The sequence below is a fragment of the Pseudomonas sp. SF2 genome, assembly GCF_036858055.1.
Classification (GTDB): domain Bacteria; phylum Pseudomonadota; class Gammaproteobacteria; order Pseudomonadales; family Pseudomonadaceae; genus Aquipseudomonas.
In genome coordinates, this window is record NZ_JAMBDI010000029.1 from 1 (window position 1) to 115,343 (window position 115,343).

100 protein-coding genes, 1 tRNA gene and 7 pseudogenes (1 of these 108 running past the window's edge) are annotated in these 115,343 nt (G+C 60.3%); 47 read left to right on the forward strand and 61 right to left on the reverse strand.

Translation table 11 applies throughout. The features are described 5' to 3' along the window. Positions 1-396 precede the first annotated feature (396 nt). Entirely contained in the window at positions 397-1,164 is a 768-nt protein-coding gene (locus tag M2S36_RS17245) for a hypothetical protein (RefSeq protein ID WP_207832254.1), read from the forward strand. A 127-nt stretch (positions 1,165-1,291) separates the two neighbouring features. Here M2S36_RS17245 and M2S36_RS17250 read toward each other — a convergent pair whose 3' ends face one another. Together M2S36_RS17250 and M2S36_RS17255 are read right to left on the reverse strand one after the other, a co-directional pair. Further along, a complete protein-coding gene (locus tag M2S36_RS17250; protein WP_333957501.1) occupies positions 1,292-1,774 on the reverse strand; it encodes a GAF domain-containing protein in 483 nt (160 codons plus the stop codon). Continuing rightward, positions 1,771-2,661, reverse strand: a complete 891-nt coding sequence (locus tag M2S36_RS17255) for an ATP-binding protein (RefSeq protein ID WP_207832258.1) — start codon at positions 2,659-2,661, stop codon at positions 1,771-1,773. The genes M2S36_RS17250 and M2S36_RS17255 overlap by 4 nt, the downstream gene beginning before the upstream one ends. A gap of 198 nt (positions 2,662-2,859) precedes the next feature. Here M2S36_RS17255 and M2S36_RS17260 point away from each other — a divergent pair, with 198 nt between their 5' ends. Beyond that, positions 2,860-5,217, forward strand: a complete 2,358-nt coding sequence (locus tag M2S36_RS17260; protein WP_207832260.1) for a hybrid sensor histidine kinase/response regulator — start codon at positions 2,860-2,862, stop codon at positions 5,215-5,217. Here M2S36_RS17260 and M2S36_RS17265 read toward each other — a convergent pair. Both M2S36_RS17265 and msrB read right to left on the reverse strand, forming a co-directional pair. Next, positions 5,207-5,695, reverse strand: coding sequence for a glutathione peroxidase (locus M2S36_RS17265; protein ID WP_207832262.1), 489 nt, complete (start codon positions 5,693-5,695; stop codon positions 5,207-5,209). The two genes, M2S36_RS17260 and M2S36_RS17265, sit on opposite strands and share 11 nt — an antisense overlap. Before the next feature lie 13 nt (positions 5,696-5,708). Then, positions 5,709-6,104, reverse strand: a complete 396-nt coding sequence (msrB, locus tag M2S36_RS17270) for a peptide-methionine (R)-S-oxide reductase MsrB (RefSeq protein ID WP_015269381.1) — start codon at positions 6,102-6,104, stop codon at positions 5,709-5,711. Between the two features lie 167 nt (positions 6,105-6,271). Between msrB and M2S36_RS17275 the strand changes: the two genes are divergently transcribed. Both M2S36_RS17275 and htpX read left to right on the forward strand, forming a co-directional pair. Next, positions 6,272-7,483 (forward strand): pyridoxal phosphate-dependent aminotransferase, encoded by a 1,212-nt coding sequence (locus M2S36_RS17275; protein ID WP_023661072.1) that lies wholly within the window; start codon positions 6,272-6,274, stop codon positions 7,481-7,483. A gap of 291 nt (positions 7,484-7,774) precedes the next feature. Beyond that, positions 7,775-8,662 (forward strand): protease HtpX, encoded by an 888-nt coding sequence (gene htpX / locus M2S36_RS17280; RefSeq protein WP_003259721.1) that lies wholly within the window; start codon positions 7,775-7,777, stop codon positions 8,660-8,662. Positions 8,663-8,830: 168 nt separating this feature from the next. Here the strand turns inward: htpX and M2S36_RS17285 are convergent, their stop codons facing one another. Beyond that, positions 8,831-9,481 carry a thiopurine S-methyltransferase gene (locus M2S36_RS17285; protein WP_207832266.1) on the reverse strand — a complete coding sequence of 217 codons (651 nt, stop codon included), beginning with the start codon at positions 9,479-9,481 and terminating at the stop codon, positions 8,831-8,833. Positions 9,482-9,582: 101 nt separating this feature from the next. On the opposite strand from M2S36_RS17285, the gene M2S36_RS17290 reads away from it, so the two are divergent. Beyond that, positions 9,583-10,350 carry a DODA-type extradiol aromatic ring-opening family dioxygenase gene (locus M2S36_RS17290; RefSeq protein WP_233687167.1) on the forward strand — a complete coding sequence of 256 codons (768 nt, stop codon included), beginning with the start codon at positions 9,583-9,585 and terminating at the stop codon, positions 10,348-10,350. Between the two features lie 152 nt (positions 10,351-10,502). Here the strand turns inward: M2S36_RS17290 and M2S36_RS17295 are convergent. After that, positions 10,503-12,216, reverse strand: a pseudogene (locus M2S36_RS17295) (DEAD/DEAH box helicase). 389 nt (positions 12,217-12,605) lie between these two features. Then, on the reverse strand, positions 12,606-13,361 hold the full coding sequence (locus tag M2S36_RS17300; protein ID WP_333957502.1) for a spermidine synthase: 756 nt from the start codon (positions 13,359-13,361) through the stop codon (positions 12,606-12,608). A gap of 116 nt (positions 13,362-13,477) precedes the next feature. Here M2S36_RS17300 and M2S36_RS17305 point away from each other — a divergent pair, with 116 nt between their 5' ends. Beyond that, on the forward strand, positions 13,478-14,824 hold the full coding sequence (locus M2S36_RS17305) for a class II 3-deoxy-7-phosphoheptulonate synthase (RefSeq protein ID WP_207832273.1): 1,347 nt from the start codon (positions 13,478-13,480) through the stop codon (positions 14,822-14,824). Here the strand turns inward: M2S36_RS17305 and M2S36_RS17310 are convergent. Then, positions 14,805-16,025 carry a winged helix-turn-helix domain-containing protein gene (locus M2S36_RS17310; protein WP_333957503.1) on the reverse strand — a complete coding sequence of 407 codons (1,221 nt, stop codon included), beginning with the start codon at positions 16,023-16,025 and terminating at the stop codon, positions 14,805-14,807. The genes M2S36_RS17305 and M2S36_RS17310 overlap by 20 nt on opposite strands. A 145-nt stretch (positions 16,026-16,170) precedes the next feature. Next, positions 16,171-16,389 (reverse strand): DUF1127 domain-containing protein, encoded by a 219-nt coding sequence (locus M2S36_RS17315; protein WP_063911691.1) that lies wholly within the window; start codon positions 16,387-16,389, stop codon positions 16,171-16,173. Positions 16,390-16,485: 96 nt separating this feature from the next. Here M2S36_RS17315 and M2S36_RS17320 point away from each other — a divergent pair, with 96 nt between their 5' ends. Continuing rightward, positions 16,486-17,337, forward strand: a complete 852-nt coding sequence (locus M2S36_RS17320) for a LysR substrate-binding domain-containing protein (RefSeq protein WP_233687170.1) — start codon at positions 16,486-16,488, stop codon at positions 17,335-17,337. Positions 17,338-17,380: 43 nt separating this feature from the next. On the opposite strand, the gene M2S36_RS17325 is transcribed toward M2S36_RS17320, so the two are convergent. Beyond that, the gene (locus M2S36_RS17325; protein ID WP_015269373.1) at positions 17,381-18,130 is read right to left on the reverse strand and encodes a sulfite exporter TauE/SafE family protein; all 750 of its coding nucleotides are present in this window, start codon (positions 18,128-18,130) and stop codon (positions 17,381-17,383) included. A 113-nt stretch (positions 18,131-18,243) separates the two neighbouring features. On the opposite strand from M2S36_RS17325, the gene M2S36_RS17330 reads away from it, so the two are divergent. From M2S36_RS17330 to M2S36_RS17340, 3 genes are all read left to right on the forward strand, one after another. Next, the gene (locus tag M2S36_RS17330) at positions 18,244-19,197 is read left to right on the forward strand and encodes a LysR family transcriptional regulator (RefSeq protein ID WP_207832277.1); all 954 of its coding nucleotides are present in this window, start codon (positions 18,244-18,246) and stop codon (positions 19,195-19,197) included. Between the two features lie 58 nt (positions 19,198-19,255). Then, positions 19,256-19,714, forward strand: coding sequence for a MarR family winged helix-turn-helix transcriptional regulator (locus M2S36_RS17335; protein ID WP_063911689.1), 459 nt, complete (start codon positions 19,256-19,258; stop codon positions 19,712-19,714). Between the two features lie 141 nt (positions 19,715-19,855). Then, the gene (locus tag M2S36_RS17340; protein ID WP_063911688.1) at positions 19,856-20,284 is read left to right on the forward strand and encodes an organic hydroperoxide resistance protein; all 429 of its coding nucleotides are present in this window, start codon (positions 19,856-19,858) and stop codon (positions 20,282-20,284) included. Positions 20,285-20,505: 221 nt separating this feature from the next. Here M2S36_RS17340 and efp read toward each other — a convergent pair whose 3' ends face one another. Continuing rightward, entirely contained in the window at positions 20,506-21,075 is a 570-nt protein-coding gene (efp, locus tag M2S36_RS17345; protein WP_013971530.1) for an elongation factor P, read from the reverse strand. 48 nt (positions 21,076-21,123) lie between these two features. Then, positions 21,124-22,251 carry an elongation factor P maturation arginine rhamnosyltransferase EarP gene (gene earP / locus M2S36_RS17350; protein ID WP_333957504.1) on the reverse strand — a complete coding sequence of 376 codons (1,128 nt, stop codon included), beginning with the start codon at positions 22,249-22,251 and terminating at the stop codon, positions 21,124-21,126. 130 nt (positions 22,252-22,381) lie between these two features. Here earP and M2S36_RS17355 point away from each other — a divergent pair, with 130 nt between their 5' ends. Continuing rightward, positions 22,382-22,780: a hypothetical protein gene (locus tag M2S36_RS17355; protein ID WP_233687172.1), complete on the forward strand. Its 399-nt coding sequence runs from the start codon at positions 22,382-22,384 to the stop codon at positions 22,778-22,780. A 2-nt stretch (positions 22,781-22,782) separates the two neighbouring features. Next, a complete protein-coding gene (locus M2S36_RS17360; protein WP_207832284.1) occupies positions 22,783-23,253 on the forward strand; it encodes a GreA/GreB family elongation factor in 471 nt (156 codons plus the stop codon). A 27-nt stretch (positions 23,254-23,280) separates the two neighbouring features. Here M2S36_RS17360 and M2S36_RS17365 read toward each other — a convergent pair whose 3' ends face one another. Further along, complete coding sequence (locus M2S36_RS17365; protein ID WP_333957505.1) at positions 23,281-24,219, reverse strand: LysR family transcriptional regulator; 939 nt, start codon at positions 24,217-24,219, stop codon at positions 23,281-23,283. A 118-nt stretch (positions 24,220-24,337) separates the two neighbouring features. Between M2S36_RS17365 and M2S36_RS17370 the strand changes: the two genes are divergently transcribed. The 4 genes from M2S36_RS17370 to M2S36_RS17385 all read left to right on the forward strand — a co-directional run bounded on the left by M2S36_RS17370 (position 24,338) and on the right by M2S36_RS17385 (position 29,327). Further along, entirely contained in the window at positions 24,338-25,087 is a 750-nt protein-coding gene (locus M2S36_RS17370) for a 3-oxoacyl-ACP reductase family protein (RefSeq protein ID WP_063911683.1), read from the forward strand. Positions 25,088-25,270: 183 nt separating this feature from the next. Beyond that, the gene (locus M2S36_RS17375) at positions 25,271-26,458 is read left to right on the forward strand and encodes an MFS transporter (RefSeq protein ID WP_333957506.1); all 1,188 of its coding nucleotides are present in this window, start codon (positions 25,271-25,273) and stop codon (positions 26,456-26,458) included. Positions 26,459-26,616: 158 nt separating this feature from the next. Further along, a complete protein-coding gene (locus M2S36_RS17380; protein WP_207832289.1) occupies positions 26,617-26,997 on the forward strand; it encodes a hypothetical protein in 381 nt (126 codons plus the stop codon). A gap of 197 nt (positions 26,998-27,194) precedes the next feature. After that, positions 27,195-29,327 (forward strand): TonB-dependent siderophore receptor, encoded by a 2,133-nt coding sequence (locus M2S36_RS17385; RefSeq protein ID WP_333957507.1) that lies wholly within the window; start codon positions 27,195-27,197, stop codon positions 29,325-29,327. A gap of 204 nt (positions 29,328-29,531) precedes the next feature. Here the strand turns inward: M2S36_RS17385 and M2S36_RS17390 are convergent. Beyond that, positions 29,532-29,621, reverse strand: a tRNA-Ser gene (locus M2S36_RS17390). Between the two features lie 198 nt (positions 29,622-29,819). Here M2S36_RS17390 and M2S36_RS17395 point away from each other — a divergent pair. From M2S36_RS17395 to M2S36_RS17405, 3 genes are all read left to right on the forward strand, one after another. Then, positions 29,820-30,509, forward strand: coding sequence for a crotonase/enoyl-CoA hydratase family protein (locus tag M2S36_RS17395; protein WP_015269365.1), 690 nt, complete (start codon positions 29,820-29,822; stop codon positions 30,507-30,509). 163 nt (positions 30,510-30,672) lie between these two features. Then, positions 30,673-31,392: a lysophospholipid acyltransferase family protein gene (locus M2S36_RS17400; protein ID WP_241106390.1), complete on the forward strand. Its 720-nt coding sequence runs from the start codon at positions 30,673-30,675 to the stop codon at positions 31,390-31,392. A 64-nt stretch (positions 31,393-31,456) separates the two neighbouring features. Then, on the forward strand, positions 31,457-32,428 hold the full coding sequence (locus tag M2S36_RS17405; protein WP_207832295.1) for a magnesium and cobalt transport protein CorA: 972 nt from the start codon (positions 31,457-31,459) through the stop codon (positions 32,426-32,428). A 32-nt stretch (positions 32,429-32,460) separates the two neighbouring features. Here M2S36_RS17405 and M2S36_RS17410 read toward each other — a convergent pair whose 3' ends face one another. Further along, a complete protein-coding gene (locus M2S36_RS17410) occupies positions 32,461-33,192 on the reverse strand; it encodes an amidotransferase (RefSeq protein ID WP_063911677.1) in 732 nt (243 codons plus the stop codon). 219 nt (positions 33,193-33,411) lie between these two features. Here M2S36_RS17410 and M2S36_RS17415 point away from each other — a divergent pair, with 219 nt between their 5' ends. Next, the gene (locus M2S36_RS17415) at positions 33,412-33,654 is read left to right on the forward strand and encodes a hypothetical protein (RefSeq protein ID WP_128637193.1); all 243 of its coding nucleotides are present in this window, start codon (positions 33,412-33,414) and stop codon (positions 33,652-33,654) included. 66 nt (positions 33,655-33,720) lie between these two features. Further along, positions 33,721-34,521 carry a c-type cytochrome gene (locus tag M2S36_RS17420; RefSeq protein WP_333957508.1) on the forward strand — a complete coding sequence of 267 codons (801 nt, stop codon included), beginning with the start codon at positions 33,721-33,723 and terminating at the stop codon, positions 34,519-34,521. A 54-nt stretch (positions 34,522-34,575) separates the two neighbouring features. Here the strand turns inward: M2S36_RS17420 and M2S36_RS17425 are convergent, their stop codons facing one another. From M2S36_RS17425 to M2S36_RS17440, 4 genes are all read right to left on the reverse strand, one after another. After that, a complete protein-coding gene (locus M2S36_RS17425; protein ID WP_063911675.1) occupies positions 34,576-34,908 on the reverse strand; it encodes a ribonuclease E inhibitor RraB in 333 nt (110 codons plus the stop codon). 176 nt (positions 34,909-35,084) lie between these two features. Then, the gene (locus M2S36_RS17430; protein WP_207832299.1) at positions 35,085-35,321 is read right to left on the reverse strand and encodes a hypothetical protein; all 237 of its coding nucleotides are present in this window, start codon (positions 35,319-35,321) and stop codon (positions 35,085-35,087) included. 206 nt (positions 35,322-35,527) lie between these two features. After that, on the reverse strand, positions 35,528-37,603 hold the full coding sequence (locus tag M2S36_RS17435) for an LTA synthase family protein (protein ID WP_207832301.1): 2,076 nt from the start codon (positions 37,601-37,603) through the stop codon (positions 35,528-35,530). 179 nt (positions 37,604-37,782) lie between these two features. Then, positions 37,783-37,974: a PLDc N-terminal domain-containing protein gene (locus M2S36_RS17440; protein ID WP_012271091.1), complete on the reverse strand. Its 192-nt coding sequence runs from the start codon at positions 37,972-37,974 to the stop codon at positions 37,783-37,785. A gap of 124 nt (positions 37,975-38,098) precedes the next feature. On the opposite strand from M2S36_RS17440, the gene M2S36_RS17445 reads away from it, so the two are divergent. Next, entirely contained in the window at positions 38,099-39,037 is a 939-nt protein-coding gene (locus M2S36_RS17445; protein WP_063911672.1) for a ZIP family metal transporter, read from the forward strand. Between the two features lie 124 nt (positions 39,038-39,161). Here M2S36_RS17445 and M2S36_RS17450 read toward each other — a convergent pair whose 3' ends face one another. Next, entirely contained in the window at positions 39,162-39,692 is a 531-nt protein-coding gene (locus M2S36_RS17450) for a hypothetical protein (protein ID WP_207832303.1), read from the reverse strand. A 60-nt stretch (positions 39,693-39,752) separates the two neighbouring features. Then, entirely contained in the window at positions 39,753-40,277 is a 525-nt protein-coding gene (locus M2S36_RS17455; RefSeq protein ID WP_333957509.1) for an ankyrin repeat domain-containing protein, read from the reverse strand. Positions 40,278-40,542: 265 nt separating this feature from the next. On the opposite strand from M2S36_RS17455, the gene M2S36_RS17460 reads away from it, so the two are divergent. Then, complete coding sequence (locus tag M2S36_RS17460) at positions 40,543-40,815, forward strand: DUF3509 domain-containing protein (protein WP_013971511.1); 273 nt, start codon at positions 40,543-40,545, stop codon at positions 40,813-40,815. Positions 40,816-40,876: 61 nt separating this feature from the next. Here M2S36_RS17460 and M2S36_RS17465 read toward each other — a convergent pair whose 3' ends face one another. The 3 genes from M2S36_RS17465 to aroC form a co-directional block, all read right to left on the reverse strand. Then, entirely contained in the window at positions 40,877-41,413 is a 537-nt protein-coding gene (locus M2S36_RS17465; protein WP_233687181.1) for an oxidase, read from the reverse strand. Next, entirely contained in the window at positions 41,413-42,567 is a 1,155-nt protein-coding gene (locus M2S36_RS17470; protein WP_063911668.1) for an MFS transporter, read from the reverse strand. The genes M2S36_RS17465 and M2S36_RS17470 overlap by 1 nt, the downstream gene beginning before the upstream one ends. Before the next feature lie 132 nt (positions 42,568-42,699). After that, the gene (gene aroC, locus M2S36_RS17475) at positions 42,700-43,791 is read right to left on the reverse strand and encodes a chorismate synthase (RefSeq protein ID WP_063911667.1); all 1,092 of its coding nucleotides are present in this window, start codon (positions 43,789-43,791) and stop codon (positions 42,700-42,702) included. A 130-nt stretch (positions 43,792-43,921) separates the two neighbouring features. On the opposite strand from aroC, the gene M2S36_RS17480 reads away from it, so the two are divergent. Both M2S36_RS17480 and M2S36_RS17485 read left to right on the forward strand, forming a co-directional pair. Beyond that, on the forward strand, positions 43,922-44,884 hold the full coding sequence (locus M2S36_RS17480) for an alpha/beta hydrolase (protein WP_207832311.1): 963 nt from the start codon (positions 43,922-43,924) through the stop codon (positions 44,882-44,884). 65 nt (positions 44,885-44,949) lie between these two features. Beyond that, a complete protein-coding gene (locus M2S36_RS17485) occupies positions 44,950-45,732 on the forward strand; it encodes a hypothetical protein (RefSeq protein ID WP_207832313.1) in 783 nt (260 codons plus the stop codon). A 104-nt stretch (positions 45,733-45,836) separates the two neighbouring features. Here the strand turns inward: M2S36_RS17485 and prmB are convergent, their stop codons facing one another. Then, entirely contained in the window at positions 45,837-46,745 is a 909-nt protein-coding gene (gene prmB, locus M2S36_RS17490) for a 50S ribosomal protein L3 N(5)-glutamine methyltransferase (RefSeq protein ID WP_015269350.1), read from the reverse strand. A 180-nt stretch (positions 46,746-46,925) separates the two neighbouring features. Here prmB and M2S36_RS17495 point away from each other — a divergent pair, with 180 nt between their 5' ends. From M2S36_RS17495 to M2S36_RS17515, 5 genes are all read left to right on the forward strand, one after another. Then, complete coding sequence (locus M2S36_RS17495) at positions 46,926-47,516, forward strand: cysteine hydrolase family protein (protein WP_063911663.1); 591 nt, start codon at positions 46,926-46,928, stop codon at positions 47,514-47,516. A gap of 86 nt (positions 47,517-47,602) precedes the next feature. Next, positions 47,603-47,923, forward strand: a complete 321-nt coding sequence (locus M2S36_RS17500) for a hypothetical protein (protein WP_207832317.1) — start codon at positions 47,603-47,605, stop codon at positions 47,921-47,923. Between the two features lie 109 nt (positions 47,924-48,032). Next, positions 48,033-48,593: a Smr/MutS family protein gene (locus tag M2S36_RS17505; protein ID WP_063911661.1), complete on the forward strand. Its 561-nt coding sequence runs from the start codon at positions 48,033-48,035 to the stop codon at positions 48,591-48,593. A 70-nt stretch (positions 48,594-48,663) separates the two neighbouring features. Continuing rightward, positions 48,664-49,209: a GTP cyclohydrolase I FolE gene (gene folE, locus M2S36_RS17510; protein WP_013971502.1), complete on the forward strand. Its 546-nt coding sequence runs from the start codon at positions 48,664-48,666 to the stop codon at positions 49,207-49,209. 59 nt (positions 49,210-49,268) lie between these two features. Then, on the forward strand, positions 49,269-49,640 hold the full coding sequence (locus M2S36_RS17515; protein WP_019473979.1) for a glutaredoxin family protein: 372 nt from the start codon (positions 49,269-49,271) through the stop codon (positions 49,638-49,640). Positions 49,641-49,770: 130 nt separating this feature from the next. On the opposite strand, the gene M2S36_RS17520 is transcribed toward M2S36_RS17515, so the two are convergent. After that, complete coding sequence (locus tag M2S36_RS17520; RefSeq protein ID WP_233687183.1) at positions 49,771-50,373, reverse strand: glutathione S-transferase family protein; 603 nt, start codon at positions 50,371-50,373, stop codon at positions 49,771-49,773. Between the two features lie 145 nt (positions 50,374-50,518). Between M2S36_RS17520 and M2S36_RS17525 the strand changes: the two genes are divergently transcribed. Then, positions 50,519-51,709, forward strand: a complete 1,191-nt coding sequence (locus M2S36_RS17525; protein WP_207832321.1) for a benzoate/H(+) symporter BenE family transporter — start codon at positions 50,519-50,521, stop codon at positions 51,707-51,709. A 143-nt stretch (positions 51,710-51,852) separates the two neighbouring features. Here M2S36_RS17525 and M2S36_RS25145 read toward each other — a convergent pair whose 3' ends face one another. From M2S36_RS25145 to M2S36_RS17535, 3 genes and pseudogenes are all read right to left on the reverse strand, one after another. Then, on the reverse strand, positions 51,853-52,734 hold the full coding sequence (locus M2S36_RS25145; RefSeq protein WP_442794078.1) for a methyl-accepting chemotaxis protein: 882 nt from the start codon (positions 52,732-52,734) through the stop codon (positions 51,853-51,855). Further along, positions 52,714-53,793, reverse strand: a pseudogene (locus tag M2S36_RS25150) (HAMP domain-containing protein); the annotation flags it as partial. The pseudogene M2S36_RS25150 and the gene M2S36_RS25145, both read right to left, overlap by 21 nt. 116 nt (positions 53,794-53,909) lie before the next feature. Then, the gene (locus M2S36_RS17535) at positions 53,910-55,307 is read right to left on the reverse strand and encodes an aminotransferase-like domain-containing protein (protein ID WP_333957510.1); all 1,398 of its coding nucleotides are present in this window, start codon (positions 55,305-55,307) and stop codon (positions 53,910-53,912) included. A 208-nt stretch (positions 55,308-55,515) separates the two neighbouring features. Here M2S36_RS17535 and M2S36_RS17540 point away from each other — a divergent pair, with 208 nt between their 5' ends. Continuing rightward, a complete protein-coding gene (locus M2S36_RS17540) occupies positions 55,516-56,691 on the forward strand; it encodes an MFS transporter (RefSeq protein ID WP_333957511.1) in 1,176 nt (391 codons plus the stop codon). Between the two features lie 60 nt (positions 56,692-56,751). On the opposite strand, the gene M2S36_RS17545 is transcribed toward M2S36_RS17540, so the two are convergent. After that, entirely contained in the window at positions 56,752-57,513 is a 762-nt protein-coding gene (locus tag M2S36_RS17545; protein WP_207832329.1) for an SDR family oxidoreductase, read from the reverse strand. A gap of 174 nt (positions 57,514-57,687) precedes the next feature. Between M2S36_RS17545 and M2S36_RS17550 the strand changes: the two genes are divergently transcribed. Both M2S36_RS17550 and M2S36_RS17555 read left to right on the forward strand, forming a co-directional pair. Beyond that, the gene (locus tag M2S36_RS17550) at positions 57,688-58,689 is read left to right on the forward strand and encodes an NADP-dependent oxidoreductase (RefSeq protein ID WP_333957512.1); all 1,002 of its coding nucleotides are present in this window, start codon (positions 57,688-57,690) and stop codon (positions 58,687-58,689) included. Between the two features lie 139 nt (positions 58,690-58,828). Further along, positions 58,829-59,104, forward strand: a pseudogene (locus M2S36_RS17555) (DUF3077 domain-containing protein). A gap of 196 nt (positions 59,105-59,300) precedes the next feature. On the opposite strand, the gene pyrF reads toward M2S36_RS17555, so the two are convergent. Then, a complete protein-coding gene (gene pyrF / locus M2S36_RS17560; protein WP_333957513.1) occupies positions 59,301-60,002 on the reverse strand; it encodes an orotidine-5'-phosphate decarboxylase in 702 nt (233 codons plus the stop codon). A 181-nt stretch (positions 60,003-60,183) separates the two neighbouring features. Between pyrF and M2S36_RS17565 the strand changes: the two genes are divergently transcribed. Beyond that, positions 60,184-60,351 (forward strand): DUF2897 family protein, encoded by a 168-nt coding sequence (locus M2S36_RS17565; RefSeq protein WP_010952850.1) that lies wholly within the window; start codon positions 60,184-60,186, stop codon positions 60,349-60,351. 188 nt (positions 60,352-60,539) lie between these two features. Here the strand turns inward: M2S36_RS17565 and M2S36_RS17570 are convergent, their stop codons facing one another. Then, a complete protein-coding gene (locus M2S36_RS17570; protein ID WP_085590160.1) occupies positions 60,540-60,875 on the reverse strand; it encodes a ComEA family DNA-binding protein in 336 nt (111 codons plus the stop codon). A gap of 691 nt (positions 60,876-61,566) precedes the next feature. Here M2S36_RS17570 and wecB point away from each other — a divergent pair. The 7 genes from wecB (at position 61,567) to M2S36_RS17605 (ending at position 75,099) form a co-directional block, all read left to right on the forward strand. Next, positions 61,567-62,709 (forward strand): non-hydrolyzing UDP-N-acetylglucosamine 2-epimerase, encoded by a 1,143-nt coding sequence (gene wecB, locus M2S36_RS17575; protein WP_333957514.1) that lies wholly within the window; start codon positions 61,567-61,569, stop codon positions 62,707-62,709. Beyond that, a complete protein-coding gene (wecC, locus tag M2S36_RS17580; protein ID WP_333957515.1) occupies positions 62,706-63,968 on the forward strand; it encodes a UDP-N-acetyl-D-mannosamine dehydrogenase in 1,263 nt (420 codons plus the stop codon). Before wecB ends, wecC begins: the two co-directional genes overlap by 4 nt. 13 nt (positions 63,969-63,981) lie before the next feature. Beyond that, a complete protein-coding gene (locus M2S36_RS17585) occupies positions 63,982-70,281 on the forward strand; it encodes a glycosyltransferase family protein (protein WP_333957516.1) in 6,300 nt (2,099 codons plus the stop codon). 39 nt (positions 70,282-70,320) lie between these two features. Then, positions 70,321-70,755, forward strand: coding sequence for a hypothetical protein (locus M2S36_RS17590; RefSeq protein ID WP_063911647.1), 435 nt, complete (start codon positions 70,321-70,323; stop codon positions 70,753-70,755). A gap of 60 nt (positions 70,756-70,815) precedes the next feature. After that, positions 70,816-72,048, forward strand: a complete 1,233-nt coding sequence (locus M2S36_RS17595; RefSeq protein ID WP_333957517.1) for a glycosyltransferase — start codon at positions 70,816-70,818, stop codon at positions 72,046-72,048. Positions 72,049-72,050: 2 nt separating this feature from the next. Beyond that, complete coding sequence (locus M2S36_RS17600; protein WP_333957518.1) at positions 72,051-73,226, forward strand: glycosyltransferase family 4 protein; 1,176 nt, start codon at positions 72,051-72,053, stop codon at positions 73,224-73,226. 226 nt (positions 73,227-73,452) lie between these two features. Then, positions 73,453-75,099 (forward strand): hypothetical protein, encoded by a 1,647-nt coding sequence (locus M2S36_RS17605; protein ID WP_333957519.1) that lies wholly within the window; start codon positions 73,453-73,455, stop codon positions 75,097-75,099. Positions 75,100-75,390: 291 nt separating this feature from the next. On the opposite strand, the gene M2S36_RS17610 is transcribed toward M2S36_RS17605, so the two are convergent. Then, positions 75,391-76,473, reverse strand: coding sequence for a DUF6270 domain-containing protein (locus M2S36_RS17610; protein WP_333957520.1), 1,083 nt, complete (start codon positions 76,471-76,473; stop codon positions 75,391-75,393). A 527-nt stretch (positions 76,474-77,000) separates the two neighbouring features. Here M2S36_RS17610 and M2S36_RS17615 point away from each other — a divergent pair. Further along, on the forward strand, positions 77,001-78,971 hold the full coding sequence (locus M2S36_RS17615) for an acyltransferase family protein (RefSeq protein ID WP_333957521.1): 1,971 nt from the start codon (positions 77,001-77,003) through the stop codon (positions 78,969-78,971). Between the two features lie 141 nt (positions 78,972-79,112). Continuing rightward, a complete protein-coding gene (locus M2S36_RS17620; RefSeq protein WP_333957522.1) occupies positions 79,113-81,083 on the forward strand; it encodes an acyltransferase family protein in 1,971 nt (656 codons plus the stop codon). A gap of 199 nt (positions 81,084-81,282) precedes the next feature. Here the strand turns inward: M2S36_RS17620 and M2S36_RS17625 are convergent. Continuing rightward, positions 81,283-81,402: pseudogene (locus tag M2S36_RS17625) on the reverse strand (transposase domain-containing protein); the annotation flags it as partial. Positions 81,403-81,925: 523 nt separating this feature from the next. Between M2S36_RS17625 and M2S36_RS17630 the strand changes: the two are divergent. After that, a complete protein-coding gene (locus M2S36_RS17630; protein ID WP_333957523.1) occupies positions 81,926-83,002 on the forward strand; it encodes a DUF6270 domain-containing protein in 1,077 nt (358 codons plus the stop codon). A 50-nt stretch (positions 83,003-83,052) separates the two neighbouring features. Here M2S36_RS17630 and M2S36_RS17635 read toward each other — a convergent pair. Further along, positions 83,053-84,009: pseudogene (locus M2S36_RS17635) on the reverse strand (IS481 family transposase). A gap of 224 nt (positions 84,010-84,233) precedes the next feature. Between M2S36_RS17635 and M2S36_RS17640 the strand changes: the two are divergent. Continuing rightward, a complete protein-coding gene (locus M2S36_RS17640) occupies positions 84,234-86,225 on the forward strand; it encodes a heparinase II/III domain-containing protein (RefSeq protein WP_333957524.1) in 1,992 nt (663 codons plus the stop codon). A 362-nt stretch (positions 86,226-86,587) separates the two neighbouring features. Here the strand turns inward: M2S36_RS17640 and M2S36_RS17645 are convergent, their stop codons facing one another. Beyond that, positions 86,588-88,468, reverse strand: a complete 1,881-nt coding sequence (locus tag M2S36_RS17645; protein ID WP_333957525.1) for an acyltransferase family protein — start codon at positions 88,466-88,468, stop codon at positions 86,588-86,590. 178 nt (positions 88,469-88,646) lie between these two features. On the opposite strand from M2S36_RS17645, the pseudogene M2S36_RS17650 reads away from it, so the two are divergent. Next, positions 88,647-88,804 (forward strand): annotated as a pseudogene (locus M2S36_RS17650) (IS5/IS1182 family transposase); the annotation flags it as partial. A 125-nt stretch (positions 88,805-88,929) separates the two neighbouring features. On the opposite strand, the gene rfbA reads toward M2S36_RS17650, so the two are convergent. The 25 genes and pseudogenes from rfbA to M2S36_RS17775 all read right to left on the reverse strand — a co-directional run. Next, positions 88,930-89,811, reverse strand: a complete 882-nt coding sequence (gene rfbA / locus M2S36_RS17655; RefSeq protein WP_333957533.1) for a glucose-1-phosphate thymidylyltransferase RfbA — start codon at positions 89,809-89,811, stop codon at positions 88,930-88,932. A gap of 5 nt (positions 89,812-89,816) precedes the next feature. Beyond that, positions 89,817-90,713 (reverse strand): dTDP-4-dehydrorhamnose reductase, encoded by an 897-nt coding sequence (gene rfbD, locus M2S36_RS17660; RefSeq protein ID WP_333957526.1) that lies wholly within the window; start codon positions 90,711-90,713, stop codon positions 89,817-89,819. Then, a complete protein-coding gene (gene rfbB / locus M2S36_RS17665) occupies positions 90,710-91,780 on the reverse strand; it encodes a dTDP-glucose 4,6-dehydratase (RefSeq protein WP_207829006.1) in 1,071 nt (356 codons plus the stop codon). Before rfbB ends, rfbD begins: the two co-directional genes overlap by 4 nt. A gap of 99 nt (positions 91,781-91,879) precedes the next feature. Beyond that, positions 91,880-93,877, reverse strand: coding sequence for a polysaccharide biosynthesis protein (locus M2S36_RS17670; protein WP_207829008.1), 1,998 nt, complete (start codon positions 93,875-93,877; stop codon positions 91,880-91,882). A gap of 58 nt (positions 93,878-93,935) precedes the next feature. Further along, positions 93,936-94,949, reverse strand: a complete 1,014-nt coding sequence (locus M2S36_RS17675) for an MraY family glycosyltransferase (RefSeq protein WP_207829011.1) — start codon at positions 94,947-94,949, stop codon at positions 93,936-93,938. Next, entirely contained in the window at positions 94,946-95,935 is a 990-nt protein-coding gene (locus M2S36_RS17680) for a UDP-glucose 4-epimerase family protein (RefSeq protein ID WP_333957527.1), read from the reverse strand. The genes M2S36_RS17675 and M2S36_RS17680 overlap by 4 nt, the downstream gene beginning before the upstream one ends. Next, a complete protein-coding gene (locus M2S36_RS17685; protein WP_233687205.1) occupies positions 95,935-97,044 on the reverse strand; it encodes a DUF1972 domain-containing protein in 1,110 nt (369 codons plus the stop codon). Before M2S36_RS17685 ends, M2S36_RS17680 begins: the two co-directional genes overlap by 1 nt. Next, positions 97,034-98,125 (reverse strand): glycosyltransferase family 4 protein, encoded by a 1,092-nt coding sequence (locus M2S36_RS17690; RefSeq protein WP_207829017.1) that lies wholly within the window; start codon positions 98,123-98,125, stop codon positions 97,034-97,036. Before M2S36_RS17690 ends, M2S36_RS17685 begins: the two co-directional genes overlap by 11 nt. Next, positions 98,122-98,829, reverse strand: coding sequence for an acyltransferase (locus M2S36_RS17695; RefSeq protein ID WP_063911631.1), 708 nt, complete (start codon positions 98,827-98,829; stop codon positions 98,122-98,124). The genes M2S36_RS17690 and M2S36_RS17695 overlap by 4 nt, the downstream gene beginning before the upstream one ends. Continuing rightward, positions 98,826-99,674 (reverse strand): hypothetical protein, encoded by an 849-nt coding sequence (locus M2S36_RS17700; protein ID WP_207829019.1) that lies wholly within the window; start codon positions 99,672-99,674, stop codon positions 98,826-98,828. Before M2S36_RS17700 ends, M2S36_RS17695 begins: the two co-directional genes overlap by 4 nt. Then, positions 99,634-100,899 carry a hypothetical protein gene (locus M2S36_RS17705; protein WP_207829022.1) on the reverse strand — a complete coding sequence of 422 codons (1,266 nt, stop codon included), beginning with the start codon at positions 100,897-100,899 and terminating at the stop codon, positions 99,634-99,636. Before M2S36_RS17705 ends, M2S36_RS17700 begins: the two co-directional genes overlap by 41 nt. Positions 100,900-100,901: 2 nt before the next feature. Beyond that, a complete protein-coding gene (locus M2S36_RS17710) occupies positions 100,902-102,335 on the reverse strand; it encodes a hypothetical protein (protein WP_207829030.1) in 1,434 nt (477 codons plus the stop codon). Between the two features lie 3 nt (positions 102,336-102,338). Further along, positions 102,339-103,610, reverse strand: coding sequence for an O-antigen translocase (locus M2S36_RS17715; RefSeq protein WP_333957528.1), 1,272 nt, complete (start codon positions 103,608-103,610; stop codon positions 102,339-102,341). Positions 103,611-103,619: 9 nt separating this feature from the next. Further along, a complete protein-coding gene (locus tag M2S36_RS17720) occupies positions 103,620-104,726 on the reverse strand; it encodes a DegT/DnrJ/EryC1/StrS family aminotransferase (protein WP_207829035.1) in 1,107 nt (368 codons plus the stop codon). Continuing rightward, positions 104,719-105,189: an acyltransferase gene (locus tag M2S36_RS17725; protein WP_333957529.1), complete on the reverse strand. Its 471-nt coding sequence runs from the start codon at positions 105,187-105,189 to the stop codon at positions 104,719-104,721. Before M2S36_RS17725 ends, M2S36_RS17720 begins: the two co-directional genes overlap by 8 nt. Further along, positions 105,182-105,580, reverse strand: coding sequence for a sugar 3,4-ketoisomerase (locus M2S36_RS17730; RefSeq protein ID WP_172827484.1), 399 nt, complete (start codon positions 105,578-105,580; stop codon positions 105,182-105,184). The genes M2S36_RS17725 and M2S36_RS17730 overlap by 8 nt, the downstream gene beginning before the upstream one ends. Before the next feature lie 33 nt (positions 105,581-105,613). Then, positions 105,614-106,153: pseudogene (gene rfbC, locus M2S36_RS17735) on the reverse strand (dTDP-4-dehydrorhamnose 3,5-epimerase); the annotation flags it as partial. A 130-nt stretch (positions 106,154-106,283) separates the two neighbouring features. Continuing rightward, the gene (locus M2S36_RS17740) at positions 106,284-107,330 is read right to left on the reverse strand and encodes an LPS O-antigen chain length determinant protein WzzB (protein ID WP_207829041.1); all 1,047 of its coding nucleotides are present in this window, start codon (positions 107,328-107,330) and stop codon (positions 106,284-106,286) included. 221 nt (positions 107,331-107,551) lie between these two features. Continuing rightward, complete coding sequence (locus tag M2S36_RS17745) at positions 107,552-108,964, reverse strand: MBL fold metallo-hydrolase (protein WP_333957530.1); 1,413 nt, start codon at positions 108,962-108,964, stop codon at positions 107,552-107,554. Between the two features lie 102 nt (positions 108,965-109,066). Then, positions 109,067-109,330 carry a lipopolysaccharide assembly protein LapA domain-containing protein gene (locus M2S36_RS17750; protein ID WP_207829056.1) on the reverse strand — a complete coding sequence of 88 codons (264 nt, stop codon included), beginning with the start codon at positions 109,328-109,330 and terminating at the stop codon, positions 109,067-109,069. A gap of 19 nt (positions 109,331-109,349) precedes the next feature. After that, complete coding sequence (gene ihfB, locus M2S36_RS17755) at positions 109,350-109,649, reverse strand: integration host factor subunit beta (protein ID WP_013971456.1); 300 nt, start codon at positions 109,647-109,649, stop codon at positions 109,350-109,352. 348 nt (positions 109,650-109,997) lie between these two features. Continuing rightward, complete coding sequence (locus M2S36_RS17760; protein ID WP_207829058.1) at positions 109,998-111,065, reverse strand: acyltransferase family protein; 1,068 nt, start codon at positions 111,063-111,065, stop codon at positions 109,998-110,000. Positions 111,066-111,146: 81 nt separating this feature from the next. Continuing rightward, a complete protein-coding gene (rpsA, locus tag M2S36_RS17765; protein WP_003252673.1) occupies positions 111,147-112,823 on the reverse strand; it encodes a 30S ribosomal protein S1 in 1,677 nt (558 codons plus the stop codon). A 124-nt stretch (positions 112,824-112,947) separates the two neighbouring features. After that, positions 112,948-113,634: a (d)CMP kinase gene (gene cmk, locus M2S36_RS17770; RefSeq protein ID WP_063911621.1), complete on the reverse strand. Its 687-nt coding sequence runs from the start codon at positions 113,632-113,634 to the stop codon at positions 112,948-112,950. Continuing rightward, a protein-coding gene (locus M2S36_RS17775) for a bifunctional prephenate dehydrogenase/3-phosphoshikimate 1-carboxyvinyltransferase (protein ID WP_233687214.1) crosses the window boundary here: on the reverse strand, positions 113,631-115,343 show its 3' portion. The gene runs 495 nt beyond the window's last position; the window shows 1,713 of its 2,208 coding nt (coding positions 496-2,208); its start codon lies beyond the right edge, outside the window — the gene reads right to left on this strand; it ends in the stop codon at positions 113,631-113,633. Before M2S36_RS17775 ends, cmk begins: the two co-directional genes overlap by 4 nt.

A 115,343-nucleotide genomic window follows, 5' to 3' on the forward strand; every position in this document is an offset into this window, starting at 1 on the left:
GCCACTAGACGAAGGGGACACGCTGCTGGCATTACTGCCTGCTTTCACTCCCTGCCGCGTTTCGCTGTGTGCTTTACGCTGCAAGTGGCGCGCATTCTATGGATGGTTCGTACAGGCGTCAACCCCTTTGTAGAAATTTATTTAAATCAATGACTTCCGGGTAGGTGGGGGTGCAGTTGCGGGCCGGGTTGTCGATATAGAGAGAGGGGTACCTGCACCGCCCTCTTCGCGGCTAAAGCCGCTCCCACAAGGACCGCACGAAGCCTGAGGGCGGTGCGATCCCTGTGGGAGCGGCTTTAGCCGCGAAGAGGCCAGTACAGGTATATAGCCGCTGTTCGTCCCCAGACGAACTCACTACACTCAAGGGTGTAATTCTTCTTCAATGAGGCATTAACGGTGACACCACTTCTGATCACCCTGCTCATCGTGGCGGGTATCGCGTTGCTGATCGTGATCGGCTACCTCAACAACGTGGTCGAGAACGGCAAGCTCGAGCGCGCCCGGATGAAGGTCGAACTGGCCGACCGCCTGCGCCGCTGTGGCGAAATCACCGAGACCTTCCCCGGCCAGTTCATGACCCCGGCGCTGAAGCTGCTGTTGACTCGCCTGGAGCTCAACCTCAACCAGCGCCAACTGGCAATGGACAAGCACAGCGCCGAACTCAAGGCGCGCATCGCCGAACTGGAACGGCTGATTGCCCTGGGCGGGCAGATCCCGGTAAACAACCCGCCCAATCCGATCCAGACCGAGATCAAAGCCAAGGATGTGCGCTTCCTGCTGGAGGCGCTGCACAACCAGGTGACTCGCGCCGCCCAGGAAGGCTTCCTGCCCACGCCCGAGGCCAAGCACTGGGTCAAGGAAATCCGCCATGTCCTGGTGTTGCTGCATATCGAGTTCTTCAACAACCTCGGCCAGCAGGCCCTGCAGAAGAACCAGCCGGGCCAGGCACGCCTGGCCTTCGAGCGCGGCGTGCAGTACCTGCGCAAACAGCCGGAGCCAAAGGTGTATGAAGAGCAGCTGACGTACCTGGAAAAACTGCTGGCCCGCGCCAACGCCCAGGTGCTGGACCGCATGGCTCCGGCAGAGGACGAGCAGAATGAACTGACCCAGGGGCTCAAGACCGATGAGGAAGAGACCTGGAAGAAGAAGGTGATGTACGACTGATGCTTTAACCTGTACCGGCCTCTTCGCGGCTAAAGCCGCTCCCACAGGGACCGCATCGCCTTCAGGCCTGGTGCAATCCTTGTGGGAGCGGCTTTAGCCGCGAAGAGGCCGGTACAGGCAACCAATATCAGCAGTCGGTCAGCGCCAGGAAAATCGCTGCCAACCGCTCCAGCCCCACCTGATCCGCCTCGCTGAAGCGCCCAGGCTTCGGGCTGTCCAGGTCCAGCACGCCAATCAGCCTGCCCTCCTTCACCAGCGGGATCACCAGCTCGCTGTTCGATGCACTGTCACAGGCAATATGCCCCGGAAACGCATGCACGTCCTCTACCCGCTGGGTCTGCCGGGTGGCCGCTGCCGCCCCGCACACGCCCTTTCTGAACGGGATGCGCACGCACGCCACCTGGCCCTGGAACGGGCCCAGCACCAGTTCTTCGTTGCGGTTGAGGTAGAACCCCGCCCAGTTCAGGTCGTCCACGTGGTTATAGAGGAATGCCGAAAACTGCGCGGCATTGGCGATGAAGTCACGCTCGTCGGCAAACAGCGCCTGCACTTGCGCCGCCAGCAGGTTGTAGCCGTCGAGGCCGGCGCCACTGGCATTGAGGTCGATCATTTATTTTGCTCCAGCAATTGCAGCCCGACCCAGTAGCGGGCGAACTGATAGGCACAACGGCCATTACGGTTACCGCGGCCGGTGGCCCAGCGCACGGCGAGGATGTCGAGTGCTTCACTGCGCTGCCAGGCCAACCCGGCAGATTGCGCAAGCTGGCCGATCCAGTGCTCGACCACATTCAGGAAGTGCTCCTGGGTAAAGGGGTAGAACGACAGCCACAGGCCAAAACGATCGGACAGGGCAATCTTGTCTTCCACCGCTTCGCTGGGGTGCAGTTCGCCGTCCACCCGCTTCCAGTTCTCGTTGTCGCTCTCCTTCTCCGGCACCAGGTGGCGGCGGTTGGAGGTGGCGTACAGCAGCACATTGTCCGGGGCCTGCTCCAGCGAGCCGTCGAGCACGCTCTTGAGCACCCGGTAGTCGCCCTCCCCGGCTTCGAACGACAGATCGTCGCAGAACAGGATGAAGCGCTGCGGCAGCTTCTGCAGCTGCTCGACTACACGTGGCAGGTCGGCCAGGTGGTCGCGTTCGATTTCGATCAGGCGCAGGCCGGCGCCCGCGTGCTCGGCCAACAGGGCACGTACCAGCGACGACTTGCCGGTACCGCGCGAGCCCCACAGCAGTGCATGGTTGGCCGGCATGCCGTTGATGAACTGGTGGGTGTTGCGGCCCAACTGGTCACGCTGCTGGTCGACGCCGATCAGGTCGCTGAGGCGGATGTCCAGGCTCACTTCCAGCGGCAGCAGGTAGCCGCTGCGGCCATCGCGCTGCCAGCGCGCGGCCAGGGTGGTGGCCCAGTCGATGTTCGGACGTGTTGCCGGCAACAGGGGTTCGAGGCGCGCCAGTACCGATTCGGCGCGGTCCAGGAAAGCAATCAAGCGAGCGTCCATCAGGGCTCCTGCAAATTCAGATTCGGGCTGCTGTGCCGGCCTCTTCGCGGCTAAAGCCGCTCCCACTGGTTTATCACCACCCTTGAGACCTCTGGTGTACCTGTGGGAGCGGCTTTAGCCGCGAAGAGGCCGGCACAGCCAATAGGCAATCAAGGCTGAATGTGTGACAGACCCACCAGCAGCCGGGGTTGATCGGCTATGCTTGCGCAGCGCAAGGAACGTGAAACCGGCTCGGGACTCATGGATATCAAGTTCACCAATCGCCTGTCATACAAGCAAGCCCGGTTGACAGTCCTGGTCGGCTTCATCCTGGGAACATTGCTCAGTCTCATCCAGATCGGCATCGATTATGCCAGCGAAGACGCATCCATCAACCGCGAAGTGCGCGCCTTGCTGCAAATCAGCCACAACCCGGCCTCGCGCATCGCCTACAACATCGACTCCGAGCTGGCCCTGGAGCTGACTCGCGGCCTGCTGGAGTCGCCAGCGGTCATCCGTGCGCGGCTGATCGACAACAACGAAACGGTATTGGCCGACGTCGAACGGCCGCGCCTGCAGGACCGCTACCGACCACTGAGCGACTTCCTGTTCGGCGAGCAGCGCCAGTTCAAGGAGCGCCTGTACCTCACCCACATGCCCGAAGAAGACCTCGGCACCCTGTACCTGGAGGTGGATACCTTCGCCTTCGGCAGCCGCTTCCTCGACCGCGCCGGCATCACCCTGCTCAACGGCTTCGCCCGTAGCCTGGTGCTGACCGGCATCCTCCTGGCGCTGTTCTACATGATGCTGACCAAGCCGCTGGTGACGGTGATCGGCGCGCTCAGCGGCAGCGACCCGCGCAAGCCCCGGCAAACCCGCCTGGCCTGCCCGCACGGCCACGAACACGACGAGATCGGCGTGCTGGTGAAGGTCGCCAACCAGCAGTTCGTCAGCATGGCCACCGAGATCGAGCAACGGCGCACCGCGGAAAACCGCCTGACCCAGTACCTCAACGAGCTGGAAGACATCGTCTCGGCGCGCACCAACGAGCTCAAGGCCAGCAACAGCAGCCTGAGCCTGTCCAACCAGGAGCTGGAAGAAGCCCGCCGCCGGGCGCTGGACATGGCCCAGGCGCGCGCCGCCTTCCTCGCCAACATGAGCCACGAAATCCGCACCCCGCTCAACGGCATGCTCGGCATGATCGCCCTTGCCCTGGACAGCCCGCTGCCCAGCGAGCAACGCCAGCAGCTGGCGATTGCCCACGACTCGGGCAAGGTGCTGGTGGAGTTGCTCAACGATATTCTCGACCTGTCCAAGTTCGATGCCGGCCAGCTGGAGCTGGAACGCATTCCGTTCGACATGGGCTCGATGGTCGAGGACACCGCCAACCTGCTGTCGCAAAACACCGCGCAAAGCGTGGAGCTGACCTGCCTGATCGCCCGCGACTTCCCCAGCAGCGTACTCGGCGACCCCACACGGGTGCGGCAGATCGTCAGCAACCTGCTGTCCAACGCCCTCAAGTTCACCCGTTTCGGCCGCGTGGATGTGCGCCTGACGACCATGGTCGGCGGTGTGCGCCTGGAGGTGCGCGATACCGGCATCGGCATCCCCGAAGAAGCCCAGGCACGGATCTTCCAGCCGTTCACTCAGGCCGGCGCCGGCATCACCCGCCAGTACGGCGGCACCGGCCTGGGCCTGGCGCTGACGCACAACCTGTGCAAAGCCATGCAGGGCCGCCTGCATATCAATTCCGAACCGGGCTTTGGCAGCCGCTTCAGCGCCGAGCTGCCACTGGCGGTGCACACCGAGGCGATCCCGCCGGCACCGTTGCACGGGCGCGTGGCTGCAGTGTGCGCAGCCGGCAGCGGGCTCGACGAACTGTTGCAGGACCAGCTGCCCGCCTGGGGCCTGACCTACCAGCAGCAAGACAGCAGCGCGGGGCTGGAAGCCGCTGCCATCGACCTGCTGATCACCGACCGCCTGGACCAGCTGTTCGAACTGCGCCCGGCACTGAAAACACCGATCCTGCTGGTGACCGCCTACGGCAACTTCCTGCCCAACGAGCAGTCACTGGCCCTGGCGCCGTTGCATCAGCTGGCCCGGCCACTGGCGCGTAACGCCCTGTACCAGACCCTTCGACGCACTTTGCAAGGCCATGAGCCCGAGCACCCGCTGGCCACCCCGGCCATTACCCTGGAGCAGGGCCGTGCGCGCATCCTGCTGGTGGAGGACAACCCGGTGAACCAACTGGTTGCCAAAGGCATGCTGGCCAAGCTCGGCTGCCAGGTGCAACTGGCCACCCAGGGCGCTGAAGCCCTGGAGCTACTGGAACAGGACGAATTCGACCTGGTGCTGATGGACTGCAACATGCCGGTGATGGACGGCTACGAGGCCAGCCGGCGCATCCGCCAGAGCGGCCGCTGGCCCGACCTGCCGATCGTCGCCCTCACCGCCAACGCCATGCCCGAGGAGCGCGAGCGCTGCCGGGCAGCGGGCATGAACGACTACCTGGCCAAGCCGTTCCGCCGCGAAGAGCTGCTGGCGCTGGTGGACCACTGGGTGCCCGTCAACGGCTGAGCAGGCGCTCGATGTCCGCCTCCAGGGCCTGCGGCTTGGTGGTGGGGGCGTAGCGCGTTACCTGGCCAGAGGCCGGGTCGACCAGGAACTTGGTGAAGTTCCACTTGATCTTCTGGCTGCCCAGAATGCCGGGGGCGCGCTGCTTGAGTTCGACGAACAGCGGGTGGCTGCCAGGGCCATTGACCTCGATCTTGCGGAACAGCGGGAAGCTCACGCCAAAATTGCGCTCGCAGAACTGGGCGATTTCCCGTGCATCGCCAGGCTCCTGCTTGCCGAACTGGTTGCAGGGGAAGCCCAGCACCACCAGGCCGCGCGCGCGGTAGGCCTGCCACAGTTGCTCCAGGCCCTTGTACTGCGGGGTAAAGCCGCACTGGCTGGCGGTATTGACCACCAGCAGCGCCTTGCCGGGGAAGTCGCCGAGCTTCTTGTGCTCGCCGCCCAGGGTCACGCAGGGGATGTCCAGTATCGATCCAGCCATGGTCGGGCTCCGGTCAGTCGCGCGGGCGCAGGTCGATGCACACCGAGTTGATGCAGTAGCGCAGGCCGGTCGGTGGCGGGCCGTCGGGGAACACGTGGCCCAGGTGCGCATCACAGCGGGCACAGGTGACTTCGGTGCGGATCATTCCGTGGGAGGTGTCGCGGATTTCGATCATCGCGCTTTCCTCGATGGGGGCGTAGAAGCTCGGCCAGCCACAGCCGGAGTCGAACTTGGTCTGCGCATCGAACAATGGCAGGCCGCAGCAGATGCAGTGGTAGATGCCGTCGCGGCGCTCGCTGTTGTACTTGCCGCTGAATGGCCGCTCGGTGCCCTTGAGGCGGCATACCTGGTACTGCTCGGGGTCGAGCATCGACCGCCATTGTTCCAGGGTTTTCTCGATCTTTTGCATGTAGGGACCTCGGCAGGCTGAATTTCACTGCGCACCGTCTTTTCCGGGGCGCGGGTGGCACGTATATTAGGTGGCTTCGTGTGCCAGGCGTTCAGTCTGGCACCCGCTTCCTGCCCTTTCAAACCTTTCGGCGTGGGTTGCGCGTTTTCTCATATCGGGATCCCATCATGCAGTTCAGCAAATCGAACAAGCTCGCCAATGTCTGCTACGACATTCGCGGCCCAGTGCTCAAGCACGCCAAACGCCTGGAAGAGGAAGGTCACCGTATCCTCAAGCTGAACATCGGCAACCCGGCGCCGTTTGGCTTCGAGGCGCCTGACGAAATCCTCCAGGATGTGATCCGCAACCTGCCCACCGCCCAGGGCTACAGCGACTCCAAGGGCCTGTTCAGCGCGCGCAAGGCGGTGATGCAGTACTGCCAGCAGAAGCAGATCGAAGGTGTCGGCATCGAGGACATCTACCTGGGTAACGGCGTGTCCGAGCTGATCGTCATGTCGATGCAGGCGCTGCTCAACAACGGCGACGAAGTGCTGATCCCGGCCCCCGACTACCCGCTGTGGACCGCCGCCGTGAGCCTGGCTGGCGGCAAGCCGGTGCATTACCTGTGCGACGAGCAGGCCGACTGGTTCCCCGACCTTGAGGACATCAAGGCCAAGATCACCCCGAACACCAAGGCACTGGTGATCATCAACCCGAACAACCCGACCGGCGCGGTGTACTCCAAAGAGCTGCTGCTGGGCATGCTGGAACTGGCCCGCCAGCACAACCTGGTGGTGTTCTCCGACGAGATCTACGACAAGATCCTGTACGACGAAGCCGTACACATCAGCACCGCCTCGCTGGCCCCCGACCTGCTGTGCCTGACCTTCAACGGCCTGTCCAAGTCGTACCGGGTGGCGGGCTTCCGTTCCGGCTGGCTGATCATCTCCGGGCCCAAGCACCACGCGCAAAGCTACATCGAAGGCATCGACATGCTGGCCAACATGCGCCTGTGCGCCAACGTGCCGGCCCAGCATGCCATCCAGACCGCGCTGGGCGGCTACCAGAGCATCAACGACCTGGTGCTGCCACCGGGCCGCCTGCTGGAGCAGCGCAACCGCACCTACGAGCTGCTGAACGACATCCCGGGCGTAAGCTGCGTGAAACCAATGGGTGCGCTGTATGCGTTCCCGAAGATCGACCCGAAGGTTTGCCCGATTCACAACGACGAGAAGTTCGTGCTCGACCTGCTGCTGTCGGAGAAGCTGCTGATCGTTCAGGGCACGGCGTTCAACTGGCCGTGGCCGGACCACTTCCGCGTGGTGACCTTGCCGCGGGTGGATGACCTGGAGGCGGCGATTGGCCGGATCGGCAATTTCCTGCGGACCTATTCGCAGTAAGTGATGGCCTCTTCGCGGCTAAAGCCGCTCCCACAGGTACAGCGCAGCCCTTGAGCTTTGCGCAAACCCTGTGGGAGCGGGTTTACCGCGAATGGGCTGCAAAGCAGCCCCCTGCAATCTCACAGGATGTTTCTTACATCCTGCAACGCTCTATCCCACAGCCCCCGCGCCATCCTCTGCCATACTCCGCCGTACACAGTTTGAAATAGTCGCCCGATTGAATCGGCACGGCCGGCCCCTTATATACCCCGCAGTAAGCGACAACTCATCCGTCAGGAGAACGTAACAACCATGATGCGCATTCTGTTGTTTGTAGCCACCAACCTCGCGGTGGTGCTGGTTGCAAGCATTACCCTGAGCCTGTTCGGTTTCAACGGGTTCATGGCCGCCAACGGGGTCGACCTGAACCTCAGCAGCCTGCTGGTGTTCTGCGCCGTGTTCGGCTTTGCCGGCTCCCTCGTCTCGCTGTTCATCTCCAAGTGGATGGCGAAGATGACCACCGGCACCCAGATCATCAGCCAGCCGCGCACCCGCCACGAGCAGTGGCTGTTGCAAACGGTCGAAGAACTGTCCCGTGAAGCGGGCATCAAGATGCCCGAGGTGGGTATCTTCCCGGCGTACGAGGCCAACGCCTTCGCCACCGGCTGGAACCGCAATGACGCGCTGGTGGCCGTTTCCCAGGGCCTGCTGGAGCGCTTCTCGCCCGATGAAGTGCGCGCAGTGCTGGCCCACGAGATCGGCCACGTAGCCAACGGCGACATGGTCACCCTGGCGCTGGTGCAGGGCGTGGTGAACACCTTCGTGATGTTCTTCGCGCGCATCATCGGCAACTTCGTCGACAAGGTGATCTTCAAGAACGAAGAAGGCCAGGGCATTGCCTACTACGTGGCGACCATCGTTGCCGAGTTGATCCTTGGCATTCTGGCCAGCATGATCGTGATGTGGTTCTCGCGCCGCCGCGAATACCGCGCCGACGAAGCCGGTGCACAGCTGGCCGGTACCGCAGCGATGATCGGCGCCCTGCAGCGCCTGCGCGTGGAGCAGGGCCTGCCGGTGCACATGCCCGACACCATGAAGGCATTCGGCATCAATGGCGGCCTGAAGCACGGCCTGGCCGGGCTGCTGATGAGCCACCCGCCGCTGGAAGACCGTATCGAGGCCCTGCGCCGTCGCGGTTGATCCGACCGGTAAAAACAAAGGGCGACTTCGGTCGCCCTTTTTTGTACACCTGTGCCGGCCTCTTCGCGGGTAAACCCGCTCCCACAGGTTCACCACACACCTTGAGGATTGTGCAGTACCTGTGGGAGCGGGTTCACCCGCGAAAGGGCCGGACAGGCTACACACCTGTCAGCGGCTGACCCGGTAAACCCGCTCCAACAAGCTCGATACTCCGGCCTGCGAAAACTTCGGGCTTTCCTCAATCACTTCCACAACCTCCAGCTCATCCACCTGCCACCCGGCAAACCCCTGCCGCAGCTCTTCATCCCCTACCGAAAACGGCGGCCCGCCCAGCAAAGCCTGGTCATAATCCAGGGTCACCACCAGCCCCTGGCAACCCGTCGGCAGCAAACCCGACAACAGCTGCATGTACGCCGCACGCATCTGCGTCGGCAAGGCAATCACCGCCGCCCGGTCATAAAGCCCCGCGCAGTCACCAATATCCCCTGCCTGCAACGCAAAGAAATCGCCACACCAAAGCTCCACGTCACCACTGCGCCAAACCTCGAAAGCCCCGCGCTGTTGCACTTCAGCTTCAAGCCCATGCTCGCGGAAGAAGTCCTCCACCGCCCGCCGCGACAGCTCTACACCCAATACGCGGTACCCCTGCCCAGCCAACCAGGCCAGGTCCAGGCTCTTGCCACACAGTGGCACCAGCACGCGGCTGCCCGGCGCCAGGCCAAGCGTTGGCCAATACTTCTGCAGATAGGGGTTCACCTGCGCCTGGTGAAAGCCGATCTGGTTGTCGGCCCACCGCTGCTGCCAGAACGCTGGCTCCATGATCACTCCCGATTTTTAGATGGTTTGTCGGTAAAAACTGGTTTGGATTTCGATCTGTAGTTGATCGAAGATGACTGCATCTTAACCGTCAGGACCCCGCCATGCTGCCCAGCCTGTTCATTTCCCATGGTTCTCCCATGCTTGCCCTGCAACCCGGCGCCAGCGGACCGGCGCTGGCCGGGCTGGCCAGCACCCTGCCCCGGCCAAAAGCGATCGTGGTGGTGTCGGCGCACTGGGAAAGCCGCGAGTTACTGGTCACCGGCAACGCCCAGCCAGAGACCTGGCATGACTTCCATGGCTTCCCTCCTGCTCTGTACGCGGTGCAGTACCCGGCGCCGGGCGAACCCGTCCTTGCCGGCCAGGTCAGTGAACTGTTGCAGGCAGCCGGGCTACCAGCCCGGCTGGACCCGCAGCGGCCGTTCGACCACGGCGCCTGGGTACCGCTGTCGCTGATGTACCCGGATGCGAGTATTCCGGTGGTGCAGGTTTCACTGCCCAGCCACATGGGGCCGGCGCTGCAGGTCAAGGTAGGCCAGGCGCTGGCGGGTTTGCGCGGTCAGGGCGTGCTGTTGATCGGCTCGGGCAGCATTACCCACAACCTGGGCGAACTGGACTGGCATGCCGGGCCGGATGTGATCGAGCCATGGGCACTGGCGTTCAGGGATTGGGTGGTGGAAAAGCTTCGGGCGGATGATCAGCAAGCGTTGCTGAATTATCGGCAGCAGGCGCCGTTTGCGGTGCGCAACCATCCCAGTGACGAGCATTTCCTGCCGCTGTTCTTTGCCCTGGGGGCTGGGGGCAAGTTCGGGGTGGTGCACCAAGGGTTTACCCTGGGGGCGTTGGGGATGGACATTTATCGGTTCGGCTGAAAGGCCTCTTCGCGGGTGAACCCGCTCCCACAGGGTCTCCACAGATTTCAAGGCTTGTGCTGTACCTGTGGGAGCGGGTTTACCCGCGAAAGGGCCGGCACAGGCAAAAAAAATCCCCAGCCGAGGCCGGGGATTTTTTCATTGCGCCAGGATCAATCCTCGCGGTAGCGACGCAGCTTCAGCTGCTTGCCAGCCACGCGGGTGTCCTTGAGCTTGGACAGCAGCTTCTCCAGGCCGTCTTCCGGCAACTCGACCAGGCTGAAGCTGTCGCGCACCTGGATGCGGCCGATGGCGTCACGGGCCAGGCCACCCTCGTTGAGGATCGCGCCCAGCAGGTTCTTGGCAGCGATGCCGTCACGGGCACCCAGGGCAGTACGGCAACGCACGCGGCCTTCGGCCAGCGGCAGCGGGGCACGACGCTCGCGGTCACCACGCTCTGGGCGCTCGCCACGCTCACCACGCTCGGTACGCTCGCCACGCGGGGCGAAGCTCGGCACCAGCGGCTGCTCACGCTCTACCGCGGCCAGGTCCAGCGCCTGGCCATTGGTGGCCTTGCGCAGCAGGGCGGCAGCCAGGGCACGCGCGCTGCAACCCAGGTCGTTGGTCAGGCGGTCGAACAGCTCGCCGTGGCTGGCTTCTGCTTCGGCGACCAGCGGTGCCAGGCTCGAGGTCAGCTTCTTGATGCGGGCATCCAGCACGGCCTGGGCATTCGGCAGACGGGCTTCGGCAACTTTTTGCCCGGTTACACGCTCGATCACCTGCAACATGCGGCGCTCACGCGGGGTGACCAGCAGCAGTGCACGGCCATCGCGACCGGCACGGCCGGTACGGCCGATACGGTGTACGTAGGACTCCGGGTCGTACGGCATGTCGACGTTGAACACGTGAGTGATGCGCGGTACGTCCAGGCCACGGGCAGCGACGTCGGTAGCGACAACGATGTCCAGGCGGCCATCCTTGAGCGAGTCGATCACGCGCTCACGCTGGTTCTGGGCGATGTCACCGTTCAGCGCGGCAGCCTTGTAGCCCTTGGCTTCCAGCGCGGCGGCCAGGTCCAGGGTAGCTTGCTTGGTACGCACGAAGGCGATCAGCGCGTCGAACTCTTCCACTTCCAGCAGACGCAGCACAGCCGGGATCTTCTGGTCGGCGTGGACCATCAGGTGGGCCTGCTCGATCGCAGTGACGGTCTGGGTCTTGCTCTGGATCTTGACGTGCTTGGGCTCGCGCAGGTGGCGTTCGGCGATCGAGCGGATCGACGACGGCAGGGTGGCGGAGAACAGCACGGTCTGGCGGCTGGCCGGGATTGCGTCGAAGATCACTTCGAGGTCGTCCATGAAGCCCAGCTTGAGCATCTCGTCGGCTTCGTCCAGGACCAGGTACTGCACGGTCGACAGGACTTTTTCGTCACGACGCAGGTGGTCGCACAGGCGGCCCGGGGTGGCCACGACGATTTGCGCGCCGTTGCGGATCGCACGCAACTGTGGGCCCATCGGGGCACCACCGTAGACGGCGACCACGTTCACGCCCGGCATCTGCTTGGCGTAGGTTTCGAAAGCGGTAGCAACTTGCAGCGCCAACTCACGGGTTGGCGCCAGGATCAGGGCTTGCGGTTCGCGCTTGCTCACATCGATCTTGTTGAGGATCGGCAGGGCGAAGGCAGCGGTCTTGCCGGTGCCAGTCTGCGCCTGGCCGATCATGTCGTGACCGGCGAGGATGATCGGGATCGATTGTTGCTGAATGGCGGACGGCTCTTCGTAGCCGGTCGCCAGAACGGCAGCAACAATGTTCGGATTGAGATCGAGAGCGGCGAAGCCGCCGGTTTCCTGGGTCATGGGTCTGCCTCTAGGTGCATCCGCAAAGACCCATGCTCCAAAGCTGCACAAGCCATGAAAGACCGACAGGTCACCCAGGCAGCTTTGGCGGCGGGGATTTGCGAAAACGATTGAAAAAGAAAACGTGGGAAGGTCCGCCTAGCGGACGTGCAGCCGAAGCTGGACTCGGAGGGTTTGCACCACCTGATTTTGCGGTCCGCTAAAAGACCGGCGCGTACTATACCCGAAATAGTGCGCAGACGTGAGGAATATTTTCAGGGTGCAGGGCCAGTATCGGGCCATCAGCCATGCGCAGCTGAAACGATTCCTGCCTGCGATACCGCGTCGCCTGTTTCGCGGGCATGCCCGCTCCAGCAGGATACTCACCGCCCTTGGGCACTGTGATATCCCTGTGGGAGCGGGCGTGCCCGCGAAGAAGCCAACTCAGGTAGCCGGCCGAATCTCACGGATCAGCCCCTCAAGGCTATACCCCAGGCGCGGTGCCAGCGCCTCGGCCCGGGCCCGCAACCCATCCAGGTCCAGCGTCTGCTCCAGGTCCGCTGGCACCAGCAGGATCACATTGCCCTCCTTCACCGGCAGCTCCCAGTAATGCCGGTGATACAACCCGCGCAACAACGCCGCGCCCAGGGGCTTGCCGTCGTCGGTGGCCCACTGGTTGATCACCAGCCAACCACCCGGGTTCAACTTCTGCTGGCAGTTCTCCAGGAAGTTCCAGGCCAGGTGGCCCACCCCCGGTCCATGGTCGGTGTACAGGTCGACGAACAGCAGGTCGGCCTTCTCCGCCGAGGGCAACATCTCCAGGGCGTCGCCGATGCGTACATACAGCCGCGGGTCGTCGTCCAGGCCCAGGTATTCCATGGCCAGGCGCGGTACCTCCGGGCGCAGCTCTATGGCCTCGATGTCGTCCAGCGGCAGGAACTTCATGCAGGCCTGGGTCAGTGTGCCGGCCCCCAGGCCGAGAAACAGCGCGCTCTCCGGCTGTTCGTGGCACAGCGCCCCCACCAGCATGGCGCGGGTATAGTCGTACTCCAGCCAGCTGGAGTCGGCCGTGAACACGCAGCTCTGCTCGATCGCATCGCCGAATTCCAGAAAGCGGTAGTCGTCGACTTCATACACGCTGATGACGCCAAAGGCATCTTCCACCCGTGCCAGTAGCCGCTCTTCCCGTTCCGCCGCCATGCTCACCACCCACCCGCGCAAAAACGCGCATTGTCCGTCAACACCCTCGATGCAACAAGCGCAGCGCCAACTGTTACCATGGCCCATAGCCTACAACCGACAAGACCGAGCCCGAGATGAACCAACCGTGGAGCCCCGACAGCTGGCGCGCCCTGCCGATCCAGCAGCAACCGACCTACCCCGATGCCGCGCACCTGCTGAAGGTCGAACAGACCCTGGCCAGCTACCCGCCACTGGTATTCGCGGGCGAGGCACGCGAGCTGCGCCGGCAGTTCGCCGAGGTTACCGAAGGCCGCGCCTTCCTGCTGCAGGGTGGCGACTGCGCCGAGAGCTTCGCCGAGTTCTCGGCGGCGAAAATCCGCGACACCTTCAAGGTGCTACTGCAGATGGCCATCGTCATGACCTTCGCCGCCGGCTGCCCGGTGGTCAAGGTCGGACGCATGGCCGGGCAGTTCGCCAAGCCGCGCTCATCGGGCGATGAAACCATCGGCGACATCACCCTGCCTGCCTACCGTGGCGACATCGTCAACGGTATCGGCTTCGACGCGAAAAGCCGCATCCCCGACCCGGAACGCCTGCTGCAGGCGTACCACCAGGCCACTGCCAGCCTCAACCTGCTGCGCGCCTTCGCCCAGGGCGGGTTTGCCGACCTGCACCAGGTACACAAGTGGAACCTGGACTTCATCGCCAACTCGGCGCTGGCCGACAAGTACCACCAGCTGGCCAACCGCATCGACGAAACCCTGGCATTCATGCGCGCCTGCGGCCTGGACAGCGCGCCGCAGCTGCGCGAAACCAGCTTCTTCACTGCCCACGAAGCGCTGCTGCTGAATTATGAAGAAGCCTTCGTGCGCCAGGACAGCCTGACCGGCGACTACTACGACTGCTCGGCGCACATGCTGTGGATCGGCGACCGCACCCGCCAGCTGGACGGTGCCCATGTGGAGTTCCTGCGCGGCGTGCACAACCCGATCGGGGTCAAGGTTGGCCCGAGCATGAACCCCGAGGAGCTGATCCGCCTGATCGACACGCTGAACCCGACCAACGACCCCGGGCGCCTGAACCTGATCGTGCGCATGGGCGCCGGCAAGGTCGGCGACCACCTGCCGGGGCTGATCCGCACTGTCGAGCGCGAAGGGCGCAAGGTGCTGTGGAGCTCCGACCCGATGCATGGCAACACCATCAAGGCCAGCAGCGGCTACAAGACCCGCGACTTTGCACAGATCCTGGATGAGGTGAAGCAGTTCTTCCAGGTGCACCAGGCCGAAGGCAGCCATGCCGGCGGCATCCACATCGAGATGACCGGACAGAACGTCACCGAATGCATCGGCGGCGCCCGGCCAATCACCGAGGATGCGCTGTCCGACCGCTATCACACCCACTGCGACCCGCGCATGAACGCCGACCAGTCGCTGGAGCTGGCGTTCCTGATTGCCGAAACCCTCAAGCAGGTGCGGCGCTGAGCAATGCCTGGCGCAACTGGCTGCCCTCCGGGCGCGGGCAGTTCAGTTGCACCTTCTCCAGGCCCAGCCAACTGGCCAGGCGCAGCAGGTTGCCGGCCAGGGCCTGGTAACCCTCCTCGTCCAGGCCTGCGGCCTCCACATGCACGGCATGTACTGCCAGTTGCCCCTGTGCGCGCTCGGCGCGCAGGTCCACCCGCGCGCCGATGCGTTCGCGGTACAGGAACGGCAGCACGTAGTAGCCGTACACCCGTTTGTGCGCCGGGGTGTAGATTTCCAGGCGGTAGCGGAAGTCGAACAAGCGCTCGGTACGGTTGCGTTCCCAGACCAGTGAATCGAACGGCGACAACAGCGCGCTGGCCTCGATGCGCCGAGGGATACGCGGTGCGCCGGCGCAGTAGGCGAGCTGCTTCCAGCCTTGCACCTCGACCGCTTGCAGGCGGCCATCAGCCACCAGTTTCGCCAGTGCCGACCTGCCCTGCCCCGGGTCCAGGCGGAAGTAGTCGCGCAGGTCGCGCTCGGTGGCTACGCCCAGGGCGGTGGCGGCGTGCAGCATCAAGCCCTGATGCGCCTCCGCCTCGCTGGGCAATGGCTGATCGAGGATGGTCCTCGGCAGGACCCTTTCCGGTACATCGTAGAGTCGCTCGAAGCCACGCCGGCCAGCGACCGTCACCTCACCTGCGGCAAACAGCCACTCCAGCGCGTGCTTTTCCTCGCTCCAGTCCCACCAGGGGCCGGCCCGTTCTTCACGAGTGGACAGGCTGCCCGCGCCAAGGGCGCCCTGTTCGCGGACGGCGGCCAGTACCCGGGCAATCACGTCCTGGCGTTCGCGGCCAAACTGCGCGAGCTGGCGATAGATGCCACGGCCATCGGCGGCATGGGCCATGCGCCAGCGCAGCAGTGGGTACAGGCTCAGCGGCAGCAACGAGGCTTCGTGGCCCCAGTATTCGAACATCAGGCGCTGGCGGCCACGCCCCCAGGCGAGCTGGTCGAGGGTGGCAGGCGAGTAGTTGCCCAGGCGGGAGAACAGCGGCAGGTAGTGGGAGCGGATCAGGGCGTTGACCGAATCGATCTGCAACACGCCCAGGCGTTGCAGCATGCGCTTGAGTGCTGGCAGGGTCGGGGCCATTTCCGGCTGCTTGCCGAAACCTTGGGCAGAAAGGGCCAGGCGGCGGGCCTGGTTGATGGATAGCTTGAGGGGCAAGCCTGAACTCCTTGTAGTGTCTGCACTGGCCCTTTCGCGGGTGAACCCGCTCCCACAGGGATACCACTGGTCTCGGGCAATGTGGCGTTCCTGTGGGAGCGGGTTCACCCGCGAAGAGGCCAGTGATTCCACCGACAAACTTAGCCTATTTGCGCAGCGGGTCATCCCAGAAATGCCGCTCGGCCTCTTGCTGGATATCCGCCCGGCTCAACCCCAGGTCGTGCAAGGTTGCGTCACTGAGGCTGGCCAGTTCCTGACGCTGGCGGTACAGCTGCAGCCAGCGAACAGGACGCTGCAGGACTGCATGCCACAGGTGGTTCAGGGAAAAGGCAGGTTGCTGGATGCTGCTGACATGACCTTTCATCGTGAAGCCCTCCGTGTTGATGGCTCCAGTCTCCTGCCAGGCATAAGATCAATCCAACGAATGTTTCTGATGCCATGCATCTCGGAGATTGATGCAATGTCCCAGTACCAGAGCCTCGACGCGGACGTGCTGCGCACCTTCGTTGCAATCGCCGAACAAGGCGGCTTCACCCGCGCCGGCGAGGTGGTCAACCGCACCCAGTCGGCGGTGAGCATGCAGATGAAACGCCTGGAAGAAGACATCCTGCAGCGCCAGCTGTTCGAGCGCGACGGCCGCCAGGTGCGGCTGACTGCCGAAGGCCAGGTGCTGCTGGGCTATGCCCGGCGCATCCTCAAGCTGCACGGGGAAGTGTTCAACACCCTGCGCATGCCGCACATGGTCGGCGTAGTACGCATCGGCACGCCGGACGACTACGCCATGCGCTTTCTGCCGAATATCCTGTCGAGCTTTGCCCAGGCTTACCCGCTGGTGCAGGTTGAGGTGCATTGCGACTCGTCCAAGCAACTGATGCTGCGCCAGGACCTGGACCTGACCATCGTCACCCGTGAGCCGGGCAACGAGATTGGCCAGCTACTGCGCCAGGAACGCCTGGTGTGGGCCGCCGCCGAAGGCTTCTGCCCGCAGGAACAGCGCCCCATGCCGGTGGCCCTGTTCAACACCGACTGCTTCTGCCGGGCCTGGACCTGCAATGCCCTGGAAGCCCAGGGCATCGACTACCGCATCGCCTATACCAGCCCGAGCCTGGCGGCGATCTTTGCCATTGTCACCGCAGGGTTGGCGGTGACTGCGCAGCTGCAGAGCCTGATTGGCGGGAATATCCGCATTCTGGGCGAGAGCGAAGGGTTGCCGCAGTTGCCGGTGGCCAATGTGATGCTGGTGCGCAGTACCCAGCCCCCTTCGCCAATTACCGATTGCATGGCCGACTACATTGTCGAAGGGTTCAAGTAACTTGGAGCTTGCCGGCGATGGGCCGCAAGGCGGCCCCAAAATCTCAAAGCTCAAACCCGAGCATCACCGCACACCCCACCAAAAACACACAGAACATCGCCCGCAACACCTTCTCCGGCAACGCATGGGCCAACTTCACCCCCCAGCTGATGCTGAGCAAGCCCCCCACCGCCAACGGAATTCCCACCCCCCAGTCAACACTGTGGTGCACCCCATAGGTCACCAGGGTCACCAAGGTACTCGGCGCCGCCAGCGCCAGCGACAGCCCCTGCGCCACCACCTGGGTGGTACCGAACACACTGGTCAGGATCGGTGTGGCCACCACAGCCCCACCCACCCCGAACAAGCCGCCCATGGTCCCGGCAAAGCTGCCCAGCACACCCAGCCACGGCCAGGCATAGCGCAACTCGGCGCTGGGCGGCGTCACCTTCATGAACATCCGCGCCACGTTCCACACCGCCAGGGCCACCAGGAAGCCGACAAAGCCCAGGCGCATGGAGTGCGCATCCAGCCCCACCGCCCAGATCGACCCCAGCCAGGCGAACACGAAGCTGCACAGCGACAGCGGCACGGCATGGCGCAGCTCGATGCGGTTACGCTGGTGATAACGCCACAGCGCCAGCAGCACATTGGGCACTACCATCACCAGCGCCGTGCCCTGCGCCAACTGCTGGTCCAGGCCAAACAGCACGCCCAACGCCGGGATGGCGATCAGCCCGCCGCCAATGCCGAACAAGCCGCCCATGGTCCCCAGGGCTGCGCCCAGCACGATATACAACAACCACTCGATCATCAGAGCCTCATCCGCCTGTACACATAATGCGAGCATGCTAACGATTGCGGGCTGGCGGGGAAACGCATAGCAGCGCACAATGGCTGTGCGTTTCTCGCAAAAGCAAGGCAGCCATGAGCCCCGATACCCTGACCGACCAGCTAAGCCTGTTCCTCGACGTGCTGGAAACCGGCAGCTTTTCTGCCGCCGCCCGCCGCCACCCGCTGACCCCGTCCGCCGTGGCCCGGCGCATCGACAACCTGGAAAACGCCGTGGGCAGCCGCCTGTTCACCCGCAGCACCCATGCCGTGCGCGCCACCCCCGCGGGCAATGCCTTTGCCGAACGGGCCAGGCGCATCATCGAGGAACTGCGCCTGGCCCGCGCCGAAGCGGTGTCGCTGAGCAATGCCCCAGAAGGCCTGATCCGCATCGACGCCCCTGCCGCATTCGGCCGCCGCCACCTGGCTCCGGCCATCGCCGATTTCCTGGTGGCCTACCCGGGCCTGGATGTGCAACTGCGCCTGATCGACAGCTTCGTCGACCTGCAGGGCAGCCACCTGGGCGAGGTCGACCTGGTGTTGCGCGCCGGCCCCCTGGCCGACACCCGGCTGGTCGCCACGCCACTGGCCTACATGGTGCGCATCGCCTGCGCCAGCCCGGCCTACCTGGCCAGCCGCGGCATACCCACCTGCCCCAGCGAACTGCCCGGGCACGATGGTCTGGACTGGGACGGCCTGGCGCCGCCATTCGCCTGGCGCTTCAACGTGGCCGGGCAAACCCGCCTGTACCGCCCCTCACGCATGCGCATGGCCGCCAACAACGCCGAAACCCTGCTGTTCGGCGCCCTCGCCGGCTTAGGCATCGCCCACCTGCCCACCTGGCTGATCAGCGAATACCTGCTGCGCGGCGAACTGATACCGTTGTTTTGCGACGGGGGCTTGCCCGAAGCGGAAACCAGCGGTATCTACGCGCTACGCCTGGAACATGAAACGAACTCTCGCAGCCGTTTGCTGCTCGAATTCCTCAAGAGCCGCTTCAGCCCGATTCCGCCCTGGGACCTGGCCTTGCGCAGTGAACTGCACGAGTAGTGCGCGCACTAATGATCAGCGCGCCAGACTTTTCCATTGATTACCTTCAAGGACCTGCATGAACGCCGACACCCAAGCCTCCTCCTGTGACGAGCTGCTGCTGGACAACCAGGTCTGTTTCGCCCTGCATTCCACCTCGTTGCTGATGACCAAGGTCTACAAACCGCTGCTGCAGGCCCTGGGCCTGACCTACCCGCAGTACCTGGCCATGCTCGTGCTGTGGGAGCGCGACGGCCTGACCGTAGGCGAGATCAGCCAACACCTGCTGACCGACCCCGGCTCGTTGACGCCGCTGCTCAAGCGCCTGGAAAGCGAGGGCCTGCTGCAGCGCAACCGCAGCCGCGAGGACGAACGGGTGGTGCTGGTGCAACTGACCGACAAGGGCCGCGCCCTTCAGCAGCAGGCCAGGGAAGTGCCACAGTGCATCCTCAAGGCCAGTGGACGCAGCCTTGAACAGCTGCAACAGCTGCAGGCCGACTTGCTGGCGCTGCGCGAGAACCTGCAGAAAAACCTCTGACAGCTATGCTGTGCGATGGCCGTTCGGATGAGCGGTGAAGATTTATCTTGCGCGCTAACTAATTGCGCGCTAATTTAAATCCCACACCAACCCGCGCCCTCCTCCAGACGGGGAGCGCACAGCACATTAGCGAGGCTCAAGATGCAAAAGGTCACTCCGCTGTACATCGCAGAAGCAACCTCCACCGGTGGGCGCGATGGCAAATCCCGCTCCAGTGACGGCAAACTGGTTGTCAACCTGAGCACCCCCAAGGAACTGGGCGGCGCAGGCGGTGACGGCACCAACCCCGAGCAGATGTTCGCCGCCGGTTACTCGGCATGCTTCATCGGCGCCTTGAAGTTCGTGGCCGGGCAAGAGAAAAAAGCCCTGCCAGCGGATGCCTCGATCACCGCGAAGGTGGGCATCGGCCAGATTCCGGGTGGTTTCGGCCTGGACATCGACCTGCACATCAACCTGCCGGGCCTGGCCCAGGCCGATGCCGAAGGGCTGGTGGAAAAGGCGCACAAGGTGTGCCCGTACTCCAACGCCACCCGCGGCAATGTGGATGTGCGCCTGCATGTAACTGTCTGACTAAGGTGAACACGACGCGGCCTCTGTGGGAGCGGGCGCGCCCGCGAAGAATTCAACACGGTGGCTGGCACCGGCTGCGNNGGCATGCCCGCTCCCACAGGGCCCCTGCTAATTCAGTGAGTTACGTGCAGCTCAATGAGAGCAGCCTTACCGCGGCTTGAAGATCTGCAGGCATTAAAAAACCCGGCCAAGGCCGGGTTTTTTGCGTTTCACAAGAAGTATTACTTCTTGGAACGGCCTTTGAAGCTGTTGTCGCGAGTGTCGATATCGATCCACTCGTCGATCTGGATGAAGTCGGCAACCGAGATCTCGGTACCGTTCTTCAGCTTGGCAGGCTTCATGACCTTGCCCGAGGTGTCGCCGCGTGCAGCGTTCTCGGTGTAGACAACCTGGCGGCTGATGGTGGTCGGCAGTTCAACCGAAACCAGGCGGCCTTCGAAGAACACGGCTTCGCAGACGTCTTCCATGCCTTCTTCGATGTACGGCAGAACGGCTTCGATGTCCTCGGCGTTCAGTTCGTACATGGTGTAGTCGGTGGTGTCCATGAAGGTGTATTCGTCACCGTTGATGAACGACAGGGTCGCTTCTTTGCGATCCAGGATCACGTCGTCCAGCTTGTCGTCCGCACCGTAGACGGTTTCGGTCTTGTAGCCGGTCAACAGGTTCTTCAGCTTGGTCTTCATGATCGCGCTGTTACGGCCCGACTTGGTGAACTCAGCTTTTTGAACCAGCCATGGGTCGTTGTCGATCCGCAGGACGGTACCGGGTTTCAGTTCTTTACCAGTTTTCATTACGAAGTATCCGAATCTGGATGGATTTATAAAAATCGAGGCCGCGTATCATAGCGAATTTCGGTAAAAGTGTACTAGCGCTGTGGCAAGGTCCGGCTGAGCGGCCTGTCGCGCCGCCCAACGCCGGGCATGCTGCCGCAGTTCTGGCCAGTGCTGGCGGGCCGCCTGCCAGGCCTGGCCCATGTCGCTGTCCATGTTCCAGGCACGCCACAGGCCAAGCAGGGCGGCATCGGCATCGCCTGACAACCCGTGTCGATAATGCGCGAGAAACGCTTCGAGCTTTTCCCAATGGGCATTCTCGTCCTGCACGTAGATGTGCCACAGCATCGGCTGCCCGGCCCACTGCGCGCGCACGAACGAGTCTTCGCCGCGCACGGCGTTGAAATCACAGCTCCACAGCAACCGGTCGTAGTCGTCCTGGCTGACGAAAGGTAATACCTGCACGGTCAGCGCCCCTCGCTTGCGCACGCTGCCCACTTGCAGCGGCGCCTCGCCAAGCCACTGGCTGAGCCCCGCGACAACGCGCCCTTGCGGCACCAGCAAGTGACAAGGTTGCTCACCTGAGGCCATGGCATCGAGCCAGTTGCCCAGTTGCGGGTTTTCGTAGGCGAACAGCGACATCAGCAACGCCCCCGCTTCAGGGTTTACGCCAAGCCCCTGCAAGAAGGCCTGCCGTGCGCCCTGCTGGAACGCATCACGCAGTGCCAGCAGCGAGCCCTCGCGCAGCAGGCCACCGGTTTTTTCGGTAAAGCCGGGAAAGAAAAACACCTTGCGCAAGCCATTGGGCTGCGGCGAAGGCAAGCCATGGCAACCCTCCACCCAGTCCTCGGCACTGAGGTACTCAAGGTTCAGCCACAGCGGCGGCGTGGCGCGAACACGCATTGCCTCTACATAAGGTGCTGGCAACTGGCAGGCGAAGGCACCAATTACCACATCAGCCGGCGCCACCGGCAACCAGGTCACCGGCCACTGGCGCACGTCCACACCGTGCTGCCACTGCTGCTGGGCGGTGGCGTCGGCCCCTGGGCACATGGGCGTGAACGCATTGAGGTCATCCACCCACAGGCGCACTGCCAGCCCGTGCTCGGCCACCAGCTGCCGGGCCAGGCGCCAGGTCACGCCTATATCGCCGTAGTTGTCGACGACGCTGCAGAAGATGTCCCAGGTGGCTTTCATGTGCCCTGCCCTCGCCCGGCGGAAAAACCGCGCATTTTGCGCATAAATTGTCGCTGACAAAAGCACCTGCGCGGAAAAATGCCCAGACGCATGCGACAATGCACCCCGATCCACCTGCCAGGAAGCTGCCATGCCGCGCCACCGTGAACTGAAGATCGCCCTCAAGCCGTTGCCGTTGATCCTGTGCGTTGCCTTTGGCCTGTGGCTGGGCGCCGTGGCCATCGCCGCCAGCCTGTGGCTGGCCCTGCAACTGTGGCCACAGCAGGTACAGCCACTGGCCCAGGCCGTGGCCCCCAGCGCGTACCGGCCTGCCACGCCGCCAGCGCCAGCCCCTGTGGCGGATGCCCAGGCGGAGATGTTCGAACGCTACAAGGACATCCTGCACAAGCAGGAACTGCAACAGGCCGCCGAGGCCGCCCAGGGCAACCCGCGCAACCTCAACAGCCCCAAGTGCCAGTTCTGGCTGCAGCAGAACCGCACTGCGCCTACCGACAAAAGCCAGGCCAACGTGCTGGAGTTCTGTTACTGACCATGAACAAGCCCCACCTGCTGGCGCAGATCGTCGCCACCCTCGAGCATGACCTGGATGTGCTGACCCGCGCGGCGCAAACCGCGTACGAAGCCGCCACTGCTGAAGAGAACATCGCCGAGAACAAGTATGACACCCTTGGCCTGGAAGCCTCGTACCTGGCCACCGGCCAGGCCCGCCGCAGCGCCGAGATTCGCATGGCACTGCAGACTTACCAGCAACTGCTGCTGCGCGATTATGACCCGGCGCGTGGGGTGCAGATCAGCAACCTGGTAACCCTGGAAGACGAGGATGGCAGCCAGCGCCGGTTGTTCCTTGGGCCTGAGGCGGCGGGGCTGAAGATTGGCGAGGGGGCCGGGCTGGTGACGGTGATTACCCCGCGCTCGCCGCTGGGGCAGCAGTTGCTCGGCAAGAAGGTTGATGATGAGGTGAGCCTGGGGGCACAGGCACTATTCATAGTCGATGTTGCCTGACCGGGCCCAATCGCCGGCAATACACATCTAAAGGGTTTGCAAGGCATCGAACCGCCGCGCCAACCCCTGCTCGGCAAACTGCTCCACCACAAAGTCGATAAACGTCCGGGTCTTGCCCGGCAGCAGCTTGTGCTCGGCGAAATACAGGCTGATATACCCATCGTCCACATACCAGTCCGGCAGCACCCGCCGCAGCCGCCCGCCCTCCAGGTACGGCACGGCAAACGGCAGGCTCACCAGGGCAATCCCCAAGCCCTGCTCGGCCACCGCGCAAGCCGCATCCGAATCGCTCATGGTCATCGCCTGGCGCAACTGCAAAGGCTGCTGCACCTGCCAGCGGCTGGTCAACGGCCATGAGCGCACCCGCCCGGTCTGCGGCGAGCGGATCAGGATACCGTCATGCCGTTGCAATACCTGCGGGTCGTCAATCGGCGCGTGTCGCCCCAGGTACGCCGGCGCCGCCACCAGCACCCGGTGCGCCGGGGTCAGCTTGCGCGCCACCACCCCTGGCGGCAGTTCGAAGCCACCGCCAATCGCCGCATCGAAGCCCTGGCCGATCAGGTCGACCTGACGGTTGTCGAAATGCCAGTCCGGGGTAATGGCCGGGTAGCGACGCAGGAACTCACCCAGCAAGGGCAAAACATACAAGCGCCCGAATACCGTGCCCATGCTCACCCGCAACAACCCGGCCGGCTGGCCTTCGCTGCTGGCCAGGTTAGCCACGGCGTACTGGATGGTGCGGAAGCTGTCACTGACCTCCCCCAGAAATCGCTGCCCCGCTTCGGTCAGGGTCAGCTTGCGGGTACTACGCTGGAACAACCGCACCCCCAGGCGTGCTTCCAGCTGGGCAACATGCTTGCCCACGGCAGCCGGGGTAATGCTGAGGCGCCTGGCGGCCTCGGCAAAACTGCCGACCTCGGCACTGCGGATGAAGCATTCCAACGCGTTGAACGATTCCGTGGCCATGATTAGCAACCAAAGGTTTACTCTGCTAATAGTGATTGCCATCTTATCAGCAGGTAATCAAGCGCCGATACTGCGCCCATCCAAGGCATTCCGGCCTGGCTTCCAGCAGGAGATCAGCATGTCCAAACAACACACCCTCGAAGGCAAAGTCGCCCTGGTACAGGGCGGTTCCCGCGGCATCGGTGCAGCCATCGTGCGACGCCTGGCCCGCGAAGGCGCACAGGTGGCCTTCACCTATGTCAGCTCCGCCGGCCCGGCGCAGGCGCTGGTTCAGGAAATTACCGACAACGGCGGCAAAGCCCTGGCCCTGCGGGCCGACAGTGCCGACGCGGCAGCCGTGCAACTGGCTGTGGATGACACCGTGAAGGCCTTCGGCCGACTGGATATCCTGGTCAACAACGCCGGTGTACTGGCGGTAGCGCCGGTGACCGAATTCGACCTGGCCGACTTCGACCACATGCTGGCGGTGAACGTGCGCAGCGTATTCGTCGCCAGCCAGGCCGCGGCCCGCTACATGGGCCAAGGCGGGCGCATCATCAACATTGGCAGCACCAACGCCGAGCGCATGCCGTTTGCCGGTGGCGCCCCCTATGCCATGAGCAAGTCGGCGCTGGTCGGCCTGACCCGCGGCATGGCCCGTGACCTGGGGCCGAAGGGCATTACCGTGAACAACGTTCAGCCAGGGCCGGTGGACACCGACATGAACCCGGCCAGCGGCGAGTTCGCTGACAGCCTGATCCCGCTGATGGCGATCGGGCGGTATGGCGAGGCGGATGAGATTGCCAGCTTCGTGGCTTACCTGGCGGGGCCTGAGGCGGGGTATGTCACTGGGGCCAGCCTGACGGTCGATGGCGGGTTTGCTGCCTGATTGAAGGGTTGCGTGTTCCGGCCTCTTCGCGGGCGCGCCCGCTCCCACAGGTACTGCGCGATCCCTGTGGGAGCGGGCATGCCCGCGAATAGGCCGGCACAGGCTCTGCCACACAATGCATTGATGTAGTGCCCGACACTTTCCGATAATCCCCCCTTTACTCCTGCCCGCCACGAGAACTGCATGAACACCCCCACGCTCAGCCGTGCCCTGATCCTGCTGATGGCCACCGCCACCGGCCTGGCCGTAGCCAGTAACTATTACGCGCAACCGCTGCTGCACAGCATTGCCCAGCAGTTCGGCCTGAGCACCGCCAGTGCCGGCAGCATCGTCATTGCCGCGCAGCTCAGCTATGGCGCCGGCCTGTTGCTGCTGGCGCCGCTGGGCGACCTGTTCGAGCAGCGCCGGCTGATCACCGTAATGACCGCCATTTCCACCCTGGGCCTGGTCATCAGTGCCTGCGCACCGAGCCTGCCCTGGCTGATCCTTGGCACGGCGCTGACCGGGCTGTTCTCGGTAGTGGCGCAAATCCTCGTGCCCATGGCCGCGAGCCTCAGCGAGCCACACCAGCGCGGGCGCGCGGTCGGCACGCTGATGAGCGGCCTGCTGCTGGGCATCCTGCTGGCGCGTACCGCCGCCGGCTTCATGGCCGAGCTCGGTGGCTGGCGCAGCATCTACGTGCTGGCCGCGGTGCTGATGGCCATCACCGCCGTGGCGCTGCACCGCAGCCTGCCGCAACACCACAGCCATGCCGGGCTGAAATACCCGGCGCTGATCGGCTCGGTGTTCCGCCTGTTCTTCGAAGAACCGGTGCTGCGCCTGCGCTCGCTACTCGGCCTGCTGGCGTTCAGCCTGTTCGCCCTGTTCTGGACGCCACTGGCGTTCCTGCTGGCGAAAGGCCCGTACCACTATTCGGACGCAGTGATAGGCCTGTTCGGCCTGGCCGGTGCAGCGGGTGCGCTGTCGGCCAACTGGGCCGGGCGCCTGGCCGACCGTGGCAAGGGCTCGCTGGGTACCACCGTGGGGCTGGTGGTGTTGCTGCTGTCATGGGTCCCGCTGGGCTATGCCGAGCAGTCCTTGCCGGCCTTGCTGCTGGGCGTGCTGATGCTCGACCTGGCGGTGCAGCTGGTGCACGTGAGCAACCAGAATGCAGTGATTGCCCTGCGGCCCGAGGCGCGCACGCGGCTGAATGCCGGGTATATCACCTGCTACTTCATTGGCGGGGCATTGGGGTCATTGCTGGGCACGCAGTTGTTCCAGCGCCAGGGCTGGATGGGGATTGTGGTGGCCGGGTTGGTGATTGGCGGGCTGGCGTTGCTGGCCTGGGGGTTGGCGGAGCATAAGCGCAAGAACGCTTTGCAAGCGGCCTGAAATTTTTTATTGGATTCTTCGCGGGCGTGCCCGCGAAGAGGCCCTTAGCCATGGCGACAATGCACCGCACGACCCTCCGTCGCATGGCCGTTGACTTGCCCGCCTGGGCAGCGCTCAGTAGGCGCTGGTCAATGCCCTTTCCCTGACAGGACGACGTTATGACAAGACTCACGGTGCAATCCGGCGATTTCTTGCAAGGTGAAGGCGAGTATCGCAACGGATCGCTCACACTCAAGACCCCGCGCAGCCCCTCCCCGGGCGAGCGGATTTCTCTGGCACGCATCAGCGACCTCCGGCTTGCCAGCCTGGAATCCAGCCGTAGCCTGGGCAGTGCCCTGGGCTGGGGCATGGCCGGGGCCCTGGTAGCCGGGCCGGTGGGGTTGCTGGCCGGGCTGTGGCTGGGTGGCAAGGAAGAACAAGCTACCTTCCTGGCTACCTTCAAGGATGGGCGCAAGCTCATGGCCATTACCGATGGCAAGACCTGGTCGAAGATCGATGACAACTGGCGGCAGCACAAGCGGCCGGCCAACCAAGACTGAATATCACCGGGCCTGGATCGTTTTATGTTGAAGGCGGCTGTAAGATGCCGCCTTTTTCATGGCCTGTGCCGGCCTCTTCGCGGGTAAACCCGCTCCCACAGGAAAATCACTATCCTCAGGTGCAGTGATATCCCTGTGGGAGCGGGTTTACCCGCGAAGAGACCGGCACAGGTGTGCGCATCCAGGAGCCCCACCGCATGCCCCCGCGTCACCCTCGCCTGCCCCTGAGCCTGCTCAGCCTGGGCCTGGCCCTGCATTGCCCTCATGTGCTTGCCGAAGACAGCGTGTTACTGGCCCCGCTGCAGGTGTCCGACACCTACGCCAACGACGGCTACCAGGCACGCCAGGCAGCAGTAGGTGGCTTCCAGCCCGCGCCCCTGCTCGACACCCCTGCTTCGGTCAGCGTGTTCAGCCAGCAACTGCTGGAAGACCGCCAGGTGCGCAAGCTCAGCGAAGTGCTGCAAAGCGACGCCTCGGTGGGCGAAAGCTACGCCCCCATCGGTTACTACGAAAACTTCAACGTGCGCGGCTTCGAGCTGAATGCCGCCAGCAGCTACCGCATCAATGGCCAGACCATCGCCGGCGAGCAGAACGTAGCACTGGAGAACAAGCAGCAGGTGGAGCTGCTCAAGGGCCTGTCCGGGCTGCAGAGCGGCGTGTCGGAGCCGGGCGGTTTGGTCAACTACGTGACCAAGCGCGCCGAAGACGTGCGCAGTATCACGGTTTCGACCAACGAACAGGGCGAACGCTACCTGGCCACCGACCTGGGCGGCTGGTTCGGCAGCGAGCGGCAGTTCGGCCTGCGCGCCAACCTGGCCCATGAAGACATCCGCTCCTATGTCGACCATGCCGATGGCAAGCGCGACTTCGCCTCGCTGGCCTTCGACTGGCAGATCAACCCGGATGCCACCCTGCAACTGGATGCCGAATACCAGCACCGCGAACAGCGCTCGGTACCCGGTTACCAGTTGCTCGGTGGCAGCGAAGTGCCCCACGGCATCGACCCGGACGACCGCCTGGCCTACCAGCACTGGGCCAAGCCGGTGCAGAACGATTCGCTGAACCTGGGCGGGCGCTTCGAGTACCGTTTCAACGAGGCCTGGACCGGGACCTTGAGTGCCTCGCGCAGCAAGGTGGTTATCGATGACTACAGCTCGTTTGCCTGGGGCTCGAGCGAAGGCGCGTTCTTCGGCAGCAATGGCGACTACGACATTTACGACTTCCGCAGCCCCGACGACACCCGCCGCACCGACGAGGCTCAGGCCATGCTCAATGGGCGTTTCGATGCGCTGGGGGTAGGGCATGAGCTGACCGTGGGCACCAGTGCACAGCGGCGCACGCTGGATCAGCGCCCCAGCTATATGGAATGGATAGGCACAGGCAACATCCACACCGGCGCGCCGGCCTTTGATCCATCCGACAACCCCATCAGGTCTAGCGAACGTCGCCTGGACAGCCGCCAGTACGGCCTGTTCGTCAGCGACCGTATCAGCTTCAACGAGCAATGGCAGACCTTACTGGGCGCTCGTGAAGTGCGCCTGGATGAAAGCACCTGGGACGAAAACGGGGTGGCCGGCCGCCATACCCGGCAGTACGAATTGCTGCCCAATGCCGCGCTCATCTACAAGCCGCAACCGGATACCACCTTGTACGCCAGCTACGCCAAAGGCCTTTCAGCCGGCGGCACGGCCCCCTGGTTTGCCAGCAACGCAGCCGAAATCCTCGCACCGACGACCTCGCACCAAGTGGAACTGGGCCTCAAGCACGACTGGCAAGGGCTGAGCTTCAGCGCCGCACTGTTCCAGATCCGCCAGGCATACCAGTACGCCCGCCCGGACGGCGCCGACAAATTCACCTACGTGCAGCAAGGCCAGCAGAAGAACACCGGCCTGGAGCTGGGCGCCAGCGGCTGGGTAACCTCGAACCTGCAGGTGCAAGCCAGCGCTGCGGCGATTCGGGCGCGGGTGCAGAACAGCGGTACCGATGCCTATGAAGGCCACCAGGCGATCAACGTGCCCAGGTTCCGGGCGGCGCTGCAGGCGGAATACACCCTGCCGGTGCCGGGGCTGGCACTGCTGGGCGGGGCGCGCTACAGCGCCAGCAAGTATGCGAACCAGGCGGGGGGCGTGGAGGTTGGCGGGTATACGGTGTTCGATGTGGGTAGCCGCTACCGCACGCGCATCGGGGGGTATGACACGGTGCTGCGGCTGACTGTGGATAACGTGTTCGACAAGCGTTACTGGCGCGATGTGGGGGATTACCTGGGGGATAACTACCTGTTCCAGGGAGCGCCGCGGACGGCTCGGCTGTCGGCTTCGGTCAGCTTCTAGATTTTTTGGGGCGCCTGTGGGAGCGGGCGCGTCGAGGCGTCGAACCGCCGCGAACACCGGCGCAGCCGGTGCCATAGATCGCGTCGCTTTCTTCGCGGGCGTGCCCGCTCCCACAGGGATCGCGCCAGCCCAGAAAAATGAGACCAAAAGGCCCTGAAAACAAAAAGCCCCCGGCTTTTCAGCTCGGGGGCTCTTCGTAGAATGTGGCGGTGAAGAAGGGATTTGAACCCTTGATACGATTTCTCGTATACACACTTTCCAGGCGTGCTCCTTCGACCACTCGGACACTTCACCGTTTCTCTTCAAGCCTTGCAGCCTGTCGAGGTGCGCTAATTTAGTGAAAGACATTCCCTTTGGCAAGCATTTTTTTCAATTTTTTCATGCATTTGCATTTGAGCCCCGGCGTACGCTGACCGACCGGTCAGCCTTACTGCTTTACCTCGCCCCCGGCGCTGGGTAACGTCGTCGCCACGCCAACAAAAGGACTCTGCCATGAGCGAGCTGATTACCTACCACGCCGAAGACGGCATCGTTACCCTGACCCTGAACAACGGCAAGGTCAACGCCATCTCGCCAGACGTCATCGCTGCCTTCAACGCCGCGCTCGACCGCGCCACCGAAGAGCGCGCAGTGGTGATCATCACCGGGCAGCCAGGCATCTTGTCAGGCGGCTACGACCTCAAGGTGATGACCAGCGGCCCCAAGGAGGCGATCAGCCTGGTCACCGCCGGCTCCACCCTCGCCCGCCGCCTGCTGTCGCACCCGTTCCCGGTGGTGGTCGCCTGCCCGGGCAACGCCGTGGCCAAGGGTGCCTTCCTGCTGCTGTCTGGCGACTACCGCATTGGCGTCGAAGGGCCATACAAGGTGTGCCTGAACGAAGTGCAGATCGGCATGACCATGCACCATGCCGGCATCGAGCTGGCCCGCGACCGCCTGCGCCGCTCGGCCTTCCACCGCTCGGTGATCAATGCCGAGGTGTTTGACCCGCAGGGTGCGGTGGATGCCGGCTTCCTCGACAAGGTGGTGCCGGCCGAGCAGTTGCAGGATGCGGCACTGGCGGCGGCGCGAGAGCTGAAGAAGCTGAACATGCTGGCGCACAAGAACACCAAGCTGAAGGTGCGCAAAGGGTTGCTGGAAGCGCTGGACAAGGCGATCGAGCTGGACCAGCAGCATATGGGCTAGCCGGACCGGCCTCTTCGCGGGTAAACCCGCTCCCTCAGAAGTCTCGCTTCACCTGTGGGAGCGGGTTTACCCGCGAAGAGGCCGGAACAGGCTTACACCAGGGTTTGCCCCGACCAGTGCACATCCGTACACTGCCCGGCGACTGTCTGGTGTGAGTCGTACCATGCTTTATTCACTGCGCATGTTCCTGCTGGCGCTGCATTTCCTTGTGGTTGGTGCCCTGGGCCTGGTCATTGGCCTGTGCCGCCCCTTCAACCCCGACAACAGCCGCGTGTTCGCCCGCCTCTACAGCTTGCCGGCCACCTGGCTGATGCGAATCAGGGTCAAGGCCGAAGTCGGCCCGCTGTGGGACCAGCCGCCCGGCTGCGTGATCGTCGCCAACCACCAGTCCAACTTCGACCTGTTCGTGCTGGGCCAGGTGGTACCGCAACGCACCGTGGCCATCGGCAAGAAGAGCCTGGGCTGGATCCCGCTGTTCGGCCAGTTGTTCTGGCTGGGCGGCAATGTACTGGTCGACCGCAAGAACGCCTACCAGGCACGCAAGGCCATGCAGAAGACCACCCGGGTACTGCAGGACGACACCTCGATCTGGATTTTCCCCGAAGGCACACGCAATGCCGGCGAGCATCTGATGGCATTCAAGAAAGGCGCCTTTCACATGGCCATCGAGGCTGGCGTGCCAATCGTGCCGGTGTGCGTCAGCCGCTATGCAGGGCGCCTGAGCCTGAACAGCTGGCGCCAGCGCACGGTAATCGTGCGCTCGCTGCCACCGATCGCAACGGCGGGCATGACCCTGCAGGACCTGCCGGCGCTGATCGAACAGTGCCGGGGGCAGATGCAGCAATGCATCGACCGCATGGAAGGGGAACTGGCCAAGCACTAGGTTGCTCTTGAGCCCACTACGGCCCAAGCTGTAACCCGTGTCCAACCGGAATAAGCGAACAACCATGGGTCGAGTCGTGGCATCGGCGGTTTACAGCGCCGGCAGAAAGGTCACCAACATCAGCATCGATGAAGGCAGCGAATGGGCGCGCAAGCCGGGGCACTTCGTGTGGATCGGCCTGGAAGAGCCCAACGCCGAGGAACTGGCCAACCTGCAGTGCCAGTTCAACCTGCACGAACTGGCCATCGAAGATGCCCTGGAGAAGCACAGCCGGCCCAAGCTGGAAACCTTCGGCGACGCCCTGTTCATCGTCACCTACTCGCCGGTGCGCCACGAAGGCAAGCTGGAGTTCATCGAAACCCACATCTTCGCCGGCAACGGCTACATCATCACCTGCCGCAACGGCCACTCCAAGTCCTACGCCCTGGTGCGCCAGCGCTGCGAGGCGCGGCCGTTGCTGCTGGAGCACGGCGAAGACTTCGTGTTGTACGCCCTGCTCGACTTTGTCACCGAGAACTACCAGCCGGTCAGCGAGGCCATTCATGGCGAGATCGAAGAGCTGGAGCAAAGCGTGCTTGGCGGCTCGCTGCAGGAAGACGATATCCGCCGCCTGCACAGCTTGCGCCGCGACATCCTGCGCCTGCGGCGCTACGTGGCGCCGATGGTCGAGGTGAGCGAGGAACTGCAGCGCCTGAGCTTCCCGTTCATCGACAAGAACATGCGCCCGTACTTCCGTGATGTGCAGATCCACGTGACGCGGCAGATGGAAGACCTGGCCGGCATCCGTGACATCGCCAGCCAGACCATCGAGATCGGCATGCTGCTGGAGTCGTCACGGCAGAGCATCGTGCAGCGCAAGTTCGCGGCCTGGGCAGCGATCCTGGCGTTCCCCACGGCAATTGCCGGGATTTACGGGATGAACTTCCAGAACATGCCGGAGCTGGGGTGGCACTATGGGTATTTCGGGGTGCTGGGGTTGATTGCGATGGGGTGTTCGGGGTTGTATGCCAGCTTCAAGAAGTCTGGCTGGCTTTGAGATTGCCGGGGCCGCTCTGCGGCCCCGCGCTCTCACGCCGCGTCGTGCTTGCTCACCGGCTGCTGGATAAACCGCAACATCCACTCCCCCACCAGGTCGCCCTGGTGCTCGGTGGCCAGGCTGGCCACGGCCTTGTGGTACACCTCATCACCCAGATGCTCCTGGCGCGCATCGAGCAACGCGCGGGAGTAGTCATGCACGAACTCCGGGTGCCCCTGGAAGCACAGCACCTGGTCACGAATGTGGTACGCCGCGTTCGGGCAGAAATCGCTGGAGGCAATCACCGTGGCGCCTTCCGGCAGCTCGGTCACCTGGTCCTGGTGACTGATCAGCAAGGTCAGCTCCGAAACCTCCGGGTCCATCCACGGCGCATGGGCCGCCAGCGAATAGCGGTGGATACCCACGCCCCAACCCTGCTCGGCACGTTCGGCCTTGCCACCCAGGGTCAACGCCAGCAACTGATGACCGAAACATACCCCCAGCAGCTTCTCGCCACGCTCGTATAGCTTCAGCAGATAGGCCTTGAGGGTCTGGATCCATGGGTCGGTACCGAACGAATCGGCCTTGCTGCCCGTCACCAGGTAGGCATCGAACACTTCGTCGTCGGCGGGGTAATCGCCGTTCATCACGTTGTACACACGAAATTCGGCGGCGATCGGCTGACGCGAGAAGAGCTGCTCGAACATCCTGCCGTAGCCCTGGTACTGCGCCGTCAACTCCGGTCGCAGGACATCGGTTTCAAGGATGCAGATGCGTAACGACATAGGGATAGTCCTGAACGACATGGGTGGGAATCTGCTGTAGAGACTGACGCGAAAGGCACGTACAAGCAAGTAGGCCGCACTGACGAACGGTCACATTTCGTCGGTGCCCTGCTGGCACTTGCGCCACCGTCTAGCGAGAGCATGCCAGCCAGCTGGCACTTGGCCTCATAGCCAAACGAAATCAACGGACCACAGCATTAGAAGAAAGGGTTCTCAAACATGGATGACGCACACCCTACTGTTGGTTGTATATCCACTTTCAAGAGGCAAGCAGTTCAGGCGTCACGCAACGCCACTGCGATCGACCCGAAGCGCGACAGGGAAGCCAACGGGTATTCAGGAATAACAACAAGAAGGCGGTCCGCCATGTTCAGACAATCGAAAATTCGCCAAGCTGGGCTCATTCTCTTCGCCACGACTTTGCTGCTGATCCTGCCGAACCTGACACGTTTGTTCGGCTGACTGCCGCTGTGGCGCCAACAGGCAACGCACAGGTAACCTGCTGGCCTTGATGGTCGGAGATTACCCATGCGCCACTGCCTTGCACTGTTAGTGTTGCTCCTGAGCCTGCCGCTGTCGGCGGCGCAACTGCACCTTGAACTGGGCGCCACGACGCGCCAGTGGAGCAGTGCCGAACTGCTCGACCACCCGCAGGCCCGGGACATCAGCATCGACCAGGACGTTTCCTACAAGCGGCCCATGCACTATCGGGCGGTGCCGTTGGCCGTGCTGCTGGAAGGCGTGAGCGCCAGCGACCACCTGCAGGCGGTGGCGCTGGACGGTTTTGCCGCCGAAATGCCCGCCGCGCCACTGTTGCAGCACGGGCCGGCACAGGCCTGGCTGGCGGTGGAGGACCCGGGCAGACCATGGCCGGCACTGGGCCAGGGCAAACCGAGTGCAGGGCCGTTCTACCTGGTGTGGACTGCGCCGCAGGCCAGCGGCATCCGCCCGGAGCAGTGGCCGTTCCAGATTTCCACGATTCGCAAGCTGGCTTCAGTCGAAGCGCGTTTTCCGGCACTGCTACCCGACCCGAAACTGCCGGCCGACAGCGCGGTGCGCCGGGGTTTTGCCCTGTTCCAGCAGAACTGCCTGGCGTGCCACCGGTTGAACGGCGCGGGGGATGCGCAGCTGGGGCCGGACTTGAATGTGCCGCATAGCCCGACCGAGTACTTCCAGCCTGAATATCTACGCCAGCTGATTCGTGACCCGCAGAGCCTGCGGCAGTGGCCGCAGGCGAAGATGCCAGGGTTTGCAGAGAGTGTTTTGAGTGAACCGGAGCTGGATGAATTGCTGGCTTATCTGAGACATATGGCTGGGCGTAGGCCTTGAGGGCTGTGCTTGCTTCTTCGCGGGCTTGCCCGCGAAGAAGGCAACACAAGACTCTCAGGCTATGGGCCGCTCCTGCTTGACCCCCCACCCTTCCACCTCACCACCATAAGGTGTCACCAGCTGCTCGAAGGTCTCTTCGAAGTCACCAATCCCGCCATGGGTGGCATACATGACCTTGCTCAGCTCCAGATGCCAGGCACCGTCGCCCAGTTCCTTCACCTGGGCATTCAGCGATTCACCGCGAAACTGCCCGGCCGCGCGGCGGGCCCCTGCTTCGTCGGGGAATATGGCGTAGAACTCGATGGGGTGGATCTGGGTGAAGTCGAAACCGCCTGCTTTCATCTGGCGCAGGACGTTGCTGCTGATATCGTCGTTCTGGCTGCTCATGAAACGTCCTCCTGAATAATGCGATGGATAGACTTTCCGTGCACTACGCACCTGCCGGCAGCGGCCGGGCAGTTCGAGCTGATGCAAGACGCGAAGGGATGCAGTGCCAACCCGCAGAATAGGCTGGTACCTTCATGCAGCGTAGTGCCTGCCAGGGCGCCACGCAAACGTGTGGTTCAGGGTGTTTCGTGGATGCTGGTGATGGTCACGCCGCTCTGTTCCTTGAGCCAGCGAGCGGTGGGGGAAACGGCGCGGTCCTGAAAGTCGTTGAGGTCCAGCTCGTCCATCACCGGGAACAGGTGCGAACGGATGGCCCGCGCGGCATCCTCCTCGCTGGGGCACTGGTCGCCACGCAGCGTCAAGGTGGTGAGCACGCCTTTCTGGTCGGCAAAGATGACTTCCCACTCTTTCATTGAACGAACCCTCTCAGTCAACGAACACCGGGTGTGTGATGCCTGAAACAAGTGACCTTGGGGTAGGGAGAATGTTCAGTCTGGGGATTTGTGTCGGGCCCATTCGCGGGCACGCCCGCTCCCACAGGGTCACCACAAGGTTCGAAACCTGTGCTGTACCTGTGGGAGCGGGCGTGCCCGCGAATGGGCCGTGAAACGGCCCCGATTTACTTTGGAGTGCCGTGCACAACACCGGCCGTGTTATCCAGCAGGCTCTTGGTCGCCGTCTGGATATACGCTTCCAGCTTCTTCAGCATCTCCGGCTGGTCCGGGCTTTCGATCAGCTCGGCCTTGAACTCGCTGCCCAGCTGGTAGCGGTACATGCGCGGGGTCATGTCCTTGGACTCGATCAGGATGCGGTCGCCCTGTACCAGGCCAACGATCTGCTCGCTGCCCGATGGCTTGATCATGCCCACGCCCTGGTCGCCCTCAGGCAGGTTGAGCAGGTCGCGGCCCCAGCACTGGTGACGGGCCTGGCCACCCAGGCGGCCCATGATGGTCGGCACGATGTCGACCTGGGTACCCACGGTGTGGTTGACCGCACCGAACTTCTCCTGGATGCCAGGGCCAATCAGCAGCAGCGGCACGTTGAAGCGGCCCAGGTCCAGCTCGGTGACCTGCTGGTGGTTGCCAAAGCCATGGTCGCCAACGATGACGAACAGGGTTTCCTTGAAGTACGGCTCCTTGCGCGCCTTCTCGAAGAATTGCCCCAGCGCCCAGTCCGAGTAGCGCATGGCAGTCAGGTGCTCGTCCAGGCGGCCCTGGCCGGTTACCGGTTCTACCGGCAGGTCCTTGGGCAGCGCGTACGGGGTGTGGTTGGACAGGGTCTGCAGCAGCGCGTAGATCGGCTTCTTGCCGTCGTGCTTGGCCAGCTCTTCGGCGCCACGGTCGAACATGTCCTGGTCGGACACGCCCCAGGTCGGGTCGGAGAACACCGGGTTGACGAAGTCGTTACGGCCAATGAAGGTGGTCATGCCCTGGTTGCCGAAGAACCCGGACTGGTTGTCCCAGGCAAAGTCGCCGTTATAGACGTACACGTCGTCGTAGTCGCGGGCGCTGAGCAAGGCCGGCAGGCCGGACAGCTTGTGGCCGCCTTCCGGGGTCTGCATCAGGTATTCGAAGCCTGGCAGGTTGGGGAAGCAGGCCATGGTGGCGAACATGCCCTGGTGGGTATGGGTGCCGTTGGAGAAGAAGCGGTCGAACAGCAGGCCCTCTTTGGCCAGCTTGTCGAAGTACGGGGTGATGTTGTTGGGGCTGCCCAGCGCGCCCACCGAGTGGCCGGCGAAGCTTTCCATCAGGATCACCACCACGTTCTTGATCGGCAGGGTGCGCTCGGCCGGCGGCACGAAGTCGCGGCGGATGGCAGCCTCGTCGGCATCGACCAGGGTGTCGTTGGCGGTCAGCAGCTGCTCGCGCACGCTCTGCGTCGCCACGTCCTGCTCCAGCACCGGCTTCCAGATGTTGGCGCGGTCCTCGCCGAAGCGGCTCTTGGCGGCATCGATCAGGGTCAGGGTGCCGTTCAGGCCCAGCTGGTTGACGAAGTTGGAATCGGTGGTGAAGGCATCACCCCAACGCATCGGCGGGCCCTGGCGCAGGGTGCCACGGGCGGCGACCACGGCCACCAGCAGGATCACCATGAACACCGCCAGGCGGTTGTACCACGGCGCCGCGCGGTGCTGCAGGGTGACCTCGCCGGGGCGATTGCCACGGGTCATGCGGTCGATGCCCTTGAACAGCAGGCTCAGCAGCCAGGTACCGAACAGCCAGGCCAGCAGGTAGCGCACCACCGGGAAGCCGTACCAGAGCATGCTCAGTACGGTTTTCGGGTCTTCCTTGATGTACTGGAACACCAGACCGTTGAGGCGCTGGTGGAACTCGCGATAGAAGTCCATTTCCATCAGGCCGAGGAACATCACCACGCTCGAGGTGATGGTCAGCCAGAAACGGAACAGGCCACGCCGGGCCATGGCCCAGGGACTGAGGATGGCCAGCAGCAGCGGAATACTGATGTACACCACCACCCGCAGGTCGAAGCGCAAGCCGTTGAGAAAGCCTTCGGCGACTGTCGCGCTGGGGGTATCGCCGACCATGTCGCTGTTGTAGACCAGCAGCGCCAGGCGCACGAGGCTGAGCATCAGCATGATCACCAGGCCGCTGAGCAGCGTGTAGGCCAGGTGGGATTTCAGGGTGGGCGAGAACGACGCTCGCGCGCCCCGTTGCTTCAAGGCGTCCGGGTTAGCCATGAATGGGAAGGTCCTAGGATTGCGGGTTTGCGGAGATGGCGCAGGTGTATACCAACGCAGCATTGTGCGGGTGCGGATTCTGTTTAAACCAATGTGAAAATTTTGTCACGGGGGTATTGCCGGTTTTGTCTGTTACGGCCTCTTCGCGGGCACGCCTGCGAAGAGGCCGTAACAGACATTCAGATCCGCACATTCCCCCGCGGCCCGGCAATCGCCCAGATCACCAGGCCCACCACCGGCAGCAAGGCGATCAGCAAGATCCACAACACCTTGATGCCCACTTCGCTGCCGCTCTTGATCACATTGAGGATGGCCCAGATATCCAGCGCCAGGATGATCAGCCCGACCAGGCTGTTGAACGTCGAACCCATGCCTAAACTCCTGTCCAGAGGCTTTGCCACAGCATAGCCAGCTATCAAGGCAATAGAAGGGAATCCTTGGCGATTGGCGCAGGTCCCTGAGTAGACTGCCGGTATCCACAGATTCGAGGTTCACATGCCCCCCGCCCACACCCAAAGCGCCACCCCACCCTCGCTGCTGAACGCCTGGCGCCAACAGGCCATGAACACCCCCTGGCTCAGCGCCGGTCTGGGGTTGAGCCTGCTGGCGGTGGTGCTGCTGCTGGCCGCCAGCCTGTGGAACGCGGTGAACGGCGACCATGCCGACAACCTGCACCTGGCCATGCTGGGCGGGTTGTCCGGCTTTGGCGCCACGGCGCTGGGCGCGGTGCTGGCGGTGGTACTGCGCGATGTGCGAGCGCGCACCCAGGACGTGATGCTGGGTTTTGCCGCCGGCATGATGCTGGCGGCCAGTTCGTTCTCGCTTATACTGCCGGGCCTGGATGCCGCCCGCGAAATTACCGGCAACGGCCCGGCCGCGGCCTTTACCGTGGTGCTGGGCATGGGCCTGGGTGTGTTGCTGATGCTGGGCCTGGACCGCTTCACCCCGCATGAACACGAGAGCACCGGCCCGTGCGGCCCAGAGGCCGAGCGCATCAGCCGGGTGTGGTTGTTCGTGCTGGCGATTACCCTGCACAACCTGCCTGAGGGCATGGCCATTGGCGTGAGCTTTGCCAATGGCGACATGAACATCGGCCTGCCGCTGACCAGCGCCATCGCCATCCAGGACATCCCTGAGGGGCTGGCTGTGGCGCTGGCCTTGCGCGCAACCGGGTTGTCGAGCCTGAAGGCCGCGCTGGTGGCGATCGGGTCGGGGCTGATGGAGCCGCTGGGCGCGGTGATCGGCCTGGGGATTTCGACCGGTTTTGCCTTGGCCTACCCGGTGAGCATGGGGCTGGCGGCGGGGGCGATGATCTTTGTGGTGAGCCACGAAGTGATTCCCGAAACCCACCGCAATGGCCACCAGACGGCCGCGACCCTGGGGTTGATGGGTGGGTTTGCGGTGATGATGTTCCTCGATACCGCGCTGGGCTGATGCTTGAAGCTGCCTGTGCAGGCCTCTTCGCGGGTAAACCCGCTCCCACAGGGATATCACTGGGCCTGAAGGGAGTGATATCCCTGTGGGAGCGGGTTTACCCGCGAAGAAGCAAACGCTGAAATCAGATGTGTACGGCGACCTTCAGGGCCTCCAGGGCCGGCTCGACCCTGATCCCCAACTCTGCCCCCAGCTCCAGCACACGCGCCAGGTCGTTCTGCCCCACCATCACCATCTGCAGCTCGTCATCCAGCAACTGGCTGAAGTTGAGCAGCACATAACCACCAGCCTCTTTATTCAGTGCGCCCATCTGCACCTGGATGCGATTGAGCGCGGTCAGCGGCTCGGTGCGGGCCAGCTGCTTGGGCTTGAGGGTGAACGGCACACTCTGGTCGAACGAATCGCTGATCTGCTGGAACAGGTCCTGGTAGCTGTCGGCCTGGAACACCACGGTGTCCGGCAGGCTGCCCAGCACCACCCATTCGCCCAGCGGGATGGGGAAGCTGTCGTCGTAGTTGATGTCGGGGTTGGCAGCCAGGAAAGCGGCGGGGTCGGCGTAGGCCTGGGCGGCCTCGTCGGCGATGCGCTCGATGTCTTCCTCGCGCATGCAGCCGGCGCCAATGAGGCTGATGAATTCGAGCAACTGAGTTTTCATGAAAGGGGGCCTGCGACGGGTGAAAAGTCGCCAAGGATAGCCGCAAATGCCCCCTTGCGGTTAGCCGGCCAGCGCTTGCAGGCGTGCCGCGGTGTCCACGGCCCCCATGGTTTGCGCCGCCATCAGTGCGGTGGCACCGCGGGCATCCTGGCGAGCCGGGTCGGCGCCCTGGGCCAGCAGGTAGTCGAGGATTTCGCTACGGTTGAACATGGCCGCCAGCATCAGTGCGGTGCGGCCATCCTGCGCGGCGGCGTCCACTGGCACGCCGTGCTCCAGCAACAGGCGGATCATGGCCAGGTCCCCCTTGAACGCGGCACCGGCGATAGGCAACTGACCGTTGTCGTTGGCAATCAGCGGGTCGGCGCCGTGCGCCAGCAGCACGCGCACCGCGTCGTGGTGGCCGTGGTAGCTGGCCAGCATCAGCAGGGTGTCACCCTTGTGGTTGCGCAGGTTGGCCGGCAGGCCGCTGGCAAGCAGGCGCCCAAGCATCTGGGCATCGCCTTGGCGGGCACGTTCGAACACTTGCTCGGCGAAGGCAGCGGTTTCATCGTCGGTCATGGCGACGGGCGTGGGTTGGCTGGACATTTGGAACCTCCTGGCAGAAATCGTTGCCCAAGTCTTTGTCAGGCAAGGCTGCCGGGTCAAAGGTTCAGATTCTATCGGACCGATAGCTGGACGCGGGTCATGCAATATGCACTGTGCAAAATGCACGACCGTGCAGGTTGCACGACAGCGTTCCGGGAAGATTGACGTAACCGACTGAATTTAAAGATTTTTTCCAGAAAAAACATACTGGCACGGTCACTGCAACCATCAACTCATGTCTGCCACGCAACAGCCAGGAGTTGATATGGACCTCATCCAGGAAAAGTTCGTTTCGGTATTTTCGGCCTACCAGGTAAATACCCAGGCCCGCCCCGACGGCGGTGTGCTACTGACCCTGCGCGCTGCTGATGGCAAGGTTACCCGCCGGGTGCTGACCTATGCGCAACTGCACAGTGCCGAGCAGCTGTCCTGGGCGATCAGTGCGATTCGCCGGGATTTGGCCGAGCAGGCCAGTGAATTGCCGGTGATCTCGATGCTGCAGAGCCAGCAGCGGTTTGCCCTGCCGACTTATCGCTGAGTTTTGTGTTGGCTGATCTGGCCTCTTCGCGGGCTTGCCCGCGAAGAGGCCGGTAAAGCCATTACAGTTCGTCGATGCCCAGGAACGCCCGCGCCGTCACATCCCCGGTAAAACGCGGTTGCATACCCTGTTCGCTGCCATACAGCCGCAACGCCAGGCAAAACGGCGCATCGCCCAGCTCAACCCAGCGCCGGGTCCCCGCCGGCACCACGAGCTGGTCACCCTTCTCGCACAGCACCGAATACACCCACTCCCCCACCCGCAGGCCAACCTGCGCCCGCCCGCTGACCACGGCAAACACCTCGTCGGCGTCATGCACGTGCTCATCGCGCACGTCCACCTGCGCCGGGGCCTCTCCGTCACGGTTGAGCAACACGAAAGCCTTGCTGCCATGCGCCGTCATCAACTGGTCCAGGTGCCCGCGGCAGGCCTCCAGCACCTCGTCCTGGGCCGTGCCCGGGCGCACCCGCAGGCCATGCTCGGCATGGGTAAAGTGCACGCCCTGCTCGGCCAGGGTGGCGGCGATGTCGTCGTGATGGGTCAGCACCTTGTTCGGCAGTTCCGGGCTGGAGGGGTGGAAAACGCTGAGAATGCTCATCAGGGGCGGGTCCTGGTCGGTTGCGAACAAAGGGCAATGATAACGGCTGCAGCCAAGGCTGCGGCACTGGCCATACCAAAGGTGAAGGTGGGCCCCAGCAGTTTCCAGCTGTAGCCTGAATACAACGCCCCCAACGCACCGCCGGTGCCCGACAGCGCCGCATACAGCGCCTGGCCCTGGCCCTGCTGGCGGGCGCCGAAGCTGCCCTGGACAAAAGCGATGCTGGCGGCATGGAAGCAGCCGAAGGTGGCCGCGTGCAGCACCTGGGCGAACACCAGCACCGCCGGCTCGCCGGCCAGGTTACCCAGCAACAGCCAGCGCAGCGCCGCCAGCACGAAGCTGGCCAGCAGCACCCGCTGCACGGAAAAGCGCGCGAAGATGCGGCTCATGGCCATGAACACCAGTACTTCGGCCACCACCCCCAGTGCCCACAGCAAGCCGATGGCACCACGGGCATAGCCCAGGTGTTCAAGGTGCAGGGTCAGGAAGGTGTAGTACGGCCCGTGGCTGAGCTGCATCAGCGCCACGCAGGCATAGAACGCGATCACCCCCGGCGCCCGCAGCTGCTGCAGGAAGCCGCCGGCGCCGCTGCGCTCGCCCTGCTCCACCGGCTGGGCATTGGGTACCCACAGGCTGGCGGCGACGATGCCGGCCATGATCGTGACCAGCGCCACCGGGTAGATATCCAGGCTCAGCCACTCGAACAGTCGGCCCAGGCCGACCACGGTGAGGATGAAACCGATCGAGCCCCACAGGCGCACCTGGCTGTAGCGCGCGGTTTGCCCGTGCAGGTGGGCCAGGGTGATGACCTCGAACTGCGGCAGCACCGCATGCCAGAAGAATGCATGCAGGGCCATGACCAGCGCCAGCCAGGCGTAGCTTTTGCCAAGGAAGATCAGGGCGAAAGTGGCCAGCGTCGACAACGCGCCCAGGCGCACGATCAGCAGGCGCTGGCCGGTGCGGTCACCCAGCCAGCCCCACAGGTTGGGGGCAATGCAACGCATGAGCATGGGGATGGCCACCAGCTCGCCGATGCGCGCCGGGGAGAAGCCCAGGTGGTCGAAGTACAGCGCCAGGAAGGGGGCGGTGGAACCAAGCAGGGCGAAGTAGAACAGGTAGAAGCTGGACAGGCGCCAGTAGGGGATTGGTTGCATGGGATGGCCTTGTGGGAACCTGTGGCGGCCTCTTCGCGGGTAAACCCGCTCCCACAGGTACCTCACTGCCCTCAGGCCCAGTGATATTCCTGTGGGAGCGGGTTTACCCGCGAAGAGGCCGCTACTGGCGAATCAGAGCTGGCCCAGCACCGGGGTATTCACTTTCACATCGGCATTCTGCGCACGATGGCGCAGCAGGTGGTCCATCAGCACGATGGCCATCATCGCCTCGGCGATCGGCGTGGCGCGGATGCCCACGCACGGGTCGTGGCGGCCTTTGGTGACGACGTCCACCGGGTTGCCGTCGATGTCGATGGAGCGGCCCGGGGTGGTGATGCTGGAGGTCGGCTTCAGCGCCAGGTGGGCAACGATCGGCTGGCCCGAAGAAATACCGCCGAGGATGCCGCCAGCGTTGTTGCTGAGGAAGCCTTCCGGGGTCAGCTCGTCACGGTGCTCGGTGCCGCGCTGGGCCACGCTGGCGAAGCCGGCGCCGATTTCCACGCCCTTGACCGCGTTGATGCTCATCAGCGCGTGGGCCAGTTCGGCGTCGAGGCGGTCGAAGATAGGCTCGCCCAGGCCCGGCATCACGCCTTCGGCGACCACGGTGATCTTGGCGCCCACCGAGTCCTGGTCACGGCGCAGCTGGTCCATGTAGGCCTCCAGCTCCGGCACCTTGCTCGGGTCAGGGCTGAAGAAAGCGTTCTGCTCCACCGACTCCCAGGTCTGGAACGGGATTTCGATCGGGCCCAGCTGGCTCATGTAGCCGCGCACGGTGATGCCCTGGGTGGCCAGGTACTTCTTGGCGATGGCACCGGCAGCTACGCGCATGGCGGTTTCGCGGGCCGAGCTACGGCCACCGCCGCGGTAGTCGCGGATGCCGTACTTGTGGTGGTAGGTGTAGTCGGCGTGGGCCGGGCGGAACAGGTCCTTGATCGCCGAGTAGTCCTTGGACTTCTGGTCGGTGTTGCGGATCAGCAGGCCGATCGAGCAGCCGGTGGTGCGGCCTTCGAACACACCGGAGAGGATTTCCACCTCATCGGCTTCCTGGCGCTGGGTGGTGTGACGGCTGGTGCCGGGCTTGCGCCGGTCGAGGTCGTGCTGCAGGTCGGCGAGGGAAATTTCCAGGCCTGGTGGGCATCCATCGACAATGGCGACCAACGCCGGGCCATGGCTCTCGCCAGCGGTGGTGACAGTGAACAGCTTGCCGTAGGTATTGCCGGACATGGACGCTCCGCGAGATCTGCCTGAAGTGAACGAAAGCGGCAGTATACAGATGGATTGATCGCCTGTGCTGGCCTCTTCGAACCTTCCCACGAACACTGGGTCAAACCGTTATCTCCCCATGTAGTACCGCATGATGTCGCGCCTCGTCGCCCTCTTCTTCCTGCTGTGCACCGGCCTGGCCCAGGCCGCCACCCCCACCGTGCTGCAACGCCCGATCGACCTCGACACCGGCCAGGGCGTGCTGCACGGCAGCCTGCTGCTGCCTGAACAGGCTACCCCGCCACCGGTGGTGCTGATCATCGCCGGCTCCGGCCCCACCGACCGTGACGGCAACAACCCGGCGTCAGGCCGGGTCGACAACCTCAAGCGCCTGGCCCTGCTGCTGGCCAACGAGCACATCGCCAGCGTGCGCTACGACAAGCGCGGGGTGGCCGCCAGCCAGCCGGCCACGCCCGACGAGCGTGACCTCAGCGTGGAGCGCTACGTGGCCGACGTGGTCGCCTGGAGCCACAAACTCAAGGCCGACCCGCGCTTTGGCCCACTGATCCTGATCGGCCACAGCGAGGGCGCGCTGATCGCCAGCCTGGCCGCCGAGCAGGCCGGCGCCAGCGCGGTGATCACCCTGGCCGGCAGCGGCCGGCCGCTGGCCGAAGTGCTGCGCGAACAACTGGCCCAACGCCTGCCACCGGCACAACTGGCCGGTGGCAGCGCCCTGCTCGACCGCCTGCAGGCCGGGCAGACCAGCCTGGAGGTGCCGGCGCCGCTGCGCCAGGTGTTCCGCCCCAGCGTGCAGCCCTACCTGATTTCGCTGTTCCAGCAGAACCCGGCGGCGGCCTTCGCCCGCCTGCCAATGCCCGCACTGATCGTGCAGGGGCGCAACGATGTGCAGGTGGGCGTGGTCGACGCCCAACGACTGAAAGCGGCCAAGCCGGATGCGCAGCTGGTGCTGATCGATGGCATGAACCACATGCTGCGCATCAGCCCCAAGGCGATGAGCCAGCAGCGCGACAGCTACCTCAACCCCGAACTGCCGCTGGCGCGGGAGCTGGGTGAACGGATTGTGACGTTCATCCAGCATTTGCCTTCAGCGTGAGGTAAACGGGCTCAGGTCTCGGACACGCCTGCCGATACAGCAGGCATTGCCGAGGACAAGCCCTGATGACAACCACCCCCGTCGCCGCAGAGCCGGCCGAAGAACCTCAGGAAAGCCCTGCCCTTCCCTGGGCCGAGCTGACCGCCGAACATTTCCAGTTGCTGCGCCTGGCCGCCCTGCCCACTGACCGCAGCACCGGCGCACGGCCGCTGCGCTTTGTGCAGTTCGGCTATGCCGAGCGCCACGACAAGGCTCACAGCCTGCTGCGCATGGAAATCAAACTGCCGGGCCAGAAGGTACACAAGGAACAGAACCGCCTGGACATCCGCGTCGACCATGCCGAACGCCTGGTACGCATCGGCGGTGAACATGGCCTGCAACTGGAGCCGCCGAACCGTGGCATCGGCCGCTTCCTGCTGGCCCAGGCTGCGCAGTGGCTGCAGCGCAAGTGGTCGCACTACCGGGTCGAGGGCATGGCGCTGCCGAGCAAGGATGCGCTGAACGAAGACTCACGTCTGCGCCGTGACCACTGCCTGCGCGGGGTGGGTATCGAGGTGGAGTACGAGGACAGCCAGCACCTGAAAGGCCGTACCGTGGAAATGACGGTGGGCCAGCTCAAGGGCGCGTGGAACAGCGAGCGCTTGCAGCGGGTGGAGATACTGGATGCTGCCAGCCTGCTGCAGCAGGCCGACCAGCAGTTGCAGGAGAAGGAAGGGCAACTGCGTGAGCGCGATGAGCGGGTGGCCAAGTACCAGCGTGAAGACAGCGGATTGCGTTTTACCATTACCTGCCTGGTGGCGTTTGCAGTGTTCCAGGCGGGGTTGCTGATCTGGATTGCCACGCGCTGACACCGCGTTGCCTGCTTCGCGGGTAAACCCGCTCCCACAGGGACCGCGTCGCACCTGAGGGCAACGCCATACCTGTAGGGTTTACCCGCGAAGAGGCCCTGGAATCAGACGCGGGCCTTGAACAGTTCCTGATGCTGGCGGCACTGCTCGGCGGTCAGCATGAACACCCCGTGCCCGCCGCGCTCGAACTCCAGCCAGGCAAAGTCCACCTCGGGGTACAGCGCCTCGACATGCACCTGGCTGTTACCCACCTCGACAATCAGCAAGCCCTTGTCGGTCAGGTGGTCCGCCGCTTCGGCCAGCATGCGCCGCACCAGGTCCAGGCCATCGTTGCCGCAGGCCAGGCCCAACTCGGGCTCGTGGTGGTACTCGGCCGGCATGTCGTCGAAGTCCTCGGCATCGACATACGGCGGGTTGGACAGGATCAGGTCGAAACGCTGCCCCGGCAATCCGCCAAAACCATCGCCTTGCACGGTGTACACGCGCCCGTCCAGGCCGTGGCGTTCAATGTTCTGGTTGGCCACTTCGAGCGCCTCGAACGACAGATCGGCCAGCACCACCTCGGCCTCGGGGAACACGTCGGCGGCAACGATGCCGATGCAGCCGGAACCGGTGCACAGGTCGAGAATGCGCGCCGGCTCGCTCGCCAGCCACGGTTCGAAGCGTTTCTCGATCAGTTCGCCAATCGGCGAACGTGGCACCAGCACGCGCTCGTCGACGATGAACGACATGCCGCAGAACCAGGCCTCGCCCAGCAGGTAGGCGGCCGGAACGCGCTCTTCGATACGGCGCTTGAGCAAGTGCTGCAGGCGTACCCGCTCGTCGTCCTCGAGCATGCAGTCCAGGTAGCTGTCGGCCACTTCCCACGGCAGGTGCACCGCACCCAGCACCAGCAGGCGGGCCTCGTCCCAGGCGTTGTCGGCACCGTGGCCGAAGAACAGGTCGTGCTCGTGGAAGCGGCTGACCGCCCAGCGGATGTAGTCGCGCAGCGTGCGCAGGCGGGATGTGATCACGGGGTACTCCTAATTCAGACCGGACAAAAGTCTAACAGTCCCACTCGCACATTTGTTCCTTTGCATTACCCAATGGCTAGCCACAAGCCAGTAACCATGCCGCTTACGTTGTCAACCATTCCCATTGGCGCCAAGGCAGGGGACAATAGGTATACAAAAGCCCTATCCAAGGAGCCCTTGATGTCCGTTCCAACCACGATGTTCCGCCTCACTGGCCGCGACTATCCGCCGGCCAAGCTGAGCCACGCCAGCCTGATCATCATCGATGCGCAAAAGGAGTACCTCAGCGGGCCCCTGGCGCTGTCGGGCATGGACGAGGCCGTGGCCAACATCGCCAGGTTGCTCGACGCCGCGCGCAAGAGCGGCCGTCCGATCATCCATGTTCGCCACCTGGGCACTGTCGGTGGCCGCTTCGACCCGCAAGGTCCGGCCGGCCAGTTCATTCCGGGGCTGGAGCCGCTGGAAGGCGAAATCGTCATCGAAAAACGCATGCCCAACGCATTCAAGAACACCAAGCTGCACGAGACCCTCCAGGAACTGGGCCACCTGGATCTGATCGTGTGCGGCTTCATGAGCCATTCCAGCGTCAGCACCACCGTGCGTCGTGCCAAGGACTATGGTTACCGCTGCACCCTGGTGGAAGACGCTTCGGCGACCCGCGACCTGGCATTCAAGGATGGGGTAATCCCGGCCGCGCAGATTCACCAGTGCGAAATGGCCGTGATGGCCGACAACTTCGCTTGCGTGGCCCCCACCGCCAGCCTGATCTGACCGGCTGGGTACAACCGCCCGGCAGCCGGGCGGAACCCGATGGGCGGCCCCAGGTCGAATTCCGGATATCCACAGAGGAGAGCGGAATGAAGCTCAAAGGCAGTTTCGACGCCAAGCGCCTTCGCCCGCGCGAACCGCGTAACTGGGGCGCCCGCTTGGCGGCCGGCCTGTCGGCCCTGCTGGCAACCCTGGGCGTGCTGCTGGCAATGGCCGGCGTCGCCGGCCTGCTGGGCAACTACCCTGCCCTGGCGGAACTCAATGCCAACAAACCGCTGGCCGGTATCCTCACCGGGGCCGGCTTGCTGCTGCTGTGGCTAGGCGTGCGCTTCTGGCGGCGCAGCCGCATTCGCCTGCGCCGTGGGCGCGAGCTGAACCTGTCGCCGCACCTGATGAAGAAACACGATTGAGGCGCTGCTTACGCGGTCCTTGTGGGAGCGGGTTTACCCGCGAAAGGGCCCGTACAGGCTGCACACCGCCCCACAGTCGCGTAAACTACGCCGCCCACGTGGAGGCATCATGCAAGACGACGATTTTTCCCTGTTCAAGGCCGAAGTGCGCGGTGTCAAACCGATCAGGCACGACCGCGCCGAAGTCGGCAAGCCCAAGGCCGACCGCCAGCAGCTGGCCGGCCTGCGCCAGGCGGCGACCGTGCGCAGTGACAAGGCGCTGGTGATCGACGGCATGTCCGACCAGTTCGTCATCGACGTTGGCGCCGAAGACGAGCTGCTGTGGCGCCGCGATGGCGTGCAGGAAGGCCAACTGCGCAAGCTGAAGCTGGGGCAGATCCCGTTCGAGGGCAGCCTCGACCTGCACGGCATGACCGTGGAAAAGGCCCGCGAAACCCTGTGGGACTTCATCGCCGAAGCCACCAGGCTGGAAGTGCGCTGCGTGCGGGTTACCCACGGCAAGGCCGCGCGCCTGGACGGCAAGCGTCCGATGATCAAGAGCCACGTCAACACCTGGCTGCGCCAGCACCCGCAGGTGCTCGGTTTTGCCTCGTGCAACGCCCGCCACGGCGGCACCGGCGCGGTCTATGTGATGCTCAAGCGAACCATGCTCGAAGGCCGCGACGAGTAACGCCGCGCTTGCAGCGCCGCCCTCACCGCCGTACCCTTCGTTTTTGCGATTTTTTCCCACAGGTAGATCCATGTCCCTGGAACAGAACTACACCGAGATCCTCAGCCAGATTGGCGAGGACGTCTCCCGTGAGGGCCTGCTCGACACGCCCAAGCGGGCTGCAAAGGCGATGAAGTACCTTTGCCGCGGTTATGAGCAAACACTGGAAGAAGTCACCAACAACGCGCTGTTCAGCTCTGACAACAGCGAAATGGTGCTGGTCCGGGACATCGAGCTGTATTCGATGTGCGAACACCACATGCTGCCGTTCATCGGCAAGGCGCACGTGGCCTACCTGCCCAAGGGCAAGGTACTGGGCCTGTCGAAGGTGGCGCGCATCGTCGACATGTACGCCCGCCGCCTGCAGATCCAGGAAAACCTCAGCCGCCAGGTTGCCGAGGCCGTGCAGCAGGTAACCGGTGCCGCCGGTGTGGCCGTGGTCATCGAAGCCAAGCACATGTGCATGATGATGCGCGGTGTCGAGAAGCAGAACTCGACCATGATCACCTCGGTGATGCTGGGTGAGTTCCGCGAAAACGCCGCCACCCGCAGCGAGTTCCTCAGCCTGATCAAGTGATTGGCTGCTGACCCCAAGCCGCCCCTCCCGGGTCGGCTTTTTCATTTCAGGAGTTGCCCATGATCGTCAAAGCCCTGCGGGTTGGCCTCGGCCAGCTCATCGTGTTCGGCGACTGGATCAGCCGCCCGGCCAAGCGCAAGCGCGACGCCGCCGCCCAGGCCCGCGTCGAGCAAGCGGCCAAGGGCCTGGCGCTGTACCAGTTCCACGCCTGCCCGTTCTGCGTCAAGACACGCCGCACCCTGCACCGTTTGAACGTGCCGGTGGCGCTGCGCGATGCCAAGAACGACCCAGTGCACCGCCAGGCCCTGCAGGAAGGTGGCGGCCGGGTGAAAGTGCCGTGTCTGCGCATTGAAGAAGCGGGCAAGGTGACCTGGATGTATGAGTCCAAGGCCATCATTGCCTACCTGGATGAGCGGTTCGCTTCGGCCTGACGGTTTGCGGGCAGCCTGTTCTGGCCCTTTCGCGGGCACGCCCGCTCCCACAGGCTCACCACAGGGCTGAATATTGTGGAATACCTGTGGGAGCGGGCATGCCCGCGAAGAGGCCGGCAAAGGCTAGAAACTACCCCACCATCGGCACATGCCTCGGGTGGCTGCTGACCCGCTCCAGCCAGGCCCTCACTGCCGGGTAATCGGCCAGGTCGAACCCACCCTGGTGCGCCACGTGGGTATAGGCATACAACGCCACGTCGGCAATCGAGTACTGGTCACCAACCAGGTACGGCGTCATCTGCAGCTGCCGCTCCATCACCTTCAGCGCCTTGTACCCACCCTTGTGCAGCTTGCGATACTCGTCCAGGCGCTCGTCCGGCAACCCCAGGTAGAACTGGATGAAGCGCGCCACGGCAATGTATGGCTCATGGCTGTACTGCTCGAAGAACTGCCACTGCAACACCTGGGTACGCAGGCGCGGCTCGGTAGGCAGGAACTCGCTGCCATCGGCCAGGAAGTTGAGAATGGCATTGGACTCCCACAGGTAGCTGCCGTCCTCCAGCTCCAGCACCGGCACCTTGCCGTTGGGGTTCATCGCCAGGAACTCGGCTGTTTCGGTCTCGCCCTTGAGGATGTCCACCGGGTGCCATTCATACGGCCGGTCCAGCAGCTTCAACATCAGCTTGACCTTGTAGCAGTTGCCCGACTGGTAGTCGCCATAGACCTTGTACATCGCCCTTCCACTCCCAAGCAGTTCTGCATTTTCGCCCAATAGTTGGCGACTGTACGGCTAAAAGCAATGGCCGCTGTATGGCAAGGATCAACCTTGCTCGCTGTAGTCTGAAAAAACTGCTTACACCTTTACAAGGATTTTGTTCATGACCAATGCCACTTCCATACGCCTGCGGCCCCTGGCAGACAGCTCCCCATCGGCGGTGGTCGCCGGCTTTATCGCCATGCTCACCGGCTATACCAGCTCGCTGGTGCTGATGTTCCAGGCCGGCCAGGCAGCCGGGCTGACCAGCGCGCAGATTTCGTCATGGATCTGGGCGTTGTCGATCGGCATGGCGGTATGCAGCATCGGTCTGTCGCTACGTTACCGCACGCCGATCACCGTAGCCTGGTCCACCCCCGGTGCCGCCTTGCTGATCACCAGCCTGGGCGGGGTCAGCTATGGCGAGGCGATCGGCGCCTACATTACCTGCGCCGTGCTGGTGCTGATCTGCGGCCTGACCGGCAGCTTCGAGCGCCTGGTCAAGCGCATCCCGGCCTCGCTGGCCTCGGCGCTGCTGGCGGGCATCCTGTTCAAGATCGGCAGTGAAATCTTCGTCGCCGCCCAGCACCGCACCTTGCTGGTACTGGGCATGTTCTTCAGCTACCTGCTGGTCAAGCGCCTGTCGCCGCGTTACTGCGTGCTGGCCGCGCTGCTGGTGGGCACGGCGCTGTCCGGTGCCTTGGGCCTGCTGGACTTCAGCAGCTTCCGCCTGGAAGTGGCCACGCCAGTGTGGACCACGCCAAGCTTCTCGCTGGCGGCGACCATCAGCATTGGCATTCCGCTGTTCGTGGTGGCGATGACCTCGCAGAACATGCCGGGTGTGGCCGTGCTGCGCGCGGACGGCTACCAGGTGCCGGCCTCACCACTGATCTCGGCCACCGGCTTTGCCTCGCTGCTGCTGGCACCGTTTGGCTCGCACGGGGTCAACCTGGCAGCGATCAGCGCGGCAATCTGCACCGGGCCGCATGCCCATGAAGACCCGGCCAAGCGTTATACCGCGGCAGTGTGGTGCGGGATTTTCTACGGCATTGCCGGGGTGTTCGGCGCGACCTTGGCGGCGCTGTTTGCGGCATTGCCGAAAGAGCTGGTGCTGTCGATTGCGGCGCTGGCGCTGTTCGGCTCGATCATGAACGGGCTGACCGTGGCCATGAGCGAAGCGCGTGAGCGGGAGGCGGCGTTGATCACCTTCATGGTCACGGCGTCGGGGCTGACCTTGTTCTCGATCGGCTCGGCGTTCTGGGGGATTGTGGCGGGGGTGTTGACCTTGATGATCCTCAATCCGCGCAGGGCCTGAAGGTATTTGTTGCCTGTACCGGCCTCTTCGCGGGTAAACCCGCTCCCACAGGGATCACACAATATTCAGCCTTGTGGTATTCCTGTGGGAGCGGGTTTACCCGCGAAGAGGCCGGTACAGGCAACACAACGCCCAGGCCCAGATCACAACCTGAAATGCCCCACCATCCCCTTCAGGTCAGTCCCCAACTGCGCCAACTCGATACTCGACCGGGCATTGTCCTGCATCGCCAACGCCGCCTGATCGGCACTGCCGCGGATGTGCGTCACGCTGCGGCTGATCTCTTCCGCCACCGAGCTCTGCTGCTCGGCCGCCGCGGCAATCTGCTGGTTCATCTGCTGGATCAATGACACCGCCGCCGCAATGCTGCCCAGCGCGCTTTCGGTCTGCAGCGCATCGGCTACCGCCAGGCGCACCAGCTCGGTACTGCCGCGAATCTGCGCCACCGACTGCTGGGCATTACCGCGCAGGCTGGCCACCAAGGTCTCGATCTGCTCGGTAGACTGCCGGGTACGCCGCGCCAACGCGCGCACCTCATCAGCTACCACGGCAAAGCCACGCCCTTGCTCACCGGCCCGGGCCGCTTCGATAGCGGCATTCAGCGCCAGCAGGTTGGTCTGTTCGGCCACACTCTTGATCACTTCCAGCACGTCGCCAATGGTGTGGATCTCGGCACTGAGGCTGTCGATACCGGCGCTGGCCGTCTCCGCCGCAGCCGCCAGTTGCTCGATGCGCTGCATGCTCTGGCGCACCACCTGCTGCCCGGAATCCACCTTCTCATCCGCAGCCTGGGCCGCCAGCGCCGCCTCTTCGGCATTGCGCGCCACATCGTGCACGGTGGCGGTCATCTGTTGCATGGCAGTCGCCACCTGTTCGGTCTCTTCCTTCTGGCTGCCCACCTCGCGGTTGGTCTGCTCGGTCACCGCCGATAGCGCCTGTGCATTACCGGCCAGTTGCTCGATGCCCTGCTGCAAACCGCTGACAATGCCCGACAAGCCCGCCGCCATCTGCTGCATGGCCTGCATCAGCTGCCCTACTTCGTCACGGCGTGGCGCCTGGGCGTCAAAGCTCAGCTCGCCAGCGGCAATGCGCTGGGCGCGGGCAATCACATGCTTGAGCGGCCCGACCACGGCGCGGGTGATCAGCCAGGCGGCCAGCACGCCCACCAGCAGCGCCAATGTCGTGGCCAGGCCGATGGCCACGGCATTGCGTTTCAGTTCACCCTGCAGGGCCTGCTCCTGCCCCAGGTAAGCCTGGTCGACCCGCCCGGTGACTTGCTCGGCACTGGCCTGCAACTGCGCCTTCAGCCCCTGCTCGCGGGCCAGTTGGTCAGTGTATTCGTTAAGTTTTTCCGAGAAACTGCCAATGTGCCCCGCTACCTCGCCCAGCACACTCTGGTAGCCGGCATCGCTGACGGCGCCCTGCAACTGGCTGACCAGGCTGGCGGCCTCGATGGTCTGGGCAATGCGTTCCTGGCTGACGCCCTCTTCGCCCTTGCGGCTTTTTTCCAGGCGTACCCGCGCTTCATCCATGGCCTGCAACATCAGCCGCGACACCTGCGCCACCTGCGCGGCCTGCTCGAGAAACGCGCCGCCCTGCTGGCCCTGGGACTGCTTGAGGGTGTACACGCCATCATCGGCCAGGCCGGCCTGCAACACATCGAGGTTGTTGGCCACGCTGGACACCGACCAGCTGGCCATGTCCAGCGCCAGCTCCTTGGCCTGCACCGCCTCGACAAAGGCCTCGAACGCCTGGCCATAGGCTGCCAGGTCGGCTTCCGCTGCCGCCAGCGCCGGCAGACCACGGGCGCGCTCGGCCAGACCCTGCAGGCCGCTGCGCAAGGCCTCGGCCTGCTGCATGTCGGAGCGCAGGGCAAAGGCCTGCTCGTGCTGGCGCAAGCGCAGCAGGTCGGTATTGAACTGGGCCAGCTGGCGCAGGCTGTCGAAGCGCTGGCCAACGCTGTGCAGCGCAGCAATGCCAATGGCCGCCACCGCCAGGGTCAGCACCAGCACCAGGGCAAAGCCCAGGCCGAGTTTGCGGGCCATGCCCAGGTTGGCCAGCACACCGTGCTTGCTCGCGCCCATGCCGATTCCCCTTCTGCGTGCGAGGTTATCCCGAAGGCCAAGGGTGGCAACGTTGCCAGCCGATGAACAAGGGCCTGACGTCAGAATAGTGTCAAATAGCTATGAGCGTGTCGTTATCAGCTTGGCAGAGGTCGCCCTGCGTGCTGAAGGAAGGCCTGGGCGCGGGAGTCCTGCCCGTAGGCGACATTGATACGCAGCCAGGCACTGGCCGCGCCCTGGTAATCGAAGGCACTGCCGGGGGTGAGCAGCACCTCGTGCTGCAGGGCCAAGCACTCCAGGCTGGCGAAATCCCGACCCGGCATGCGGGCCCAGACGAACATGCCACCGTAAGGCTCGCAGAACACCTGCCAGCCCGCCTGTTCCAGCTGGCCGAGCAGCTTGGCCATATGCTGCCCCAGGCGCACGCGCAGACGCTGCACGCTCTTGCGGTAGCTGCCGTTGGCCAGCATCTGCCCCACCACCTGCTCGGCAAAGCGCGAGGTGCCAATGCCGCTGACCATCTTCAACTCGGCCAGGCGCGCCAGCAACGCCGGGTCGGCAACCAGGTAGCCGACCCGCAGCGAGCTGCTGAGGGTTTTCGAGAAGCTGCCCATGTAGATCACCCGCTGTTCACTGTCGAGAGTTGCCAGGCGGGTGGCCGGGCCCTCCTGGAAGTCGGCGTAGATATCGTCCTCGATGATGCGCAGGTCGTGCTCGCGGGCCAGCTCCAGCAGGCGGTAGGCCACCTTGGGCGTCAGGCTGGTGCCGGTGGGGTTGTGGTACAGGCTGTTGATGAACAGGCAGCGCGGCCTGTGCGCGGCCAGCAGGGCTTCGAGGGTGGCCAGGTCCGGGCCTTCGGCGGTACGCGGCACCGGCAGCATGTGCACCTGGTGCTGGCGCAGCAGGTTGTACAGGTTGTAGTAGCCGGGGTTTTCCACCAGCACCGTGTCGCCCGGGCGCAGCAGGGTGCGCACCAGCAGGTCGAGGCCGTGGCTGGCGCCGTGGGTGGTGAGGATTCGTTCGGGGCCGGCGGCGATGCCCAGCTGCGCCAGGCGCTTGTGCAGCTGCTGGCGCAGGCTGGCCAGGCCCAGGGGTGGGCAATAGTCGAACAGGTCCTGCGGGTTGCCGCGACTGACCTGGCGCACTGCCTGGGCCAGTTCGGTGGCGGCGCGCCAACTGCTGGGCAACCAGCCGCAGCCCAGCTTGAGCAATTCGTCGTGGCCCTCGCGAAACTGCCGCCAGCTGCCGTCGCCGGCCTCGCCCCAGGGTTGGGCGTCTTCCACGGCCAGGCCGGGTTTGCGCTCGGCGACGAAAAAGCCGGTGCCGTGGCGGGCCTCCAGCCAGCCGCTGGCGACCAGGCGGTCGTAGGCTTCGATCACACATGACGCACTGACCGCCTGGCTGCGAGCCAAAGCCCGGATCGAGGGCAGGCGCGCGCCGGGGCGCAGGCGTTGCTGGTCGATCCAGGTTTGCAGGTGGTCGGTGAGTTGCTGCACCAGCGGGGTGGTGCTGGTGCGGTCGAGGGGCAAGTGCATGGGGTAAGTGTTTGCTTGTTTTGAGCGAACAGTTAAGCATAAAAGGGTTGGCGGTGTGTCTGGTGAGGGGAATGGGCTGACATCAGAGTTGGCAGGGCCGGCCCTTTCGCGGGCACGCCCGCTCCTACAGGTTTTGCGCAATCCCTGTGGGAGCGGGCGTGCCCGCGAAGAGGCCGGAACAGCCACCAGTAAACCAGGACCCCTATCCATGCCCTCCGACCCGGCCCGCCTGGCCTTCGCCCTCTGCCTGATCACCCTGGCCGTCAACCTGCAGGCCCCGCTGTACATCACCTACGCCGACCTCTCCGGCCAGGGCGCCGCTGCCACCGCAGTGGCCTTCTCCGGCTACGTGCTCGGCGTACTACCCGTGCTGCTGGCTCTGGGCGGGCTGGCCGACCGGGTTGGGCGCCGGCCATTGGTGCTGGCCGCACTGGCCTTGTCGATGGTTGCCACCGTACTGATGCTGCTGGCCCCCAGCCTGCAAACCCTCGGCCTGGCGCGCCTGTTCCTCGGCCTGGCTACCGGCCTGGCCTCGGCCACAGCCACCGCCTACATGGGTGAACTGATGGGCGGCGCGGACAACACCCGCGCCGCCAACTGGGTTACCGCCAGTACCTCCCTGGGCTTTGGCCTGGGCGCGGCACTGACCAGCCTGTTCCTGCTGCGCGGCGCCAGCCTGACCCCAGGCAGCTTCCACCTGCAACTGCTGCTGGCAGCGCTGGCCATGCTGGTGGTATGGCGCCTGCCCGACCCACGCCCGGCACAACGCCCCCCCATGCTGCGCCTGCCCTGCTACCCGCGTGGCAGTGTGGCCTATGGCATGGCCATTTTGCTGGCGTGGGCCTGCGTGGGGCTGGTGATCGCCCTGCTGCCCGGCATCCTGCGCCAGCATGGGCTTAGCACCTGGTCAGGGTTCTCGACCTTTTGCGTGATCAGCTGCGGCTTGTTGTTCCAGCCGATGGCGCGGCGCCTCAGCAGCCGTACGGCCACGCTGCTGGGGCTGGTAATACTGCCGTGCAGCTATGCCGTGCTGGCCTGGGGGGCGGACAGCGGCCAGCTGGGCGCGGTATTGCTGGGTGCCGTGGCGGCCAGCAGTGCGTGCTACGGGTTTATCTACCTGGGCGGGCTGGCGGCGGTGAGCCAGTTGGCTGGCAACGAGAAGACACGGGCCAGTGCCGGGTTCTTTTTGCTGGCGTACCTGGGGTTCAGCCTGCCGGTGATCTTTACCGGGTTGCTGAGTGACCGGCTGGGGTCGCGGTTGGCCTTGCTGGTGTTTGGTGGGGTGCTGGTGCTGGGGTGTGTGGTGGTTGGGCTGGCATTGTGGCGGTCTGCCAGGGCCCCTTCGCGGGTAGACCCGCTCCCACAGGGGTATCACCAGCCCTGAGGCCAGCGGGCTACCTGTGGGAGCGGGTTTACCCGCGAAGAAGGCCACACCGATATCGGCTCAGATCGCCGTAGCCCCACCATCCACCGTCAGGCAATGTCCGGTGGTAAACGCCGCACCGTCGCTGCACAGGTACAGCACGGCGCTGGCAATCTCCTCGACCTTGCCAATGCGCCCCACCGGGTGCATGGCGGCGGCAAACTCGGCCTTGCGCGGGTCAGCCTGGTAGGCGCGGCGGAACATGTCGGTGTCGATCACCGCCGGGCACACCGCATTCACACGAATGCCCTTCTTGGCGTACTCGATGGCCGCCGACTTGGTCAGGCCGATCACCGCGTGCTTGGAGGCGCTGTAGATGCTCATCTTCGGCGCCGCCCCCAAGCCCGCCACCGAAGCGGTATTGACGATGGCCCCTCCGCCCTGGGCCAGCAGCAACGGCAGCTGGTACTTCATGCACAGCCACACCCCCTTCACGTTAACGCCCATGATGGCATCGAACTCCGCCTCGCTACCCTCGGCCAGGCGGCCTTGCTCTATCTCGATACCCGCGTTGTTGTAGGCATAGTCCAACCGGCCATAGGCGGCAATCAGGCGCTCGTGCAGCTGGCGCACATCGGCGTCGCGGGTGACGTCACAGGCAATGAACAGCGCCTCGCCGCCCGCCGCATGGATCAAGGCCACAGTGGCCTCGCCACCGGTCGGGTCGAGGTCGGCCACCACCACCCTCAGGCCCTCCTGGGCGAAAGCCAGGGCGGTTGCCCGGCCGATGCCGGCGGCACCGCCGGTGACCAGGGCTACCTGGCCGGAAAAGGTCATGCTCATCGCGTGCTCCAAAGCGTGATTGGTGGGGTTCAGAGCATAGTCAGCCACCAAGCGGCCAGGCAGCATCATCACCCCACCGGTTGGGCTACCATGCTTGTCAGTGATGTTAAGGACCTGCCTACATCAACAGGGTAGATTTAACGCATCCCCCTCCACTGCCCACAAGGACCCGCCATGACCCACACCAACCGCCGCTTCCTGCTCGCCAAACGCCCGGTCGGCGCCGTACGCCGTGACGACTTCAGCTTCGAGACCGTGCCCGCCGAACAACCCGGCGAAGGCCAGGTGCTAGTGCGCAACCTGTACCTGTCGCTGGACCCGGCCATGCGCGGCTGGATGAACGAAGGCAAGTCCTACATCCCACCCGTGGCCCTGGGCCAGGTGATGCGCGCGCTGGGCGTCGGCGAAGTGATTGCCTCCAACCACCCCTCCTACAAGCCGGGCGACCATGTTAGCGGCGCCCTTGGCGTGCAGGACTACTTCACGGGCGAAGCCCAGGGCCTGCACAAGATCGACCCCAGCCTGGCGCCCCTGCCCCGCTACCTGTCGGCGCTGGGCATGACTGGCATGACCGCCTACTTCGCCCTGCTGGACGTCGGCCAGCCCAAGGCCGGTGATACCGTGGTCATTTCCGGCGCGGCCGGCGCGGTGGGCAGCATTGTCGGGCAAATTGCCAAGATCAAAGGCTGCCGCGTGGTCGGTATAGCCGGCGGTGCCGAGAAGTGCCAGTACCTGAAGGACGAACTGGGCTTTGACGGGGTGATCGACTACAAGGCCGAAGACGTGCTGGCCGGCCTGAAGCGCGAATGCCCCAAAGGCGTGGACGTGTACTTCGACAACGTCGGCGGCGACATCCTCGATGCCGTGCTGACCCGCATCAACTTCAAGGCACGCATCGTGATTTGCGGCGCAATCAGCCAGTACAACAACAAGGAAGCGGTGAAAGGCCCGGCCAACTACCTGTCGCTGCTGGTGAACCGTGCGCGCATGGAAGGCTTTGTGGTGATGGATTACGCCAAGGACTATGGCAAGGCCGCGCTGGAAATTGCCGGGTGGCTGGCCAGCGGGCAGGTGAAGAGCAAGGAGGATGTGGTGGAAGGGCTGGAGACCTTCCCCGAAACCTTGCTGAAGCTGTTCAGTGGGGAGAATTTTGGCAAGTTGGTGCTCAAGGTTTGATTGCGGATTACGTTTGGGCGTCCAGGTGCATGCCTTGGGTTTTGCAGTGCCTGTGAGATCGAGCGCCGCGCAGGCGGCGCTCGATCGTCCGTGAGAAAGATCCGGGGGGTTGCTCCTCGTCACGCACTGGATTTTCACCATGAAAAAGTACACCCCCTCCCCCATCCTAACCGCAGGCCTGGAAACCTTCCTCGAAGCCGGCAACCCCACCCTGGACCTACTCCGCGTACAACCCGGCATACCGATCGATGATGCCTAAGAGCACGTGTCAGTCCTGCTGGGCTACATCAAGCACCTCGTGCGCGAAGGCGACATGGAAAATGACCATAAACTGCTGGGCTCCGCCGATTACCTGCTGGCCATGGCCAAGGCCCTGATGAACGACATCGAACTGGCCAAGAACAAACTGCACTGACAGGCCTTGTGGGAACAACCCAAAGTCCAAAAACTGACGCGCCCGCTCCCACAGGCCTTGCGCTGGCCCATGAGGTTTGCCTGTTTTGTGGGAGCCGGCTTGCCGGCAATCACCGCCGAAGGCGGTGCCATTCGCGGAGCAGCCAAACAAAAAAGGCCAGCACTCTCATGCTGGCCTTTTCGATAACGCAGGCTACTTACCCACGAATTTCCGCCACCACCGCAGCCAGCGCCTGCGCCGGGTCGGCGGCCTGGCTGATCGGGCGGCCGATCACCAGGTAATCCGAACCCGCATCCAGTGCCTGGCGCGGGGTGAGGATACGGCGCTGGTCATCCTGCGCACTGCCCGCCGGGCGAATGCCCGGGGTCACCAGTTGCAGCGACGGGTGCGCCGCCTTCAGTGCCTGGGCCTCCAGCGCCGAGCACACCAAACCGTCCATGCCAGCCTTCTGGGCCAGCGCCGCCAGGCGCAGCACCTGCTCTTGGGGGGCGACATCCAGGCCGATACCGGCCAGGTCTTCACGCTCCATGCTGGTCAGCACGGTCACACCAATCAGCAACGGCTGCGGGCCGCTGCGCTTGGCCAGCTCCTCGCGGCAAGCCGCCATCATGCGCAGGCCACCGGAGCAGTGCACGTTCACCATCCACACACCCATTTCGGCCGCAGCCCTCACCGCCATGGCAGTGGTGTTGGGGATGTCGTGGAACTTGAGGTCCAGGAACACTTCGAAGCCCTTGTCGCACAGGGTTTCGACAATGCCCGAAGCGCTGCTGGTGAACAGCTCCTTGCCAACCTTCACCCGGCACAGCGCAGGGTCAAGCTGGTCAGCCAGCTTCAGGGCGGCCTCACGGGTAGGGAAATCCAGGGCGACGATCAGGGGCGTCTGGCAGGCGGACATGGGCAGGGTCTCTTGGCAAGTCGAAAACGGCGCGCATTGTAAACGAAGTGGCGCAGGCTTTGGGGCCCGCGGGTCACGGAATTGGCCCAACAGTGGCTGGCTCCTATAATTGAACCTACGGAACGGGCAATTGCTCAACACTTGTACAAGCGCTGCCCATCACCAGCAAAGGAGAACGAAAATGCCCTGGTATGCCTGGCTGATACTCATCATAGCCCTCGGCTCAATCGTCGGCGGGCTGATGCTGCTGCGCGACACGGCAAAAAAACTGCCACTGACCGAAGAACAGCTGCGCAAGGTGCACGAACGCAATGCCGAGGCGGATGCCAAGGATGCGCAAGACCGCTAAAAGGTCAAAGTAAAGGGTTTAAGAGCCACCTTTTAAGGCAATATTTTGACGCACCGCAAAGTAAAAAATAACTTATTGTTTTATTAGGTATTTATTGGGGTGCTTTGCGCCCCTTGTCGAAGGGCTGCAAAGCAGCCCCAGGTTCCAGAAGGCAACCCCAAACCGACAGGCTCACCCTCCTCGCCCATTTACTCCACCATCACCTTGTCCCGGTTACGCTCCAGCAACGCATTGCCAATGCCCTTGATCTCCAGCAGTTCATCCACCGAAGCAAACGGCCCATTGGCCTCCCGGTAAGCCACGATGGCCTCGGCCTTGGCCTTCCCTATGCCGTTCAATTCCTTCTGCAACGTCAGCGCATCGGCGGTGTTCAGGTCCAGCCGCTGCGGCTGCTGGGCCTGCTGCTGGCTTACCACCGGCACCGGCTCGGGCACCGCCGTGGCGCTGGCCGGGGCGGCGCTAAGGGAAAAGGACAGGCTGGCGAACAGCGGCAGCAGCAGGTACGACAGAACGTTGTTACGCATGGTGAACACTCCTTGGGTTGGTCATTTTCCAGCAGCCGTTTTCCTTCGACTGCGCAATCAACCCTAGCGGTTCTGCCATTTTGCAAACAGGCACTTGACCCAGTTAATCGTTACCGGATCCGACATTAAAAAAAGCAACTTCGCTCACCCAAAAAGTAATGGCGTTACGCCATATTTCAGGTTAACTTCATGAAACAAAGGCGATGGCAAATCGCCGCCAGGTAAATTCCCGTTTAACCTAGGTTTCATTCAGACCAATCGCAGTTGTTTTTCCTACAAGCCTTGCCGGACAAGGCCCCCACCCGTTCGTCGCATGCCTCGGTCGAATTGACTTTATTGGCATGATGCCTGAATAACATCAAACAATCGTTTTTCCTGATGCAACTTCCGAAAATAGGATCCAATCGATCGATGAATATGGGCAAATTCTGACGATCAGGGGAAAAAAACGTGCCAGACGGGATGTCATATTGATGACGAAGTGATAAATTTGCGGTCATTGGACAACCGCTACGCTTGAAGGATCCGAGCCAAAATGAATTTTTCTTCACCGCCCTCCCCCCTCCTCGCTCGCTTTTGCGTGCGTAGCGCTACCCACGCCAGCCCCCCCGGCCGATTTGCGTAACACCCGCGTTTCGCACCCGTAGCACCTGATCCAACCGCCTTCACTCACACAAAGAAGACCGTCGCCGTGTCCCTCAAGACCCTCACTGTATTTGGCACCCGCCCAGAGGCCATCAAAATGGCCCCCCTGGCCCTCAACCTTGCCCAGGACGACCGTTTCGAGTCGCGCGTCTGCGTAACTGGCCAGCACCGCCAGATGCTCGACCAGGTACTGGAGCTGTTCGAGATCACGCCCGACTACGACTTGAACATCATGAAGCCCGGCCAGGACCTGACCGACGTGACCACTGCCATCCTGCAGGGTCTGAAGCCTGTGCTGGCCGAGTTCAAGCCTGACGTAGTGCTGGTGCACGGAGACACCGCGACAACCCTGGCTACCAGCCTGGCCGCCTACTACCAGCAGATTCCGATCGCCCACGTGGAAGCCGGCTTGCGCACTGGCAACCTGTATTCGCCATGGCCAGAAGAAGGCAACCGCCGCCTGACCGGCGCACTGGCCGCCCTGCACTTCGCGCCCACCTCCACTTCGCAGGACAACCTGCTGCGTGAAGGCATCGACGCCGCGACCATCCATACCACCGGCAACACCGTGATCGACGCGCTGCTGGAAGTGGTCCGCAAGCTGGAAAGCCCCGCGCTGAAAAGCCAGTTCGAAGGCCAGTTCAGCTTCCTGAACCCGGAGCGCCGCATGGTGCTGGTCACCGGCCATCGCCGCGAAAACTTTGGTGGCGGCTTCGAACGCATCTGCCAGGCGCTGGTACAAACCGCGCGCCAATTCCCTGACGTGGAGATCGTGTACCCGGTACACCTCAACCCGAACGTGCGCGAACCGGTCAACCGCCTGCTGGCCGACGTCAACAACATTCACCTGATCGAGCCGCTGGACTACCTGCCGTTCGTCTACCTGATGACCCGTTCCTACCTGATCCTGACCGACTCCGGCGGCATCCAGGAAGAAGCCCCTGCCCTGGGCAAACCGGTACTGGTCATGCGTGACACCACCGAGCGCCCGGAAGCCGTGGCCGCCGGCACCGTCAAACTGGTGGGTACCGATGTGGAATCGATCACTGAACACCTGGCGAAACTGCTCAACGATGATGCGACCTATCGCGAGATGAGCTTTGCCCACAACCCCTACGGCGATGGAAAAGCGTGCGCGCGAATCCTCGACGCACTTTCCAACTTCTCTCGTTCCAAGGAAGTAGCATGAGCTTCAACAAGATTTCCGTCGTAGGCCTGGGCTATATCGGCCTGCCAACCGCCGCCGTTTTCGCCGCCCGCAAGAAGCACGTGATCGGTATCGATGTAAACCAGCATGCAGTCGACACCATCAACCGTGGCGAAATCCACATCGTCGAACCTGAGCTGGACATGGTGGTACACGCTGCCGTAACCGAAGGCTTCCTGCGTGCCTCCACTGTTCCGGAAGCTGCCGACGCCTTCCTGATCGCCGTACCAACCCCGTTCATGGATGACCACCAGCCGGACCTGAGCTACATCGAGTCTGCCAGCAAGGCCATCGCGCCCGTTCTGAAGAAGGGTGACCTGGTCATCCTGGAATCCACCTCCCCGGTCGGCGCTACCGAGCAGATGGCCTTCTGGCTGGCCCAGGCCCGCCCGGACCTGAGCTTCCCGCAAACCCACGGCGAAGACTCCGACATCCGCGTTGCCCACTGCCCTGAGCGTGTACTGCCAGGCCACGTGCTGCGCGAGCTGGTGGAAAACGACCGCATCATCGGCGGCATGACCAACAAGTGCTCCGAAGCAGCCGTACGCCTGTACCGCACCTTCGTTGAAGGCGAGTGCATCGTCACCAACGCCCGCACCGCAGAAATGTGCAAGCTGACCGAAAACAGCTTCCGTGACGTGAACATTGCCTTCGCCAACGAACTGTCGATCATCTGCGACAAGCTGGACATCGATGTGTGGGAGCTGATTCGCCTGGCCAACCACCACCCGCGCGTCAACATCCTGCAGCCAGGCCCAGGCGTCGGCGGCCACTGCATCGCCGTCGACCCATGGTTCATCGTCAGCCAGACCCCAGAGCAGGCGCGCCTGATCCGCACCGCCCGGGTGGTCAACGACAGCAAGCCCGAGTGGGTGATCGACAAGGTCAAGATGGCCCTGGCCAACTTCCTGATCAAGAACCCGGGCAAGTCGGCCCAGCAAGTGAAAATTGCCTGCTACGGCCTGGCCTTCAAGGCCGATATCGACGACCTGCGCGAAAGCCCTGCCCTGAGCATTGCCGAGCGCCTGGGCAATGAGCTGGAAGCCACCCTGCAACTGGTCGAACCGAACATCGAAGCCTTGCCGCAGCGTCTGGCGCGCCACGAGCACGTGGCCTTCGACTACGCGCAGGATAGCGCCGACATCCACGTACTGCTGGTAAAGCACCGCGAATTCCGCGGCACCTTCAACGTACGTGAAGCAGCATTCGTGATCGACGCCGCTGGCGTTACCCAGGCTTGATGGATCAAACCGCATGAATAACCCCACGCTTGAGAAACCCACCGTGAACACAGAGCTGCCTTCACCCTTGGCCGATATTCATGACCGCGTGATGGAAGCCTATTACGGCAAGCTGGGGGATCAGTTCATGCGGGAAACACAGTCCCGCATCCACTGGATCTGCGCCCAGGTCAAAGGGCGCCGGATCCTGGATGTTGGCTGCTCGCAGGGCATCGTGCCCCTGCTGCTGGCACGTGAAGGCTGCCAGGTCACCGGTGTGGACACCAGCCCGCAGGCCATTGAAGAGGCCAAGGGCTACCTGTATTCCGAACCGGCCCACATCCAGCAGAACGTCACGTATATCAATTCAGACTTCCTCGCGCTGGATACGCTCGAGGTCGAACCGGACACCGTTGTCATCAGTGAAGTGCTCGAGCACCTGGTACGCCCGGAGCTGTTCATCGAAAAGGCCTACGACCTGCTCAAGCAGGGTGGCCGAGTGGTGATTACCGTGCCGTTCGGGGTCAATGACTTCATTGACCATAAGCACACGTTCTACCTGATGGAACCGTTCCGGCTGCTGGCCGAGCATTTGCAGATCATCGACGTGAAGATGCTGGGCAAGTGGCTGGGTATCGTTGCCGTCAAGAGCGAAACACATAAGCCGGGTGTCATCGACTCGCTGAGCATTGATCGCGTTCGTGAGCTTGAAAAAGCCTTCGAATCCATCGAGCGCACCCTGCGCGAGAATCTCGGTGTGATCGGTAAGCGGTTGGAAGATACAAACAAGAAGTATCGCACGGTCAACGAACAGATTGCTCAACTCAAGCCCGAAGCCCAGAAGGCTGAAACGCTATCCAGAACGTTGCAAACCCGCGATGCCGAAATTGCGACACTGCAACAGGCCAACCGAGAAATTCTCGACGCCAAGGCAAAGCGGATAAAAGAACTTGAGGAAATCAAGGAGCGCCTGGATGACGCTAACAGAAAGTACCGCCTGGCCACTGAACAACTTTCCCAGCTAAAGCCCGAAGCACAGAAGGCCGAGGCACTCTCGCGTCAGCTTCAGGATCGCGAATCACATATAGCTTCTATTGAGCAAGCGAGCCGGGAAGCCCTTGAGGCCAGCGCGCGCAGCATCATGGAGCTCAATGAAGAGCTTGATTCGCTCAAGTCCAAGTTGGGCGAGGCGAATGAAAAGTACCTCGCTACGGCCAGGCAGTATGCCGAGTTGGAACAGCAAATCGCGGCGCTTGAAGAAGCTCAGGTGCAGACATGCCAGGAACTGACCGCAGCCAACGACGAACTGGGGCAGCGGAATCAGGAGCTGGAGACCCTGCAGCAATCCCTTCACACCATCGAAGAACAATTGCTGGCCACCGATCAGCAGCGTGTGGCTGCTGAAGAGCTGGCAGCTAACGAGACGGCAAAGATAGCCGCACTGCAGGCTCAACACGATGCACTGGAAAGCCAGCTTCAGCAAATGTTGGAGCTCCAGGCAAAAGACCAACTCGACAATGCAGCCCTGAATGAAAGCGTGGGTGCACTTCAGAAACAACGTGACGAACTGGCGGCTCAGCTTGAGTCGTTGTCTGGGCAGCTTGTCCAGGCCCAGCAGATCAACGATGGTCATATAGAAACCATCACAGTGCTTCGTGCACAGCAGGCCGTCTTGCAAGCCAAGCTGGAAAATCAGCAGCAGGCGGCAACCGAACTGCAGACTCGGGCCGAGCAAACGAATGCTGGTCATGTAGACACCATCACTGCCCTCCGCGCCGAGCAGGCAGCCCTACAAGCTGCGCTGGAAAGCCAGCGGCAGGTATCGGCCGAAACTCAGGCCCAGGCTGAACAGACAAGCGCTGCCCACGAAGGCACCATCACCGCCCTCCGCGCTGAGCAGGCAGCCCTACAAGCTGCGCTGGAAAGCCAGCGGCAGGTATTGGCCGAAACTCAAGCCCTGGCTGAACAGACAAGTGCTGCCCATGAATACACCATCACTGCTCTGCACTCACGTATCACTGATCTGGAGGCGCAGGTAGAAGCAGCAGTCGAATCACGGGATCAAACACTTGAGGCCAACACCGATTACATCGACACCATTGCCACCTTGCGCGAACGCCTGACGACGATGGAAGCCGCGCTGGAGAATCAGAAGGAGGCAATGAGCCAGCTGCAAAACGAAAGCAATCAGGATATTGCCGAGAAGGATGAATGCATCACCACGCTGCGCATGCGCCAAGCGGAACTGGAAGCCGAACTTGAAAGCGAGTTGGAGTATATGAACGAATTGCAGGCCCAAACCCAGAGGGCCGACGCTGCACAGGCCGAAACCATTGCCCTGTTGAAAGCGCGTCAAACTGAACTGGAAAGCCAGTTGCAGGCGATGAGCGAAAGACAGGCACGCAGCGAGCGTGAGCATGCTGCCCAGGCCAACACCATCAATACACTGGTTGACCTGCGCAATGGCTTGGAAGAGCAACTGCACGCAATGACGCAGGCTAATGCCCAAGCACAAGATGCCCAGGCAGAACAGGCAGAAACCATTGCCTCTCTGAATCAGGCCAAGGTTGTGCTGGCCGAACAACTGTCGCTCGAAACTGCCAGCCGCCTGGCGGCGGAGGCAAGCCTGGCGGCCACCAACGAACAGTGGCAAGGCCTGCGCATGCAGCTGGAGAACGAGCTGAACTCGTCGAAAGCAGACTTGGGGGCGGCAAACATGAAGTACCGCACCGTCAGCGCTGAGCAGATCCCGCAACTGAAGGCCAACCTCAATCAGTTGCTGGAGCGCTCTGCGGCGCAGCAGCGCAAGATCGACGAACTCAATGCAAATCTGGAACGTGCCAACACACAGCGCCATCTGGCCGAACAGCGCCTGGTCAAGACACGCACCAGCATGACTTACCAGTTGGGTTACCAGATCAAGAGCAGCGCCAGCTCCTTGGGCGGGCTGGTCAAACTACCAGTACGCTTGCTGCGCCTGTACCGCAAGGCCAACCAGCAACGCCAGCAGAATGAACAGAAGCGGATCGCCAATGAGCCGATGAAGGCCCTGCTGCCTCCGGCACCGATAGTCCAGGATGAGAACTACCTGAAACTGCCAGAGGCCCTGCCGACCAGCGCGCAGAGCCGTTCTACGCTGTTGCGCCAAGCCGACCAACCTGCAAGCCGCCTGAAAATGGCCTGCGTAATGGATGAGTTCACCTTCGGCTCCTACCGCTACGAATGCGACCTGATGCAGCTCACGCCTAGCAACTGGAAGGCAGAGCTGGAAGGCTTCGGCCCCGAATTGCTGTTCATCGAGTCTGCCTGGCGCGGCAAGGATGAGCTGTGGGGTAGCAAGGTTGGCCACAACAGTCAGGAATTGCAGGACATCCTGGCCTGGTGCCGTCAGAACAAGGTACCAACCGTATTCTGGAACAAGGAAGACCCGGTACACTTCGAGACCTTCCTGACCACTGCCAAGCAGTTCGACCATGTCTTCACCACCGACATCGACTGCATTCACCGCTATAAAGGTGCGCTCGGTCACGACCGCGTCTACCTGCTGCCATTCGCCTGCCAGCCAGCGCTGCATAACCCGATCGAGCTGTACGAGCGCAAAGACGCCTTTTGCTTCGCTGGTGCCTACTACGCCCGTTACCCGGAGCGTACCCGCGACCTGGGCAACTTCGTCTGCGAGCTGCCGAAGTTCCGACCGCTGGAAATCTTCGACCGCAACTTCGGCAAGAACGATGCGAACTATCAGTTCCCCGAGGAATATCAGCCGTACATCGTCGGCACCCTGCCCTTCGAAAAAATCGACACGGCTTACAAGGGCTACCGCTACGCGATCAACCTGAACTCGATCAAGCAATCGCAATCGATGTTCGCACGTCGAGTATTCGAGCTGCTGGGCTGCAACACCATCACCGTCAGCAACTTCTCGCGCGGTGTACGCCTGTTGTTCGGCGACCTGGTCGTCACCACCGACAATGGCGAAGAAATGCTGCGCCGCCTGCAGCTGCTGGCCGAAGACCCGCTCAACAGTGACAAGCTGAAACTCGCTGCCCTGCGTAAAGTGATGCAGGAGCACACTTACACCCAGCGCCTGGAATACGTGCTCAGCAAAGTGACAGGCACCAGCAAGGCCCAGCGCCTGCCGGAAATCGTGGTCGTCTGCGAAGCCCAGGATCGTCAGCAGTTCAACATGCTGCGCGCCCACCTGAACCGCCAGACCTACAGCCAGGTACGCATGGTCATCATCACCGATGCCTATCAGAGCAGCATCGTAAGTGATGACCCTCGCATTCTGGTGCTCAAACCAGCCCAACTGAAGAAATCCAGCCTTGGCGAGCTGGTTGGCAACACCCCGTGGGTTGCTGCGTTTGTACCGGGCGACTACTACGGCCCCAACTACCTGCTAGACCTGGCGCTGGCAACGCGCTACAGCCGTGCACAGGTGGTTGGTAAAGCCGCTCACTTCACCTGCAAGGGGCAAGATGCCGAGCTGCAGTCGAATGAACTGGCATACCGTCCGGCTCAATCGCTGAGCGCACGGCGCTCGTTGGTGGCGACCGAGATCATTGCCGGCCAGCCATTGCTAAGCTGGTTGAAGGGCCTGCCATCGCTGGAGTACGCACACCAGCAAGGCCTGGCCATCGACCCATTCAACTATTGCGAGAATGGTGCGGCACAGCAGGAAAACATCAGCGCCAAGGTTGACGATCTGGACCTGAACCTTGGTATGACCATCGACCAACTGCAGGCTCGGGCCCAGGCCATTGCGCCTCTGAAAGTCAGCCATGACTCGCCGGAAATCACCGGCCGCGCCTTGGCCGAAATGTTCGGAGTCAAGCACAACAAGTTCCTCGACCTGGCCGTCGATGTGGATAGCTGGCGCGTGAACTCCAAGCTGGCAGATGGCAAGCATGAGTACGTGTATGCGCTGAATGAAGTCAGCCTGGACCAGCTGAATATCCAGGACCGTAAGCTGAAGCTGTACCTCGACTGCACGCCTGGCCTGAACGTGCAATTGGTGGTGCTGTTCCTCGATGCCGAGAAGCAGCGGATCAGCCACGTGATGCAGCATGCCAACCGTAACCAGACTTCCGAGGTTCCGCCGGAAGCCGCCTTCGTGCGCTTCGGCCTGCGAGCCTACGCATCTGGCAATACCGAGATCAAGGCACTGGTGCTTGGCCACCGCAACCTCCAACCTTCGGAGATGCTGGGCCGCTCGCAACACTTGGTTGTAACAAACCATTACCCCGCTTATGACGACCTGTATCGCAACGGTTTTGTGCACAGCCGCGTGATGGCGTATCAGGAGCAGAACCTGAACGTCGACATCTTCCGCCTTCGCAAGAACGAGGCTGTCAGCTATCACGAGTTCCAGAACGTGGACGTGGTAACCGGGTGCCAGACTACGCTCGCCAAGATGCTTGAAAGTGGCCAGTACAAGAGCGTATTGGTGCACTTCCTGGAACCCGATATGTGGGAAGTGCTCAAGCGCTTCACTCACTTGGTCAAGGTAGTAGTCTGGGTGCACGGCTCGGAGATACAGCCTTGGTGGCGTCGCGAGTACAACTACTCGGATGAACATCAGTTGGCACTGGCAAAAGTAGAGAGCGAAAAGCGCATGGCGTTCTGGCGCGAGACGCTAACGAACATGCCTGCAAATCTGAAACTCGTTTTCGTGTCTCGTTACTTTGCTGAAGAAGTGATGGAGGATGTGGGCTTCCGGATTCCGGAGGAGAGCTACGAGATCATCCACAACCCTATTGATACCGATATTTTCGATTACAGGAAAAAGCCTGAAAACCAGCGTTTCAAGGTACTTTCCATCCGCCCTTACGCATCAGCAAAATATGCAAATGACTTAAGTGTCGCTGCAATCAAACTGCTTTCGAAAGAGCCATTTTTTGAGAAAATGGAGTTCCGGATGATCGGCGATGGTGCTCTTTTCGAAGAAACCTTGGAGCCACTAAAGGGGCTCTCAAACGTCACAATCGAACGCGGTTTCTTGAAGCACAACCAGATCGCGGCATTGCACAAAGAGTACGGGGTCTTCCTTTGCCCAACTCGCATGGACGCTCAAGGTGTTTCTCGTGACGAAGCTATGTCATCCGGACTCATTGCAGTGACCAACGGTGTTACAGCCATTCCAGAATTTGTAAGCAACGACTGCGGCATTCTTGCGGGTGCAGACGATGCACAAGGGATGGCCGATGGCATCAAGAGAATTGTCGAATCTCCAGAGCTGTTCAATAAGATGTCCGCTGCTGCTCATCTCCGAGTCATGGGCCAAACAGCGAAGAAAAACATTATCGACAAAGAATTGGCACTCATCGCCCAATAAAAAACCACCACCCTACCTTTAATGACGAATACGATTACTATGAAAATCAACACCAAAACCGCAGCAGCACTTCTTATGTCTCTGGCACTCTTCGGCTGCGGAGCTGAGAACGAGCAAAAAACAACCCAAGCGCCTTCCTCGCAAAGCGCTCAAAGCAATTCCATCGTTCTTCAGAACGGTGAAAAATTGAACACCAATGGTGAGGTCTTCAAAGAGTACGAGAAAGAAACCTCGAACGGAAAGATGAAGCATTATGAAATCAGCACCAACTCGCTTGCCAAAGTAGCTGAGAATGCCATCTACACTCAATTGAAGAACCAAGGCTTCCAGCGCACCGTAATGGAAGACAACCCAACCCAATTCAAAGTTCACTACAAGAAAACCGGTTATTCCACCATTGGCGCAATCTATACCGAGTCCAGCGCTAACAACGTAAACACTACAAAAATGAAAATCTACTGGACCGAGACCTGAGTCTTCCCAGAATAGTGTCCTGAAGACCCTGTCGGGTATAATCGAATAGTAGGTAAAGCAGTGAAAAAAGTTGCAATGATCGTGTGGAATGAATTCGTCAATGACGCACGAGTATTAAAAGAAGCACAAACACTTGCCACCTCAGATTATGCCGTTAGGGTCTTCGCACTACATACCCCAGGGAAAACTGCAAAAACAGAGACCCTACAAAAGAACCTGGATGTATGCCGGGTAGAAAGGTCGCCTCTATGGCGTTGGAGGAAGTCGAAACAATTCGACTCCAAAACACCATTGCCTTCAACGGGAGGATCTTCTACTAGCGCCCACATCTCAGTTTTCAGGGTGATCACTCGCGCATGGACTCATTTGATGCTCCTTTTAAACATCATACGTTTTCGGCCGACTGTCGTTCACTCCCATGACGTAAATACCCTTCCTACTGCTTGGCTAGCCTCAGTCATCAGTAACTCCAAACTGGTTTATGATGCACACGAAATAAGCACTAGCAGAGAGGGTTATGGAAAGCTCTCAAAGCTTGTTGCGCACATTGAAAAACTATTGATTCCTCGCGCATGTGCGGTCATCACGACAACTGAAACCCGAGCCAAATACCTTGCTCGACTTTATAAAATAGCAAGACCTGCAGTGCTTCAAAATCGCCCCAGATATGTTACCCCTCAAAAGAGCCGCTTGCTTCATAAAGAGCTAGGTATACGAGAAGAGTGCCCAGTAGTCCTTTACCAGGGCGGACTTCAAAGCGGTAGAGGTTTAGAAAAGCTAGTGCGTTGCACTGCACGCCTAAAAAAAAGCGCTCACGTCGTACTTATTGGTGGAGGTCGTCTAACACAACCTCTTATCGACTTACGTGACAATCTTGGTTTGCAGGACCGCGTTCATTTCATTCCAACAGTAGCACTCTCCGAGCTTCCAAAATATACTGCAGCAGCCGACATCGCCGTGCAGCCGATAGAAAACACTTGCTTCAATCACTTCAGCACTGACTCCAACAAACTGTTTGAGTACATCATTGCAGGTGTGCCGTCAGTAGCAACCAACTTCCCTGAAATCCGGAAGATAGTGAATCAATATGACATCGGGCTTTTGGTTGCCGAAGGCAATGAAGACGACCTCGTGAACTGCCTTAACAGGCTCATCGAGGATCCGGAGTTACGCGTAAAATTAGCCAATAACTCGAAGATTGCTGCAAAGAACCTATGTTGGGAAAGCCAAGAAAGCCTATTGGTAGACATGTACAAAAAAGCCACCTCCAACGGCAAACGTGAAGCGGCCTGAACGTGAATATCCTGATACTGAGTTTTTACTATCCTCCTGATCTTTCTGCTGGTTCGTTCAGGACGAAAGCATTAGTCAATTCACTTTTGCAGAATTCTCAGAAGAACATCACGATAACCGTACTGACGACCCAACCGAGCAGATACGATAGTTATGCTCCGAGTGCTTCCTCTATAGAAAGCTGCGAGGGGCTTACGATCAAACGAATTCCAGTGTTTTCGCGTGGCGGTGGAATCCTTGGCCAGGCCCATCTATTCGCCCAATATGTACGAGGTGTGCTGCAAGCGGTCAAGTCGAATGAGTATGATCTTGTTTTTGCTACCTCATCACGCATGATGACCGCTACCTTAGGTGCCTGGGTAGCCAGACGCGTTAATGCACCGCTTTATTTGGATTTCCGAGACTTACTGACTGATATATTGCCAGATTTACTACCGTCTCCGATCGGAGCTCTCACTGCATGGTTCTTCCGCCACATTGAGCGCTGGACCGTGAAACAAGCTCACTCAGTCAACTTAGCTTCCCCAGGTTTCGTCAGCTATTTTAAATCACAGTACCCGAACAAACCATTTACTGTTTACACAAACGGCGTTGATGATCTATTCATTGAAAACCCAGCCGCAATGGAAGAGCGCACTTCACGCCAGATCCGTATTTTATACGCAGGCAACATAGGCGCAGGACAAGGCCTTCATCATATTCTGCCGACACTAGCAAATAGACTTTCCAACAGAGCGAAGTTTATTGTAGTTGGAAGCGGCAGTGCAATGAAACAACTGAAAAGCGCACTACTCCAGCATAAGGTCACAAATGTAGACCTTATCGAACCCATGAAACGAACTGATTTACTATCGTACTACAATACGGCAGACGTTCTGTTTTTGCACCTAAATAATCTCCCTTCGCTGAAGAATGTGATTCCTTCAAAATTATTTGAATACGCCGCCACCGAGAAGCCTATTCTTGGCGGACTTAGTGGCTATTCTGCCAAATTTGCAACCGACAACATCAAAAACATGAGCATTTTCCCCCCTTGCGATGTAGAGTCAGCAATTGCGGCCTTAGAAAGCTTGAATATCGAAACAACTGATCGACGCGACTTCGTAAAGCGATACTCGCGCAAATACATTGTAGAAAGCATGGCAACTGAACTTTTGAACCATGCACAAAACACTTAATATGCTTTTATTATCAGGTGCTGCAACGAGAAGAGAAGGCATCAATGGCGACTAGATATCTTAAAAGACAAACCTTGAGAGCCATTCAAATCGACGCACATATTCTGCGCCAAAAACACTGGCCACCTGTTAAGCAAACAATATGAAAGCACACCTTAATACAGAGCTAAACCAATGCTTACGCTGGTCTTTTTCCTTAGGCAGAAAATTCCTGAGGACAGCGCCCTTGCATACCGCCTCAGTACAGTTCATCTACATCCTCAGCCAATTACTTTTGCTTTTAGCCTTCTTCCTTCCTTTAAAAGCAATTATCGTTCTCAGTTCTGGCGGCATCCCGAGTTACTTCCCTGATTTTTTGAAAGCTCACCCTCAGAACACAGTGGTAATCTGGTTGAGCTTAAGCTCCCTGGTTGCATTTGCAGCACATCTAACATTTGAATTAGCTGCAACCAAAATCACTGCAAGGGGCGCACGCCTACTCATACTCAGAACAAAGAAAATTGTACTCTTTGACAATCAAGACTCAATTGCGATCAATGCATACTCAAAGTTCACTCGTGGATTTTCGGAGCTCCTGTTCTTTTTAATATCAATCGCAATTCTGTGCGCTATTTACCCGCTAATATTTTCCTTGGTTGTCACAAGCATCACAGCCTTTTATGTATTGATCTGCCTGGCATTCAACACCTCACCCAAACTACGAGCCGCATTAATAATCCACCACCAAGCGACACTCAATTCAATATCAGGATTTATTTTCTTGGTTGTATTTTTCGGAATAATTGGAGACTTTCTTTATTTCGCCCCCCCATCAGCGTTCATGGCCATAATATCGCTACTACTTATCAGGCAAGCCCTGCAGCGGTTGGTGGGCTTTGCTACCAAACTGATAGTATTGAGATCGCAACATTCGCGAGTCAGTGCACTATTTTTCCACAATCAGCCGCTATTATTAGAAACCACTCAGAAGAATGACGGGATCCACTCTCTCTTCTCACCAGAGCAGCGCGAGCGCTGGATTCCACAGATCTTATCCCCTCTTTTCAAAACTGCATTTACTGTCGAAAGCGTCAAAAATTTCCAGCTAGGGCACCCTGACATATATTGCTACGAGGTTGACTGTAGCTCCGAAACCGAGCTAAAAACTTTTATTATCAAATTATTTGATGAGAGCCGAACTTATCCCGCCTCTCAAGAGAGCGCACTAATCGCTCAATTCAAGAATCTGCCTTGCCCCCCTCTTCGAGAGACCGGAAAGCTTCAGAGTGTAACTTATCATATCTTTGAGTGGTCAAAAGAAAGCAAAATGACCGGCAGGGAGTACAATAAAGGAAGTCTGACGCTGCTCGGTGACTTGATGAAGCTGACACCACCAAAGTCCCTTCTCAATAAATACGAGCGCTCCAAAAGCTATTTAGAATCCCGCCTAAACATTGAGATGTTGGAAAGTCTAAAACTATATGCAGTTACCGCAGACGACCAGAAAAAAATAGAACATCTGGCAGACAGCCTTGACCGTATAAAAGCACACCTAAGCAAACTTCCAAGGCAACTTATTGTGCTTGATCTTAACACTGACTCCTTGCTCAAGAAGGAGACTGGAGAGCTATCAGTTTTGCACTGGGGGAACTGGCTGCTGGAGCCTGCGGGGACGTATTGGCCTCTTACGGCCCACTCAGAGCTTCTTGAGTTTACCCGAGAAGCTCAGCGCACCAGAACTGACGCAGAGAACCTGAGCAGTGACGGCACCATACTTTCTTCTTATATGTTCTCATTTGAAAGACATGTCAATCGCCGAGACTACCAGGCGGCGCTAAATCTCATTCCGGATGTTTTAAAACACACACAAAACCTCGACGAACAAAATTTATAATCCGTCGACACACAACCTGGCGGCCACGCAACATCCTCTTTTGCTTAAGCGACTTCCTGAGCAAATGAGGATGTGGCCATCTGCCCCTTATAAACCTTCGCCCTTACCAACATCGCAGCAAAGACAGCGCTACAAATCTGCTTGACTATATATCTAAATTAATTGCGCGAATGAGATGAAAGAACCACATTCGCTAGGCGCATGACTCTACAAAGCCAGTGGGCACACTGGTGAGATGATAAGGAACTGGTCAAGCGGCAGCTACATGCCGTAAGCAACCTGCAATACCATTCAAAAAGAAGAGGCCAACGTTACCTCCCCCTTGGAAAGTACTTTTTCATCAAACTCATCTTTATAGAATGCGACAATTTCCAATTTACCAGACTGATTAGGGATAGCAAAACGAGCACTCGGTGACTTTTCATACCATCGCGTTTCGTGACGAACCCCATCAACCAAGAGATAAAATGCAAAATCACCGCCCTCACACTCCTGACCATTCATGTTCAAAGAGCAGTGTGCATAGATTTCATTGTCAACAACTTGTGCCGCCACGTTAAGCTCGATCCCAGAAGAAACTGGAGGAGGCTTTATCGGCGAAAGCTTTAAATCGGGGGATATTACAGCAATATTTTTTTCAGATTTTTTTACAATCTGAGCTAGTGCTTCACGGTAATACATTTCGCAATAATGGAATGGCGACACACCCCAACGATGGAACTCATCAGCTGTCAAAAGATCTTTATCAAAATTCAAAAACTGGCTTCTATCAAGCACCCTTTCCATGGCGCCGTACATCCAATCAAGATCTTCGTTAGCCTTATCGATTTCCCCGCGAGCCACAGGGAAGACAGACTGAGTATCCAACTCAAAACTCGATGCCCAATACACCTTATTGACCAGTACAGCGTCAAGCTTGTTAAGGTCTTTCAACAAACCTAAAAATCTATGCATTCCTTGCAGCCACAACTCACGGCGCTCGACACTACCCTGTGGTATAACCTTATAGCCTTCAACGCCTCCTTCAGCTAGCAAACCGCTTTCAGCAAGCTCATTTGAATGAGTAATCATTTCGCCGGTAGGTAGTGCTACAAGATCAAATCTCTCATCAATCAAATCGATAAGAATCAAGTCTGCAGACTCTAGCTTATCAACTGCAGCTAGCAAGTCTTTGGAAAAATCATTAGCGACCATCCTTCGCCGGAAAGCTGACTGGATGCGATTTAGTGCCTCTGAATTTTTGTAAGGTGCGCTACACAAGGAAGCCATTGAAGATCTAGCGAAGTAATCTGAAATCTTGAAGCCGCGACTCTCTTCCAGATTAAAAATATCTCTTGAAACACAGCTACCATATATGAATAAATTCTTGATCACTACTAACGACCTTATAAAATTTACGCTTTCCAACTAAATAAACAGGCCAAATCGCAACTTCAACAACCTACCAAACTGTAGAACGCTACTCATCACCCAATCACACAAAGAGTGACTTGAGCACAAGCTAGGGCTTGATTATAGCACCAAGCCCCCTCCTCCCTGACAGCTTTGAGTTTCATGGGGTGTCAGATTTCCATAGGGATGTGCACACCATGAATTTCTTGCGCTTGGTTCGAGAGCGGCCGCCGCAGCCAGCGCACGCAGCTACGCAACCAGACCATCGCGGTTTGGTCCAAATTTCCCCATCAGCATGGGCCTAATTTGAGCCTTTCTGCTCATATCGGCGTTGGCAGATTGCCTTGCCCCCCATCGAATGGCCAATTCCCTGCTGGTTGCCCATGCCGAGGCGAGGAGAGCTTTTCCACAGATTCCGCTCACCGGCCCTGACAGCATAGCGACATCATCTGTAGAATTCGCATCCTCCTTCACTCCTTACCAGGGTCTAGCCCTCAGAAAGGGATTTCATGAGCAACAAAGCACTCGCCTACCGGCCCGACATAGACGGGCTCAGGGCTTTGGCCGTTCTGGCCGTTACCGTTTTTCACTTCAATAAACAGTGGCTTCCAGGCGGCTTCGTAGGCGTCGACATCTTTTTTGTGATCTCAGGGTTCCTGATTACCGGGATCGTTGCCAGGCAGGCGGCAGCTGGAACCTTCTCGTTCGCTGATTTCTACATGCGAAGGGTGCGACGCATTCTACCAGCGGCCTTGTTCGTGACGCTGGCGACCCTGGTATTCGGCGCTATCTTCATGCTTCCTGATGATGCGAAAGCCTTGTCACTGTCGGCGATCGCTTCCACTCTGTCAGCTGCGAATATCTATTTTTGGAAGTTCCTCGATACGAGCTACTTCGCAGCATCCTCTGACACCGTTCCCTTGCTCCACATGTGGTCGCTCGGTGTCGAGGAGCAGTTTTATCTTATCTGGCCAGCCCTGCTGCTCCTTACTCTGAGAGTTGGTGGTCGGGCGATGACGGTGGGTGTTGCCACAATGATCGCAGCAGCTTGCTTCTGGTATGGCCAGAGCAAGCTTGCTGCAGATCCAACCTTTGCCTACTACATGCTCCCGTCCAGGGCCGGTGAGCTATTGATCGGTGGCATGACCTTCTTCCTGACCGATACGATCAAAGGTCGCATAGGCCAGCTTACTGCTCAGGTCATGGCCTTGGTGGGAGCTCTAGTACTTGCATGGTCGCTCGCCTACATCCGAGAAACTGAAGGCTTCCCAGGCTTTATATCGATAGTTCCTGCAGTCGGCGCATCGTTGGTGCTGGCCGCCGGCAGCTTCGGTAAAACTCTGGTAGGCAACGTCTTGGCCGTGCGCCCGATGGTCTCTATCGGGTTGGTTTCGTTCTCGCTGTACCTGTGGCATTGGCCGGTCTTGGCGTTTTACCGCTATGCCTATGGCGAGCCTGACATGCTGGGAAACCTGATCTGCCTCTCGGTAATGGTGGCAATGACTTTGTTCAGCTATTTCTTGATTGAAGTGCCGTTCCGAGCCAACAAAGGGTGGAAATTCACCATGGCCACCCCGGCATCAGCAGCCCTTGCCCTATCAATTGCTGGATTTATTTATACCAGCAACGGCATCATCTCACCTATCAGCCCAAGTGGTTACCAGGACTCCCTGGCAGAAAAACGCTCAGGCTCCGCGCCAGCTTCATCTGCTCCGTACGTTTGCCAGAGCGTTTTCAAACCTGAGTATTTTTCTTCGGCAAAATGTATTGCTGGAGACACATCCAAGCCGCCAAGCGTACTTTTAATCGGTGACTCTAACGCAGCTCACTACGCAGGCTATTTAAGTGCTATCGCCAAAAATGAAGGCGTAGCAATTAGAAACGTTGAGCATCATGCTTGCCCACCTTTCCCAGGGCAACGCAGCACAAGGTATATCAAGGAAGGCTACAAAGTAAGCTGCCCTGCATACAACGCGGAGGCATTTAAACAGATCACCAACTACGACACCGTTATCGTAGGGGGCAGTTGGCCGGCATATGAAGCCGTAGACAAGGCGGCATTCATGGCTGACTTCGACGCCATGCTAGATATATTGAGCCAAAGCGGCAAAAAAATAGTTATCGCTCTGAAGGTGCCTACATTCAATTCAGTAGACCGGCAGTGCCCTGAAAAAGCATTGAAAATCCCGCTCATGAACTGCGAACAGAAAACAGTCGTGTCTGATAATGGAGAAAATCGTCTCAATCAAGAGATTATTAAGAAAGTATCTGCTCGGACTAATTTTTCCTACTTTAGTGTTCGCGAACTAATATGTAACGGAACAACATGCTCGGCCTTCGCTGGAAAAACCCAGCTTTATTACGATGGCGGACACCTCAGCCGAGAAGGATCTGAAAAGCTAGGGAGTATAGCCATTGAAACTGGCAGAATCCCCGCGCCACTTTCAAATATTGCCCAATCTAAACTAGCGAACAATTAATACAGACGATACCTGGGTGCAGCCTCACATATGTGTTAGCTCACCCAGTAGCGTATGAAATGCGCCATAAAGCTCACGTATTTAGTCGAAACGGCATGCTCCGGAGCTTACCCACGCAGCCCCATGACAGGGAACTCAGAAATGCAAGTCAGACACTTGACGTACCGCCCCGACATAGACGGACTAAGGGCTTTAGCCGTTTTGGCTGTGACCGTATTCCACTTCAACAAGCAATGGCTCCCGGGTGGGTTCGTCGGTGTAGACATTTTCTTCGTGATCTCGGGTTACCTCATCACCGGGATCATCTACGGCCAAGGGAAAGGCTTCTCGCTCGGTGATTTCTACGGCCGCCGATTTCGCCGAATCCTGCCAGCAGCAGCCTTCGTGACTGTTATCACTCTGCTTGTTGGCTCGCTCATGATGCTGCCAATAGACGTCAAGGCACTGTCGGAGTCCGCAATTGGCACCACACTTTCCGCCGCCAATATCTACTTCTGGTTGTTCCTTGATACCGGCTACTTCGCTGCCTCTTCCGATACAGTACCGCTGCTGCACATGTGGTCGTTGGGCGTGGAAGAACAGTTCTACATGATCTGGCCAGCACTGATGATCATCGCTATGAAGGCTGGCGGAAAGCGCCTGCTGGTAGCGACCAGCGTCATTCTGGCCATCGCGTCGTTCACGGTGAGTGAAATTTTCCTGGTGCGCGACCAATCCTTCGCCTACTACATGCTGCCTTCCCGCGCCGGCGAACTGCTGGTAGGCGCTTTGCTTTTCCTGTGGCAGGATTCCCGCCAGATTTCTGCGAAAGCAGCAGATACAGCTGGCATTGTTGGCTTTATTCTGGTTGCCGGTGCGCTCGTGCTGCTTGATGAGAAAAACGGCTTCCCTGGGATTCACTCTGTAATTCCATCGGTTGGTGCGGCCCTGCTGATCCTGGCTGGTACCAACCAATCCAGCCCGCTTTCCGAGTTCTTCGGTAACCCGGTGGCCAGGTACATCGGCCTGCGTTCCTTCTCGCTCTACCTCTGGCACTGGCCTGTGCTCGCCTTCTACCGTTACGCCTACGGTGAGCCGACGTTTGTTGGCGGGATCATCTGCTTGGTGCTCATGGGCGTATTGACCCTTATTTCTTACAACCTGATCGAGACCCCATTCCGCGCTAGAACGCCGAAGTGGCTATTCACGAAGGCAGGCCCAGTCTTCGCTACCAGCGCGGCGGTTATGGTTGTCGGTTACATGCTGATCAAGAACAATGGGTATTGGCCAACTGCTGGAAGCTACGCATACAGAAAGGAAATCTACACCCACAACTTCAACACACTGCCGGCGAGCAAATTCCCATTCAATTGCCAGATGAACAAGTATGATCCGGAAAAATGGAAGCTCGACCAATGTGTAAACGGAGACAAATCCGTAGCGCCGGAAACTCTGCTTTGGGGTGATTCGAATGCCGCGCACTATGTCGGCTACCTGAAAGAAGTAGCCGAGAGCGGCCACTTCTCTATCCGCAATATGTCCCACGCGTCGTGTCCGCCTGTGAGGGCTGCAGATGGCCTAGCGCCTCCCGCGCTAGTAGATTCGTGCAAGGCGTTCAACGAGAGTGCTTTCGCGGAATCAAAAAAATACAAGACGGTGATTATAGGGGCCGCGTGGGAAGACTATTCAAAGAAGGGTGGTAACGCACAGATTGCGAAAACCATCCGCGAGTTGGCGGCCAATGGTAACCAAGTAATCATCGCGCTAAACGTACCGGTGTTCACTGGACTGGATCGCATGTGCACTGCAAAAGCAATTCGTATCCCTGGGATGGACTGCCCATCGAAAGCAGTGATGCCGGATAATGGTGACAGTGCCGTGAATAAATTCCTGAAGAAGCAAGCGAAAAGATACTCGAACGTAACAACATTTGATGTTCGATCGCAAATATGCAAAAACGGAACTTGCTCTGCTTACGACCAGGGCACTCTGCTTTATTACGACTCTCGTCATATCAGCATGGTTGGCTCGGAGTTGATCGGCAAAGCCGTTGTGAAATCTGGGCGGGTCCCTCCGCCCATTGCAGCCCTAAGCCCAGCGAATCGCAATATAGGCCAGAGCATCACCCATTAAGACCGCATAGAGGCATCACTGGCATGACAGCACAGAGGCCAGTAGCTACTTTCCGTACGCTATCCTCTGCCTCCTCTCTGCAAGCAGAGCTCGCATCTTTCCAGTCCGTCGGTCTTTCGCAGACCGGCGGCTGCCCAGGGAGGCACAGGAGCATCGTAAACGCTCTATAAACCTTACCTGCCCAAGATGATCAGTGCGATCAGCTATGTGAGTGCGGCGTAAAGGTGCACGGCAGAAGCGGCTCGCAATCTTCCACTGAGGACGCCTGCGGCATGCGTTCCAGTACGTGGCGCAGCCAAGCATGGGGCTCCTGGTCGTTGGGACGAAGGCCATTCGCTAGGAGTTTTGAGATCCCATTGACAGGGAAAGCAGCGAAGCGATCGATGATGGTCCGCGCTGCACTCTTGGGCGACCATCAGGATAGCTAATCAAGATACTGAAATTCTCCGCCTCGTTGAGCAAGCCTTGTACCACAAAGCCGCTATTAATGTGACGAACTTCACATTTTTCCGCACTCATACCTCTAGACGATGACCGTGTGCAATATCGCGTAAAACGACAATTTTGATACCAGTTGGTTCAAATTATCTTAAGCATCTTCATATATTGGATCCAACACTTGTATATTCCTACTCTCCAGGCAGAAAAATGGTCAGGTGATCGCAAGGGCTGCGTTGCATTCCTGAGCAGTCTATGGATAATGAGATTCCGCTACGGCTAAATGACATGTTGGATACTGCCAAGCTGTCCTCCACATTGGGCGCGGAGCAAACTGAAAGGCCTGACGGAACAGGACCCATACCCATTTATGTGACGCCAGAATAAAAAGGCCGAAGAAGATAGTGATCAAGAATTTAACTATTTACGGTAGCTGTGTTTCTAGAGACATATTCAATCTAGAGGAAAGCCAATCATTTAAGTTAACGGATTACTTTGCAAGATCTTCAATGGCTTCGCTATGCAGTTCCTCATACGAAAATGAAGAAGCACTTGACCGTATACCTTCTGCATTCAGACGGCGTATGGTTGCATACGATTTCTCCAAACAAATCCTCACACAATCAGAAGCGTTTGAGAACGCCGACATAATACTAATCGATCTAATCGATGAGAGATTTGATCTTGTAGCCCTACCATCCGGGCATATTATCACGAGCTCTAACGAGCTCGCTGAGAGCGGTCTATTAAGTGACAATAGCGTCAAAGGTTTCCAATTAATAAAGCCCGGCTCACCTGAGCGCCGAGACCTGTGGATTCAAGGAATGCACAAGTTCCTTGCAGTCTTGGAGCAGCATAATAAACTTGACCGCCTGGTCGTCAACAAAGTTTATTGGGCTTCACGCTTTGAAAATGCAAGCGATACGAATTTCCCAGTTCCTTTAGCTGCTATTGAAAAGGCCAACCAAGAGCTGGACTGGATGTATAATGAACTGGAAAAGAAGCTCTACAAGCATCAGTTCCTACATTTCCCACCACAGCTCTTAATATCAGACGAACATCACCAATGGGGCGTCTCCCCTTTTCACTATTGTGCGCAATATTACAAAGAAGCGCTCGCACAATTGAATTCCATCATATCTGAAAATAGCGCCGAGGGCCTATTGCAAGATCCTGCGCCGAAGAAATCGCCACTTATTTCTGAAGGCGCAACCATCACTGTCGCTGCATGCAAATCTGAGCGTGGTATTTTTGCGCAATGCTCATTGGTAATGGATGGAAGCATACGCGAGGGTGGTGAATTCGCATTCTATTTACAAGTTGATGGTGATCGACATGACGTTCGTTGGTATGACGCTTCATCGAATGCTTACTTTCCCATTCCTGATACGCTTGGAGAGCTAACCGTAACGGCCTTCTATCAGGACTCTTTAGGTGAAAAAATCTCTTGCAAATGCACAGTAAGCCCTTTGAAGTTCTAAGCGAGTAAAATTGCATGGACGACATGACAATCAGCACTCACTACTGAGTTCTAGATGTACGGTCCCGGAATGAGATGGTGCGAATTGATAGTGCATCGCTCTGGATTTTTCGTCCAAGCCTCACAGATCATCTTGAAGGGCATGCGCTATCGCAAGCCCCTGAGTGTCTGACGAAGTTGCAGCCCATCACGAAGGCCAGCACGTGCGCTTTCAGCGCAGCGAAGTCAGGATAGTGGAAGGCCTTGATCGTGGCCTCTTTGATCGTCCGGTTCATGCGCTCGACCTGGCCATTGGTCCAAGAGTGATAGGCTTTGGTGAGTCGATCTTTTATGCCATGCTCGTGGCAGACGCGATCAAAAATGTGTCCACCGAACACATTGGTCGCGCCATTGCGATACCGGGGCTGCTCAGTGAACGCCACACCGTTGTCAGTCAGGACGGTGTGGATTTTGTATGGAAACGCCTGCACTGCCTGACGTAGAAACTCAGCACCATTGCGCTTGGTCGCGGAGTCGAAGAACGCAACGTAGGAGACTCGTTGCGCGATCAATTGCCACGAACAGGTGCTGCTTGCAGCTCTCAAGACGTAACTCCGAGCTATCGATGTGCAGATAGCCCATTTCCGTTTTGTCGAACTTGCCCCGTTTGGCTGCGGTTCTTTTGGGCGCTTGCTTAATCCCGTGACGCACCAGACAGCGCTGTAAGGCGCTGCGGCTCAGCAGTGGAAAGTAATTAAGGAGGTGGCCCAGCATGTTGTCCAGAGGCATCATCGTCCGCTATCGGAACTCGACCACCATCGTCTCCTCAGCAGCTTTCAGCTTGGCACTACATGGTTTGGCTGGCACCATCCGAGAATCCTGCGTGGTGGAGCGTGATCGCCATTTGATGACGGTATTCACATTCAGTCGGTAGCGGGCGGCGAGCTTTCGACTCGACTCTTTCGACGCTTGGAGCCCGGCTCGATTTCTCGGCGTCGTGGGGCCTGAGCCATCGATACGTCCTTCCAAAATGCATCCTCCTCATGAGGCACTAAGGATGTACCATGACTCTCCGGGACAGAACACCTCGCTAGGTGCGCCTCCCCACTCCAGCCACTTCTCGTCGACCGGCAGCGGCACTCCGGTAAAGCGGCTACGCACTACACGATCAGAACGCAATCGTCATTGCGTTGGGTGAACATTCTCTCTATAAAATAGATCACACAGAAACTCAAAGTCATCCAGGATGGAAAATGAAGAGAATAAAAAAGGTCCACGCGGAATTCATTGACGGGAAGATAAATTGCTTAATCCTGCTAAATGAAAACTTAGAGAACGCCCAGTTTGCATATTACATTTTCAGAAATGATGAAAGAATTCATACTTCCTGGTATTCACCAAATCCATCATTTCAATTTGACACCAAACAAATTACAGGCAACTACCAAGTAGCAGCTTTTTTGAGGGTAGAAAAAGATCCCATTGAGGTTAAAAAATCAAATCGAATTTTCGTGAATTGCTACAAATCAAGTCACAACGAACTTTCGCAAAAAGAATTACAGGACTTAACCGCAGAATTTAACTCTTCTTTTCCTCAGCCATTCACTCGAATTCCGCAAGACTTTGAACCCATAATCAATCAAGATATTAACGAATCCGGTTTTCTACGCGTCTCACTGGCTAAATATTGTGAAAAAATTGAGCTTGGAGCATTGACGCAATTTGACTGGCGGCGCAAATTTAAAAACAACAATAACTCCAATGTTATGTGGTTGCTCTCCCTCAACTTTGCAGGCTGCTTGCTGTCAACGTTTGAAGCGAATAGAAAGCCAATCTTTCTTTCGATGGCAACTCAAAGCATCGAGAGTTTCTTGCAATTCGTAGCCACACCAGAAAACAGGTTGTATGTTGAATCGATTCCTTCTGGCGATCACTCAACAGCCACTCGCGCTAAGGTCCTTATCAAATACCTACATATCACACATAACTCTAAAACAGAACATAAAGAATTGCGCTTCAAAATTTTTTTCGAACTTTATCGATGTTTGGAGTGGCTCTCTTCTGAAGATAATTTTTACGAAAATAATCACGGACTCATGTGCAACATAGCACTTGCCACCGCAAGCCATTGCTTCTCTTTGTCCAGTGACTTAAGAAAAAAATATTATTACATCTCCACATCAAGGACCTTGAAACTTGCAACGAAAGCCTTTTGCAAAGACGGCCTATGCGATGAAAACACCATAGGCTACCATAATTACAACCTCAACCTTTATCAGATTTTTTGCAATTTACTTGACGCAAAAGAATCGACATCCCCCGAATTCTCGAATTTAAGAAACATCATAGGTCGCGCTGAAATTGCGTTGCGTCATTGCGTACGCCAAGACAACAGCGTCCCCCCAATCGGGGATTCTCCTGTATATTTATTGAATAAATCATCTATCAATCAGTCAAAGCTTTTCCCTGAGTCCGGGTTTGCAGTTGTCAAGAACGATGATTTCTATCTGTCCTTGCAATGTGGATCTAGAGCAGAAACTCACAAACAGATGGACGACTCCAGCATTACGCTAAGATATAAAGGAGTAGATATTCTAGTTGATGCAGGCTCTTACTCTTACGATAGAGAGGCTGGCTTTGGCAGATATGTTGAATCAGCAACTGGGCACACCGGTATATATCCAGTAGCTTTCGACCATCAGCGTCGAAGAGAAGTTATCAAGACCTTCGGTCGGATTCTAGGATCAATTGATCATTTCTGCGAGACCGATTCAGGCTTTGAGGTGAAGTGCCACTACACAACGGAGGATGGCACCGTTTCAGCTACTAGAACCATAATAGTTTGTTGGCCTGATGAAATTTGGATAAACGATATTATTCAAATAGATAAAACCTCATCCTCTCGGGTATTTTCAGAGGCCAAAGTCCAAAGATTTCTTTTTGGACCTAATATCATGATCAGCCAATGCGATCCGGGAGTCTTCACTCTCCAAGGGGGCGGCATCAGTGGAAGTTTGTTTTCGCTAAGCTCCGTCGGTGGTCGATTAATCTTCGGCCAGACCGAGCCCGACATTCGTGGTTGGCACTCCATTAAATTCGGAGAAATCCTGGAAAATTCTTGTCTAGAATTTATTTCCACTGACCCTGTCGCTAGTTTCACTGTTGCCTTGAAGTTGTCGGAGGGCGCAACAATGAGCCAGCTTTCTAAGCATGCATTCGAGCGCCTTTCAACCGATCGAATGTAAGGTTCAGTGGTTGAATAGACAGTTAAGGATTCTCCGACCAAATGAGCACAGGTCGCCCGACCTGTGCTGAAATAGCCCCCGTTCAGCCAGCCCCGCACAAGCCTTGCCCATGAGTCAGATGAGCTTTCCGATTTCGAGTACGCCGCTAAGCGCAAGCAGCCCACCATCAGCGTTTCCTGGCCGAGATGGACCTTAGCGATCTGTCGTTTGGCTTTGTAGAGAAGACAACGTTTGTTCAAGTGCTTATAGGTAAGCGCAGCGAACATGGAGCTCATGGTACGCTTACGGCCATTCCGGTCACTTGGGCACCAAGGACCGGACACCCGACTCATCACTATGTGCCTTCGTTCCCCAACACCGCTTTACCGCGGCGTCGATGCAAAATCGGCAGTAGCCTCCTTTGATACGTCTACGCGGGTCATGAAATCTTCCAGAAATGGGACTGCCATCACGCCATATCGCTGCGATCCGACCTTATTTAAATGATTAGTATCCTGATAGATCAAGGTATGATCTTGCAATGGTGCATCGGAAAAAAAAGGATTATCTGATAAGTCCAGGAACGTCACATTAGGATATTTTGAAACGAGTCTCTTGACTTTCGCATTAGCGCCAGCCCACTCTGAATTCACAGAGACCGGAAGACGCAGACCAATACTATTGGCACGATAGATCCGCTGCGGATTTGACGAAAGCATGGGTACCTGAGCAAGAACGAGCACTTGTTGCTTTCTCTCAGCGGCTCTTGAAATAAAGTTATCCAACTGCCTCATAAAATTTTCACTGGATGAATGAAGCTGCCACATTCCAGCAAGAATCAATCCATCAGCCTGAGGCACAAATTTCTCTGCTTCAGCAATTTGATTAAGACAAGCCATACGCGCCCACTCCGCGATTCGACTAACGTCAAAACCGGGAATGTTTACACAGCCACTTGCCGTGATAACCCTTATTTTGGCATGAAGTGCCTTACCAACCACATCAGCAAAGGCGTTCAACTGTGCGGCGTGACTATCACCAAGCATCATTATTGTGCGACTGGCTTCGCGGTCCCCCAGAACGCAATCACCTACAATTTTCCCATGGCAGATTACTGAACTATCAGCATATCGGGTCAAATCCGACGACAGAGGTTCAACCAGCCTTGGATTTACAATACCCGCCAGAAGGATAGCTGAGACGGTAACTGCCCCCAACCCAACCAAACGGGCTATAACTGGCTTAATAGATAACCTGCCCCGGAAAGGTGATTCTACAAACCGGTAGGACAGGTATGCGCTACCCAACGTCAGCGCAACAAATACCAGTGCGCTCCCCCCCTGCAGTTCATAAGTACCCGAATAGTAGCGAATGGACGCCAGAATAGGCCAATGCCAGAGGTATAGGGAATACGAAAGCGCCCCCAAAAAGATTAGAGGCCGACATGAAATTGCCTCATTCAACGAACTCTTCGGGCTGATCAGGATCAAAGCTGTCCCGATGCATGCGGGTAGAGCCATCAGGCCGGGAAAGCTGTGATTCTCCGTAATAAAGAAAAAACTACGGCAAAGCAGAACCACCCCTAAACATGCAAATACGGTCGATAAAACCTGCGAGGTGCTTCGCCGAATTGACCACGCTGCAGCCACTCCACCGATCAGAAACTCGGGAACTCTTGCCAACAGCGAAAAATACATTTCCTGCTGATGCCCCTGCCGAAGGCGATACTCCGAAAAAGCGAAAAATAATACAATTACTGCCAGCATAGTCGGCATTAAGAACCGACTCGGCACGAACACCAAGCCCAAGGGAAGCAGTAAATAAAACTGCATTTCCACAGCAAGCGACCACGTGTGGAGTAACGGCAGTTCGTAACCAGCAGGTGCAAAATAATCATTTTGCGATGCGAAGAACGCATTACCATTAAAGTAAAGCGCCGAAATGGCACTGTCCTTAAACAACTCAAAGTCTCGCGGTATAAGCAGCAAAGCCATACACAAAGAGACAACAATCAACAACGCGAAATACGCCGGAAATATCCTGCAAACCCTACCAACATAAAAGCCAAAAAAAGAAAACGCAGCAACTTCTTTCTTTTGCACAACAATATGAGTTATTAAAAACCCTGATATCACGAAAAAAACATCTACACCAATGAATCCGCCTGGAAGCCAATTTTTATTAAAGTGAAATAATATCACACCAAGAACGGCAACCGCCCGAAGGGCCTGAATATCATTCCTTAGTTTAGAGCCATCGACCATTAAAAATCTCTATATTGTTCTTTGATTTCAGACTGTTTGCTGCTGCGTGCCTGGAGCCATATTACCGTAACGCCGCATCCTATGCTCGAAGCCTGATTCCAAATTGGCTATCTCTCCAGGCGCTGCAAGCCAATTTCGCACGCCGAGCCGCCGCGATCCGGGCTGTCGTCCCGCAGTCGTGGGTACAGATGAGCTTTCCAGGTTTGATTACACCGGTAAACGCAAGCAGACCCACCACGAGCGCTTTTAGTCGAAGTGAGACAGATTGAGCCTTGGAGCGGGCTGGTTGCGTTGATCGAACTGCACTACCCCAATTCAGGGCGTCCAGTTCGACCAAGAACAAGGAGGCCAGGCGTGATCCTGAAATGCATCAGACAAAGAGCAGATGATGAAGGCGAGTATGCAGCTCATACTTCATCGTCAATTTCCCATCGTCACATAGATAAGGTTCAAGGCCTGTTTCAATAAACCTTATCCTGCACCAACCGCTTCAAATACTGCCCATACCCATTCTTGGCCAACGGCTCAGCCAGCTTCAGCAACTGCTCCGCCCCAATCCACCCCTGCCTGTACGCCACCTCTTCCGGGCAAGCCACCTTCAACCCCTGCCGGCGTTCGATGGTCGCAATATACCCGCTAGCCTCCAGCAACGAATCATGCGTCCCGGTATCCAGCCAGGCATACCCGCGCCCCATGATCTCCACCGACAAGCGGTTCTGCTCCAGGTACACCCGGTTCAGATCGGTAATCTCCAACTCACCCCGCGCAGACGGCTTGATGCCTTTGGCAATCTCGACCACGTCCTTGTCGTAGAAGTACAGCCCGGTCACGGCATAGCTGGACTTCGGCTTGGCCGGTTTTTCTTCCAGGCTGATCGCCTTGCCCTGGTCATCGAACTCCACCACACCGTAACGCTCGGGGTCGTGCACGTGGTAGGCGAACACGCTGGCACCTTCGCCGCGGTCCATGGCGTTGCGCAGCAGTTGCTGGAAGTCGTGGCCGTAATAGATGTTGTCGCCCAGCACCAGCGCCGACAGGTCGTTGCCGATGAAGTCTTCACCAATCAGGAAGGCCTGTGCCAGACCGTCTGGCGAGGCCTGCACGGCGTAGCTGATGTTGATGCCCCACTGGTGGCCGTCGCCCAGCAGTTGCTCGAAACGGGGGGTATCTTGCGGGGTGGAAATGATCAGGATGTCCTGGATACCCGCCAGCATCAGGGTAGTCAGCGGGTAATAGATCATCGGTTTGTCGTACACCGGCAGCAGTTGCTTGGAAATTGCCAGGGTCGCCGGATGCAGACGGGTACCCGACCCGCCCGCCAGAATGATGCCTTTACGCTTCATAGTGGTCATTTCTCGTGTATTTCCGTAAGCATGCGAGCCACACCCAGGCGCCAGTCTGGCAGGGTCAGGGCAAAGGCTTTCTGCAGTTTATGGGTGTCCAGACGCGAATTGGCCGGCCGCTTGGCCGGGGTCGGGTAGGCATCGGTGGTCAACGGGTTGACCTGTTCGGCATGGGCTTTCAAGGGCATACCCAGGGCCTCTGCCTGCTCCAGCACGTAACGGGCGTAGCCGCACCAGGTGGTTTCGCCGGCCGCCGCCAGGTGGTACAGCCCGGCCAAGGCCGGGTCGCGGCGGGTGGCGCTGATGGCGTGGGCGGTGATGTCGGCGATCAGTTCGGCACCGGTCGGGGCGCCGTGCTGGTCGTCGATCACACCCAGGCTTTCGCGCTCTGCAGCCAGGCGCAGCATGGTCTTGGCGAAGTTGTTGCCGCGTGCGGCATACACCCAGCAGGTGCGGAAGATCAGGTGCCGGCAACCGGCAGCCTGGATGGCCTGTTCGCCGGCCAGCTTGCTTTCGCCATAGGCATTCAGCGGGCCGACGGCGTCGTCTTCGCGCCAGGCCTGGGTGCCCTGCCCCGGGAACACGTAGTCGGTGGAGTAATGCACCAGCAGTGCCCCGCAATCGGCAGCAGCACGGGCCAGCACGCCGACAGCGTCGGCGTTTACCTTGAAGGCTTGCTCGCGGTCGCTTTCCGCCTTGTCCACGGCGGTGTAGGCGGCGGCGTTGACGATTACATCGGGGGTGTAGGCACGCACGGTTTCAGCCAGGGCCGGCAGGTTGGCCAGGTCGCCGCAGTGTGCCTGGCTGCGGGAATTCAGCGCCAGCACCTGGCCCAACGGGGCCAGGCTGCGTTGCAGTTCCCAGCCTACCTGGCCGTCCTTGCCCAGTAGCAGAATCTTCATGCCGAGCGCCCTGCGTAGTTTTTCTCGACCCAGTCGCGGTAGCTGCCGGACTGTACGTTCTGCACCCATTCCTGGTTGTCGAGGTACCAGGCCACGGTCTTGCGAATGCCGGTTTCGAAGGTTTCGGCAGGCTTCCAGCCCAGTTCGCGCTCGAGCTTGCGGGCGTCGATGGCGTAGCGGCGGTCATGGCCGGGGCGGTCGGTCACGTAGGTGATCTGTTCGGCGTAGGGCTTGCCGTCGGCGCGGGGGCGCAGTTCGTCCAGCAGGGCACACACGCGGTTGACGATCTCCAGGTTGGGCTTTTCGTTCCAGCCGCCCACGTTGTACACCTCGCCGGTTTTACCGGCTTCCAGCACGCGGCGGATGGCGCTGCAGTGGTCCTTGACGTACAGCCAGTCACGGATCTGCTGGCCGTCGCCATACACCGGCAGCGGCTTGCCGGCCAGCGCGTTGACGATCATCAGCGGGATGAGCTTTTCCGGGAAGTGGTACGGGCCGTAGTTGTTCGAGCAGTTGGTGGTCAGCACCGGCAGGCCGTAGGTATGGTGATACGAGCGCACCAGATGGTCGCTGGCGGCCTTGCTGGCCGAGTACGGGCTGTTGGGCTGGTACTGGTGGGTTTCGGTGAAGGCCGGTTCGTCGGCGGCCAGCGAGCCATACACTTCGTCGGTGGACACATGCAGGAAGCGGAACGCCTGGCGCGCCTGTTCGTCCAGGCCGCCCCAGTAGGCGCGCACGGCTTCCAGCAGGCGGAAGGTGCCGACGATGTTGGTTTCAATGAAGTCTTCCGGGCCGTGGATCGAGCGGTCCACGTGGGACTCGGCAGCAAAGTTGACGATCGCGCGCGGCTGGTGCTCCGCGAGCAGGCGGGCAACCAGTTCGGAGTCGCCAATATCGCCATGTACGAAGATATGGCGCTTGTCGCCCTGCAGGCTGCTCAGGGTTTGCAGGTTGCCTGCGTAGGTGAGTTTGTCGAGGTTGACCACGGGCTCGTCATTGCCGGCCAGCCAATCCAGCACGAAGTTCGCGCCAATGAAGCCCGCACCACCAGTTACCAGAATAGTCATCGTTCAGTTCTTCCCAATTCCCGCGTTCAAACTTCACAACGCTTGAAGTTCATGTGGGCGTTGCACCGCCGGCAACGCCTGTTGTTATGGGTGCAGCGCTCAGGGCTCCATGCGCCGGCGCTGGTACAGCCAATCCACAATATCCCCACCTGGTACATAACCGCTTACGGTGTCACGCAGCAGCTGGCGCACGGTGGCAAAGTCATCCTCCGCAGTCGCCGCGCGCAGGGCGTCAAGGCGCTGCTTAAGCACATCCCAGGGCAGGTAGTCCTCGTGAGCGCTCATGATCATGGGGTGGCGGGTGGCAATCACGTTGTCGCCGATCAGCAGTTCTTCGTACAACTTCTCGCCCGGGCGCAGGCCGGTGAAGTTGATGGCGATGTCACCCAGCGGGTTGCGCTCGGAGCGGATGCTGAAGCCGGACAGGTGAATCATCTTTTCCGCCAGTTCCACAATTTTCACCGGCTCGCCCATGTCCAGCACGAACACATCACCGCCCTGCCCCATGGAGCCGGCCTGGATCACCAGCTGCGCGGCCTCGGGGATGGTCATGAAGTAGCGGGTGATTTTCGGGTGGGTCACGGTCAGCGGCCCACCGGCCTTGATCTGCTTGTGGAACAGCGGAATGACCGAGCCCGACGAGCCCAGCACGTTGCCGAAGCGCACCATGGTGAAGCGGGTCTTGTTCACCTGCGAGACATTGCCGGTATCGCCCATCAGTACCGGCGCCACCTCGCGGCTAAGGGCCTGCAGCACCATTTCGGCCAGGCGCTTGGTACTGCCCATCACGTTGGTCGGGCGCACGGCCTTGTCGGTGGAAATAAGCACGAAGTTGGCAACGCCGGCCTGCAGCGCTGCCTGGGCGGTGTACAGGGTACCGAACACGTTGTTCGACAGGCCTTCGGCAATGTTGTGCTCGACAATTGGCACGTGCTTGTAGGCTGCGGCGTGGTACACGGTGTCCACCTGCCAGGCGCGCATCACGTCAAGCATCTTGGCCTGGTCGCGTACCGAGCCGAGGATGGGGATCAACTGCACAGCCAGGCCTTCTCGGATAATGCGCTGTTCCAGTTCGCCGGCAATGGTGTACAGGTTGAATTCGCTATGTTCGAACAACAGCAGGGTGCGCGGCGCCTGCCCAAGGATCTGGCGGCACAGTTCGGAGCCGATCGAGCCGCCGGCACCGGTCACCATCACCGTCTGGTCGATGATGCAGTGTTGCAGCAGGTCGCCTTGCGCCGGCACCGCGTCGCGGCCCAGCAGGTCGGCAATGTCCACTTCCTGGATGTCGTCCACCTTGACCCGGCCGCTGGCCAGGTCCATGAAGCCGGGCACACTGCGCACGTGCAGCGGGTATCCCTCCAGCAAGTTGAGGATTTCGCGGCGGCGGCTGCGGCTGACCGAGGGTAACGCCAGCAGGATTTCTTCGGCGCCTGTGTCGTCGATCATGCGCTGCAGCTGTTCCGGCTGGTAAACCTGCAGGCCGGCAATCACCCGATCGGTGATGCTGGCATCGTCGTCGATGAAGGCGACCGGGCGCATGGCCTTGCCCATGCGCAGCGCCGCCACCAGCTGGTTACCGGCCGAGCCGGCACCATAGATGGCCACCCGTGGCAGGCCGTCGTCACGGTTGGCAAAAGGCACGTGCTGCACGGCAGTGGCGAACCAGTCACCGAGGAAGTACTGGCGCATGGCCAGGCGCAGGCCGCCGACCATGATCAGGCTCAGCCACCAGTAGTTGAAGGTGATCGAGCGCGGCACCACGTTCTGGTGGTTGCTGGCCCAGTAGATGATGAAGCCGAGGATCAGTGCCGACAGGGTCACGGCCTTGATGATGGCGATCAGTGCATCATTGCCGAAATAGCGCATCACCGCCCGGTACAGGCCAAAGCGGATGAACAGCGGAATCGAGATGATCGGTGCCGTGATGAACAGCCAGGTGTGGTCACGGACAGGGTTGGCCAGGTCATCGATACCCAGGCGTACGACAAACGCCAGCCACAGCGCAAACCAGACCAGAATGACATCAGTCGCTACCTGGATCGCCCGCTTGTGGCGCCGAGGTAGTCCAAGCAGTCTTGAGCGCAGCTTATCCATAGAACCTCTGAGAGCTTTACAAAGTGACATGTCTAGCGTCTTCTTTCTATCACTCTAGCTAGTGTTCGAGTTCGCCGGCGCGCCAGCGCACGGCCAGAAATGCCAATGGCAGGTAGGCGATGATCACGCCCCACACGCCGTCCAGACCAAGCAACAGCACGCACAGGGCTATCGGCAGCAGCCAGAACAGGTTGAGCGCGGCTACCGCCAGAGTCACCGGCAGGTGCTTGCCGTAGTGGCGCGAGGCGAACTGGTAGGCGTGGCTGCGGTGCGCTTCGTACACCTTGTCACCGCGCAGCAGGCGGCGGATCAGGGTGAAGGTGGCGTCGACCACGAACACGCCCAGCAGAATCAGCCAGCACCAGAACAGCTGTGGCGCGGCCCAGGCCGCCTGCAGCGACAGGCCAGCCAGCACGATGCCAAGAAAGCCGCTGCCGGCGTCACCCATGAAGATCCTGGCCGGCGGGAAGTTCCAGAACAGGAAGCCGAACGTGGCCGCAGCCAGCAACAGTGGCAGCGCCATCAGTTGCGGCGCACCGGCCAGGGCCGAGAGCAGCACCATGCCCAGGCAGGCGGTCACCGCTTCGACGCTGGCGATGCCGTCGATGCCGTCCATGAAGTTATACAGGTTGAGCATCCACACACAGTAGAGCGCGGCCAGGATGTAGCCGAACCACTGAAGGTCCAGGGTAAAGCCGAACACCTGCAGCGGCGCCAGGCCGCCCAGCCAGTACAGCATCCAGGCGGCTGCGGCGAAGTGGCCGAGCAGGCGCCAGCGGGCGGCGATGTGGCCGTGGTCGTCCATGAAGCCGATTACCGCGATCAGTGCCCCTGCCCCGCCGATGGCGACCAGCGCCGGCAGCGGCACCGCACCGGCCAGGCCCAGTAGCGGCAGACAGCCCAGAAAGCTCAGCACAATGGCCACACCGCCACCCCGTGGGGTGGGCACGGTGTGCGAACTGCGCGCGTTGGGCACGTCGATGATCTGCTTGTTCAGGGCGTAGCGCCGCAGCGCTGCGGTCAAAAGCAGGGATGCCCCCGCGACCAGGGGAATAAGCCACCATGCCGTCATTTGTCTTGCTCTTTCAAAAAGTTGAGTGCCGTGGCCCGCAGTGCCTGGTCGACATCCAGCGGGGGCTGCCAGCCCAGCAGTTCACGGGTTTTGCCAATGTCTACCTGCAGCGAACCGCACAGGCGCTGGGCCAGCCCGCCCTTGCCGGCCAAGGTGGCCGCGCCCTTCAACCAGGCGGCGGGCACAGGCAGCAATCTGGCTGGCTTGCCCAGCGCCTTGCCCAGCCGTTGCAGCAGTTCGGTGGTGGACAGGTCGTGGCCATCGCTGGCCAGAAAGGTCTGGTTGGCGGCGGCCGGGTGGTCGATGCAGGTCACCAGCAGGTCCACCAGGTTGTCCAGCGCCACCAGGCTGCGTTGGTTGTGGATGGCACCAAACGGCAGCGGCACGCCTTTGCTCAGCCAGTTCATCATGCTGCGGAAGTTGGCTTTCACGCCCGGGCCATACACCAGCACCGGGCGCACGATCACCACTTCCAGCCCGGTTTCAACCGCCAGTTGGCGCAGGCCGTCTTCGGCCTCGCGCTTGGAGATGCCGTACGGGTCCGAAGGCGCGGGGGCCTCATCGGCGGTGAAGGGCCGGCGGCCGTCGGTGGCTTCGCCGTTGACCTTCACCGAGCTTACAAAAATGAAGCGCCGCACGCCGGCCTGGACAGCGGCACGGGCCAGGCTCAGGGTGCCTTCCACGTTTACCCGACGGAATTCGGCCAGCGGGTCGGCGGCGGTTTCCTGCATCACATGCACGCGGGAGGCCAGGTGGATCACGGTGTCGACCTGCTCGAAATGCCCGGACGCCACCTCTACCGCCGCCAACTCGCTGAATGGCCGGTAATCGACACCAGCCAGCCGCTGGCCAGGCGACTGCCGCACCAGTGCGCGCGGTGCCCAGCGTGTGTCCGCAGCAAGACGCTGCAGCAACACCTTGCCGACAAAACCGCTACCGCCGGTGACCAGGATACTCGGCCGTTGCACGTTGCCTTGCCCGGCCATCAGCCTCTCCCCGCCCGGCCCAGCAGGCGGGTGAACACGCTGCGGTATTGGTCTGCCACAACCGACCAGCGGTAACGGCGGTTGGCAATTTCGTGCAGGCGCGCAGACAGTTGCGCACGGGCGCCCTCATCGGCAAACAGTGCCTGGGCGTGGTTGCGCAGCGAGGTGCTGTCGGCAAAGTAAAGCGCCTGGTCTTCGGTGGTGGCGCGGTTGAACGACACATCGAAGGCTACCACCGGCAGGCCCAGCCACATGGCTTCGACCAGCGAAGGGTTGGTGCCGCCGGCACTGTGGCCATGCAGGTACACCGTGGCATTGCTGCGCAGCGGGCTCAGTTGCTCCACGTCGTAGATCGGGTCCAGCAGGTGAATATTGCTTACCCCTTCGTATTGCTTGCGCAGTTGCACGCCATATTCGCTGTGATTCCAGTTGCCGATGATCGCCAGCGGCATGCCAGAGCCGGCGAAGGCCTCGAGAATGACATGGATGTTGTTCTCCGGCTCTATGCGGCACACCGTAAAGGCATAGGGCGCACCAAGGAACGGGTAAGCCAGGCGGGCTTGTTCGGTTGGCTCACCCGCCCGCGCCTGGTCGCCACCATAGGCAATCAGTTCGCTGGGCTTGTTGTATTCGGCGGTCACGTATTCCTGCAGCACCTTGTTGTCGGTGATGACCGCATGGGCAAAACGCACGGCCACCGCTTCGGACAACTTCAGGAACCAGCGGGCAAAGTTGGACCATTTGGCGCGCTTCCACTCGTAGCCGTCGATGTTCACCACGATCGGCTTGCGGGTCAGCAGGCGCATGAACGGCAGGGCAATGCAGCCGGAAACCCCCAGAATCAGCATCAGGTCATGCTTGCGGTAGGCGTGCAGCATACTCAGCACATCGTACGGGATGCTTTGCACGCCATTGGCCTTGAGGTTCAGGTAGACCAGGCGGGCACGCTCGAAAAACTTCGGGCGCTGGGGGTAATGAGGCGCACTGCAATAAACGGTGAGTTCGCAGTCACCCGGCAGGTTGCGCACCAATTGTTCGGTCAGTGTTTCCCAACCACCGTATTGAGCGGGTAAACCTACCGTGCCAATCACTGCAATCTTATAGGTCATCAAACACCATCACGATATTTTTCTGGAAGTTGGCAGTGGAAAACTCACTCGCTTTCCTGCGTGCGCGCTCGGACAGTGCCAGGCACGCCTGTGAGTCCTGCGACAGGCGCGCAACGGTGCGCACCAGTTGTTCATGGTTCTTCGAATCGATCTGGTAGCCCTCTACCCCGTCGCTGACCAGTTCGACCGGGCCACCTACCGGGGGCACGATGGTCGGGATGCCGAAGGCCATCGCCTCGAGAATGGTCAGGCCAAAGGTTTCGACCCAGCCATCCACATGGGACAGGTTCAGCACCAGGCTGGCATTGCGGTAGAACTTCGCTACCTCGGCACTGGCCGGGCTGAGCATGAGGTTTTGCGGCAGCGCCTTGCCGGCGAAGTAGGCGTCCACTTCCTGCGGGCTGGCGTTGAGCACCAAGGTGAACTTCAGCACAGGGTGCGCGGCCAGTGCCGTGGCCAGGGCGACGAACTCGTCCACTCCCTTGTAGCCCTTCAACGACGCCAGCATCAGCACATTGAAGCGGCCGTCGTGCAAGGGCTGGTACGGCGTGGCCATCGCCTGCTGCTGGAAGCCCTCGGCCAAGCCGTTGTACACGGTTACCGCCGGCACGCCGGCGACACCCTCTTGTACCTGCAAGTATTTCGACACGTAGACCACCTTGCTGGCACAGCCGGCAATCACCCGGCGCAGGAATGCCTTGAGCAGCGCAGGCCGGATGGAGGTTTCGTGCACGTGGTAAACCACCTTGGCACCGCGCAAACGGGCGGCCAGGGCGGCACCAAAGGGCAGCATGGTGTTCACCAGCACGACCGACCCCGGCCGCACCTGGCGCAACAGGCTGAAGAACAGCGCCACCTGTGAGCCGGCATACGCCAGCAAGGTCAGCCAGCGGTTGTCGAAGCGCTTGTAGGCAAACTTGCAGGTGCGTACCTGCAGTTCATCGAGCACGCCGTGGCCGCTGCTGCCTACATGCAGGGTGCAGTCGGCGCCATGTTGCTGCAGCGCGGTGATGGTCTGGTTCAATACCCGGGGGCTACCGCTGTAGTCATTCAGCAGATGGACAAAGTGCAACGTTTTCATGCCACCCCTTCTTCCGCTACGCGCGCCTTGATGAACTTGGCCGGCACGCCGCCATATATCGAATTCTTGCGGTAAACGCCCGCAGCCACCACCGCCCCTGCAGCGAACACGCAGCCGTCTTCGATCACCGCGCCATCGAGCACGGTCACCTTGGCACCGATCCAGCAGTTGCGTCCCACCTTGATGCCCTGGCGGCTCACACCCTGCAGACGGATGGGTTGCAGCGGGTCTTCGAAGTTGTGGTTTTCCGAATGGAAGCTGACGAAGTTGCCGATGATGGTGTCACTGCCAATCTCGATGCCGCCGGCGCAGCCCAGGAAGCAGCCAGCACCCAGGCCGACGTTGTCGCCAATCACCAGGCCCTTGCCGATGTTGGCCAGGCTGCCGGTGCACTCGATGATGATGTGCTTGTTGAGCGACACGGCGGTGCCGAAGCGGATGCCGTCATTGGACAAGGCATCGACGAAACAGCCCTGGTCGATGACCAGCCCCGGGCCGTACTCGATCTTGCCCACTTCCTTAAGGGTTACCCCCGAGCCGATGAACGCCAGGCGCCGCCGGCGCAGGCGGATCACGCCGCGGCAGGCCATCAGCAGCTTGGTCACGAACAGCCCCAGCAGGTAGCCCGACGAGATGCGCCGGTCGACCACCAATGGGCGCTTTTTAACCAGCAGCACCAGCTTTTCGAGCAAGGCATGCATCATTTCACGGCCCTCACCTGGGTAAACAAGGCCTTGACGAAGGCCGGACGGCGGTAAGCCACCGCTTTGCGAATGGCCGCATAGACCAGATACAGGTCAAGCAGGCCGCGCTCCAGCAGGCCGTGGGAATGGAAGCTGATACGCAGCCCGTGGATCATTTCCTCGAAGCGGAACAAGGCACGCTCGGGGGTATCGGCGCTGTGCTCGGACAGGTCGTGGGCAATTTCCACATCCAGCACGCAGGCCTTGGGGAAATACCCCTCGTAACGGATGAAAAAGTCGGTATCGGTGGCATAGAAACGCAACCGCTCGTCATAGAACGGCGTCATGCGCTGGAAGCACTCGCGGGTGAAGATCAGGCCGCTGTTGATGCCCAGCAGGTTCTTCGAATCCACCAGGCCGGCGGCCACGTTGGGCGTGAGGCGGCCCATGAACAGCCAGCGCTTGCCGGGGCTGACCAGTTGCCCATGGCTGACCAGCCGGGGCATGAACACGCCCACCTGGTCGCCCCCCGCCGCCAGGCGCACCTGGCCGATCTGCGCCAGGCAGCTGGACAGGCGGATGTTCGAGTAGTTGGTATCGTCGTCCGAGATCATGAACAGGTCGACCCCAGCGGCAAACGCCTGTTCGGCAACCTGGTTGTAGACCACCGAAAGCCGCTGGTTGTCCGCCTCGTACCAGCGCACCCCCGGGCACGGCTGCGCCACGCCGGGGGAGTTGTTCCAGACGTACAGCTGCAGGTCGATACCCTCGTCACGCAGCAGCGCCTGCTGCGCGAGTAGTGACTGCAGGGCAATCGAGTCATGGCTAGCTTTCCGATACAGAACGATCAGGACTGCCAGGCTCAACTTTTGTTCTTCTGTTTTCACCAATGATCACCATCACCACGATCGCGAAAATGTAGAGGACAACACTGTTCGTATAGGACTGGAAAAAGAACGAGCTCAGGAAGAACGGGTAGCTGGCAATCACGAAATTGCCCAGGCCGTTTTTCCAGGAGCTGGCATGGGCCCTGTCCCGGACGACGATCGTCACCAGCTTGTGATACCAAAGGATCAACCCGGCCATGATCAGCAGGCCGACCCAACCACAGGTGGCCAGCAGGTTGAGCCAGAATGAATCGAACCAGTGCGGCTGGCCCGGGCCCACCGCGCCAAAGCCATAACCCATGGGGTGCGTGCTCAGCACCTCATACATGTGCAGCCACTGGCGCTCGCGGTCCAGCGCCGACAAATCCTGGGTGTAGCCCATCGACAGGTATACGAAAATCGCCACGGTCAGGCCAACGAACTGCAAATAACCCAACAGCGAGATCAACCAGGCCGTGCGCAGTACCCGGGCCGCCACCAGCATCGTGCAGATGCACACCAGGCCGATCATGGCCGTGCGTACCGAACCGATCACAACCAGCCCGCACAGCAGCAGGAAAGCGGCACTCAGCAGCAGGCGCCGGATCAACGACCAGTTGCGCCCACTGAGCAACACAGCCAGGGTCATGGCGGCGGTGTTGAGGATTACTGCAGAAAATTCCAGCGTGCCGGTAAAGAAGCCGGAAACCCGCGGCAGCCCGTCACGCATCGAGTTGTAGGGTTGCAGTTCATAGCCTTTGGCGGTAAGCAGCGGCCAGTACCAGAATTGCTCGGCCGAGGCTATGGTCAGGTACTGGTACAACGCATACACGCCGGTGAGGATGCTCATTGCCAGCACCGACCAGTACACATGGCGCAGCTTCTTCTCGGTCGACACCGCCTGGGCCCAGATGGCCACCGCCATACCGACGAACACCGGCACGGCCAATGCACGGAACATGCGCACCGACGATGCGCTCAGGTCGCCGAACAGCAGGTACAGGAAGGCAAAGAACAGCACGACCAGCAACCACCGCCCGACTTCGAGGTTGACCATGCCACGTGCAGTGACGCTGGCCAGTGCCCGCAGCAACAGCCCCGAGATCATCAGCAGGCTGATCATTTCTCGCCAACCGGCAAACACACTGCCCAGCCCCAGCGTCAACACGACGAAGTCGCTGAAGAACAGCAGGCAGAACAGCACGCCGATAAAGATCCTGATCACACTCACCCTCGCGCTCTGGTCAGCCTGGCCAGCCGGAACAGCGTGACCTTGATCAAGAGCTTGATTCTCGGCACCCAGGCGTAGGAAAGCAGAGTTCGCAGCGCCAGGTTCGTGTCTATGCGGCACAGGGCGTCGAAAACATCCGTAGGGATCATGCTAGTGACCTTACCTGTCGGTTTCATGAAATCGAGGTTGCCCGTCCACGGCAACATGGCTGCCAGTTCGTTCTCACTGAATTCGCCCCGCTCGATGCAGGCCAGGTAACGCGCTTTCACCGCCTCCACCGAGTTGACCCGCTGCACCGCCTCCACCACCGGGGCACTGGGCCGGGGCTGTGCGATGCTGGCCAGCAGCTGGTCGACACTGGCCACCTTCAGGCTGTCTGCGGGGGAGTAGCCCTGGATCGGCGCAACCAGCCCCACGCAACGCCGGCCCTTGAGCAACTGCTCGGCGAACGCCGTGCCACCGGGCACAGGGTAGCTGTCCAGGTAGAAGTCGGCCTTTTCCGCAAAGGCCAGGTAGTCCTTGTACGGCAGGTGGCGGCGGATGAAGAAACGCCTGGGGTAGCGCAGCTTCACTGTCCACCACCAAGTGTTGGTCAGGGGGTTGGCGCCGATGATCCAGCACTCGGCATTGGGGAAGCGCTCGAGAATCGCCGTGATCGACGGGCGCATGTCCAGGCCGCCGTGGGGCTTGTACTTGGCTGCCGAGGCAGCGCTGAACACCTTGATCCGCTCGTGAGTGGGCACGGCATTCGGCACTTTGGCGCCGCTGGTCTCGATCGGGATCGCCAGGAAGCTCTTCTGGCAGGTGAGGTGCTTTTTCTTGTCCAGGTGGTGCCCGTAGGCGCTGATCTCGAAATACACATCGGCCACCGACGCGCCAAAGCTGAACACGTGGTCGGCATGGTTGACGAAATACACCGTCAGCGCAGCGCCACGCTGCTGCTTCAGCAGGCCGCAGGCGACGGTGGTGATGATGTCGTCCGGATGAATGTGCAGCACCACCTTGTCGTACTGGGCCAGGGTGTCGACGATGGACTGCAGGCGGGCGCACGGGTCATCGCCGCGCGCTACCTCGATATGGGCGAAATAGCCTGCCAGGCGTTCGAGCACCTGGGGCTTGGCGCTGCGCGCCACCAGCAGGTCCACAGGCCCCTCGTGCATGTGCGCCAGGCGCTCCATCAGCCGGGTGTGCCCGCCTTGCATATAGGGTTCGCTGACCACATGCAGGCAGCCGCGCGATACGCTGCTGGCAGCCGGCAGCGTAACCTGGCTGGCGCACTTGGCCACCAACTGGCGCTCCAGCGTGGCCGCTTCGTAGATGTTCAGGTCCACGGCCCAGAGCAGCGCGCCATAGACTTGCGCCTGGGTCAAAGCCGGCCCCGGCGCTGCCTTCTGTATCCGTGCCTGCAGCTGCTCTACCACTTGCTTCATTGCTCAGCTCCGTGCCGAATCAGCGACAATCGACGACAAACGCCGGAAAACCGTGAAATACATGACGATCGCGTACAAAAGGTAATTGACTGCATAGGCCAGTGTGACCTTCTCGTACCCCCAGAGCTGCGTGAGGTATACCGTCAATGCGTACAGCGACAGGGTGGCGAGGATTTCCGTCACCAGGTACAGCCGCGTCAGGGCCTTGCCCAACATCAGGTAGGCCATCAGCCAGCTGGCGATCTTCAGGCTGTCGCCGACCATCTGCCAGGCGAACAGCTCGCGCATTGGCAGGAACGATTCGGAGAACAGCACCTGGATGATGAAGTCGCGCAGCAGGTAAATCACCAGCCCGGCGAGAATGGTCATGGGCAGGATCAGCTTGTAGCCTTGCAAAATCTCCCGGCGCAGCTCGCCGGCATCTGCCAGTTCGGACAGCCGCGGCAGGTAATACACCGCCAGGGTGGTGGTGATCAGCATCAGGTACGCCGAACTCAGGCGCCACATGGCTTCCCAGTAGCCGGCTTGCTCCCAGCCGAAGGTGTTGCCCAGGTAGTCCCGCAGGAACACATGGCAAACCGGCAGGGAGCAGGCCGTGACCACGGCCATCAGCGCGAACTTCGAGAGCCGGCCCAGGGCCTGCCGGTCCAGGCCACCAAAAAAGTCGGCCAGGTGGAACCAGGGTGTGCGCATGCAGATCAGCAAGGTGGCCACAAAGCTTAACGACTGGTACACGGCCAGGGCCACCAGCGCACCGTACAGCCCCAGCTGGATGGTCAGCGCACAGGTGACGACCAGCGAAATCAGGCTGCCGAGGATGTTGGCCAGCACATAGCGGGGCACATCCTTCTTGCCATTGAGCACCCCCAGCAACAACGAGTTGAAGGCAAAGAACACCAGGGTAGCGGCAAACCACAGCAGCACCGAAGCCAGCGATTCATCATTGAAGAACCAACTGGCCAAGGGTTTGCGCAGCACGATGATCAGCACCGCAAGCAGCAGCGACACCAGTACCGACAACGTACCGGCGGTTTTCCACACCTTGCGTTGTTCTTCGGGCTGTTCGGCAAACTCCGCCGTGTACTTGGTCACACCCGTGCTGACAGCACCGCTGGCCAGGGTGGTAAACATGGTCACCGCATTCTGCAGCTGGCCGATGGCCGCATACCCGGCCGGCCCTACGTACAGGGCCAGCACCTTGTTGAGGCCAAGCAAGGTGGCCATTCTTACCGCAACCGCTATGGCATTGAGCAGGCTAGTTCTGATCAGGGTCATACCTGGCACTCAAGGACGCGAAAAGCTGTTGCAGGCGTCAATGACGTGCTGGACTGAGGATGCAGTCAAGGTTGGATCCATGGGCAGGCTCAGCACCTGCTCATGCAGCCGCTCGGTCAGCGGCAGCGACAGGTCAGCCAGCTGCGGGTAGGCCTGCTGCCGGTGCGGCGGAATCGGGTAGTGCACCAGGGTCTGTACACCGTGCCGGGCCAGATGCTGCTGCAACTGTTCACGGCATTCACTGCGCACCACGAACAGGTGCCAGGCATGCTGGCCGGCAACGCCCGGGTCAGGCAACTGGATGGCCGGGTTGTCGATGCCGGCCAGGTACTGCTGTGCAACCTGCTGGCGCAAGCGGGTTTCTTCGTCCAGGTACGGCAGCTTCACGCTCAGCAGCGCAGCCTGCAGTTCGTCCAGGCGGCTGTTCACCCCTTGGTACATATTCATGTACTTCACGTGCGAGCCATAGTTGCGCAACGATTTCAGCGTCTCGGCCAGCGCATCGTCGTTGGTAGTGACCGCACCGGCGTCCCCCAGCGCCCCCAGGTTCTTGCCCGGGTAGAAGCTGAAGCCCGAGGCATCGCCCCAGGCACCCGCGCGACGCCCGTCCAGCTCGGCAGCGTGGGACTGGGCAGAGTCCTCCAGCACCAGCAGGCCATGCTGCCTGGCGAATGCGTTGATCGCTGGCATGTCGGCCAAGCGCCCGTACAGGTGTACCGGCATGATCACCCGGGTACGCGGGGTAAGCGCCTGCGCCAGGTTATGGGCGCCCAGGTTGAAGCTGGCTTCATCGGGCTCCACCAGCACCGGCACCAGCTTGTTCTCGGTAATCGCGAGGATGGTAGCGATATAGGTGTTGGCAGGTACCAGCACCTCGTCGCCCTCGGCGATACGGCCCAGTTGTTTCCAGGCACGTAGGGTCAGTATCAGCGCATCCAGGCCGTTGGCCACGCCAATGCAGTGCTTTACACCGCAGTAGCTGGCGAACTGGGCTTCGAACTGCTTGAGCTTCTCGCCCATGATGTACCAGCCCGAGTCGATGACCTCGGTGCAGGCATCGATCAATGCCTGACGGTATTGCGCATTCACACCCTGCAGATCGAGAAACTTAACCATTGCGGTCTATCACCCTGATAATTTTTGCTGGATTGCCTACAACGACGGCATAAGGCGGGACGTTCCTGGTCACCACCGCCCCTGCCCCCACCATGGCGTACTCGCCTACGACAACGCCTGGCAGCAAGGTGGCATTGGCACCGATGCTGGCGCCGCGCTCCAGGGTAATGCCGTTGAACTGCTCCGGGTAAACCTTGGAACGTGGCATCGCGTCGTTGGTAAAGGTGGCATTGGGGCCGATGAACACATCATCGGCAATGCGGGTACCGTCCCACAGGTAAACGCCAGACTTGACTGTGACGTTATCGCCCAGCACCACATCGCCCTCAATCAGGGTATGCGCGCAGATGTTGCAATTACGCCCGACCTGCGCACCTTTCATGATCACGACAAACTGCCAGACCCGGGTGCCTTCGCCGATGGCGTCGCTTTTCACATCGGCCAGTTGATGAATGCTAGGCATCGCGCTTGAGCTCCGTGAACGTGGTGTAGTCACGAATGTAGTCGGCCTCGTCGTAATGCGCGTCGGCCAGTACCAGCAGCACGCAATCCGGGCTGAAATCATGCATTTCGTGCCAGACCATGGGCGGAATCAGGATGCCTTTGTTGAACGCGTCCAGCCAATGGTCAGTGCGGGTGGTACCGTCATCCATCAGCATCCGGCAGCGCCCGGACACGCAGATGGCCAGCTGGTTGAGCTCCTTGTGGGCGTGGAAGCCTCGGGAAACCCCGGGCAGCGTCTCGGTCAGGTAATACACCCGCTGGATGGCGAACGGTACGTTGTCCAGGGCTTGCAGGGCCACCAGCTGGCCGCGGTGGTCACCCAGTACCTTGAACAGTTCGATCTGGGCCAGGGCGCCTTCGTCGGCAGCACTGAGGTGGTGCCGGAACGATGGGGCCTGGTTGTCCTTTTCGCTGACGATAAGGCCATCGCGCATGGGCCAGTCGATCGCCAGGTCGGGGTCATCCCAGTGAATACTGCCTTCGGCCTCCTTGTTGTACACATCCGTGGTTTTGTACAGGAAGTGGGTGTCGTCCTCGAGGGCGATAAAACCGTGCGCAAACCCTTCGGGGATCCACAGCATGCGGTTGTTGCGTTCGCTCAGTTCCACTCCCACCCACTGCCCGAAGGTCGGGGAGCCCGGGCGGATATCGACAGCCACGTCATAGACCGCACCACGCACCACCCGCACCAGCTTGCCCTGGGCGTGCGGTGCGCGCTGGAAATGCAGCCCGCGCAAGACACCGCGGTGAGACATGGAATGGTTGTCCTGGACGAACGCACGGGGCTTGCTCAGGCCAAGCTCCAGCAATGCACCATGAAAGCGGGTCTCATTGAAGGTTTCCGTGAACCACCCGCGATCATCCTCATACACGGCGGGTTCCACTATGACTACATCGGGAATGTTCGTTTGAACAAGCTTCATCGGTAAACCTTTGGCATGATTTTTTGTCGGGGCCAGCCTGGCCAGCCCCCTTTATTACGGCAGTTTCACCGTTTGCACGGCAAATGTCTCGCGCAAAATGTGGCGTGCGCGCTGATGTTCATCTTCCGGGTCAGGCCCGGCGTCTTTGCAAATTTTGCAAGGCATATCTGAGGGTTGCAACCAGGCAACCCAGCCCAAGGCCAACAATCACACCCAGCGCAATGATCAAGTTGCGCCGGGGTTTAATCGGCACGTCCGGTTGTTCTATCGTGCCGTCAAGCTGATAAACACTAAAATTGCGCTTCGCGGCTACAAGCCCTTGGTAAAACTGCTGCCTTGTTTGCAGGTCACGAAGTTCAAGAATGAACGGATCTTCGCTTTTACGCTGCTGCAAATTACCAATTTCCGCAGCCAGCGCTTTGCTCCCGCGCATGTAAGTCAGTTCGCCGTCCATTTTCGACGACAACGCCTTGGAAACTTCGCCGTCTATCAGCGGTGGATTTTCCAGGCCAATCGCAGTTGCAATGCGCAATGCCTCTTGCAAGCGGGTGATCTTGTCTTCACGTTCCCGCTGGCCGTTCTCCCGCAGGTTGTCGAGTTCCAGTTGCAGCGCGCTGGCGCGGACCTCGGCCTCCTTGGTCGCATCGTGCAACAATTCGGCCTTGGCGGCGGTGCTGGCCTTGTCGACATAAGCCGCAGCCCACTCGGACGCTACAGCAGGGTCACGACCGCGGAAGGCCACGTAGGCCCGCGCCGGCTCACCCGCCATTTGCACCACGTCAAAAGAGCCATTGAACGCAGCATACAATGCGCCTTGTGCGCCCTGCCCCGGCGGCATGGAAGGCAAGTACACTTCCTTGAAAAACTGCCGGCGCAGGGTCTCACCATTCAAATGTTCGACGAAGATATCAAAGACCTTGCGCGAGGTAAAAGGCTCGAGCCCGGTCTGGTTAGTGCGCCCATAGTTCAAGTCGGCAATATCACTGGACGAAGGCGCCGCCAGAAAAACTTTCGCCTCATAAACCGGCTTGGCCAACAGCGCATAAGCCAGTGCAACCGCAGTGACAGCAATCGTCACCAGAAAGATGAGAAGCTTTTGCCGCCATACCCCCTCCAGAAACTCCAACAAGTCAACTTCTTCACTATTGCTACTGCGGTGCTCAACGTCATTGCGCATTTCTTGGGTTTTTCCTTGGGTCTGACTGTGTGCACGGTTTCTGGTATACCAAAACAACACGAGCGACTGCATGGAAACTGGCAAGACGCGCTCCCTCCCCAGTGTAGCGGCAATATGCCAATATCCAGCCCATCCAGCGTCGGGGTTAGCCGCAGTAGATAAACCCCACCTGGATTAGTTCCCGCCTTGCGTCGGCCAGCACGCCTGGTCAGACCAAGGGTTCAAGGTATCGAAACCTCCAGGCAGGCACCCGCCTGCTCAGCCTGCTGGCGCAACGCTCCTTGCAGGGCCTTTTTTGCGCCCGTTTCGCCATGTACCAGCACCACCTTCGCGGGCTGCACCTGGCCGCCCAAGGCAAACCGCACCAACCCCTGCTGGTCCGCATGCCCGGAATATCCCGGTAATGTCATGACCTTGGCCCGCAGCTCATGCATCTGCCCATCCAGGTCTATCTGCACGAAGCCTTCCGCCCCTTCGCTGGCCTGTATCACCGAGCCCGGCGTCCCTTTGGCCTGATAACCGACAAACATCACCTCATGCCGCGGGTCCCCAAGCATGGCCTTGAGGTAATTGATGATGCGCCCGCCCGAGCACATGCCATTGCCGGCAATGACGATCGCTGGCCGCCCGGTGCTCTTGAGATAATTGACCACTTGCTGGTGACGGGCATGGGTGTCCACGCTGATCAACTGACTGAAACCCAGCGGGTCGCGCCCTTCGGCAAAGCGTGCCCTGGCTTCGGCATTCCAGTAGTCGTGCAGCTCCCGGTACACACCGGTAATGCGCTGTGCCAGGGGTGAGTCAAGGATGATGGGCAGCTGCGACCAGTCGAGCGGGTCGCCATCGGGGGCCGGGCCGGCATTGTTCAGCAAGGCCTTGCGGTGAAGAATGCCTTCGAGCTCGTACAGCAGCTCCTGGGTCCGGCCGAGGCTGAAGGCCGGAATGAGGAGTGTCCCCTCATCGGCCAGGGCGCGGTCGATGGCCGCTTCCAGCCGTTGCTGACGGTCGCCTGCAGGCGGGTGCAGGCGGTCGCCGTAGGTGCTTTCCAACACGAGGACATCGGCCCGTTCCGGAGGCTGCACGGGGCGCAGCAAGGGGTTGCCACAAGCACCGAGGTCACCGGAGAACACGTAGCGGGTGTTGGCTTGTTCGTACTGCACGTCGCATTCGACATAGGCCGAACCCAGCAGATGGCCGGCGCGCTGCAGGCGAACGCGACAGGTGAGACCGGGGTGCTCGACCAGGGTGTGCCATTGCTCGAAAGGCAGGGGCACGATCAGGTCGCGGATGAATTCGAGGTACCTCGCCACATGGGCGGGCTGGCTACTGATGCTCAGCTTGTAAGCGTCTTCCAGCACCAGTGGCAGCAGCCGGGCAGACGGCTCGCTGCACAGGATGGGGCCACGATAGCCTGCCGCCAGCAGCGCCGGGATGCGACCAACGTGGTCGAGATGCACATGGGTGATGACCAGGGCCTGAATGCCCTGCACGTCGAAGCCCAGTGGCGCCGCCTCGGCGCCCTGCTCCAGGCCGCAGTCGATCAGCAGGCTGCTGGCCGGGCCGAGGTGCAGTTGATGGCAGGAGCCGGTAACGCCGCGGGTACCACCGTGATGGGAAAGGACGGGAAAATCCATGCTGCGCACACTCGCCTGGGCCGAAAATGAAGTGCGCTATTACTCCATGACAGCCGGCGCAGGCATAGGTGAGACTTTCCCAAACAGGTGTAGGAAATATCCTTAGTTACCGCTCAGAGCTGCCTGGCGGGCAGAAGCCCTGATCTTGCGCTTGCTGCGCAGTACGCCGTAGGCACCCAGCAGTGGCCCGACTGCCAGGCCAATGACCAGGGCCGCCAGCACCAGCACGGCGACCGGCATGGCCGGGGCTGCCCAACCGAACAGGACCAACGAGACGGTTTGCTGGTTCTCCAGCACGAAGAACAGCACCACAGCCGCCAACAGCAGCACGAACACCGCCGCCAGGGCGCGCTTGAGGTTACGCATCAGATTGCTCCTTGTGGAATCAGGTGTGGGCCTCATGCTCTTCTTCATTGACCCGGTCGCGCAACTCTTTGCCGGGTTTGAAGTGCGGCACGAACTTGCCTTCGAGGCTGACCGACTGGCCAGTCTTCGGGTTACGGCCTACGCGAGGGGCGCGATAGTGCAGCGAGAAGCTGCCAAAACCGCGGATTTCGATGCGATCACCAGTGGCAAGGCATTGTGACATCTGCTCAAGCATGGTCTTGATGGCCAACTCCACGTCCTTGGACGAGAGCAGCCCCTGATGGGTGACAATACGTTCGATCAGCTCCGACTTCGTCATATTTTTCCCTTCGTTATCAAGCAGCTAGATCATTGCTTAACCAGTTTGTAGCACGCTGGGAGGGATTTGAACAGGGTGGTTCTTGACTTAATAAAAAAATTCAAGATTGAAGTTTTACAGGAATGGTCTAGCCGGCGGGGATAGAAAGGCCCGGCCTCATCGCCGGGCAGCACATGCCTTGGAGGCTACGCATTCCTGTGCGAGAGCGGGCGCGCCCGCGAACACGGGCGAAGCCCGTGCCGTCCACCGCACCACCTGCTTCGCGGCGGCTCGACGCATCGACGTGCCCGCTCCCGCAGGGTATCGCGCCAGTTTCTCGAGAGCTGGGTACACCGTTACCCCATGCGCCTATGCCAATTGCTGCCGGGAGTCCGCTCGGGAAAAGCGCTTTCGCATCGCCAGGGCTGGCTTCTCTACCAGCTCCCACGACACATACCCGGCCAACCAGGACGCCGGCACGGCAGCCAACATCAACCAATATGGCCCGGCCCATGGCATCGCACCCGCCAACACTTGCTGGATCGGAAATGCATACAGGTAGATGCCGTACGAGTAATCCTGCACCCACGAAGGCAGCTTCACCTGCGGGCAGTAAGCAAAGTACAGCGTGCCGTAAAGCGTCAGGATGGCACAGGTGAACACCTCAAAGCGCCCACCCTTGCTCAGCAGGAACAGCCCGGCACAGGCAAGCAGCAGCCACCACCGATGCGGGATCACCGCCCGGCACGAATAGAACGCCGAACCCGCCAGGAAGCACACCACCAACTTGAACGGATACTCCCCATAAGCCGGATGCAGGGTATGCAGCCCCAGCGCAATCACCAGCGCCGCCAGCGTCAGCCCTGCCAATGGCCATCGACAAACCCTGGCCACCAGCACCAACACCCCCAGCACCAGGTACATGCGCATTTCCAGCGGAATGGTCCACAAGCTGCCATTGACCGATACCCCATGGAAGCGCGGGGTAAAGCTCACCCCGGGCAGCACGAACTGGGCGTCCTTGAATATCAACAGCGGGCTATAGACGTACTTGTAAACCTGGCCTTTCGCCAAATACTCGGCAAGCGGCAACGAGGTAACCACAGGCCCCAGCACAAAGGCCATGAGCAACAGGCACACCAGCAAACCAGGCAAGATCCTCAGCGCACGCGCCAGGTAGAAATCCCGGGCATCATTCCTCTCACCACTGGCAGCGATCAAAAAACCGCTAACCATGAAGAACACTTCAACGCCCAGGCTGTGAACCGGCACCGGCATACCCAGCAGCAGCGCCGGGTCGGTACAACTCAGGCACTCCAGGTAGGACAGAGCAAAGGAATGCCCAACCACCACAGCGGTTGCCGCCAGCAACCTGATAATCAGGAAATTGTTATCACGCCCGCGACCTTTCATGACGTCGCCAAACATCAACATCATCCACGCTCCTTGAAATGACCCATTTCCGACATAAAAAAAGGGCGACCCGAGGGTCGCCCTTTTTTACCGATCAAACAGAACTCAGTTCTGCTTGGCCATTGCTTCGCGCAGCAGCGCAGCCATGGTGGTGTCGGCAGCCGCTTCCGGAGCGTTTTTCAGGCTCTGGATGGCTTCGCGCTCTTCAGCATCGTCCTTCGACTTGATGGACAGGCTGATAACGCGGGACTTGCGGTCAACGCTGATGATCTTGGCTTCGATCTCTTCGCCTTCCTTCAGGACGTTACGCGCGTCTTCAACGCGGTCACGGCTGATTTCGGAAGCCTTCAGAGTAGCTTCGATGTCGTCGGCCAGAGTGACGATGGCGCCTTTGGCGTCAACTTCTTTCACGATGCCCTTGACGATAGCGCCCTTGTCATTGACAGCAACGAAGTTGGAGAACGGATCGTCTTCCAGCTGCTTGATGCCCAGGGAGATGCGCTCGCGCTCTGGGTCGACCGACAGGATGACGGTTTCCAGCTCGTCGCCCTTCTTGAAACGACGTACGGCTTCTTCGCCGGTTTCGTTCCAGGAGATGTCGGACAGGTGAACCAGGCCGTCGATGCCGCCGTCCAGACCGATGAAGATACCGAAGTCGGTGATCGACTTGATGGTACCGGTGATCTTGTCACCCTTGTTGAACTGGCCGGAGAAGTCTTCCCATGGGTTGGACTTGCACTGCTTGATGCCCAGGGAGATACGACGACGCTCTTCGTCGATGTCCAGAACCATGACTTCCACTTCGTCGCCAACCTGAACGACTTTCGACGGGTGGATGTTCTTGTTGGTCCAGTCCATTTCGGAAACGTGTACCAGACCTTCAACGCCTTCTTCCAGCTCAGCGAAGCAGCCGTAGTCGGTCAGGTTGGTAACGCGAGCTTGTACGCGAGTACCTTCTGGGTAGCGGGCAGTGATAGCTACCCACGGATCTTCGCCCATCTGCTTCAGCCCCAGCGAAACGCGGTTGCGCTCGCGGTCGAACTTCAGAACGCGTACGTCGACTTCGTCGCCAACGTTAACGATTTCCGATGGGTGCTTGATACGCTTCCAGGCCATGTCGGTGATGTGCAGCAGGCCGTCGATACCGCCCAGGTCCACGAAGGCGCCGTAGTCGGTGAGGTTCTTGACGATACCTTTGACTTGTTGGCCTTCCTGCAGGGTTTCCAGCAGGGCTTCGCGCTCGGCGCTGTTCTCGGCTTCCAGCACGCTGCGACGGGAAACGACAACGTTGTTGCGCTTCTGGTCCAGCTTGATGACCTTGAATTCCAGCTCTTTGCCTTCCAGGTGGGTGGTGTCGCGCACAGGGCGGACATCAACCAGGGAGCCCGGCAGGAACGCACGGATGCCGTTAACGTCGACAGTGAAGCCGCCCTTAACCTTACCGTTGATAACGCCCTTGACCACTTCTTCGGCGGCGAAAGCTGCTTCCAGAACAATCCAGCACTCGGCGCGCTTGGCTTTTTCACGGGACAGTTTGGTTTCGCCAAAGCCGTCTTCGACCGCGTCCAGCGCAACGTGAACTTCGTCACCGACCTTGATGGTCAGCTCGCCAGCTTCGTTGTAGAACTGCTCGAGCGGGATGACGCCCTCGGACTTCAGGCCAGCGTGTACGGTAACCCAGTCGCCGTCGATGTCGACAACGATACCGGTGATGATGGCACCCGGCTGAAGATTGAGGGTTTTCAGGCTTTCTTCAAAGAGTTCTGCAAAGCTTTCGCTCATTTTAATTCCTGTAGATTCGGGCGAAACAGACGCCCATCGCCACATTCCAGACAATGTGGGTTTGTTTTAAGTAAAGGAAAGCCGGCAGGACGTTGACTGGTGCCCCTGCCTGCTCTCCTGGCTATCAGAGAAGGTCGCGCAGCGCGATCTCGCTCCTGATACGTTGCAACACCTGCTCGATGGACAACTCGGTAGAGTCCAACTGAATGGCGTCAGCCGCTGGCTTCAGCGGGGCCACTGCACGTTGGGTGTCGCGCTCATCACGCGCACGAATCTCATCCAGCAGACTCGACAGACTAACATCTTCACCCTTGTCCTTCAACTGCAGGTAGCGGCGACGCGCGCGCTCCTCCGCGCTGGCGGTGAGGAAGACTTTCAACGGCGCGTCCGGGAACACCACGGTGCCCATGTCGCGGCCGTCGGCAATCAGGCCCGGAGCCTCGCGGAATTCGCGCTGACGCACCAGCAGTGCATCCCGCACGGCCGGCAGCGAGGCAACCATCGACGCACCGGCGCCGACGGTTTCGGTGCGGATGACGTTGCTGACGTCCTCACCCTCAAGGATGATTTGTTGCAGCTTACCGGGCTCGGCGGCGATGAACTGCACATCCAGATGGGCGGCAAGCTTGGTCAGCAGCTCTTCGTTGGTCAGGTCGACACCGTGGTTGCTGGCATTGAACGCCAGCAACCGGTACAGCGCGCCGGAGTCCAGCAGCTTCCAGCCCAGCTCGCGAGCCAGCAGCCCGGCGACCGTGCCCTTGCCCGAGCCGCTTGGCCCGTCGATGGTGATGACCGGCGCCAGGGCACTCACGACTTGCCCTCTTCCGCCACGCGGATGCCCACTTCGGCGCACAGTGCCAGGAAGTTGGGGAACGAGGTGGCGACGTTGGCGCAGTCATGGATGCGGATCGGCGCGCTGGCGCGCAGCGAGGCAACGCTGAACGCCATGGCGATACGGTGGTCACCGTGGCCATGCACTTCGCCGCCGCCGAGCTGGCCGCCGTCGATGATGATGCCGTCCGGGGTCGGCTCGCACTTGATGCCCAGGGTGATCAGGCCGTCGGCCATGACCTGGATGCGGTCGGATTCCTTCACCCGCAGTTCTTCGGCACCACGCAGCACGGTACGCCCCTCGGCGCAGGCAGCGGCAACGAACAGCACCGGGAATTCGTCAATAGCCAGTGGCACCAGCTCTTCAGGGATATCGATACCTTTCAGCTTGGCACCGCGCACACGCAGGTCGGCCACTGGCTCGCCGCCGACTTCACGCTGGTTTTCCAGGGTGATGTCGCCGCCCATCAGGCGCAGGATGTCGATCACGCCGGTGCGGGTCGGGTTGATGCCAACGTGTTCCAGCACCAGCTCGGAGCCTTCGGCAATGGACGCTGCCACCAGGAAGAACGCTGCCGAGGAAATGTCGGCCGGCACTTCGATACGGGTGGCAGTGAGCTTGCCGCCGGACTGCAGCGAGGCTACCGGGCCGTTACTCTCGACGCTGTAGCCGAAGCCGCGCAGCATGCGCTCGGTGTGGTCACGGGTAGGTGCAGGCTCGGTGACGGTGGTTTTGCCTTCGGCGTACAGGCCGGCCAGCAGCAGGCAGGATTTGACCTGGGCACTGGCCATCGGCAGCGTGTAGGTCAGCGCCTTGAGCTTGTGGCCACCACGGATGGTCAGCGGCGGGCGGCCGTCCGGGCCGGTCTCGACCACGGCACCCATTTCGCGCAGCGGATTGGCCACACGGTTCATCGGGCGCTTGGACAGCGAAGCGTCGCCGGTCATGGTCACGTCGAACGGCTGGCCAGCCAGCAGGCCCGACAGCAGCCGCATCGAGGTACCCGAGTTGCCCACGTACAGCGGCCCGGGTGGCGGCTTGAGGCCGTGCAGGCCAACGCCGTGAATGGTCACGCGACCATGGTTGGGCCCTTCGATGACCACACCCATGTCACGGAATGCCTGCAGGGTCGCCAGCGCGTCCTCACCTTCGAGGAAGCCCTCGACCTCGGTGGTACCTTCGGCCAGCGAGCCGAGCATGATCGAGCGGTGGGAAATCGACTTGTCGCCCGGTACGCGGATTCGCCCGGACAGGCGGCCACCCGGTTGGGCCAGGAAAATCAGATCGTTGGCGTTCATAGCGTCCACATAGGCCCGTCGGGCCAGGATTTTACTGAAATGCTCGCGGGCAACGCGTGCGCGGGTGAATACACCCAGCAACTGGTGCCCGTCCCCTTCAGCGATCGCGTCGCGCAAAGCGTCGAGATCACTGCGATATGTATCAAGCGTGCGCAGGACAGCGTCGCGGTTGGCGAGGAAGATGTCGTGCCACATGGTCGGGTCGCTGCCGGCGATTCTCGTGAAATCGCGGAAGCCCCCCGCAGCGTACCGGAAGATCTCGAGGTTTTCATTGCGCTTGGCCAGTGAATCCACCAGGCCGAAGGCCAGCAGGTGCGGCAGGTGACTGGTGGCAGCCAGCACTTCGTCGTGGCGCTCGACCGACATGTGCTCCACATCGGCATCCAGCGC

Bases quoted from the DNA above. Each gene is read 5' to 3' on its own strand.
- M2S36_RS17250 (WP_333957501.1), bottom strand. From the start codon at position 1,774: ATGATCGACCTCAATGCCAGTGGCGCCGGCCTCGACGGCTACAACCTG.
- M2S36_RS17255 (WP_207832258.1), bottom strand. From the start codon at position 2,661: ATGGACGCTCGCTTGATTGCTTTCCTGGACCGCGCCGAATCGGTACTG.
- M2S36_RS17260 (WP_207832260.1), top strand. From the start codon at position 2,860: ATGCTTGCGCAGCGCAAGGAACGTGAAACCGGCTCGGGACTCATGGAT.
- M2S36_RS17265 (WP_207832262.1), bottom strand. From the start codon at position 5,695: ATGGCTGGATCGATACTGGACATCCCCTGCGTGACCCTGGGCGGCGAG.
- msrB (WP_015269381.1), bottom strand. From the start codon at position 6,104: ATGCAAAAGATCGAGAAAACCCTGGAACAATGGCGGTCGATGCTCGAC.
- M2S36_RS17275 (WP_023661072.1), top strand. From the start codon at position 6,272: ATGCAGTTCAGCAAATCGAACAAGCTCGCCAATGTCTGCTACGACATT.
- htpX (WP_003259721.1), top strand. From the start codon at position 7,775: ATGATGCGCATTCTGTTGTTTGTAGCCACCAACCTCGCGGTGGTGCTG.
- M2S36_RS17285 (WP_207832266.1), bottom strand. From the start codon at position 9,481: ATGGAGCCAGCGTTCTGGCAGCAGCGGTGGGCCGACAACCAGATCGGC.
- M2S36_RS17290 (WP_233687167.1), top strand. From the start codon at position 9,583: ATGCTGCCCAGCCTGTTCATTTCCCATGGTTCTCCCATGCTTGCCCTG.
- M2S36_RS17300 (WP_333957502.1), bottom strand. From the start codon at position 13,361: ATGGCGGCGGAACGGGAAGAGCGGCTACTGGCACGGGTGGAAGATGCC.
- M2S36_RS17305 (WP_207832273.1), top strand. From the start codon at position 13,478: ATGAACCAACCGTGGAGCCCCGACAGCTGGCGCGCCCTGCCGATCCAG.
- M2S36_RS17315 (WP_063911691.1), bottom strand. From the start codon at position 16,389: ATGAAAGGTCATGTCAGCAGCATCCAGCAACCTGCCTTTTCCCTGAAC.
- M2S36_RS17320 (WP_233687170.1), top strand. From the start codon at position 16,486: ATGTCCCAGTACCAGAGCCTCGACGCGGACGTGCTGCGCACCTTCGTT.
- M2S36_RS17325 (WP_015269373.1), bottom strand. From the start codon at position 18,130: ATGATCGAGTGGTTGTTGTATATCGTGCTGGGCGCAGCCCTGGGGACC.
- M2S36_RS17330 (WP_207832277.1), top strand. From the start codon at position 18,244: ATGAGCCCCGATACCCTGACCGACCAGCTAAGCCTGTTCCTCGACGTG.
- M2S36_RS17335 (WP_063911689.1), top strand. From the start codon at position 19,256: ATGAACGCCGACACCCAAGCCTCCTCCTGTGACGAGCTGCTGCTGGAC.
- M2S36_RS17340 (WP_063911688.1), top strand. From the start codon at position 19,856: ATGCAAAAGGTCACTCCGCTGTACATCGCAGAAGCAACCTCCACCGGT.
- efp (WP_013971530.1), bottom strand. From the start codon at position 21,075: ATGAAAACTGGTAAAGAACTGAAACCCGGTACCGTCCTGCGGATCGAC.
- earP (WP_333957504.1), bottom strand. From the start codon at position 22,251: ATGAAAGCCACCTGGGACATCTTCTGCAGCGTCGTCGACAACTACGGC.
- M2S36_RS17355 (WP_233687172.1), top strand. From the start codon at position 22,382: ATGCCGCGCCACCGTGAACTGAAGATCGCCCTCAAGCCGTTGCCGTTG.
- M2S36_RS17360 (WP_207832284.1), top strand. From the start codon at position 22,783: ATGAACAAGCCCCACCTGCTGGCGCAGATCGTCGCCACCCTCGAGCAT.
- M2S36_RS17365 (WP_333957505.1), bottom strand. From the start codon at position 24,219: ATGGCCACGGAATCGTTCAACGCGTTGGAATGCTTCATCCGCAGTGCC.
- M2S36_RS17370 (WP_063911683.1), top strand. From the start codon at position 24,338: ATGTCCAAACAACACACCCTCGAAGGCAAAGTCGCCCTGGTACAGGGC.
- M2S36_RS17375 (WP_333957506.1), top strand. From the start codon at position 25,271: ATGAACACCCCCACGCTCAGCCGTGCCCTGATCCTGCTGATGGCCACC.
- M2S36_RS17380 (WP_207832289.1), top strand. From the start codon at position 26,617: ATGACAAGACTCACGGTGCAATCCGGCGATTTCTTGCAAGGTGAAGGC.
- M2S36_RS17385 (WP_333957507.1), top strand. From the start codon at position 27,195: ATGCCCCCGCGTCACCCTCGCCTGCCCCTGAGCCTGCTCAGCCTGGGC.
- M2S36_RS17395 (WP_015269365.1), top strand. From the start codon at position 29,820: ATGAGCGAGCTGATTACCTACCACGCCGAAGACGGCATCGTTACCCTG.
- M2S36_RS17400 (WP_241106390.1), top strand. From the start codon at position 30,673: ATGCTTTATTCACTGCGCATGTTCCTGCTGGCGCTGCATTTCCTTGTG.
- M2S36_RS17405 (WP_207832295.1), top strand. From the start codon at position 31,457: ATGGGTCGAGTCGTGGCATCGGCGGTTTACAGCGCCGGCAGAAAGGTC.
- M2S36_RS17410 (WP_063911677.1), bottom strand. From the start codon at position 33,192: ATGTCGTTACGCATCTGCATCCTTGAAACCGATGTCCTGCGACCGGAG.
- M2S36_RS17415 (WP_128637193.1), top strand. From the start codon at position 33,412: ATGGATGACGCACACCCTACTGTTGGTTGTATATCCACTTTCAAGAGG.
- M2S36_RS17420 (WP_333957508.1), top strand. From the start codon at position 33,721: ATGCGCCACTGCCTTGCACTGTTAGTGTTGCTCCTGAGCCTGCCGCTG.
- M2S36_RS17425 (WP_063911675.1), bottom strand. From the start codon at position 34,908: ATGAGCAGCCAGAACGACGATATCAGCAGCAACGTCCTGCGCCAGATG.
- M2S36_RS17430 (WP_207832299.1), bottom strand. From the start codon at position 35,321: ATGAAAGAGTGGGAAGTCATCTTTGCCGACCAGAAAGGCGTGCTCACC.
- M2S36_RS17435 (WP_207832301.1), bottom strand. From the start codon at position 37,603: ATGGCTAACCCGGACGCCTTGAAGCAACGGGGCGCGCGAGCGTCGTTC.
- M2S36_RS17440 (WP_012271091.1), bottom strand. From the start codon at position 37,974: ATGGGTTCGACGTTCAACAGCCTGGTCGGGCTGATCATCCTGGCGCTG.
- M2S36_RS17445 (WP_063911672.1), top strand. From the start codon at position 38,099: ATGCCCCCCGCCCACACCCAAAGCGCCACCCCACCCTCGCTGCTGAAC.
- M2S36_RS17450 (WP_207832303.1), bottom strand. From the start codon at position 39,692: ATGAAAACTCAGTTGCTCGAATTCATCAGCCTCATTGGCGCCGGCTGC.
- M2S36_RS17455 (WP_333957509.1), bottom strand. From the start codon at position 40,277: ATGTCCAGCCAACCCACGCCCGTCGCCATGACCGACGATGAAACCGCT.
- M2S36_RS17460 (WP_013971511.1), top strand. From the start codon at position 40,543: ATGGACCTCATCCAGGAAAAGTTCGTTTCGGTATTTTCGGCCTACCAG.
- M2S36_RS17465 (WP_233687181.1), bottom strand. From the start codon at position 41,413: ATGAGCATTCTCAGCGTTTTCCACCCCTCCAGCCCGGAACTGCCGAAC.
- M2S36_RS17470 (WP_063911668.1), bottom strand. From the start codon at position 42,567: ATGCAACCAATCCCCTACTGGCGCCTGTCCAGCTTCTACCTGTTCTAC.
- aroC (WP_063911667.1), bottom strand. From the start codon at position 43,791: ATGTCCGGCAATACCTACGGCAAGCTGTTCACTGTCACCACCGCTGGC.
- M2S36_RS17480 (WP_207832311.1), top strand. From the start codon at position 43,922: ATGATGTCGCGCCTCGTCGCCCTCTTCTTCCTGCTGTGCACCGGCCTG.
- M2S36_RS17485 (WP_207832313.1), top strand. From the start codon at position 44,950: ATGACAACCACCCCCGTCGCCGCAGAGCCGGCCGAAGAACCTCAGGAA.
- M2S36_RS17495 (WP_063911663.1), top strand. From the start codon at position 46,926: ATGTCCGTTCCAACCACGATGTTCCGCCTCACTGGCCGCGACTATCCG.
- M2S36_RS17500 (WP_207832317.1), top strand. From the start codon at position 47,603: ATGAAGCTCAAAGGCAGTTTCGACGCCAAGCGCCTTCGCCCGCGCGAA.
- M2S36_RS17505 (WP_063911661.1), top strand. From the start codon at position 48,033: ATGCAAGACGACGATTTTTCCCTGTTCAAGGCCGAAGTGCGCGGTGTC.
- folE (WP_013971502.1), top strand. From the start codon at position 48,664: ATGTCCCTGGAACAGAACTACACCGAGATCCTCAGCCAGATTGGCGAG.
- M2S36_RS17515 (WP_019473979.1), top strand. From the start codon at position 49,269: ATGATCGTCAAAGCCCTGCGGGTTGGCCTCGGCCAGCTCATCGTGTTC.
- M2S36_RS17520 (WP_233687183.1), bottom strand. From the start codon at position 50,373: ATGTACAAGGTCTATGGCGACTACCAGTCGGGCAACTGCTACAAGGTC.
- M2S36_RS17525 (WP_207832321.1), top strand. From the start codon at position 50,519: ATGACCAATGCCACTTCCATACGCCTGCGGCCCCTGGCAGACAGCTCC.
- M2S36_RS25145 (WP_442794078.1), bottom strand. From the start codon at position 52,734: ATGCAGGCCATGCAGCAGATGGCGGCGGGCTTGTCGGGCATTGTCAGC.
- M2S36_RS17535 (WP_333957510.1), bottom strand. From the start codon at position 55,307: ATGCACTTGCCCCTCGACCGCACCAGCACCACCCCGCTGGTGCAGCAA.
- M2S36_RS17540 (WP_333957511.1), top strand. From the start codon at position 55,516: ATGCCCTCCGACCCGGCCCGCCTGGCCTTCGCCCTCTGCCTGATCACC.
- M2S36_RS17545 (WP_207832329.1), bottom strand. From the start codon at position 57,513: ATGAGCATGACCTTTTCCGGCCAGGTAGCCCTGGTCACCGGCGGTGCC.
- M2S36_RS17550 (WP_333957512.1), top strand. From the start codon at position 57,688: ATGACCCACACCAACCGCCGCTTCCTGCTCGCCAAACGCCCGGTCGGC.
- pyrF (WP_333957513.1), bottom strand. From the start codon at position 60,002: ATGTCCGCCTGCCAGACGCCCCTGATCGTCGCCCTGGATTTCCCTACC.
- M2S36_RS17565 (WP_010952850.1), top strand. From the start codon at position 60,184: ATGCCCTGGTATGCCTGGCTGATACTCATCATAGCCCTCGGCTCAATC.
- M2S36_RS17570 (WP_085590160.1), bottom strand. From the start codon at position 60,875: ATGCGTAACAACGTTCTGTCGTACCTGCTGCTGCCGCTGTTCGCCAGC.
- wecC (WP_333957515.1), top strand. From the start codon at position 62,706: ATGAGCTTCAACAAGATTTCCGTCGTAGGCCTGGGCTATATCGGCCTG.
- M2S36_RS17585 (WP_333957516.1), top strand. From the start codon at position 63,982: ATGAATAACCCCACGCTTGAGAAACCCACCGTGAACACAGAGCTGCCT.
- M2S36_RS17590 (WP_063911647.1), top strand. From the start codon at position 70,321: ATGAAAATCAACACCAAAACCGCAGCAGCACTTCTTATGTCTCTGGCA.
- M2S36_RS17615 (WP_333957521.1), top strand. From the start codon at position 77,001: ATGAGCAACAAAGCACTCGCCTACCGGCCCGACATAGACGGGCTCAGG.
- M2S36_RS17620 (WP_333957522.1), top strand. From the start codon at position 79,113: ATGCAAGTCAGACACTTGACGTACCGCCCCGACATAGACGGACTAAGG.
- M2S36_RS17640 (WP_333957524.1), top strand. From the start codon at position 84,234: ATGAAGAGAATAAAAAAGGTCCACGCGGAATTCATTGACGGGAAGATA.
- M2S36_RS17645 (WP_333957525.1), bottom strand. From the start codon at position 88,468: ATGGTCGATGGCTCTAAACTAAGGAATGATATTCAGGCCCTTCGGGCG.
- rfbA (WP_333957533.1), bottom strand. From the start codon at position 89,811: ATGAAGCGTAAAGGCATCATTCTGGCGGGCGGGTCGGGTACCCGTCTG.
- rfbD (WP_333957526.1), bottom strand. From the start codon at position 90,713: ATGAAGATTCTGCTACTGGGCAAGGACGGCCAGGTAGGCTGGGAACTG.
- rfbB (WP_207829006.1), bottom strand. From the start codon at position 91,780: ATGACTATTCTGGTAACTGGTGGTGCGGGCTTCATTGGCGCGAACTTC.
- M2S36_RS17670 (WP_207829008.1), bottom strand. From the start codon at position 93,877: ATGGATAAGCTGCGCTCAAGACTGCTTGGACTACCTCGGCGCCACAAG.
- M2S36_RS17675 (WP_207829011.1), bottom strand. From the start codon at position 94,949: ATGACGGCATGGTGGCTTATTCCCCTGGTCGCGGGGGCATCCCTGCTT.
- M2S36_RS17680 (WP_333957527.1), bottom strand. From the start codon at position 95,935: ATGGCCGGGCAAGGCAACGTGCAACGGCCGAGTATCCTGGTCACCGGC.
- M2S36_RS17685 (WP_233687205.1), bottom strand. From the start codon at position 97,044: ATGACCTATAAGATTGCAGTGATTGGCACGGTAGGTTTACCCGCTCAA.
- M2S36_RS17690 (WP_207829017.1), bottom strand. From the start codon at position 98,125: ATGAAAACGTTGCACTTTGTCCATCTGCTGAATGACTACAGCGGTAGC.
- M2S36_RS17695 (WP_063911631.1), bottom strand. From the start codon at position 98,829: ATGATGCATGCCTTGCTCGAAAAGCTGGTGCTGCTGGTTAAAAAGCGC.
- M2S36_RS17710 (WP_207829030.1), bottom strand. From the start codon at position 102,335: ATGAAGCAAGTGGTAGAGCAGCTGCAGGCACGGATACAGAAGGCAGCG.
- M2S36_RS17715 (WP_333957528.1), bottom strand. From the start codon at position 103,610: ATGACCCTGATCAGAACTAGCCTGCTCAATGCCATAGCGGTTGCGGTA.
- M2S36_RS17720 (WP_207829035.1), bottom strand. From the start codon at position 104,726: ATGGTTAAGTTTCTCGATCTGCAGGGTGTGAATGCGCAATACCGTCAG.
- M2S36_RS17725 (WP_333957529.1), bottom strand. From the start codon at position 105,189: ATGCCTAGCATTCATCAACTGGCCGATGTGAAAAGCGACGCCATCGGC.
- M2S36_RS17740 (WP_207829041.1), bottom strand. From the start codon at position 107,330: ATGCGCAATGACGTTGAGCACCGCAGTAGCAATAGTGAAGAAGTTGAC.
- M2S36_RS17745 (WP_333957530.1), bottom strand. From the start codon at position 108,964: ATGGATTTTCCCGTCCTTTCCCATCACGGTGGTACCCGCGGCGTTACC.
- M2S36_RS17750 (WP_207829056.1), bottom strand. From the start codon at position 109,330: ATGCGTAACCTCAAGCGCGCCCTGGCGGCGGTGTTCGTGCTGCTGTTG.
- ihfB (WP_013971456.1), bottom strand. From the start codon at position 109,649: ATGACGAAGTCGGAGCTGATCGAACGTATTGTCACCCATCAGGGGCTG.
- M2S36_RS17760 (WP_207829058.1), bottom strand. From the start codon at position 111,065: ATGATGTTGATGTTTGGCGACGTCATGAAAGGTCGCGGGCGTGATAAC.
- rpsA (WP_003252673.1), bottom strand. From the start codon at position 112,823: ATGAGCGAAAGCTTTGCAGAACTCTTTGAAGAAAGCCTGAAAACCCTC.